The following is a 113,225-nucleotide window of genomic DNA, read 5'->3' as shown; positions in this document are numbered from 1 at the left end:
CAGTGCCCGTCGTCTGGACGACTTGATTTTGGAGCTCAAGGAGTCCCTGGGGGCCACCATCGTGGTGGTGACCCATGAACTGGCCAGTATTTTTGCCATCGGTACCGATTCTGTTTTTCTGGACGCAGAGACGAAAACCATGATCGCCTCCGGGCATCCCAGGGACCTTCTTGAACGGTCGGAGGATGCGCGGGTGGTCCGGTTCCTGACCCGTGGCGAAGGCAGTCGATAGTCGTCGGGATCCGTGCAGAAGGGAACCTAATTCAGTTTGGAGCGGGCATGAAGCAGAAAGCAAAATTCAGCATCATCGGCGCCTTTGTGGTGGGGGGCTTCCTCCTGGCTTCGGCCATGGTGGTCACCTTCGGGGCCGGGGAGTTTTTTAAGGAAAAGGACCACTATGTCCTCTATTTTGAGGATTCCCTCAAAGGGCTTGATGTGGGGGCACCGGTGCGGTTTATGGGGGTCAAGGTGGGCAATGTGACAAGCATTGGCCTGGTGTTTGATATGAAGAACCTCTCCTTTACCACCCCGGTTCACATTGAGGTGGAGAGCAACCGGGTCAAGCTGATGGACTACGGCGCGAACACCGAGATGATCCTGGGGTCCATGAATGAGGATGATTTCAGGGAGGAACTGGTGAAACGGGGGCTCAGGGCCCAGCTTAAGATCGACAGCCTCCTGACGGGTAAATTGTACGTGGCCATCGGGTTCCACCCGAACAAAGCGTACACCCTCACCGGCAAGTCAAAGGATGTCATGGAGTTACCGACCGTTCTGTCCGATATCTCGGAGCTCTCGCGGGCCGTGGAGAACATTCCCGTGGAGGCCATCGCCGACCGGTTCCTCTCCACCGTGGACTCCATCGATCGCCTCATCGCCTCGGTGGAGGAGGACGATACCTTGGGGCAGATGAGCGAAGCCATCGTGGCGTTCACCGACCTCATGAACCAGGCCCGTTTGTCCCTGGAGCCCATCACCGATTCCATCGAAGGGGCGGCCACGGAGACAAAGAGCCTTGCGGTGAATTCCGGGGAAGGGATCCAGCGCACCTTAAAGGCCCTGGAAGAGGTGGCCGTCTCCTCGCAGTCCATGGTGGCCACGGCGGAAAAGACCATGCAGAGCCTCGATGCAGGCCTGGGAGCTGATTCAGCTGTCACCTATCGTTTGAACCGCATGCTCGGGGATGTCTCCGAGGCGGCCCGGGCCCTGCGGGCCCTGGCCGATTACCTGGAGAGGCACCCGGAAGCGCTGGTGTTCGGGAAGAACAAGGGGGAGTAAGGCCGCAGCGCAACGACATGCGGTTTATGTCTAATGCGCCTCGCGTACGGACGCCTGCTAAAGATTTGTTTCCACAGCTTATACCACTGGAGAAAAAGATGCTGAAGACTGTTAACCTGATTGTTGTGGGCGCGCTTCTGTTGATGGCGGGGTGCGCCTCCTCTTCCGCCGTGGTGACCTATCACCTGCTTCATCCCGTGGCGGCCCCTGCCGAGGCCGGTGAGTGGGATCCTTCGACCTACGTGGTGGTGGGACCTGTGGAGTTGCCCTCGTACCTGGATCGTCCCCAGATGGTGGCCCGCCGAAGCGACCATACCCTTTCGGTAAACGAGTACCAGCGGTGGGCAGAGCCCCTGGATGAGGGCATCGCCCGGACCGTGGCGGAGAACCTGTCTCAGCTCACCGGCGGGGAGAAGATGTTCCTCTATCCCTTTGATGCGCCCAAGGCATCGGTCACCATGCAGGTTTTTATGGATGTGGTGCGGTTTGACACCGATGAGGCGGGAAAGGCCGTGCTGGATGTACGGTGGGGGCTGAAAAACGGTAAAAGGGAGACCCTTCTGACCCGGCACACCTCCCTTACCGGGGTGGTGGATGGTGAGGGCCAACCGGCCCGGGCCAAGGCCCTGAGCCGGTTGGTTGCGGAGTTCAGCAGAGACGTTGCCCAAACCCTTGTGAATCCGGAGTAAGGTCCCGTCGTCTGTCTCTCATCCCAAGGGGTGCCGGGGGGGAAAGGCACCCCTTGGGGTTTATCCCCCGGGCGAGGCGGTTCAGCTCATGGCCTTGAACATCCCCGTCACTCCGTCGCCTCCCGAAAAGTCTCCCAAGTCCACCTTGACCGGTTCCAGCAGGGTGGGATCCACACCGAATCCTTCCATCATCAGGGTATCCAGAACCCGGATCTTGTGGCGCATCTCCTCTTCGGTGTGGGACGGCCCGATCATGCCCTGCATCATCATGGTTTCCATGGTCAGGGTCTTTAACCCCTCTTCAAACTGATGGGCTTTTTCCGCGGCCGCTTCCATGTCCTGCCGGATGGCCATGAAGTGATCCTGCAGGGAGTGCCCCCCGCCAAAGGAGCTCATGGTGATGATGGCGGTCACCAGGTGGTCCTCCAGGTCTGATCCCCGGTTTGCAAGGCCCTTGAGAAGCCGATTGAGAAACCCCGTGGTTTCGTCGGTCCATCGCATTTTTTCACCCCTGAGCAGCACAAGGAAAAGATCGTCCCGTCCACCCGCCAGGTGGGCCCGTGCGGCGTCCACCACGCTTTGCGGCGGATTGGCCTTGACGTTGAGCCGTTTGACGAACAGTTCCATGCATTCCCTGGGCAGGGTGACGCCCACCGGCTCGGTGGCACCTTCCAGGGTGATGTTCACGTCCACTGTTTCTTTGCAGACGGCATCCAGAAGTGTTTTTTCGTCCTCGGCGGTGAACCTGAACTCGTCAAAGAGGGGTTCGAGCCTCAGCTTGGTCCGGCGGTCGGGGAAAAAGAGCAGCTCAAAGAGCATGTCCCGGTCGGGGTGGTCCTCATCGTTAAAAGCGAGGCGCAACTCCTCGGGGGTGGTGATGGAAAAGGTGGACTCCAGAAAGTGGGACATCTCTTTTTCAGGGGTGATTCCCCTGCGAAGTTCTTCGAGAAGTGTGCGGGTCAGCTCCTCGTGTTGGCTTTTTTTGTTCATGGTCTTTCCTTAGTATTGAATGATCCATGGTTGAACATCTGGTACCTGGCCGAACGCCTTGAAGATGGTCCAGAGTTTTGACGGGGCTGGCTTTTCGACATAAGATGGTCGTGCATATGTCAACGCGCCGGGTAATGCATGGGGGGATCGGCGGGCCGATGGTGACCGGTGCGGAGTGAAGGGGGCATGAGAAAGGAGTGAATGGCGCTTACTTGTTCATAATATAATGGCTTTACGCCGCAGCGCAAATTAATTTTCGGCGATGGACTGTTTTGCGGGCCATGCCCGGGCACCGCTGGGAAAAACAGACCGGCGCCGGGGCGGACCTGTGGTGTGAACCGACTCAATGCAGCGGAAAAGGAGGTACCATGGAACGAACCGGGATGCTCTCTCAGGCAGCAGAACGCGGACGCGTATGGGACATGATCGTGGTGGGTGGAGGGGCCACCGGCCTGGGGGTGGCCGTGGAGGCCGCCTCGCGGGGATACACCACCCTGCTTCTGGAGCAGGCGGATTTTTCTCAAGGCACCTCCAGCCGAAGCACCAAGCTCATCCACGGCGGTGTCCGGTACCTCCAGCAGGGCAACATCACCCTGGTGCTGGAGGCTCTCCACGAGCGGGGCCTGCTCTTTCACAACGCCCCGCATCTGGCCCGTCACCAGTCCTTTATCGTGCCCAATTACAGCTGGTGGGAGGGCCCGTTTTACGGCATCGGCATGAAGGTGTACGACATGCTGGCCGGAAAGCTCGGCATCAAGCCGTCCAAGCACTTGAGCCGCCAGCGGACCCTTGAACTCATCCCCACCCTGGAGCCGGAAGACCTGAAGGGCGGCGTCATGTACTACGACGGCCAGTTTGATGACGCCCGCCTGGCCATCACCCTGGCCCTCACCGCAGAGGACCACGGGGCATGCCTTGTCAACGGCATGCGGGTGGAAGGGCTCATCAAGAACCAGGGGCTGGTGTCCGGGGTGCGGGCCGTGGACGCGGAGAGCGGTGACGAGCTGGAGATCATGGGGCACTGCGTGGTGAATGCCACCGGGATGTTCGTGGATGAACTCTGCCTCCTGGACGACGCCGCCCGGGAGCCCATGATCGCCCCGAGCCAGGGGGTGCACATCGTCCTGGACAAATCCTTTCTGCCCGGAGACAGCGCCATCATGGTACCGCAGACCGATGACGGCCGCGTCCTTTTTGCCGTGCCGTGGCACGACTGTGTCATTGTGGGCACCACGGATACCCCCATTGAAAAGCCCCTCATGGAGCCCGATCCCAAGGAGGAGGAGATCGAATTCCTGCTCACCCATGCGGCCCGGTATCTCACGAAAAACCCCGAGCGAAGGGATGTCTTAAGCGTGTTTGCAGGCGTTCGGCCCCTCATCGGGTCAACGAACGCCAAAAAGACCGCGGCCCTCTCCCGGGATCATCATCTGGAGATCTCCAACTCGGGCCTGGTCACCATTGCAGGCGGCAAGTGGACAACCTATCGGAAGATGGGGGAAGACGTGGTGGACCATGCCGCAAAGGTGGCCGGACTCCCGGAACGTCCCTCAAGGACGGCCTACCTCAACCTCCACGGGTGGTCGGCTGACGAGGCGGGCAACGCCCCCTACACCCTCTACGGCAGCGACGCACGCCTGATCAAGCGCCTGGAAAAGGAGACCCCGGATCTGGCCGAGCCTCTCCACGAGAAGCTACCCTACCGCAGGGCCGAGGTGGTGTGGTCCGCCCGGCATGAAATGGCCCGCACCGTGGAGGATGTCCTTTCCCGCAGGACCCGGGCCCTGATTCTGGACGCCCGGGCCGCCATGGAAGCGGCCCCGGACGTGGCAAACCTCATGGCCGGGGAGCTCGGCAAGGACAGCGCCTGGGTCGACGATCAGGTACGCGCCTTCAGGGAATTGGCCTCCGGCTATATCCTGGAAGGGTAGCGGGTTACTTCATTCCCTTGGCAAGGGCCTGGAGGCCCTTGCCCATGAGCCAGCACGCAAGGGCGAGCAGGGGAAAGGCGATGAGGGCCGGGGTGTTGGCAAGCTTGGCTGCCCCCAGGATCAGCTGGCGCCGAATGGCCGAGAGCCTGTCGTCCAGGATGAGTTGGAGAAAGCCCAGGTCTGCGGCCTGGTGGGTTTTCAGCCAGGCCCAGCCCCCCTTGTCGATGACGAGCATGGTTCCTCAAGGATAAGGGCTTTGATCGTGACGATGACGGAGAGGGTGACCCCTGCCAGGGGGATGTAGGCCAGGTAGTGGAGGGCAACCGACGTTGCCTTGGATGCCGGGTGACTCATGGGAACCTCGCGGGATTGTGTGGATGGCGGCACAAAAAAACGGACACACGCCGTGAACGCATGGTTTTCCGGGGCACATCATCAGGTTGTGGGTGGTGACGGTCAATCTATAATACGGTTCGGGGGTTGGCAACAGGGTTTTCTCCGAACCGGAGGAGAAACGGGTTGATTCCCTCCATGGCGTGGGATACACTCCACTTTTTTTATGACCGGTCGGTCGGTCATAGTTTACGGAGAGCGAGATGCCGAAGATTGTGGACAAAGAGGCCAGACGGAGAGATTGCTGAAGAAAGTGGCCTTTTTTTTCTTGAGGGGTACGAGAACACCCCGGTTCGGGCCATCACCGAGGCGGCAGGGATCTCCAAGGGCTCCTTTTACGACTATTTTTCGTCCAAGGAGGAGATCCTGGGCTTCATTGCCGAGGCGCGTTTTCGCAAGTGGCGGGACCTGTTTGAAGGGGCCGTGCGTTCTGTGGAGGGCCAGGGTGCCGCAGCCGAGCTATCGGCGGTGGTGACGGAGGCCATCCGGTCGGTCGATGCCCCATACGGTGAACATGCTGGACCTCTGGCGCATGGCCATGCGGGGCCGGGGGGCCTCGGACCTGGCACACGCCATGGACCGTGCCATGGCCGAGCTTCGGGCCATTCTGGAAACGGTGGTGGACAAGGGGAAGGCCGCAGGCGAGTTTCGTGGAGACACTGACTCCCGGGCCACGGCCGTGGGGGTCCTGGGGCTGGTCTCCGGGCTCACCATGCATGTGAACATGATGGACACCACCCCCATGGATCCGTTCCATATGGCTGAGAAGACCTGTGGGCTGATTTTGTCGGGGATAGAAATAAAGGCGCGGTAACGCGCCGGACGGATAGGTATACGGATGGTAGTGTCGTTGGGAGATGGGATCTCCCTGATTGTGAATGCGGGGTACGGCGGGTCAAACTGCCTGTATGTGGACGGAGAGCGTCGGGTCCTTGTGGAGACCGGCGGGGAAGAGGGCCTGTCGGAAATCGATCCCGAGGGCGTGGATCTTATTATCAACACCCATCGCCACATCGATCATGTCAAGGGCAACGGGTTGTTTCCAAATGCCAGGGTGTGTGTTCACCCCGACGAGAGGGCGGCCATGGGGGATGTGGACCTCGTGGCTGCCAGCGGCGGGTGGCCCCGCCTCATGGATGGGGGATTCCAGGATTACGGCGCAGCTGGACCCGGACCTGCTGTACGCCAAGCGCCCGGTCCACGGGACCCTAACGGACGGTGAGGTGATCGACTGCGGGCGGACCCGCATGGAGGTCCTCCATACCCCCGGCCACACCGCAGGGCACTGTTCCCTGTTTTTTCCCGAGGAGGAACTTCTCTTTGCAGGGGATATCTGCTTAACGGCGGTGGGACCCAACTATGCCGATCCCGATGCCGACATCGATAAGCTTATGGACTCCATTGATCGGATCGCGGCCCTGAAGCCGAAAGCCCTGGTGTCGTCCCACAGCAAACAGGTGTTCAACGGCAACTCCGCAGAGGTGCTCTCCGAGTTCCGGGGGCGCATCCTGCGCCGGGAAGAGAGGGTCCTGTCCGCCATAAGGGAGCAGCCCGCCGATATCCACGCCCTGGCGGCAAGGCGGCGGCCGACCTCATCCCCGTCACCCAACCCGTTTTGTGGTGTTCTGGGAAAAGAGCATGATCGAAAAACACCTTCTCCGACTGGAAAAGGGCGGGCTTGCCGAAGTATCCGAGGATGGGATCTGGCATCCGGTGTAGAGATGCCTCCACCTTGTGGCCGGAGGCACGCTTTTTGAGCCGGCCTTAACCATAGAAACCTGCTTTTTCCTTGGCCTGTCTCAGGGCTCTTCCCTCTTTTTTTTGGTTTCCCGTGCCCCATAGGCGATGAGCCCCAGAAGGGCCCCTCCGGCCACGGCACCGTAAAAGGGGTTCTTGCCGTAGTGTGACAAAAGCTGGGTGACCAGGCCGACAAAGAGGAGGTAAGCGGTGAACCCCAGGCCCTCTGGTGAGGGGCTGTCCATAAAAAGGGATTCCCGGACAGGGTGACGGCGAGGGAACCCGCCGAACCGGCTGAGGATCAGGCAGCCGATGGGGATATAGGGGGAGAGGCCCTGGACATGGGAAAAGAGTCCCGGGGCAAGGAGCCGCAGGAAAAGCTCCAGAAAGGGGATGAGCATGGAGGCGCAGAGAAGGTAGAGCATTCCCCGAAGCACGGGAAGGACGTATCGAAGGGAAGACGGGGCCTCCCTTTGGAAATAGGGCGAGGAGGATGCCCAGGAGAAGAAGGCGTTGGCGGCCAAAAGCACCAGGGTCGTGCCGCCCCCCAGGAAGAGGGCCGGAAGGAGACCGGTACTCACCGAAAAGAGACTTACCAGCCAGAAGACACTGAAAAAAACCACCCACCCCGGCGGATCAATCCACACATCATAAAAAAAACGGCGGAAATGGCGCCCCACTAAGTTCATGCGATGCTCCCTGTGGCTCAGGTTGAGACGATGTGGCCGTATTCGGCCCCGGTTGCGTATGTGTTATCTGATATATCACAAAACCATAACACAGTTTGAGCCGAAGGAGCAGGATATTTGGCGGGTGGAAATCAGGTGCGCCCCGGTCTACTTAACTGCCCGGGTCGCGCATCGTGACCCGGGGCGGAGATCAGCATGGGGTGGGGGCCATGGCATCAGGCCTTGCGGCTGATGACCTCCACGAGGTGGTAGCCGAAGTCCGTTTTGACGGGGCCTGTGACCACGCCGGGTTCTGCGGAGAAGACCACCTTGTCGAACTCGGGCACCATTTCGCCGGGCTGGAACTCGCCCAGGAACCCTCCCTGGTCACCGGAGGGGCAGGTGGAGAATTTTTTGGCAAGTTTGGCGAAATCGCCGCCGTTTTCTATCTTTTTCTTGAGGTCGTTGCACTCTTTTTCGGTTGCCACAAGGATGTGGCGGGCTTTTGCACTGGCCATGGTGTTGTCCTTTGTCGATGACGATGGGTTTCGGGTATCGGCGAGTGTCCCGTTGGGGCACACGCCCAAAGCTTTTCTATATCACGCCCCGGGCCGTGTGCGGAGGATTATCTCTGCAGGGCGTCTTCCACCCAGGCCGCGACGGCAGAGGGGGAGTCGGCCACCGGGTGATCGGCGGGCCCCCGGACAAGGCCCCATCCGTAGGAGACGCCTAAAAAGGGGGCTCCCGCCTCTTCTGCGGCCTGTCGGTCCGAGGGCTGGTCTCCCACAAAGAGAAGGGCTGTGACCGGAATGCCCAGGGCGCGTGCTCCGAGCCGGATGGCATCGGCTTTGGGCATGCCGTCGGTTGTGTCCCGGGCAAAGACGCAATGGGGGTGAAAAAGGGTGAACAGATCGCCTAAGGGGCCCTGGACATTGGCCAGGGTGTTGGCCGTGACGATGCCCAGGGGAAGGCCAGAGGCCGAGAGGCCGCGGAGCATCCGGGGAACGCCTTCGAACAGCGGAATGCGGTAGTTGGCCGTAAACCCGGCGCGATATTCCCGGTCTCCTTTTCGGGCAGCCTCTTCGGGGAACCCCACAGCACGGAAAAAGGCCGTCATGGGGCTGATGGGGACCCCGCTTGCGGCGATTTTCTTGAACGCGTTACTGTCCGGGATGTTCAGTCCCAGGGCGTACCGGGCGTTTAACTCCCTGCAGATGGCTAGGTGGGAGGGAAGGGAGTCCAGGAGGACCCCGTCCACGTCGAAAAACACGGCCTTGATTTCATGCATGGTGTGATTGACCTCCAGGGGGCGGTTGCAGGGGCCTGGTCCGGGGGCCCGGCAGCGCGGGAAAAAGTGTACGTATCGCATGAAGGCCTGGTGGCAGCCATCATCGCAGGGGCATCCGCACCGTAAGGCTTGGCCCTTTGAGATGTGTCCGAGCCTTTATTCTGCACACCATACCAGAAAAGAGTCCGGGGCGGAGCGTATGGTTTGGACTTTTTCCTGGGGCCGCCGCCGGAAGGGGACGGTTTAACCTGATTTTCCGTAAATGGAAGTGTTGACAGTACTTTTCAGGTGCTGGTATCATGAAAAGGTGATTGGGTGCCTTCTTCCCCCTCAAGACTCATCTTTCGAGCTTTTCGTTTTCTTGTGTCTGTTTTTTATGCATTTTCAGTTGTGTCCGGTCGATTCGCCTGTCTGCCGATGTCAGATAGGAATGTCATGGCTTTTTTTCGAGTTGTGCCTGCATATGGGGCAACCCTCGAAGACGCCTGTGGTACCCCATAAACCTGTATAAGGAGCGAACATGATACGAGTAAAAAGTCTGGCGGTTGCCCTTGTTGCCGCTTTTTTGCTGGCGTCGGCACTACCGGCCGTTGCCGCCAGTTCATTTCGGTGCGGGTCCACCATCGTCAAGCCGGGGATGCTTGATGTGGATATCCTGAACAATTGCGGCGAGCCCTCCAGCAGGGAGATTGTCGGCAAAACCACGGGTAAAATGGAGCTCAACATCGAACGGTGGGTCTACGGCCCCATCAGCGGGTACATGTATATCCTCTATTTCAAGGCCGGAACCCTGGAAAAAATAGAATCCTACCGGCCCTGATGGGCTTTTATCAGCCCTTCTGATGCGGTTTCACCCGGAACGATAAACGGCACGGCATGCCCTTTGCCCGTGAACCCCTGGTCCACGGGTTTTTTATGGGCAAGCGCAACCTGTCAACACTTCAGGGCTTTGGACGCGAAGCTTTTAAAGGCCGATTTTTCCCGGGCGAGGCCCTCGTCCACATGGGCGCCGCTCTGGACTTCGATAAAGGCTTTCACGGTGTGCATCATGGCACGGTTTACCGAGGCGATGCGCTCCGCAAGCTCCAGGGCACGGGTAAGCAGGGCCTCCCGGGGCACCACCTCATTGACCAGGCCCCAGCCAAAGGCTTTTTCCGCCGGGATCTTTTCGCAGGTCAGGGAGATCTGAAGGGCCCGCCTCCGGCCCACGGCCTGCTGCAGGAGCTGGGTCATGCCCCAGCCGGGGTGGATGCCGATTTTGGCGTGGGTGTCCATGAAGCAGGCTGTGTCGTCTGCGATGAGGAAATCGCAGTTCAGGGCCAGCTCAAAGCCTCCGGTGACGGCGTATCCGCTCACCGCTCCGATGACCGGAGTGGTACACCCCTGAAACACGTCCACCATGTCTTTTCCGTCTCCCCTGGGGTTGACCAGGTTGTCCGTGGCCAGGCAGTCCAGGTCGATGCCCGAGCAGAAGCTGGTCCCCTGCCCGCAAAGGACCAGGGCGCCTACGTCATCGTCGTTATCGCCCTTTTCCACGCAGTCGAACAACTCCGTGAGCAGTTGCTGGGTGATGGCGTTGCGGCGTTCGGGGCGGTTGAGGGTGATGAGCCCCACGGCTCCTTTTTTTTCGTACATTACAACCGGGGTCATGGCAGGTGTCTCCTGTGGCTACTGGTTCGGGTTGTGCATGGCAAAGGCCATGAGCATCTGGCTGCGGTCCTCCATCTGGAGGCAGGCCTCCAGGCCTCCCGCATCGATGTTGGCGTTGATGGCCTCCTTGGTCATGCGAATGCCCAACGGGTTTTTGGAGAGCATGATGGTGGCCAGCTCCGTTGCGGTGGGGATCATGGTCTCCCTGGGGACCAGGCGGCTCGCAAAGCCTAAGGCCATGGCCTCTTCTGCGCCCATCCAGTTGCCGGTGAGGAGGTACTCGTTGGCCCGGCCCGAGCCGATGAGCCTGGGCAGGAAGTAGCTGGAGGCCATGTCCGCACCCCCTAAGCCGATATTGATGTAGGCGGCGGAGAAGCGGGCATTGTCGGCGAGGATGCGGATGTCCGAGGCCATGGTCAGGGAAAACCCGATGCCTGCGGCGGCACCGTGGACACAGCAGATCACAGGCTGGGGGATGCGGCGCATGGCCAGCATCAGGCGGCTCATGCGTGCCTGGGCGTTGTAGGCGTCGACAGGGCGCATGGCAAAGATCTCCGGGCCGTATCCCTGCATGTCCAGGCCTGCACAGAAACCCTTGGCCTCACCTCCGTCGAGGATGAGGACCCCCACCTCTTCGTTGTACATGAGCTCTGCGAAAAGGGTCTCCATTTCGCGGACCATCTGTTCGTCAAAGGCGTTGTACTTGTCCGGCCGGTTGAGGGTGAGTCGGCCGATGCGTCCGTCGCAGCTAAACGTGAGTCGTTCCATGGCGGTCTCCGTATCCGTCGGTGGTTGGGTGGGGTGTGGCATTGAAAAGGTGCGCTGTCCTGCATGCTTACAGGGGGAGCTACACGGCATGGGACGGCGCTGTGTGTTGTCCCGGAAATGCTAATGGGATTGCTCTTTGTTCGTCAAACGAAAAGAGTGGTGCCCATGGAAAAAAGTGCGGGTCGCAGGGGCTTTTTTCACCTTATACCCTTTGGGGCGCCCGGTGCGGGACAGTGTCTTTCGCAACGCCGGCAGGGCTTTTGCGACGGGGGTTTGTTTTTTTGTAACGGATTGATTTCAATGGGCTTGAACCTCCAGTTCACGGCATGGTATAGTAAACTAAAATTCAATCCAGGGAGTCCATCTGATGATGCCCTGTTGATATCCTTCTCTTTATTCCATTCATTCCAAATCTTTCTTCTTTGCGGTCATACTTACCAGACTTCTCCCCGATTGAGCTGTTCTTGCAACAGTGGTCATTCGTAATGGTGCGGGCTTCCTTCTGTTTTCGAGGTCGGCAACCCCAACGACCTGCGCATCCTGCCTGGGTCGTTCAATGATCTCGTCGGCATGCATGTCGGCACAAGCGAGCCAAATGGAGGCAAAAAAATGAAAGCTCTCAAACGATGTGTGACCCGTTTTCTTGCTGTGGCCCTGGTGGTGACGGCGGCCACCCTGGTGGCCGGACCGGTTTCTGCCGGGTTGTTTGATTTTACGTACGGACGGGTCGCCGAACCGGGCAGCGACCTGTATGCTCTGGGCAACGAAGCCCTTGAACGGGTCGCGGGATAGCCGACTTCAACCAACGGCGAGGGCCGTGTGGTGGAAGTCCGGGCCAAGAAGATGGCGAGCGGGGATTTGCGCGTCACCAAGCGGCGGGTTTTTATCCCCAAGAATTACGTGGCAAAAAACCATGATGAAACCCTTGAGGCCGAGCAGACTTACAGCCGCCTTGAGGAGCTGGCCGAGGAAAGCCCCTGGGTTGGTGGGTATGCGTTGCTGCCCCAGAACGAGGGCTATGAAGCCTACAAGTTTGGGGTAATGGTGGAGACCGAGTTCAACAGGAACCACGTCTCGGACAATTGATGATAGAAACGTGATAACAAATAGACAAGGCGGACGCCGTGACAGCTCGTTTCCATGGCGTCGCCCCATGATCAAGGGGTGTATGACACGTTTTTCATGCACCCTTTTTTTATGCGCGGGGAGAGGAGACGATCCGTGGGCAGGCCCGGCCCCCATGGGGATCTTTGAACCGGCCCCTGAAGGCACCGTTGCCTTCAGGGTCGCACCAGAGAGCCGGTTTGCCGGGGCTCAACGGGGCAACGGACCGAGTCAGAACCGATTGCGAAGGGCCACCTGGTTCATGAAAAGGGGCCCCTCGGAGCCCAAGAGGGGGCGGCCGTTGCCATCGGTCTTCGGGACCAGGGCGTCGGTGGAGGAGAGGGATCCGGTGAGGATCAATCGCTCCCGCACGTCGGCGGGAAGGTGCCCGTGGAGGCGCGACCAGATCCAGGAGCCGATGCCGCGTCGTTTTAAAGCATCGGGCAGGGAAAATCGCCCCACACACATGAGGAGCTCATTCCGGTTGTTTGTGAACCAGCTCTGGGATTGGGCGTGGCGTCGGGTGGCACCGCCTGAAGACGGATCGGGGTAGGTGAGGGTGATGGTGACGCGGCCGTGGCCCTCGGAGGGCATGGAAAAGGAGAAGGCCACCTCACACAACAAGGTGCGCTGGCTTGCACAGAACAGGCGATACGGAATAGGGGGACTTTTTTTCACCTGGCTTGGGATTCCTCGCGCTGCATGTATCGTCTGGCAATGGGCAGGTCGGGCTCAAGGAGGTCGTAGGAGAGAAGGTCCCGGGGGCGTACCCAGTCGATGCGGTCATGGTCTGTGGGGGCAAGGTCCCCGGACTCCCACTCCAGCTCGTAGCCCAGCAGGCGGATGTTGGCGGTGCCGGTGTGGGCGATGCTCTCCCCGACGTAGGTTACGACCGATGTACGGATGCCCAGTTCCTCACGGATCTCCCGGACAATGGCCTCCTCCGGGGTCTCTCCGTCCTCAACCTTTCCCCCGGGAAATTCCCAGCGGCCCCCATGGCGGGTGCCGGGTCGGTGCCGCGCAACAAGAATGGTTCCTTTTTGGCGAATAAGGGCTGCAACGACGGTGAGCATGGGATGTTCCTTGTGGGTTCGGGTAAAAAAAGAAATGTACCCTATCAGCTCAACCAGCGGCGCGCAAGTCCTCCCGGGTGCTTCCTCAGGGCCAACGCACTTAGATTTTTGCCTCCGGAGGCCCTGTCGGGGGCCAAACTGTTGAAAAGTTAGATGAACAGGTTTTGTTTTTTGAGGGTGCGTCCCTACAAGGCATAGCTCTCTTCTTTTTTATTACCGGAGAGTTTTTGCGGAGCTTTTTTCAAAAAGCGACCCGCCGGAGGCAGCCAGGTTAAAGACGCCTCCGGCGGCCATGCTGGGGGCCAAACTTTTGAAAAGTTTGGTAAACAGGTCTTGCTCACTTATCCAGAAACCTTCGCGAATGTCCTCACCCTGAGGAACGAAGGGAAAGGGCATTCGCAACCTGGGGTCCAGGGGTGGCGAAGCCACTTAGGCAAAAATCCCCTGGCCGCCGGAGGCAGGCTTTTCTTGCCCACTTTAACCATAGAAGGCAACTGGATTGTTACATGCGTTGGCCCCCGGCGCTTCCTGGGGGCCCCTGTGTTTTTTTGGGGCCCTCGCCTCGACTTTGGGGGGGAATGGGTGTATCTGGAAGCAGGATAACCGGAAAGGATAGACCCCAACCCACAGGACAGGACCCATGGACGACAGCCACCCCAGAGAAGACCGAAATTTTGACGACCTGGCCGATCGCTTTGGGAACACCACACGCCAAGGCGGTAACCGTTTTCACCCTCCCCGAAGCCCTGCACAGGAGCCTGCCGGCCTACTACGACGGAGAACGGCCCCTGGAGATTCTGGATGCGGGCTGCGGCATGGCCCAGATGGGTTGCGAGCTGGCTGCAAAGGGGCATCGGGTGCATTTTTGTGATCTGTCTGAGCGGATGCTGGCGCTTGCGGGCACCATGGCCTCGGAGGCAGGGGTGACCGAGCGTTGCACTTTCCACCACGGGCCGTTTCAGGAGTTCATCAACGGAAAGAACGGGGCCTTTGATGTGATTCTCTTCCATGCCGTCCTGGAGTGGCTGGTGGAGCCTCAAACCTCCCTGGAAGCGCTTGTGAAAGCTCTGGCGCCGGGGGGATCCCTTTCCCTGATGTTCTACAACGTCAACTGCCTTATCCATCGCAACGCCATCCTCGGCAACTTCCGCAAGGTGATGTCCGGTGAGTTCGGCGGATTTTCCCGGAGCTTTACCCCCCTTCACCCCCTGGACCCTTCAGAGGTGGAGACGTGGGTGGCCGGGATGGGGCTTACCGTGCTTCGGAAAACCGGGGTAAGGGTGTTCACCGAATACATGCGAAAGGATGTCCTGAAGGATCGGAGCTACGAAGACACCCTGGAGATTGAACGGGCCCACTGCCGCAAAGAGCCCTTTGCCTCCATGGGACGCTATGTGCATCTGCTTTGTCGCAAAGAGGTGGAATAAAGGAACGACACGCATCATCTCCGGCGTAAGATGGGGCACCTTGAAACCTTGTGGCGAATGCATGGCGGCCGTCATCACACACATGTTTTCGGCGCACTCGCGTGGCCTCTGGAATCGGGTCACCGATTTCGTCGGTGGGCATAAAAAAACCGGCCCAACGGGTCGGTTTTTTCTGGCATCCATCCTGTTTTTGGCTAAAATTCCCTATTCCCTATTCCCTATTCCCTATTCCCTATTCCCTATTCCCTATTCCCTATTCCCTATTCCCTATTCCCTATTCCCTATTCCCTATTCCCTATTCCCTATTCCCTATTCCCTATTCCCTGTTTTCTTCTTTGAACCGCTTCTTGTCTTCAAACATGAGGGCATCGGATTCCAAAAGCAGGGAGTCGATGGTGTAAGGCTCTGAAGGCGTGCAGGTCCGGGTCCCGAAGCAGAAGGAGGGGGCCTTGATGTCGGGGTCACCTTCCAGGATGGCCTCAAAGGACCGGCGGATCCGGTTGACCAGCATGTCGGTTTCCGGCAGGGTTTTCTGGAGGGCCAGGAGCACGAATTCATCGCCTCCCATGCGGGCTGCGCAGTCTTCGATGCGGGTGGCCTCCATGAGGGCCCGGGCAAAGGCCCGGATGAGGCGATCGCCAGCCTGGTGTCCGGCGGTGTCGTTGATGTTTTTGAGGCCGTTGAGGTCAAAGAAGGTCATGGCGATGGAGAAACCGTTGCGGCGCGCCAGCTGGACCATTTTTCGGGCCAGGTCCATGAAGCCGCGGCGGTTGTTGAGCTGGGTCAGCTCATCCTTCAGGCTCAGTTCATGGAGTTTGCGCGTCGTGACCAGCTGGCTGAGGTCTCCGTCGATGACATGCTTCAGCTGGTGCATGAGCTCGATATACTCATGGGGATGGTCTGTCTCCATGGTGTCCATGGTGCAGAGGGTGCCGAAGACCGTACCGTCAGGCCACTGGATGGGAACCCCGAGGTAGGATTTGAACCCGTATTCTGTGAACTCCGGGTTGTCTGCCCAGCAGTCGTCGTGGACGGCGTTTTTTACGTACAGGGCTTTGTTCCGGGTGATGACATGGCGGCAGTAGATATTGACGTCCTGTGCCACTGCATCACCGGGTTTCAGAGGATTTTCAGGCCCCTTGTCCGCCAGCAGGGTTTCCATTCCCGCTTCATTGGCTTGTATCAACCAGGCACCGGGGGCTTTGTAGATGACGGCGATGAGGTCCACGAGGCGCTGCCACTTATCCAGAGGGATCTCCGGGGGCATGTGTTGGAAAAACGACGGCTGATCAAAGGGGGACTTGGGCATAACAGAATCTCCGGGTGCGGGTCAAACGGACGTTGCTGAAAAGACATACCAATTCAGGGCAGTATACCCTATTTTTACGGCGGCGTATAAACATTCGCGTAAAAATGATCGGGTCAGACTGGAATCGGGCGCGTGCATGGTGTTGATATGAATGAGCAAACAGGCAGGGCGGCATCCCGGGGACGTAAACAAAGAAATACAGCTCTCCCTGGCATACCTGGCAAGGATGCCCCCTGGGCTTACCCGCCACCCACCGGGGGGAAGATGCCAAGCCGGTCGCCGGCGCATAGCTCCCGGTTCCGGTCCGCGTGCCTGCCGTTGACAAAGATCAGCCGGACCTGCTCCTCCGGGAGCTTCAGGAGCTTGATGACATCGGCCACCGTGGTGTTGTCCGGCACCTCCAGGGTGCCGTCCTCACAGGTGCCCTTCAGGTAGGGCCGGAGCGTGGCAAAGAGTTTGAGTTCAAGTTTCATAGGCTCATCGTGTCTGTGGTGTGGTTCCATGGGGCCCTGACACAAAGAGCCGCGCCTTATGGATGAAGGACGCGGCTCTCCGGTTGTCAGGTGCCTCGGCTACCCGAAGGAGAGGGTTCCGTCGAGTTCGTCGTCGGTGAAGTCCCAGGTCACGTTGTGGGGCTCCAGGTTCTCCTTGAACATGGCGGGCAGGCGATCATCGTGCTTGGTGAAGCCAGCGGCACGGTTGAAGGCTTTTTCCGTCTCCAGGGTGTTGATGCCGATGGCCAGCACGTCGTCGGCAGTCAGGTTGGTGTCGTAGCGGGCGTTGATCATGTCCACGATCATGCCGAATCCCTCTTCGCTGTCCAGGACGGGGAAGGCCACAAAGATGCAAAGGCCTGCGGCGTCCAGGACGGCGGTTGCCACCTGGAGGTTTTTGGACACGTCGATGTTGCCCTCTTTTTTCAGGGCGTCTACGTCTCCGCCTACCTTGAGGATGTTCTGGCAGACACCGTATCCTGCGGTGTGGTCAGCCCCCATGGGGGTGGTGGCGTAGGTGACGCCCACGCCTTTGACGGCTCGGGGGTCGTAGGCGGGCAGGGCCTGTTTCTTGACCACAGGGATGCGGTCCACGCCCAGGGCCTGGCCGGTGAAGGCTGCGCCGTTGCCGATGATCTTGCCCACGGGGTCGCCGGTTTTCACCTTGTTGAGAAGGTCGATGGCCGCGGCCTTGTCTCCCCACTCAATGAGGCCACCCTCCATGGCCATGCCGATGGCCACGCCCGCGTCGATGGTGTCCAGGCCGATGTCGTCGCAGAGGCGGTCCATCTCGGCGATGGCGTCCAGGTCGTCGATGAGGCAGTGTGCGCCGAAGGCCCATACGGTTTCATACTCGAACCCGGAGGTGAGGTAGTCCCCGTTCTTGTCGTGGTAGGCCTGGGAGCACTTGATGACACAGCCCGGGTGGCAGCCTTCCTTGATGATGCCGCCGCGTTTTTCAATGAGCTCGGCCATCATCTCACCGCTGATTTTGTCCGCCTTGTCAAACCGGCCGCTTCGGAAGTTCTTGGTGGGCATGGCCCCGGCTTCGTTGACCACGTTGACGAGAATGGCGGTGCCGAATCCGGGAAGGCCTTCACCGGAGACGGGGTGGCTGGTGAGGAGCTTGGCCCATTTTTTTGCCACCTCGGAGAAGGCCTCCTTGTTGGCGGGCTTTACGCGCTCGCAGCCGGTATCGTCGATGACCATGGCCTTGATCTTTTTCGATCCCATCACCGCGCCCAGGCCTCCGCGCCCTGCGGCACGTCCAGGATTTCCCTTGGGGTCGGCCAGCTGGATGGAGGCGCCGGTGAGGCGCTGCTCCCCGGCGGGGCCGATGCAGGCCACGCCGACCTTTTCGCCGAACCGTTGCCAGAGGGTGGTGATCACCTCAGAGTTGGTCATGCCCACCAGGTCATCGGCGGGGAGGAAGGAGACCCCCTCTTTGGTGATATGGATCAGGCTGTAGTCCGCTTCCTCGGGTTTGTCCTCGATGACAATGGCCTGAATGCCCATGCGGGCCAGTTTCTGGGACACCAGACCGCCGGCGTTGCTCTCTTTGATTCCGCCGGTGAGCGGAGACTTGGAGCCCACAGACAGCCTGCCGGAGTTGGCGGCGGTGGTGCCTGAGAGCAGGCCGGGTGCGATAACGATTTTGTTGTCGGCACTCAAGGGGTGGCACGTCGGCGGGACCTCGTCCATGACCATGCGGGACGTCAGGGCACGCCCCCCCAGGAGGGCATACCGGTCGTCCGGGTCAGAATAGGAAAATTCTTTCCTCTTGGTGTCGATTCTGAGAATTTTGTTCATGATGCGTTCCTCTCCAAAGTAAAACACAATGAAAAAAATGATGAAATTATCATCTCTTCATGCATACCACAGCCGGAACACGGGATAAATAACAAAAAGCTAATCTGCTTGATTTTAAAAGGTATTTATGTGTATTGTCTGGAATGACAACGGCTTGACACCCAGGGTTTGACCGGGTGCCTGAAAAGGAAAAAGCGGGTTGTGCTCTTACAGGGAAGAGCATGCTCGCAATGAGGCTTTCGATTCCTGAATTTGCGATCCGTTGTAACGTCTTGGGAAGAAAAGGGATCCCTGGGATTTCAGTGGAGCACCTGCCTGCGCATGAGGGGGTGGGTTCCCCCGGCTAAGGCTTTCGGGTTGTTTTTTTCTTTGTTAACCGGGGATTGCCGATGGGTCGCCCAATTCCTGATAGTTTACAGACCTAAAACGGTGAATTGTATTTTGGGCTTTTGAATGTCTTGAAATGTTTGGGTAAGTTATTGTTATGGCGGCGTATTAACTTTTTTTAATCGCTTTTATGAAATGCCCGGGCAAGGGGGATGTGCCATGCATGATGTGCCGGTCAGGTCACCATTTTCCGTCAGAAACGTTCGTCTTTTCATCGCCTTTCGTGTTTTTTTTACCGCCCGTTTTTACTACCCCGTGTTTTCGATTCTCTTCCTTGACTTCGGCCTCACCGTTTCACAGTTTGCCCTGCTCAACGCCGTGTGGGCCGGCGTTATCGTGGTGTCGGAGGTGCCCTCCGGGGCCCTTGCCGACACCCTCGGCCGCAAACGCCTGCTGGTGGCCACCGGGGCCATGATGGTGGTGGAACTTTTTCTCCTGTGCGTGGCCCCCATCCGCGGCGGAGGGCTCCTCTTTTCTCTTTTTCTGGTGAACCGGGTCCTGAGCGGCCTGGCCGAGGCCTCGGCCAGCGGGGCGGACGAAGCCCTTGCCTATGATGCCCTCAAGCGAGAGGGGATGGAAGAGGACTGGGGCCGGGTGCTTGAGGTCCAGATGCGGGTTCAGTCCGTGGCCTTTGTGGTGGCCATGGTCTTAGGCGGCCTGGTGTACGACCCTGAGGTGATGGGGCGAGTTTTCTCTTTTCTGGGCCTTGCGATCTCCGTGACCCAGGACCTGACCCTACGCATTCCCCTTGTGCTGACTTTTGTCTTCGGGATCCTGACCCTTGGGTGTGCCCTGGCCATGTCCGAACCGGCCAACCCGGATCACACGGAGCAGCCATCCACGGCGGAGGCCTTTGCAAAGACCCTGGAAGCTGGGCGCTGGATTCTGACCACCTCCTTTGCCCTCACAGTGATCCTGGCGGGCCTGATTTTCGACGGGGTGATGCGCATGGTAATCACCCTGGCAAGCCAGTACTACCGGGTCATCGGCATCCCCGAAGCGAGTTTCGGCCTTATCGGTGCCCTGGTGGCGGCCCTGGGCATCGTGGTGCCCAGGATCTCCCGTCACCTGGCCGAGACCCGATCCCCACGCTACAACCTGATGGTGCTGGGAGTCCTTACCCTTGCCAGCCTTGCCTGGATGGCCTTTTTTCCCCCTTACCTGGGGATTGTTCCCGCCCTGGTTCTCTTCGGGGCCATGAGCATGGTGGCTTTTTTCGTCAGCCATTACCTGAACCGCCTGGCCCCATCTGAAACCCGGGCCACGGTGCTCAGTTTCAAAGGCCTGGCGTACAATCTCTCCTACGGCTTCCTGGGCCTGCTTTACGCCGTGATCGTCGCCATGGAGCGGCGTTCCCTTGTCTCCGTCGCCCCCGGGCTCTCCGGCCAGGGCCTCCAAGACCGCCTCTTCATGGATACCTTCTTCGTTTTTCCCCTCACCTTTGTCCTCCTCATGATTTTTTTCCTTCTTTTTGTTGTTGTTAAAAAAGACAAAAACGATTTGTCGCCGGGTGTGCCGTCGTGAGTTTTTGGGTGGAGAAGGTCGTCCTTGGTGGAGATGTGTTCAAGTGGTTTCTTTTTGAGCGTGTTTGTTCCTGCCTTGTGAATGAATAAACTTTTATGTATACTAAGTAGATTTTAAAAATCAATGTTTATAGTTATGGAGGCGACAAAATCTCCACGAAAGCCTGGGGAACAGTACCCGTCGTTGCGGTGTTGGGTCCCTCCGGTTTTCCTGCGTCCTGTTTCTGGGGCGGCTTGCGTGGATGGTTTTTGGGCCTTTGAGGTGTCTGTTCCAGGATCCGGGCTACAGATAAGCGATAAGGAGAAGTCCCTGACTTCCCTTTGGAAACCATAAAAGAAAGGAGAGAGAAGGTCCGGTGGATTCCGGGTCTTGTGTCATGCATCGACCACTTTGTTATGAAAAAAAGGGTGATGGATCGTGGTGGTCGTATGGCGCGTGTTATGAATGGTATTATCAACAATCCAATGGTAAGCATGGTGGCCCGGCGACTGGCCATCGGTATCGGGACCCTTCTGGTGATCTCGGTTCTTATTTTTGTCGGTGTGGAGGCCCTTCCCGGGGATCTCGCCAATGAGTGCTACTTTTGCCCTGGGCCAGAACGCCCTGCCGGAAACCGTAGCGGCCTTTCGCGCCGAACTGAACCTCGATCTTCCGGCCCATGTCCGATACGGGACCTGGCTGGCTGAGGTGGTCAGGGGAGACTTCGGAAACTCCCTTGCCAGCGGAAAACCCATCGCCGATCTCATCGGGTGGCGGTTCAAGAACACCCTGTTCCTTGCGGGGACCACGGCCCTGGTGGCCGTCCCCCTGGCGCTCTGCCTCGGCATGCTCGCCGCATTGTACCGGGACACCTGGATGGACCGGTTTCTCTCCATCTCCACGTTGAGCGCCATCTCCTTTCCTGAGTTTTTCGTGGCCTACATTCTCATTACGCTATTTTCAGTTAACCTGGCTCTTTTTCCCAGCATCTCCACCCTGACCCGCGACATGTCCCTGGCGGTGAAGCTGCACACCATTACCCTTCCCTGCATCACGCTGACCCTGGTGGTCCTGGCCCACATGATGCGCATGACCCGCGCTGCCATTATCAACGTGATGGACCTTCCCTTCATCGAGATGGCCCGCCTCAAGGGCATCTCCCGGCGACGGATCGTCTTTGCCCACGCCCTGCCCAACGCCCTGGCTCCCATCATCAACGTCATCGCCCTGAACCTTGCCTACCTGGTGGTGGGGGTGGTGGTGGTGGAGGTGGTTTTTGTCTACCCGGGGCTGGGACAGCTCCTGGTGGACTCTGTCTCCAAGCGCGATTTGCCCGTGGTGCAGGCCAGCGGCCTGATTTTTGCCGTGACCTACGTGGGCCTGAACCTGACGGCGGACGTGTTGTCCATGGTGAGCAACCCGCGCCTGCGGCATCCGAAATAGGGGGGGATATGAAACAGATTTTAAATACATTGAAGAGCATGCCGCCGAGCGCCCTGTTCGGGGTGGTGGTCATCGCGCTGAATCTTTTTGTCTTTTTGGTGGGGCCTTATGTGGCTCCTTACGGCGAGACGGAGGTGGTGGGGGATGTGTGGCTCTCCATGGGGCCCGGCCATCTCCTGGGCACCGACCATATTGGTCGGGACATGCTGACGCGCCTGATCTATGGCGCGAGAAACACCATCGGCATCGCCCTTCTGATCACTTTCATTGCTTTTGTCTCCGGTACGTTTCTGGGCCTTGCCGCCGCCACCTTGAAAGGGTGGGTGGACCAGGTCCTGGGGCGACTCGTGGATATCGTCATGGCCTTTCCTCCCCTTATTTTCGCCCTTATGGTGCTGTCTGTCATGGGCACTTCGGTGACGGTGCTGGTGGTGGTCCTCTCCCTGCTGGACTGCACCCGGGTGTTTCGCCTGGCCCGGGCCGTTGCCATGGACGTGGAGGTGATGCCCTATGTGGAGGCCGCCCGCCTGCGCGGCGAAGGGCTCTGGTGGGTCATGCGCCGGGAGATACTGCCCAACACCCTGCCGCCCCTCATCGCCGAGTTCGGCATGCGGTTTTGCTTTGTGTTTCTTTTTATCAGCGCCTTGAGTTTCCTGGGCCTTGGCTTTCAGCCACCGGCCGCGGACTGGGGGAGCATGGTACGGGAAAACGCTGGGGCCATCACCTTCGGGATCCCCGTGGCCCTCTGGCCCGCTTCGGTGATCGCCGTCCTGACCATCGGGGTGAACCTGGTGGTGGACTGGTTTCTCAACAGGCAGGGCAAATCAGCGCAGTAAAGGAGACAACACATGGCAACACAGAAGAAAGAGAAGAAAAACGGTCTGCTCACCATGACCGATATCCATATTGAAGGGGGCCAGGGGGAGCGTCGGGAGGAGATCATCCACGGCATCGACCTCACCCTCAAACGGGGGGAGGTGCTCGGGCTCATCGGCGAGTCCGGGGCGGGAAAATCCACCCTGGGCCTGGCGGCCATGGGGTACATTCGCTCCGGGTGCGAAGTGACGAAAGGCTCCATCGTCTTTGACGGCATGGACCTCATGGCCATGTCCCCGTCGAAGCGGAGAAAACTCTGGGGGCCCCGCATCGCCTATGTGGCCCAGAGTTCCGCAGCTTCCTTTAACCCGGCCCATACCCTGATTCGACAGTTCACCGAGGTGCCCCTCCAGCATGGTATCGCAGGAAAATCCCGTGCCGAGGAGAAGGCGGTGAAGCTCTACGATCGCCTCAACCTCCCCCAGCCGGACCAGATCGGGCACCGGTATCCCCACCAGGTCTCCGGGGGGCAGCTCCAGCGGGCCATGGTGGCCATGGCCATGGCCGCAGACCCGGACATCATCATCTTTGACGAGCCAACCACGGCACTGGATGTCACCACCCAGATCGAGGTGTTGGCCGCCATCCGGGACGTGATCCGCGACAAGAACACGGCCGCCATCTACATCAGCCACGACCTGGCCGTGGTGGCCCAGATGGCGGACCGGATCATGGTACTTAAAGATGGGAACCGCGTGGAGGAGGGGGAGGCCGAAGCCCTTCTGGACGCCCCCAAAGAGAGTTACACCCGGGATCTCATTTCCGTGCGCCTGGACAAAGGAAAAAACCGAAAAGGAAAGAAAGCCGGTGAGACGCTCTTGAAGGTCGACGGCATCACCGCCGGGTACAAAAAAGGGGAGCGGGTACTCAAGGAGATTTCCCTTCACGTGGAGCGGCAAAAAACCGTGGCCGTGGTGGGGGAGTCGGGCAGCGGCAAGAGCACCCTGGCCCGGGTCATCACCGGCCTTTTGCCCCCTTCCAAGGGGCGGATCCGGTTCGGGGGGGACCTGCTCAAGCCCAAAACAGCCCAACGGGACCGGGAGACCTTACGGCGTCTCCAGATGATCTACCAGATGCCCGATGTGGCCTTAAACCCGCGCCAGACACTCCTTGAAATCATCGTCATGCCCTTGTCTTCTATTTCGGTATGGACAAGGAGGCGGTGCGAGATCGCGTCTGTGAGTTGCTTTCCATGGTGGAGCTTCCCGAGGCCTACCTGCAACGCTACCCTTCCGAGCTTTCGGGCGGGGAAAAACAGCGGGTCTGCATCGCCCGGGCCCTGGCGGCTGAGCCCGATCTCATCATTTGCGACGAGGTGACCTCGGCCCTGGACCAGCTCGTGGCCGAGTCTGTGCTGACACTCCTTCGGCGACTGCAAAAGGAGCTTGGCGTCGCTTACCTGTTCATCACCCACGACCTCAACACCGTGAAAGCTATCGCCGACGAGGTGGTTGTGATGCTCAAAGGTCGCATCGTGGAGCAGGGCCCGCGGGCTGACGTCCTCAGCCCGCCCCACCATGCCTACACTGAAAAACTTCTTGCTTCCGTGCCGGAGATGGACACCGACTGGCTGGATAACTACCTCGAAGGGAGCGTGGCTTAGGGCAAAATAAACGTAACTATTCAGCCTGCCTCCGGTGGGTGCCAAAATATTTTAGGGCATAGCCCTTATCATAAACGATGGCTCGATACGCATGAACGCGGAGTCGGCCTGAAGCGTTTTCTTGGTACCGTTTTTGCCCGCAACCTAACCGGGTGTCGGGCATGTGAGGCAGGCGGTGCTTGCGCACCGCCGAAGGACCGCAACGGTTATGTAAAGCCATATCCGGGGTGACCAGAAGGAAGGCAAAGAGACTTTGGGCTTTGCAGTAAACGGGCGCAAGCGCACTACGGGATATCACATCACACGCTGTGAAGGTCCTTCCGGCTGTCTGAGGCAGATTGAGCTGAACCGTTACCTTTACTCATGTTTCAGGCGTTGGCTTTCGGCAGCGCCGTCAACCCCGGTGCGATACGCACCGGAGAAAGGAATCTGTAAAGACGTATGCATGCATTAAAGGAGTTGGAAACACAGTTGGAGAAGGGGCGCATCTCGCGCCGAGAGTTCATGCGACGCACAGCAACACTGGGGCTTGCCCTGGCCGTTGTTCCGTCCATCTTTCCCCTGGGGGCACAGGCCGCACAGGGACCCACGCGGGGAGGTCGCCTGCGCGTGGGCATGGGGGGCGCCTCCACCACGGATACGCTTTCACCCGCGGTGATGACGGACATGATGATCCAGACCCTTGTCTACGGGCAGCTGGGCAACAGCCTCATGGAGATCGACAACGAAGGGCGTGCCGTTCCCGAGCTTGCCGAGAGTTATGAAGCCTCGGCCGATGCCGCCACCTGGGTGTTCCGCCTGCGCAAAGGGGTGACCTTCCACAACGGCAAGACCATGACCGCCGATGACGTAATCCACTCCATCAACCTGCATCGGAGCGAGAAGAGCACCTCAGCGGCCAAGGCCATTGTGAAGCCCATTAAGAAGATCGTCAAAGAGGATGCCTACACCGTGCGCATGGAGCTTGCCTCCCCCAACGCCGATTTCCCCTACATCCTTACGGACTACCACCTGGTCATCGTCCCCGAAGGCCACGACGGCACCGACGGGATCTTCACCGGCGTGTATCGCCTCAAGGCCTTTGAGCCCGGGGTCCGCAGCCTCACTGTGCGAAATGCCGATTACTTCCGGGACGACAGGGGTTGGTTCGACGAAGTGGAGACCCTTGCCATCAACGACATCAACGCACGCACCAACGCCCTGAAAACCGGTCAGGTGGATCTGATCAACCGGTGCGAGCTCAAGACCCTTCGCTTCCTGGAGCGCACGCCCGGCCTTCAGCTCATCAAGCAGACGGGCTACAGGCACTACACCTTTGCCATGCACACGGACGCGGCGCCCTATGCCGACAACAACGTGCGCATGGCTTTGAAGCACGCCGTGGATCGTGAGCAGCTGGTAAAGACTGTGTTCCGCGGGTACGCCGTGGTGGGCAACGACCACCCCATCAGCACCGGCAACCGGTATCACGCAGGGGACCTGCCCCAGCGGGTGTACGATCCGGACAAGGCAAAACACTACCTGAAGAAAGCGGGGATGGACAACCTGAAGGTGGGCCTTCACGTGGCCGATGCCGCTTTTCCCGGTGCCGTGGATGCCGGGGTTCTCTTCAAAGAGAGCGCGGCAAAGGCAGGCATCGATCTGAACGTGGTGCGTGAGCCCAACGACGGTTACTGGAGCAATGTCTGGCTCAAGAAGCCCTTCTGCGCCGTCTTCTGGGGCGGGCGTGTTACCGAGGACATGATGTTCTCCACCGCCTATGCCGACAATGCCGCGTGGAACGACACCAACTGGAAGCACAAGCGGTTCAACGAACTCCTGGTGTCGGCCAGGGGCGAACTCGACGAGGCCAGGCGAAAGCAGCAGTACGGAGAAATGCAGCGTCTGGTCAGGGACGAAGGCGGGGTCATCATTCCGGTCTTCGGCATGGACATTGCCGCTGCAAGCAGCAAGATCGGGCTCAACAAGCCGGCGGTGAACTGGGAGCTGGACGGGTTCCGATGTGCCCAGCGCTGGTGGTTTAAGGCGTAATGATGTGCCGTCTATGGTCAATGTTTCTGGAAAAAGCATGCCTCCGGCGGCCCTGCCGGGGGCCAAACTTTTGAAAAGTTTGACAAACAGGTCTTAAAAAAATCATTCCAGGCTTCGCCGAAAGACATTCGTTATTTTTGCAGCCCCGCCTTTATTTTGATCGCCCCGAAGGGCGATCAAAACAAAGGGCGGGTGTATTTGGAAAGTTTTTTGCGGAGCTTTTTTTCAAAAAAGTGACCCGCCGAAAAGGCAAACTGAATAGTTACCGTTTTTTATATGCTGATGTGGGCGATCCAGGCGAGTGCCGATGTCTGCCAGGGCATCGGCGTCCCGTCCCACGGAGACGGCTGTTTGAAGGATATCCCGGGAGGCTCCGTCGATCTCCGAGATATCCCCTGCGATCTCCTGGGCGGCGATGGTGCCTTCGGCCAGGTTGCCGTTGACTCCCTCAATGCGTCCGGAGGTTCGGGCCAGGCGGCCCACAACCTCCCGGGTGGCGGCGGACTGCTGGTCCACGGCAGCGGCGATGTCGGAGATGATGGTGTCGATGTCGTGGATAATTTGAGCGATGTCTTCGATGCCCTCTGCCGTGATCCGGGTGGTTTTTTGCATGCCCGACAGGTGATCGTGGATGCCCAGGGTGGCTTCGGCGGTCTGCTTGGACAGGGCTTTGATTTCATTGGCCACCACGGCAAACCCTTTGCCCGCTGCACCGGCCCTGGAGGCTTCGATGGTTGCGTTCAGGGCCAGGAGGTTGGTCTGGTTGGATATTTCGGTGATGGTTTCGGCCACGTGGCTGATGTCCGTGGCCGATTGGGTGAGTTCCCGGATCCTTGAGGAAGAGGATCCGGCGGTGGATACGGCGCGTTCCGAAATGGAGCGCGCCTTTTTTGTTTTGGAGGCGATGTTGTCCATTGCAGCCTGCATCTCCTCGGTGGCCGCAGCCACCCGTGTGAGGTTGGCGGTGGCCTCTTCGGAGGCCGTGACGATGGCGCTTAAGGTGGCGCTCATCTGGGCCCCTGCCGCTGCAACGGTGCCGGAGCGGTTGGCGGTGCTTTCAGCGCTGCGGGTCATGGTACCGGAGATGGCGTCCAAATTGGCCGAGGCAGAGACCAGAGCGTCTGTCTCCCTGGACACCTCGCCGACAATGGCGTGGATGTTGCCCACAAAGACGTTGAACCAGTGGGCCAGTTTGCCGATCTCATCCCGGTTTTTCACGGGGAGGCGGACGGTGAGGTTGCCGTCCTTTGAGGCGATGTCTTCCAGCGCCCCGGAGAGCACCCGCACCGGCTGCACCAGTTTTTTGATGAGAACGCTACCCAAAAGCACCAGGCTGGAGATGACCACGATTCCCACGGCCAGGTTCAAACATCTGGATCGCGTGATAAGGGTTTGCTTTCGGTTTTTTTCCTGTGCTGCGATATCGCCTGTGATCGTCTGGCAGGACCGGGCATGGGCGACCATGACCGGTTCCAGCTCGGTTTTTCGCACCTGGTAATCCGGGGTGCCGTAAAGGGTGGTCAAATGGCGGAAATCGGTGATGTAGGCATGAATCTCCCCTGTTGCCCGGGCAAGGGGGGCCCGGTACACCGCAGGCACCGTGCGGCCTGCACGTCCCACAACGTCCGGTGGTCTTTGCAGTGGGCTTCCCATTTTTCCAGGGAGTTTCTTGTGTCCTTGCCATGGGCTTTGAACCCGCGAAGCTGAAAGTTTTTCTCCTGCCGCCTGCACTCCAGGATGCGGGTGTTCATTCCCTCCAGGAGTCCCAGGGTTTGGTCGATGGCAACGATTCCACCCATGGCCAGGTTGGAATGGATGCAGATAATGGACACGCCCACCGTTATACCGATGAGCAGGACGACCGCTTTTTGCCTGATGGTAAGCTGTTTTGGCATGTGTATCTCTCCCATGGTCAATCATCATTTCTTTCATGTCTCACGATTGACCAGTGAGCAAGTTGCATACCAAGGGCGGGCATGGCTTCTGCGGATGGAAGTGACGTGAAATAAGGGGCTAATCGAGGCGTACGGCATGTGGTCTGGGTGACTGCGGGATTTGTCTGTCAGGAGGATTGGCAGGGTGTAAAGATGAGCGGCACAGCTGTTGGAAAAACGCCGGGTGCAACTTATGAACTCATGTGATGGGCCTTACCCCGGGGAAGGAAGGGTGAGGCCAGAGCCAAGCTGGGGCATCGGCCCGTGTTACCGGAGACCGTGCGGTTAAATCGCCAGTGGGCACATAGCGACAACGTATCCTGTTTCTTCGACGCGTGTGAGCCAGCCCGCACAAACCATCAGCGTTTCTGTCGGGCGAAGCCCGGGCCGAAGGCCCTTGCGCTTTGGCCCGAGGAACGAGGGACTAAACGCAAGGGCAATCAGCTTTCGATGTGTTTTCGCTATCGTGGCTTCGCCACCCTCGCCGCCGGAGGCAGGGTATTCTTAAATCCAGCCCAGCCCCCCGAAGACGGCTGCGCAGGCAAAGTCAAAGGCAAGGATGGAGGAGACCACCTTGACGCGCTGCCGGTCGGTTTCCATGTCGTGGACCCAGAAGGAGACGACGAAGAAGGGGAGGTAGCCGATGAGGAAGATAAAAATGGGAAACTTGATGCTCCACCAGGCCCAGTCCCAGGTAAGGGCTCCGATGGCGTTGAGAACGCATTCCACCACCACGCAGGCCGTGGTGAAGAGGATGATGTAGAAGGATCGGTTGGGAACCCCCAGGATTTTTTTGTCCTTGTCCGCGGGAAGGCTCTTGACCGCGGCCACGCCCATGACCATGAACATAAAGAGAATTTCGATGTTCCAGCCGATGAGGATGATGTAGCTGGAGTCTGCCGGGGCACCCCACACCGGGGCGTATCCGGTGAAGTGAAAGACCAGGGCGTTCCAGAGTTCGTTAAAGAAATCCATGCCGATGAAGGCAAGTCCCGCCAGGACCACCTTCCAGTTTTCCTTGCCCATCTCCACGGAGTAGACATAGATCACGAGAAGAAGGATCGGAATAAAGATTGCAGTTGAAATGAGGAATCTGCTGGGCGGCAAGCCCCTGCTGAGCGGCCGGTCATAGGCTGGTCCTCCTTTGGTTTACTTCGTTATGTGAGAATGGGTGTAAGATATTCCATGGTTATCGGTGTTCAGGGTTGGGTGTCAATGAAAAAATGAACAAAATGATAAAATGTTCATTTTTTTCGTGCTTTTGGTTTCAGCCTTTTGTCATGCGAAGCAGGGTCCATTCCACGTGATGGGCGTCTTTGATGTCCACCGGGACCTTGCCCTTGAGGGTGGCCTTGAAGGCTTTTTTTTTCATGGGAGGGATGGTGCATTGAACCTTGGCGGTGCCCAGGGGCTCGCCAAAGACATTGCAGAATGAGATCTCGGCGGTGAGGGATATTTTCCGTCGGGTGGTGTTTTCAATAACCCCTGATGCCTTGGGCCGGTAGGTTGTTGCTCCAGAAGGCGGCGGGGTGAGGGCCAGGCGGTCGTAAGCCAGGTCCCGGTTGATGGTGCCCCGGGTAAAAAAAGCTGCGGCAGGGGATGCATGGATCATGCCGATGACAAGGCAGAGGGCCAGAACGGACAGGGCGCGTTTCATGGTGTCTCCTTTGATGTCGAAGGGGGATGTTGTCAAAAAAGGGGGGGATTGGGGGGAATGTGTTGTGATGAAAGAGGTAACATGAAGCGTGGCGCTGGGCAAGGGTAATGAGGTGAATGGTAGGGTGCGCTTGCGCACCGCCGAATGGCCGAATCGGCCATGGAAGCCGATGAGTGTGCAAGCCCCTTGATCCCCATGGAGATGGTGAAGGGTGCCGGTTTACCGGCCAATGGTGCGCAAGCACACCATATATGCCTCGTGTGAAGCTGATCGCTGTTGATAAATAATGTTATGGTGTATGAAATAAGATTGCTCAACGTTTAAGATGGTTATTGAAGCTTTGTTGGTTCTGTTTTTTCGGAGTCCCTGAGAAGGGAGCAAAAGAAAATAGACGAATCGTTGAGAGACAAAGGGGGGAGGAATGCCAAATTATCGACGCGAGAAGATCGCTGGCGCCACACTTTTTTTCACCGTGGTCACCCACATGCGTCGGCCGATTTTGTGTGAGGAACCTGTCCGGACGGCTTTGCGGGAAGGGATCGAGAGGGTGAGGACTGTTTCTCCGTTTACCATCGACGCGTGGGTGCTTCTTCCCGACCATTTGCATTGCATCTGGACCCTGCCGATGGGAGACGGGGATTTCAGCCTCCGGTGGGCAAAGATCAAGCAGCATGTGACGGCTTCTTGCGAAACCTGTTTTTATCGGGATGAGATGATGTCCGAATCGCGGTCGCGCCGGGGTGAAGGAACGATCTGGCAACGGCGGTTCTGGGAGCATCGGATCCGCGACGACCGTGATTTTGAAACGCACATGGATTATATCCATTACAACCCGGTGAAGCATGGCGTGGTCGAGGTGGTTTCGAGGTGGCCGTGGTCGACTTATCATCGGTACGTTGCACAAGGGGTGTATCCCAATGATTGGGGTGGGGCTGATATGCCATGTCATGCAGGAGATTTCGGGGAATCGGGGTAGCGTGACCGACGGCGTGGTGGGTAGGGTGCGCTTGCGCACCGCCGAAGCGGTCATAAAAGCCGATGAGCGTGTTGGCCTTTTCTGCCTTGAAAGCATGGCAAAGGGGTGGGTTTCCCGGGCATGGTGCGCAAGCACACCCTACATGTGCCGCGTTGGCCGACGGCTGGGTGGTAACTACCTTTGCTTTCGGAGAAAATCCTCGGCCTCCTTGCGCGTGGGAATGGAGGCCTGGGCGCCCATGCGTGTCACCGAGACGGCGGCTGCGGCGTGGGCAAAGGTGACGGCTTCGGCGAGTCGCTCGCCCCGTTGCAGGGCCGCCATGAGGGCTCCGTTGAAGGTGTCCCCGGCGGCGGTGGTGTCCACGGGGGTGACGTGGAATCCGGGGACCACGGCACCCCTGCCCTTGGCACTCACAAAGGCGCCTTTGGAGCCTAAGGTGATGATGGCCGTGTCCACCCCCATGTCGTGGAGGCAGGCGGCGGCTTCCATGGCGCTGGCGGCGTCGTGGATGGTGATGCCGGTGAGGGAAGCGGCCTCGGTTTCGTTGGGTGTGATCATGGTAAGGTGTTTTAGGAGCTCTTTGGGAAGGGGGCGGGCCGGGGCCGGGTTCAGGGCCACGGGAACCCCTGCCTTTTTTGCCTCTTCTGCGGCCATGATCACCGTTTCCATGGGGGTTTCCAGTTGCATGAGAAGGGCTGAGGCCCCTCGGATGAGGCCCAGGTGCGGGGCCAGGCGTTCGGGCGTCAGGCAGGCGTTGGCCTCGGGCGAGATGCCGATGCAGTTTTCCCCGCTCTCCGCCACAAAGATCATGGCCATGCCCGTGGGCATGGCCTCCTCGGTCATCACCCCTTGTATGTCCATGCCCTTGGCCTGAAAGGCATCCTTCATGCGACGCCCAAAGTCATCTTCCCCCACACAGGCGATAAAGGCGGTCCTCGCCCCGAGCCGCACGGCTGCCACCGCCTGGTTCGCCCCCTTGCCCCCGGGCACCACCCGATACCCGTGGCCCGTCACCGTCTCCCCGGGCCGGGGAAGTTCCCTTACCTGCAATATATGGTCGGCGTTGACACTGCCCAACACAACCAACGGCTTATCTCTCATCCCATATCTCTCCCAAGTATTGAACGTAAAAGCTGGCTTTCTATGGTTAACGTCGGCTCAAAAAGCCAGCCTCCGGCGGCCAGGTGGGGGCACCTGGAAACCCTGTGGCGAATGCATGGAGGCAGACACCATGCGAAGGCTTTCGGGGTATTCGCGTGGTGTGTGACATGTGGCAAACGTTTTTGCCGGAGAGGCCCATTTCATTCTCCTGAAAGCCCAGTGAAGAACACCGGGGATTCGTTCCAAGTCATTCACAAAACCTGTTTGTCAAACTTTTCAAAAGTTTGGCCCCCGGCAGGGCCGCCGGAGGCCTGCTTTTGTTTTTTTTACTCCGTAATGACCTTCAATGGCACGGGGATGTACGGATCCACGGCGTTGCCCTTGAGAACGCCGACAGCGGTTTCCACGCCCAGGGCGCCGATGAGGGCGGGTTGCTGGGCGATGGTGGCGGCCATGTCGCCGCGTTGGACGGCTTTGATGCCGTCTTCGGTGCCGTCAAAGCCCACGACCAGGGCTTTTTTATTGGCTGCCTGGAGGGCGCGGATGGCGCCCAGGGCCATTTCATCGTTTTGGGCGAAGACGGCCTGGACATCGCCGTGGGCGGCCAGGAGGTTCTCCATGACGTTGAGGCCTTTGGTGCGGTCGAAGTCAGCGGGCTGGCTGGCGATGATGATGAGCCCGTTGGCTTTGGCGGATGTGAGGAACCCTTTGCCGCGGTCCCGGGCGGCGGAGGTGCCTGCCAGGCCTTCGAGCTGGATCACCTTGGCCCCTTTGCCCAGTCTGGCTGTGATGAAGTCACCTGCCATGGCGCCCCCCTGGACGTTGTCCGAGGCGATGTGGCTGGCTACCTTGCCCCGGCTGGTGCCCCGGTCAAGGGTGAGGACAGGGATCTTGGTCCTGTTGATCATGCGGATGGCGTTGGAGACTGCATCGGAGTCCGTGGGGTTGATGAGGATGGCCTTGACGCCCCGGACCGAGAGGTCCTCCACGTTGGCCAGCTCTTTACTGGGATCGTTCTGGGAATCCAGCACGATGAGTGAGACGCCCAGCTCGGCGGCTTTTTTCTCTGCCCCGTCTTTCATGGTGACGAAGAACGGGTTGTTGAGGGTGGAGACCACCAGGGCCAGGGTGTCTTTGGCCATGGCCGGGGCAGAGATCCCCAGCACCACGATAAGGGCTGTGATCAAACCGGTTGTTTTTTTCATGATCGAACTCCTTGGTCATGATGTTTTACTGCGGGTATCCACCAGCACGGCCAGGAGGATCACCACGGCTTTGGCGATCATCTGGTAGTAGGAGGAGACGTCCAGCAGGTTGAGGGAGTTGTTGAGGAACCCGATGATGAGGGCGCCGATGAGGGTTCCCATGATGGTGCCTTTGCCTCCCATGAGGCTGGTGCCGCCCAGGACCACGGCGGCGATGGCGTCCAGTTCGTAGCCTGCTCCTGCGGTGGGTTGTGCAGACGAGAGGCGGGAGGTGATGATGAGTCCGGCAAGAGCGGCGAGGAAGCCGCAGATGGCGTAGACCGTGGTCTTGACGCGGTCGGTGTTGATTCCGGAGAGGCGTGTTGCTTCTTCGTTTCCGCCCAGGGCGTAGATGTAGCGGCCCAGGCGTGTGTGGTTGAGGAGGTACCAGGCCAGGCCGAAGGTGGCGGCCATGATCCAGACGGGAACCGGGATGCCTAATAGGTAGCCGGTGCCGATGACGGCAAAGGCGTCGGCGGTGTCTGTAAAGCCGGTGGAGATGGGGCGTCCGTCGGTATAGACGAGGGTGAGGCCCCGGACCAGGGTCATGGCCACGAGGGTGGCGATGAAGGCCTGGACCCGGCCTTTGGCGATGATGATGCCGCTGGCGGCTCCCACGGCATGGGCGGCCGCCACGCAGAGGGCCACGGGAAGTTCCATGGCGATGAGGCGGGCTCCCACGGCGCCTGAAAGGGCCAGGATGGAGCCCACGGACAGGTCGATGCCCGCGGTGAGGATCACCAGGGTCATGCCCACGGCCATGATGGCGTTGACGGCGGTCTGGCGCAGGATGTTGAGGAGGTTTGCCGCGGTAAAGAAGTTGGGGCTTAAAAAGGAGACGATGACGATCATCACCAGAAGGGCGATGAGGGACTTCTGTTCGATGATCCGCTCTTTCAAGGTTCGTCGCCCGCCTGTGGGGGCCTTTGATTCGTTGGAGGTCATGGGGCGTCGGTCTCCATGCGGCCCACGGCGCAGGCCATGATGTGTTCCTGGGTGGCGTCTTCCGCGTTGAACTCGCCGGTGACGCGGCCCTGGTGCATCACGATGATGCGATCACTCATGCCGAGGATTTCGGGCATCTCCGAGGAGATGAGGAGGATGCTCATTCCCTTTTCTTTAAAGGTGTTGATGAGCTGGTAGATCTCTTTTTTTGCGCCCACGTCCACGCCCCGGGTGGGCTCGTCCAGAATGAGCACCTTGGGGCGCGTCATGAGGCCTTTGGCGATGGCCACCTTCTGCTGGTTGCCGCCGGAAAGGTTGCCCACGGCCTGGTTCCGGCTCGGGGTTTTGACGGCAAAGCTATGGATGAAGTCGTCCACGGCCCGGCGCTCTTCGTCGTGGTCGAGGTTTCCCATGGGGGTGCTGAAGGTCTGGAGGGCGGCCAGGGTCATGTTCTCTTTGACGCTGAGCATGGCCACCAGGCCGTCTGCTTTGCGGTCTTCGCTGATGTAGGCGATACCTGCGTCGATGGCGTCTTTGGGGCTTTTGATCTCAAGGGGAGCCCCGAAGAGGCGGATGGTGCCCCGGGTGACGGGGCTGGCACCGATGACGGCCCGCATGAGTTCGGTGCGGCCCGAGCCCATGAGCCCGGCCACCCCCAGGATTTCGCCGCGCTTTACGGAAAAGGTGGCCCCGTTGACCCCGTGGGCTGCAAGGTCGGTGACCGTCAGGCTTGTTTCCTGTGGGGTTGTGTGGACCCTGGGATACTGCTCGTCTAAGCGGCGGCCCACCATCATCTCGATGAGGGACTCTTCGTTAATGTCCGACACGGGGCGCTCTGCGATGAATTTTCCGTCCCGGAGCACGGTGACGTCGTCGCAGATTGCGAAAATTTCGGCCAGGCGATGGGAGATGTAGACGATGCCCCGGCCTCCGGCCTTGAGTTCTTCGATGACGGCAAAGAGGGCCTCGGTTTCCGTGTCGGTGAGGGCGTCGGTGGGTTCGTCCATGATGATGACCCTGGACTCAAAGGACAGGGCCTTGGCGATCTCCACCATCTGCTGAGCTCCGATGCCCAGGGTACCCAGGCGGGTTTTGGCGTTGTGGGGCACACCGAGCTTTGCCAGGAGGCGGTCTGCCTCGGTGTACATCTCGCGCCAGAGAATCCGCCCGAAGCGGGATGTTTTTTCCCTTCCCAGAAAGATGTTTTCCGCGATGGTGAGTTCCGGCAGGAGGTTGAGTTCCTGATGGATGATACCGATGCCCGCTTCCTGGGAGTGCCTGGGGCCGGGGAAGGCGACCTCTTTGCCGTCGTATGTGATTTTGCCTGCGTCGGCCCGGTAGATACCGGTGAGCACCTTCATGAGGGTGGATTTTCCTGCGCCGTTTTCCCCCACCAGGGCCATGACGCGGCCGGGGGTGACGGTGAGGTTCACACCGTCCAGGGCCTTGACGCCGGGAAAGCTCTTTTCGATACCCGAAAGGTGCAGGATGGGTTGGGGCATGGGATCGCTCCAAACATGTCATCGGGTTGAACACATGGGATACACCTGGCCTTCGTGTGGGAACACCGGGATCAGGGTATGGGAGCAAGGGGGGGGGGGATGCGTATCGGGTCAGGCGTCAATTACAGTATGATTTGAGCATACCACATTTCGGCTTGTTTTAAAGGAACGCAAGCCCCGGGTACCGTCCGCTGCTGCGGATCCGAGACAAGGTCACCGGGGCTTGCGTCAAGGACTGTGGCGTGTTCCGTTGATTTTAAAATCGGACCCCGGCCTTGAGGATCACGTTGGCGTACGGGGTAAACTCCCCGGTGCGCACCACGGCCCGACACCGTTTGGTGGCAAGCTTGAAGGCCTCGTGGCGAACGGCAAGGATGGGGATTTCCCTGCCCTGGGCCTCTTCTTCTTCTTTGAGGATAGCCATAAAGGCGTCGTGGAGCTCCGGGCTTTTTTCGGGGAACTCTTCGGCCATCTCCACCGAGTCCAGGGTCATTTCCGAGAGCACGGCCTTGACGGTGTCGATGAACGAGGGGATGCCGCGGCTTAAGGCCAGGTCGATGCGCCGGGTCTCGGCGGGGATGGGCAGCCCTGCGTCGCAGACACAGAGTCCGTCCAGGTGTCCGATGATTTCGCCTTATGGCGCTGGCGAGTTCCGAGTTGATGAGTGTGCCTTTTTTCATGAAAAAAAATCCCAGTTTATTCCGTTTTATGTCTGCGTCTGTGCCTTTGTCGGGGGTATTGATCCTCAAAAAAGGCACCGGGCGATTTTGCCATGGCGGGCGAAGCCTTACGGGTGCCCGCAGGGCCTTTACGATGAATGCAACAACTCCCTGATCACTGATTTTAGTTCAATGTATCAGACAGGGAACCTTTTGCGCAAACGGTTCCCTGTGTACCTGCTTCCGGAGGGCGATGGGATGCCTTGCGTTTTCTCGCTTCGATTTTCCTCACACACGATTTGAGATCTCCTTTTCAACAAAGGGGGATACCGGCTGGAGCCATGACATTTTTTCATTGATCCCTGTGCTGTCACCCAGTGGGGTGTCCGATGCGTTTGTAAACAATTTTCACGGCCCGGATTGGTTTCGCAGAGCATCATATGGCGGGGCTTTTTGGGGCCGGAATGTTGCAAACCGAAAAGGTTTGGTTCCTCTTTGTGAGCGGTGCGGGGTTTCTTGTCAACCATCGGTGATCAGAAGGGAAAATCGCATCGACGTTTTTGTGGGGTGGATGTTCATATTCGAAAATTAAGGCAATGTAAAGTGTTTTTCATTTATCTATGGTATCAGCGGAATTTATCGGGTTTGCCCTTGACTAATGGCCTGATTTTTACATTGATGGATCTTCGTCGGAATCTATGGTGGTGATAACACATCGCTTTTCAGTAAGTAATCGCATTTGCTTTTGCTGTTGGGTGAAGTGAGTAAAAAAAGGAAAACGTCGTTTCGGGTTTTTGTCAGGCACACTCTCATCCCGCAGCATGTTCCACAGGCTTGCCCCGTGCCGGGGGGACCTCCCGGTTTCTCCCGCTTTGTCGACGTACGCCCTTCCCACGGGTGCCCATGCGCCCCCTTTCGCTCAGTTCGCCCCGTCACCCTGTATTTTCGGCTTGTTTGCATTCCCATTATCCAAAAACGTTAGTTTGATTTGCACCGGCTGTTCGGCCAGACGCAATGACCGGAGGGTAGTCATGACAAAGATCAAGTCCCTGGATGATTTACGGAAAATGAAAGAGAAGCTCCAGTCCAGTGTCCATTTAAGGGAGAACGGAGAGCGCTGCGACCAGTTGGTCCAGATTCGGGTTGCCATGGCAACCTGCGGGATCGCAGCGGGAGGCAAGGAGGTCTACGGGGCCCTGTTGGACCAGTTGGATCGCCGCAACATCGAAGCGGTGGTCACCCAGACCGGGTGCATGGGGTACTGTTACGCCGAGCCCACCATCGAGGTGACGCTTCCCGGAAGCGATCCCGTTGTCTTCGGCGAAGTAACCACGGAGAAAGCCGCCGAGATCGTGGACCGCTATGTGGCCAACGGCGAACTCCTGCCGGGCATCATCCCTGTGAATTACGAAGTGGTGGACAAGCAGCGGATGCCGGGGCCACCAAAGGGATTGCCCGCATGGCGCCGGATCGGCGCGAGCCGGTTTTCCCGGTCCTTGAAATACATGAAGGAGCACACACGAGATGGGACGATACAAAACGCACATTCTGGTCTGCGCCGGTACCGGTTGCCGGGCTTCGGAAAGCGATCTGATTTTTCAAAAACTCGACCAGGGCATCAAGAAACGCAATCTCCAGCGTGATGTCCAGGTGGTGAAGACTGGGTGCTTCGGCTTCTGCGAGAAGGGCCCCATCGTCAAATTCATGCCGGACAACACGTTCTATGTGGAGGTCAGCCCCTCAGACGCCGACATCCTCATCGAGGAGCACGTGGTCAAGGGGCGCCGGGTGGAGCGGCTTCTCTACACCGACCCCAAGAGCGGGGATCGTATTTCCGATTCCAAGCACATGGGTTTTTACCGCAAGCAGATCCGTATTGCCCTGCGCAACAGCGGGTTCATCGACCCCGAAAACATTGACGAGTACATCGCCCGGGACGGCTACCAGGCCCTGGGCAAGGCCCTTTTGGAGATGAGCCCGGACAAGGTCATTGAAGAGGTGAAATCTTCGGGCCTGCGCGGCAGAGGCGGCGGCGGTTTCCCCACGGGGCTGAAGTGGCAGTACGCACGGGCCGCCGAAGGGGACGAAAAGTTTGTGGTCTGCAACGCCGACGAAGGGGACCCAGGGGCGTTCATGGACCGCTCCATCCTGGAGGGCGACCCCCACTCGGTGCTGGAGGCCATGGCCATCTGCGGCTATGCCATGGGCGCCGAGACCGGCCTGATCTACATTCGCGCCGAGTATCCCCTGGCCATCCAGCGGCTCCTCATCGCCATTGAGCAGGCGCGCGAGCTGGGCCTTCTGGGCCGGGACATCATGGGCAGCGGGTTCAACTTCGACATTGAGCTGAAGTACGGTGCAGGCGCCTTTGTCTGCGGCGAGGAGACCGCCCTGATCCACTCCATGGAGGGCCACCGCGGCGAGCCCACGGTGAAGCCTCCCTTCCCTGCGGAGTCCGGCTACTACGGCAAGCCCACCAACGTGAACAACGTGGAGACCCTGGCCAACATCCCGGTGATCATCACCCGCGGGGCGGACTGGTTCTCCTCCATCGGTACGGAGAACTCCAAGGGCACCAAGGTGTTTGCCCTGGCAGGTAAGATCCGCAACGTGGGCCTCATCGAGGTACCCATGGGCACCACCCTGCGTGAGGTGATCTACGACATCGGCGGCGGCATCTCCAGCGGCAAGAAGTTCAAGGCGGTGCAGACCGGCGGGCCCTCCGGCGGTTGCCTCACCGAAGAGCACCTGGACGTGCCCATCGACTACGACAACCTCGTGGCCAACGGCTCCATGATGGGCTCGGGCGGGATGATCATCATGGACGAGGACGACTGCATGGTCTCCATCGCCAAGTTCTATCTCGACTTTACCGTGGAGGAGTCCTGCGGCAAGTGCACCCCCTGCCGCATCGGCAACAAGCGCCTCTACGAGATTCTGGAGAAGATCACCGAGGGCAAGGGCACCCTAGACGACCTGGTGAAGCTCCGGGAGCTGGGGGAAGCCATCAAGGACACGGCCCTCTGCGGCCTGGGCCAGACCTCGCCCAACCCGGTCCTCTCCACCCTGGACAACTTTTACGATGAGTACCTGGCCCACGTCACCGACCACACCTGCCCGGCCGGGCAGTGTAAGGCCCTGGTGACCTACGCCATCGACCACGACAAGTGCGTGGGCTGTACCCTGTGTGCACGCAAGTGCCCGGTGAATGCCGTGGAAGGGGTGCGTAAGCAGCCCCATACCATCGACAGCTTCCACTGCATCAAGTGCGGGGTCTGCTACGAAAACTGTAAATTCGGTGCCATCACCAAAAGCTAAGGACGAAAAACCATGGAATCCATCAAACTGACCATAGATGATCAACCCGTTGAGGTGCCCGAAGGGACCACCGTCCTCGAGGCGGCCAGGGAGCAGGGCATCACCGTACCAGCCCTGTGCCATATGGATCTTTCCGGCATTGGTTTTCACAGCAGCAACGCCTCCTGCAGGCTCTGCGTGGTGGAGGTGGAAGGGCGCCGCAACCTGGCTCCCGCCTGCACCACCCTGGCTGCCCCCGGCATGGTGGTGAAGACCCGGACCCAGAGGGTCTTGAACGCCCGCCGCATCAACCTGGAGCTGATCCTCTCCGACCACCCCAAAGACTGCCTGAGCTGCTCCAAAGCGGGCTGCTGTGAGCTCCAGGACCTGGCCCAGACCTTCGGCATCCGCGAGATCTCCTACGAAGGGGAGATGTCCCACCATGTGAAGGACACTTCGTCCCCTGCCATCGTGCGGGACCCCGACAAATGCGTCATGTGCCGCAGGTGTGAAAACGTCTGCCGCGAGGTCCAGGGCGTGGGCGTTTTAACGGCCGTGAACCGCGGTTTTGAGTCCGTTGTCGTCACGGCCTTTGACCAGAACCTGGACGTCACCAAGTGCACCTACTGCGGCCAGTGCGTGGCTGTGTGCCCCACGGGCGCCCTTTCCGAAAAGGACGAGACCGCTTCCGTGCTTCGCGCCATTGCCGACCCGGACAAGACCGTGGTGGTCCAGGTGGCCCCTGCGGTGCGCACCGCCCTGGGGGAAGAGTTCGGTATGGCTCCGGGCACCCTGGTGACGGGCAAGATGGCAGCGGCCCTGAGACGCCTGGAGTTCGACTACGTCTTTGACACCGACTTTGCCGCCGACCTCACCATCATGGAAGAGGCCTCCGAGCTTCTGGACCGCCTCACCCGCCACCTGGCAGGGGACACCTCGGTGAAGCTTCCCATTGTCACCTCCTGCTGCCCGGCCTGGGTCAACCACCTGGAGAAACGGTTCCCGGACCTTCTGGATTACCCCTCCACGGCCCGGTCCCCCATGCAGATGTTCGGCTCCATTGCCAAGAGCTACCTGGCTGAGAAGATCGGCGTAAAGCGCCAGGATATGGTGGTGGTCTCGGTGATGCCCTGTGTGGCCAAGAAGGCCGAGTGCGCCCGGGAAGAGTTTGCCGTGGACGGCAACCGTGATGTGGACATCACCCTCACCACCCGTGAGCTGGCCTCTCTGATCAAGCGGGCCAACATCGATTTCCATCGCCTGGAAGACGACGACTTCGACTCTCCCCTGGGCGAGTCCACCGGCGCGGCCGTGATCTTCGGCACCACCGGCGGGGTCATCGAGGCCGCGGCCCGTACCGCCTACGAATTCCACACCGGGGAGACCCTGGAAAACGTGGATTTCACTGCCCTGCGAGGGGTTGACGGCATCCGGTCTGCCACCGTGGATTTTGCCGGCATCGATATCAAGATCGGCATCGCCCACGGCCTGGCCAACGCCCGCGTCCTCATGGAGGAGATCCGCAAAGGGACCTCCCCGTACCACGCCATCGAGGTGATGGCCTGTCCCGGGGGATGCATCGGCGGCGGCGGCCAGCCCTTTCACCAGGGTGACGAGTCGGTGCTCCGCGCCCGTCAGCAGGCCCTGTACACCGAAGACGAGGCCAAGGTGATCCGAAAATCCCATGAGAACCCCCATATCAAGAAGCTCTACGAAGAGTATCTGGGCGAGCCCCTGGGAGAAAAGCCCCACAAACTGCTCCACACCCATTACGTGGACAGAAGCGGCAGGAAAACCAAGTAGGATTCGATTGAACGGAAAAAGCGCCGGGCAAGGTTTCGGCGCCCATCCTAACGATCTCATGATACAGGAATGAATCGCCATGACTTTAGTACAAGGCAAGTTGTCCCGCAACGCGGTAAAAGAGATTCAGTCCATCTGTCAAAGCTACGGCAACGACAAGGGCGAACTCATCAATATCCTTCATAAGGCCCAGGACTTCTGCGGCTACCTTCCGCCGGACGTGCAGGAGGTGATCGCCGAAGAACTCGACATTCCGGTCTCCACCGTTTACGGTGTGGTGACCTTCTATTCCCTGTTCGTCATGGAGCCCAGGGGCAAGCATCACATCTCCATCTGTACAGGAACCGCCTGTTTTGTTAAGGGTGCCATGGACGTGATGGATGAATTCAAGCTCCTTCTGGGCATCGACCTGGGGGAGACCACCCCGGACGGGAAGTTCTCCATGGACAGCCTGCGCTGTATCGGCGCCTGCGGCCTGGCCCCTGTGGTCATGGTCGGGGACAAGATCTACGGCAGGGTGACCCCGGATGATGTCATCAACATCCTGGACGACTACAAAGACAAATAAGGGGCGCGGTTAGTCCCACCCCTTGTTCCCCGGTGCCATGGCATGAGCCGCATCGGGGAACGGTTCTCTATAGACCGGCACCGCCGCATCCCATGATGGGGCGGTGCCGGTCCCTGACAGGTAGGCAGGACGGCGTGTTTGTTTTTGCGACCCGTTCTGCGTATGCGATGCCGTTGGTTTCGGGTTCCGGGCGATGCCGAACGGCAGGGCATAAAAAAAACTGAAATAGCGTGGAAGATGCCATGAGCAACAATGCCATACATCATGCACTGCGGGTGGATGAGGAGAAGTGCAGGGGGTGCTGCCGATGCATGTCGGTGTGCCCCACCGACGCCATCCGGATCCGCAACGGCAAGCCGCTGATCTTCCAGAACCGGTGCATCGACTGCGGTAAGTGCTACCGGGCCTGCCCGGAGTCCGCCATCCGGGTGGAGCAGGACGACTTCAACGAGATCTACAAGTACACGCGTCGGGTGGCCCTGTTGCCCTCCATCCTCAAGGGGCAGTTTCCCGAGACCATTCCCAAGCAGCGGATCTATGCCGAGCTTCTGGAGATGGGCTTTACCGACGTGTTCGAGGTGGGGATGATGTGGCGGGTGTTCCACCTGGCCACGGCCCGGTACATCAAGAACAACCAGGTCAAAAAACCCTTTATCTCCTCCTTCTGCCCGGCGGTCCTTCGCCTGATCCAGACGCGTTTTCCCTCCCTTCTCGACCACGTGATTCCCATGAAGGCCCCCGTGGACATTGCTGCCCTGTTCTACAGGCGCCAGCTTCTGGCCCAGGGCGTGCCCGACGACGAAATCGGAACCTTTTACGTGACCCCGTGCGCCGCCAAGATCTCGGCGGTGAAGACCCCCAATCCCCATGAACGCAAGATTTTGAACGGGGTCATCAACATGGACTACATCTACAACCGGGTGTGGAAACGCATCCGTGGCGAAGAGAAGTCCATGCCGCCGGAGCCCCTTGCCGAGACCCTGTGCGAGAAGGGGGTGCTCTGGTTCCTTACGGCAGGGGAGTCCGAATACGCCCGCGGGCGAAGCCTTGCCATCGACGGCATTGCCAATGTTTTCGAGTTTCTGGAGAACATGGAAAACGAGGAGATCTCGGATATCGATTTTCTGGAGCTCCGGTCCTGCGACCAGAGCTGTGCCGGGGGCGTGCTTACCAGCTGCAACCGGTTTCTCACCGTGGAGCGTTTACGGAACCGGGCGGAGCGATCGCGAAAGGCCGCTCCCCTGAAGGACCCGGACCGGTGGGACGACATCGACGATGACACGGAGTACCTGGTGGACCACATCATGCTGGGCAAGATCAACCCCAGGCCGGCCATGAAGCTCGACGAGGATATGGGCCGGGCCATGGTGAAGATGGAGAGGCTCCGCAAGATTCTCGCGTTTTTGCCCGGTGTGGATTGCGGGCTCTGTGGGTCTCCCAACTGCCAGGCCCTGGCCGAAGATGTGGTTAACGGAGACGCGGTGTTGAGGCAGTGTGTGTTCCTGCAGAAAAAGCAGGTGGAGAGGGGACAGATGACCCTCACCGACGCCGGGAATATCCTGGCCGATGTGTGGGGTGACAATAGACTCGACGGCGCGTCCGTCGATCTGGAGGAAGAATGAAGGTTAAAGAGCTTGTTGAAAAAATGAACCTCACCGTGTTCGGCGGGGAAGCTGGCCTGGATCGCGAGATTCGCGGGGGCTATGTGTCCGATCTCCTTTCGGACGTCATGGGGTGTTCCGACGAGGGAGACCTCTGGGTGACCCTTCAGTCCCACCGCAACGTGGTGGGCATCGCCGCCCTCAAGGACCTGGCCGGTGTTATCGTGGTCAAGGGGTTCACCCCGGATGCCGACACCATTGAGGACAGCAACCGCGAGGGCATGCCCCTTCTGGGGGCCACGGCCGAGACCTTTGAGGTGGCGGGACGCCTCCACCGGATGCTGGCGGGCGATGCAGACCTTCCGGGCTGATCTTCACCTCCACACCGTGCTCTCGCCGTGCGGGGACGTCTCCATGAGCCCTGCGGGCATTGTCTCTTCCTGCGCGGCCCAGGGGATTACCCTTCTGGGGATCACGGACCACAACTCCACCCGGCAGTGCCGCATCGTTACGGAGCTGGCCGAGGAACAGGGGCTTTTTGTCCTCCCCGGCGTGGAGCTTACCACCCGGGAAGAGGTGCACCTCCTGGCCTACTTCGGAAGCTTGGACGAGGCCGAGGCGTTTCAGGGGTGGATTGACGACCACCTGACGGTGATCCGAAACCGGCCGAAGCTCTTTGGTTACCAGGTGGTGGTGGACCGTGGTGAACAGGTGGTCTACCAGGAGGAGCGTCTTCTCATCGCGTCTCTCACCACCGACATCCATGAGACCGCCGAGGCCGTAAGGGCGGGGGGAGGCCTGGTGGTCTGCGCCCACGTGGCCAAGGGAAAGAACAGCCTCTTCAGCCAGCTGGGCATCATGCCCAAAGGCTTCTGCCCGGACGCCCTGGAGGTGGCCCGAAGAGACCACAGGGCACAGGTGTGCAGCCGGTTTCCCGAGGTATCGACCCTTCCTTTTGTGTGCGGGTCCGACGCCCATTACGCCGAGGATATCGGGAAGGTGACCACGGAATTTACATTGGAAACACCCGGTTTGAGTGAGATCCGCCTGGCCTTCTCAGGGTGCGGGGGGCGGAAGGTGATGGTGTGAACGAGATTTCTCATTATGTGCTTGATATTTTAGGTAACTCGGTGCGGGCGGGTGCCCGCGTGGTGAGGCTGACCATCACCGAGAGTCCCAGGGAAAATATCTACAGGATGGTGTTTGAAGACGACGGCAAAGGGATGAGCCCGGAGCTTTTGGAAGAGGTCTTCAGCCCCTGGATGACCACCCGCAAGGAGCGCCGTATCGGCATGGGTCTGCCCCTTTTGAAGCAGGGCGCCCAGCAGTGCGGCGGAGACCTTGTGGTGGATTCCACCCCCGGCGTGGGCACCACGGTGACCGTGGCGTTCGAGTATGCCCACCTGGACCGGCCTGTGGCCGGGGATATTGCGGGAAGCGTCGTCATGACGGCGGCTTCGGCCCCTGATATTGTCTTTTTGTACACCCATACCACGGACAAGGGAACCTACCGGTTCAGCACGGTGGAGGTGGAAGAGGCCCTGGACGGGGTGTCCTTGACCAATCCATCCATCATGCGGGCCGTTCAGGAAATGATTCGGGAAAATCTGGATGAGATCGGCGCCGGGCTGGATGAGCGCACCGTGCTCCATAATGACATGATATAAAATGAAACCAATGAAAATAACCAATATTGCGACCCTTTTGGGGGGGAACATTGTCACCGGCAAGGAGAGGGTTGAGACCCGCGTCTCCTATGGGTTTGCCGCCGACCTTTTGAGCGACGTCCTGACCCTGGAGGTGGAGGGCGTTCTCCTCATCACCGGGCTGTGTACGCTCCAGACCATCCGCACCGCGGAGATGGCCGAGATCGAGTGTGTGGTTATCGCCCGGGGCAAGAAGGTGAGCCCGGCCATGAAGGACCTGGCAGAACGCACCGGCCTGATCCTCATCGAGGTGGAATGCTCGGTGTTCAGGGCAAGCGCAATGCTGTTTGATGCCGGTCTCGAACCCGTTTTTTAACCAGGGCCTCCCAACATGAAGGGGTGTTATGAAGTTTGAATTTGAGATTGAAGACGGGGATTTTGCAAAGGCGGGAACCGCCTCCAGCCAGGTGAAGCACATCCTCAAGCAGCTCAACGTGGACACCAAGATCATCAAGAAGACCACCGTGGCCATCTATGAAGCCGAGGTCAATGTGGTGGCCCACGCCGTGGGGGGCGGTACGCTCACTGCCGACATCAACCTGGAGAGGATCGTGGTGGAGGTGGTGGACCAGGGCCCCGGCATCGCGGACATCCCCCAGGCCATGACCGAGGGGTTTTCCACGGCATCGCCCGAGGTGATCTCCATGGGTTTTGGTGCGGGCATGGGCCTTCCGAACATGCGGAAAAATGCCGACAAGCTGGAGATCACCAGCGGGGTGGGCGAGGGGACCCGTGTGGTTATCACCAACTACATCTAATCCGGTAGAGCTGGTGTGTTGGCCCAATTATGGGTATGCTTAACCCGGATATTTCACGAGTCGGGTGCGCTCATGTGCAAGGCATCAGAGCTGCAGATGTAGTTATTTACCTCAAGGCTCTGATAACGCAGCAGATGAGTGCACCCGGCTCGCCCGAAGGGTGAAAAAATCAAACAGCAAATGCTGATTTACATTTTGCATTTTCAAAAGCTGAATATTTGCTGAGCGACCAATTATGCCATTTCCATTTTTGAAATGGTTGTTTTTTCATGAAATATCCGGGTTAAAAGAGTGAATCGGGCCCTCGGGCCTCTTCCGATACGCGCGAACGTGGGGAAACGTTCGGGAAGCGGTCCGTGCAGGCTGAAACGTTACGTATAGATCAGGATCAGGGACGACGTTATGGGAGAGTTGAAAAAGCTGTTTCAAAACAACAGACAGTGGTCTGCTCAGGTGACTTGCGAGCAGCCCGATTTTTTTAAAAAACTTGCCGACCAGCAGAGGATTGGCTGTTCGGACAGCCGGGTGCCCGCCAACGAACTGGTGGGCCTCATGCCCGGCGAGGTCTTTGTGCACCGCAACGTGGCCAACATGGTCATCCACACCGATTTCAACGGCCTGTCCGTGATCCAGTACGCCGTGGAGGTCCTCAACATCAAGGACATTATTGTGTGCGGTCACTACGACTGCGGCGGGGTCAAAGAGGCCCTTGCAAACTCCTCCAGCGGCCTGGTCAACAACTGGCTCCGTCATCTCCGGGACATCCAGTTCACCCACGGTGACTTTCTGGACGCCATCACCGACCCCAAAGAGCGCAGCGATCGCCTCTGCGAGCTCAACATCATCGAGCAGGTGAGGAACGTCTGCCGCACCACCACCGCTGAGCAGGCCTGGCAGGAGGGCAAACCCCTCACCGTCCACGGCTGGATCTACAACATCGGCAACGGGCTTCTCCAGGACCTGGATGTGTCGGTGAGCAGTGCCGATAGCATTCGGCCCGTCACCGAGGCGGCCCTGAAGAAGGTGTATGGGCGCACTGAGAGAATCAGGGCGTAAAAGGGGCTAAAGGTTAAAGGCCAAAGGCTAAGGGCTTAAAGGCGAAAGGCTAAGGGCCAAAGGCTAAAGGCTAAAGGTTCAAGGCTAAGGGCTCAAAGGCAAAAGCTAAGGCTAAGGGCTAAGGGCTAAGCGTGATGGACGTTCGGCGATCTGGTGTCATGACGTCGGCGTTCATCCCCTCTTCTCTTCCGCACGATTTTTTCTTCCTCTTTTTTATCCGCCGGTTCCGGCATCAGCTCCATTTTTTTCCCAGCTCTTCCAAGCCTGCATTGGACAGGTCCTCAGGGGACATGACAATGCGGAAATGGACATCTGCGTCAAAGTTCAGGTGAAAGGGCTCCGAGTAAAAAGGCAGGCCCGAGGCGTTGGTGGCGTTGATGATCAACACGGCGGCCCGCATGCCGTTCTCCTCGGTGAACCAGACGGAAAACGGTTTTATCTCTTCAAGGATCTCATCCAGCAGGATGACGGCGGTCCCTTTTTTCACCAGGGTGTTAAACGGCTCGTGGGGAAACGTGACATGCATGAGCATCTTCATGATGGCCCTCCTTGGGTTGACGGGTGGGTGGTGCGTGTCGGCAGCCGTGCGGCGACGGATCACTGGCCCGAACTCGGAAGAAAGGCGCTGAGGCGAGGGGGGGGCGACGGCACAAGGAGGGGCGGCTGCGGTGGTATGGACTTGTATTAAAATACAGGGGTTTCGGGTTTGTTTCAAGGGGGAAGGGGAGGGCGGGGAAAGGTGATGGGGGGAGGTCATGGGTGCAGGTCATCGTGAGTTGGGCGGGGGGGATGGTGAATGACTGGAATCATGAAATGAGGGAGAGAAGGTTGATAGGAAGGAAAGGGAGTGGGTGGAAGGTGATTGCCGTAGGGTGCATTTTATGCACCAGGGTTCGTTTTTACTTCGCTCCCAGGCTCTGCCTGGGAGTGAGGGGTGCAAGGCTCCGCCTTGCCTGGTCGCACTCCATGGTGGAGGTAAACATGGGATGGCTGTGGGTTAGCAGCCGTGGAGGCAGAGCCTCCAGACAGTATTCCCAGACGGAGCCTGGGAACGAATGGTACGTTTCGGCCGTTGACCACGGGCGAAGCCCGTCAGCGAATGTGACAACCCGAGGCATCCGCCTACGCCCTTGTCTGTGTTCCACCACGTGCACCATGTCGTTGGGCTAGGGCGCGACAAGCGAGGGTTGGAGCATTCGCAAACCAGGGGTGCAGCCCTTTGGGCTTGGCCCGGTTGGTGGCCACGGCGGTGAGGGGATCGTCGGGCCAGGGGTGTTTGGGGTAGCGGGCTTTGAGCTCTTTTTTCACCTCGGGGTAGGTGTTGGCCCAGAAGCTGGAAAGATCCCGGGTGACCTGCATGGGACGTGAGGCAGGAGAGAGGAGGTGACAGGTCACGGGGACCCTGCCGTCTGCCACCTTTGGCGTCTCGGTGAGGCCGAAGAGCTGCTGGATGCGGGCGGCAAGGACCGGGGGCTCACCGGTGCCGTAGTCCAGGGGGATGCGGGTGCCGCTGGGGATGGCCATGTGGGTGGGGGCGAGGCGATCTATTTTCCGGTGCCAGGCAAAGGGGATGAGGGCGGTGAGGGCACCGGCCAGGTCCATTTTGCTTAAGGCCCCCATGCTGGTGATACCGATGAGAAAGGGTGCCAGCCATGTTTGGGCGGAGGTTTTCAGGGCGGTCTCCGAGAGATCGGGCAACTCGTCAAACCCGGCGTGGTTGCGAAGAAAAAGAATCCGGGCCTGGAGGCTTCGGGTTGTTTTGTTCCAGGGGAGAACCGACAGGCCCCGGGACTGGATTCCCTGGATCAGTGCGTCGGTGACAGCGTCCGCACCCGGTTTTTTCAGCGGTTTTTCAGAGAGAATCATGGCGCCCAGGCTGCGTCGCGTCACCGCCTCCACCCTCCCTTTTTTTTCGTTCCAGAATACCTTTTCTTCGCCTGCAATGCGATGGCCGTGATCTGCCTCAAGGGCTTCCATGGCCAGGGGCGCGGCCAGGTAAACGCGGGCGTTCTGACGGTTGCCGTCCAGGTCTGCCACGGCCACAAAGGGCTCAAAGGCAAGGGGATCGGACTCATGGATGACGGCGCCGCCGCCTGAGGCCATCTGGAAGTGACCGGGCCGTCCCGACCGTGCCATGGCGATGCGGTCTGGAAAAGCAAGGGAAACAAGGCGCCCGGCAAGGGCGGGATCCTTTGGATCCCCTTTGACGCCCAGGCGCGCGCTGAGCTGGCGGGCCGTTTCCCGGATGCGGGCCGCAGTCCCGGGGTTGAGCGTTTGAGCCCGAGACCCTTTTTGCATCATGGCTTCCATGCGAAGGCGGATGTCCGTTTCGTTGCGACCTCCGGTGAGGGGATCCCGTTCCGTGAGCAGGGCGGCCAGGAGGCAGGCCTCGGGGCCCACGTTTTTCTCCTTTGCCATAAGGATCATGTGGGCCAGCCTGGGGTGGACGCCGAGGCGCGTCATGGCCTTGCCGTGGGCCGTGATGTGGCCTTCCTCATCAAGGGCGCCCAGTTTTTGGAGCACGCCCCGGGCCTGGGCACAGGACCCCTGGGGGGGCACGTCGAGCCAGGTGAGTTCGGCAGGGTCGGTGACTCCCCAGAGGGCAAGCTCCAGCACCAGGGGGGCCAGGTCAGCGCTAAGGATTTCCGGTGCGGTAAAGGGCGTGAGGGTGGTTGTGCGGGCCTCGCTCCAGAGGCGGTAGCAGGTGCCCGGGGCGGTTCGTCCGGCACGTCCCCGCCGCTGGTCTGCCGATGCCTTGGAGACGGGCAGGGTCACCAGGCGGCCCATGCCCGATCCCGGTGAAAACCGGGAGACCCGCATGAGCCCGGCATCCACCACCAGGGTCACCCCGTCGATGGTGAGGGAGGTCTCGGCAATGGCCGTTGCAAGCACCACCTTGCGGCGTCCGGCGGGGGACGGCTTGATGGCTTTGTCCTGGTCGGCCTTGGTGAGGGCACCGAACAGGGGATAAAGGTCCGTATGGGGCGGAAGGTCTATTTTTCGGAGCCGCTCTTCCACCCGTCGGATCTCCCCTGCTCCGGGCAGGAAGACGAGCATGTCGCCCTCTTCTTCGGCAAGCCCCCTGGCCACGGCTCGGGCGCAGGCTGCTTCGATGTCCCTGCGGGTGGGTGTTGGCTCTTTTAAGGGCAGGTGACAGGTGGCAACGGGAAAGGCCCGACCTTCGGAGGTGATAACAGGGGCGTTTCCGAGAAGGGCCGCCGCAGGAGCAGCGTCCAGGGTGGCGCTCATGATGAGGATGCGCAGGTCGTCCCGCAACACCCCCTGGCACTCCAGGGTGAGGGCCAGACCCAGGTCGCTGTTCAGGTTCCGTTCGTGGAATTCGTCGAAGATCACCAGGCCGATGCCCGAGAGTTCCGGGTCCGACTGGATCATCCGCGTGAGGATCCCTTCGGTGACCACCTCGATGCGGGTGGCCTCCGAGGTTTTTTTCTCCATGCGGATGCGATAGCCCACGGTCTTTCCGACCTGTTCGCCGAGCATCTCTGCCATGCGTGTTGCTGAGGCTCGGGCCGCAAGGCGCCTGGGCTCCAGCATCACGATTTTCTGTCCGGCCAGGAACGGGGCCTCCAACAGGGCCAGGGGGACCCCGGTGGTCTTTCCCGCGCCGGGCGGGGCTTGTATTACGGCCGAAGGCCCTGCTTCAAGGGCATCGCGAATGTCGTCCAGAACATCATGTATGGGTAGTGTCGGGCTCATGGGTGGGTTGTATACTACGAGTCCCGGTAAATGCAAAACGTATCTGCCGGGCTATGCTCCGGCGGGTCGCTTTTCAAAAACCATCCCAGTGGCTCCGAGGCTCCATCGGCCACCATCATCCTCACTCCACGCTGCCACACCCAGCCACCCATTCCCATGCCTCCAGCGCCGCCTGTCCCATCAACATCCAGGGTTCCATTCACCAGCGCCCAGGAGTCCTTCAGAGGCCGAAGATCCAGAGCGATGACCAGGCGCTGGGAATGCAGTTCGCCGCCACCAGCGCCAAGCACGCCCGGTGAATTTTTTCCACCGGCATCCCCAGAAAGGAGAGGGGGGCTTCCGTTGCCGCGGGATCCAAATTATCGTCGACCTTCATCCAGGCATCCACGGGGGTATCGACAATGGCCGGCTTTTTTTTGGTGATGGGGTTTGTGCCTGTCCAGAACTCGATACTGTTGATGATGAAGAGGTCGATGACGGAGGTGACCGCATAGACGGGTGTCCCGAGGATGTAGATACCGGCTCGTCCGTATCGGTTGTCAACGAGTTTGAGGTTGACGCCAATGGCTTTCTGGGTCAGGCCCATCTGTCCCATGCAGCCCATGCCGTACATGGCGATCAGAAAACCAATCAGAAGTCCTGTTGCCTTTTTCATGTGATCTCTCCCTGGTTGATGGTGGGTGTATGCACCCCCATTCCCGACGGGGCGCATCATGCGGGGTGTGGCCTTGTGACCGGGTTTTAGCGGGTGATGCGAAATAACGGAAAATTCGAGTGTCGGCTCCTCAGGCTTTTGCAGGCTTTCTCTGCCGATGTGACCGCATTGAGGTGTGTGTGTCGTTCGGGATGGGTAATTTTCAGATGTTGTGGATTGGGATTCGGTGGCGAGATGCCTGGAATAGTTAATGAAATATATCACTATTGTAAGTGCTTTTTCAATAGGGGCCCTTGGCAGTATGGGGCCCGGGGGCGAAGATAAAATGCCCTGGCCGTGGAGGCGTCAGGATCCGGTATGGGATATTTGGGTGATCAATGATCTTTGAGGAGAATATTGAAATTATCGTTTTGACCCCCTGTGATTCCGGGTGGTACGAATCGCGGAACCTGAGGCGGGGCCCGTTGGGCCGCATGGATGATGCGTTGCATATGAAGGGGGAACAATGAAGATCCAAGACGAATTCACGACCTTTACGGTGGCCCTGATTCCCGTGGCCATGGCTGTCAATATCGCGGTGGGCCAGCTCGTGGCCCTGCTGAAACTTCCGGTCTACCTGGACTGCATCGGCACCCTCCTGGTGGGGTTTGCCTGTGGACCCTTTGCCGGGGCGCTGACCGGGGGGCTTTCCAACCTGGCCTGGGGCCTTTTCTCTCCGTCGGCGCTGCCCTTTTTTCCCGTGGCGGCCTGGATCGGTTTTGCCGCCGGTTTTTGCGCCCGGTGGGGCCTGGCCGATACCTGGTGGAAAGCTGCCCTGTCCGGCGTGGTGGTTGCCGTGACAACCCCCTTTGTGGCAACGCCCATTGTGGTCTTTGTCTACGGCGGGGTGGAGGGCAGCGGCGCGTCCCTTATCACCGCTGTGCTGGTGAAATCCGGCATCAAGGTGACCTCGGCCGCGTTTTACAAGAACCTGATGGTGGAGCCCCTGGACAAGGTTCCCACGGCCCTGGTGGCCTTTGCCCTGATTCGGTCCCTGCCGGATCGGATGCTGGCCCGTTTGCCCCGGTTTTCGGCGTAGCTTTGTTGCCTATGCCGTCTCTTCTTCTCTCATGGTCTCCCTGGACCCGCCTTTGCCTGCTGGCGGGCATGGTGCCGGTGACCTTTCTGCTTTTTGAGCCGCCCTTGAGCCTGTTGCCCCTGGCCGTGGTCCTGCCCCTGGGGGCCACAAGCGGTGTCGCGGCAAAATGGGCGGTTCGGACCCTGGCCCTTTTGGTGCCTTTTGCCGCTCTCCTTGCCCTGACGTACCTTGTTGCCATGCCCCGTTCCGGGGATGTTCTCTGGGCCTGCGGCCCCTTTGAGGTGGGCCGGGAAAATGTTCTTCTGGCTTTATCCGTTTTTTCCCGGGTGGGGGTGATGCTCTCCTCTTTGTGTCTTTTTTCGGTCTCCACCACAGGGGCTGAGCTCCTGACCGACCTGCGCGGACGCGGCGCCTCCCCGTTTCTTGTGTATGTGCTTGCTACCACCTTGAACCTGGTGCCCCTGCTCAGGCATCGCGCGTCCTGTGTGTTGGATGCCCAGAGGGCCCGGGGCCTTGATGTTGATGGATACGTTCTGGCACGGGCACGGCGGCTGGTGCCCCTGGTGGGGCCGCTGATTCTGGGGGCCCTTGCCGATGTGGAGAAGCGGGCCATGGCCCTGGAGCTTCGTGGCGGGCTGAGGCGGTATCCGGTGGAGGATGTTCGTGAACAGTCGGGGGAATGGGGCCTTCGCCTGGGTTCAATCGCCATGGTGGGTGGTGCGATGGGGTATCGGGTATGGATGTTGTTCGGTTAAAATCGTGTTCCTTTACATATGCGGGGGCCTTGAGCCCCAGCCTAGGGGACGTGAGTTTTTCCCTGAAAGAAGGGGAGTGCCTTGCGGTGCTGGGGGCCGACGGATCGGGGCGCACGACCCTGTTATCCCTTCTTGCAGGGCTCATGGTCCGGTTCTATCCCGGGCGCCTTACCGGAGAGTGCCTCGTGCATGGGGGCTGCTGTGTGGGTCGGCGTCCCAAAAGCACGGGGCTCTCTCTGGAAGACCCCACCGCGCAGTTTTCGGGGGTGGCCTTCACCGTGTTTGAGGAGGTGGCCCTGGCCTTTGGGAACAGTGGCATGGGAAGGCGCGGGGAAGCTGTCCACCGGCTTCTGACGCGTGTGAGGGCAGCCCACCTTGCGGATCGCAACCCCTTTACCCTCTCTGGCGGGGAAGCCAGGCGCGTGGCCCTTGCCGTGCTCCTGGCCGGTGCTCCCGACCTCCTGTTGCTTGACGAGCCCTTTGGCCAGCTGGATCCCGCGTCCCGTGATGAGGTGAAAAAGCTGCTTCGTGACCTTAAGGCCCAAGGGGCAACCCTGGTGGTTTCGGGCAGCGATCTGGGAGACGTGGCTGGCCTTACGGACCGGGCCCTGGTCCTTGAGGCGGGAGGGCTGGTGTATGACGGGCCTCTGGCGGCGTTGCCCGAAGACGGAGACCCCGAAGGGTGGGGGCTGACCCTGCCCCTTGTGACCCGTGTTGCACGGGTTGCACGGACGCGTGGACTCTTCGCAGGCCCCTTGCCCCTGGACATTGATGCCGCAGAAGGGGGGTGGCGACTGTGATCCGTTCTGAGAACCTTACCTATGGATACGGTGACGGACCTTCGGTGGTGGACGGGGTCTCCTTTGACCTGGCGGCCGGGGCGTCCCTTGCGGTGGTGGGGCCCAACGGTTCGGGCAAGAGCACCCTGTTGCGCCTTATTGCGGGCTTGCTCTCTCCCCGCCGGGGGGGCGTTTTCATTGGAGGCTCTCCCATCGATACCCTGCGTCCTTCCCGTCGGGCGCGCCATGTGGCCATTCTTTTCCAGAATCCGGATGATCAGATATTTGCGACCTGTGTACGGGAGGAGCTGCGGTTTGCACCGTTGCAGGCGGGCGTGCCGTCCCATGTTATCGATGAACGCATGGACCGTGCGGCTGCGCTGTGCGGCATCCGGGAAGACCTTGATCGAAACCCCCATGATCTTTCTCGGGCCCGTCGCAAGAGGGTTTGCCTGGCGTCGGTTTGGACTACGACAGTTCCTGGTGCTCCTGGACGAGCCCCTTTCCGGCCAGGATGCGGCAGGGCGGCGGGTGATGATGCGGGTGACGGATGCCTTAAGGGCCCGGGGCAGCTCGGTGGTGGCCGTGACCCACGACATGAACCTTGCCGCGTCCTTTGATTCCATGCTTTTTCTCGGGCCAGGCGGCGGTTGTGCCGTGGGAGACCCCCGCACTCTTTTTACCGACCCTTCCCTTGATCTTCCCCTCCCCGATGCCCTGGCCCTGGGCGCAAGCTTGGCTTTCAAGATAGGGCGACTTGAGGGGAAAGCTTTTTAGGCCCTTAGCCGGTTCAGCGAATACGCTCAAAGCATGTTGCCCTTCGTCCACTCGGGACAAGCCGTGTCCGTTAAAATTGCACTCATTCAAACCGTTTTTGTTAAACCTGTTTGTTAAACTTTTTAAAAGTTTAGCCCCCGGCAGGGCCGCCGGAGGCTTTTATTGCCGGTTCAGGCCGACATGCGCTTCAGGTCGGTTTTGAGGACCTTGCCCACGGAGGTTTCGGGCATGGCGTCGATGATGTGGATCTCATCGGGCCATTTGTACTTGGCCAGCTCGTTGCGGCAGTGGGCCATGAGAGACTCCACCGACGGGGTCCTGCCCGGCTTTGGGGTGACAAAGGCCTTGACGTTTTCTCCGCGCCGGGTGTCGGCAACACCGATGACGGCGGCCTTGAGGACGTCTCCATGGGCCTGGAGCACCTCCTCCACCTCTCGCGGGTAGATGCTGTAGCCGCTTGAGATAATCACGTCATTTTTACGGTCCACGATGTAAAAATACCCGTCTTCATCCATCCAGGCGATATCCCCGGACATGAGCCAGCCGTTTTGGAATGCCGTTTCGTTTTCCCCGTACTGGCCCAGGTAGCCACAGGTGACCTGGGGGCCCTTGAACCACATTTCTCCTGCCTCGCCGATTGCGAGTTCCCGGGTACCGGTCTCCAGATCCATGATGCGCACCTCGGTTCCGGGGAAAGGGATGCCGATGCTTCCGGGTTTGTTTTTGCCTTGCAGGGGGTTGAGGTGGGTCTGGGGGGAGGTTTCGGTCATGCCGTAGCCTTCATTGATGGTGATGCCGGTGCGCTCCTTGAATCGGTGGAAAATCTCTTCGGAAAGGGAGGATGCGCCGGAGGTGATGAGCTTGAAGGAGGTCATGTCCGTTCCGGCAAGGGCCTTTTCTTCCAGGAGGCCTGAGAGCATGGTGGGAACCATGGGGGCCAGGGTGGGCTTGAATTTGCGGATGGCATCAAGGAGTTTGCCCGGTTTGGGCCTGGGCTCCAGCACCACGGACCACCCCATGTGGACGGGGAGGTTCATGGCCGTGGACATGCCCAGCACATGGAAGAAGGGGGGCGCGGCCAACACCCGTTCATCGGCCTTGTCAAGCTGGAACCATGCCTCATACATCTGGGTCATGCAGGTGAGGTTGGTGTGGGTCAGCATGGCCGCCTTGGGGCGTCCGGTGGTGCCCCCGGTGTATTGGTAGACCGCCACCTCGTCGGGGTGGATGGCTGGCTCCGGGATGGGGGTTCCCCGCAAGGCCATGGCCTCTTTCCAGCTGTAGACGCGTTCTGTTGAGGGCACTTTAGCGGAAAGCCCCTGTTTTCCGGACTTGAAAGAAAACACCCATTTGAGGTGTGTGGGAAGAAAGTCGCCCAGGGATGCGTAAATCACGACGTCGACCTGGGTCTTGTCGCGAAGGGCAATGGCTCGTTGGGCAAGAACGTCCAGGGTGATGAGAAGCTTGGCAGCTGCATCATTCATCTGGTGGTTGAGCTCTCGGTCGCTGGCCAGGGGGTTGGCCATCACCACGATGGCACCGATGGTAAGGGCCGCATAGTAGGAGACCACCGTGGCCACGGTGTTGGGAAGCCAGATCCCCACCACGTCGCCTTTTCGGATGCCCAGGGTGGTGAGGGTGATGGAGAAGGTCCGTACCAGGACCTGGAGTTCGGCGTAGGAGATATGGTGTCCCTGATAGATGAGGGCCGTGTGCTGGGGGTATCGTCCCACCGTGGTCTGGAACATCTGAGGCAGTGTGAGGCGGCGATAATCGATGACGGGGGGGACGCCTTTGTCATAGTGAGCCAGCCAGGGCTTGTCTGAGCAGGTGAGGGTGATCATGTCTTTCTCCGCAGGAGATAAAAGGTTTAACCACTGTTCATCCCGATGACGACGGTTTTAAGATACGGATAGTTGATCTTGAGAAATCTGTCAATAACACCTCGAAATAAATGAAGTATTATGGATGGTTGTTCCCGCAATGGGTGCGGAGGCCGTGTGGTCAGAAAGGGCTCATCGCTACCGTATGCTTGATCCCAGGGCGCGGTACACAAGGGGGAAAGGGAAGGGCAGGGGGGCGGTGGAAAGAGGGCCCGGTAAGGTCCGGTGGGGATTGAGGTGTGTTTCGGAACGATAAAAAAATTAGGCGCGCCTAAAATTTTAGTTGACCCAAAAAATATTTGGGATTATGTATAGCCCAGGTTCGAGAGTGATGTTCTCGCCCCACGGGGGGAAAGGACATGCCCTGTATCGATGACAGCTATTAAACAACCATGCGGAGGGCATATGGCACGCGCACTGATTATTTTTGGGTCCACCACAGGAAACACTGAAAACACGGCAGAACGCATCGGCGGAATCCTCAGCGCCAAAGGGCTTGAGGTAACCGTTGAAAATGTGAGCGACGTCACCTTGGGCAACGAGGCCGACTATGATCTGGTCCTCTACGGATGTTCCACCTGGGGCGAGGATGAGATTGAGCTTCAGGACGACTTCATCGATTATTACGAAGCCATGGACAAGGCGGCCTTGAGCGGCAAGAAGGTGGGGGTCTTCGGTTGTGGAGACAGCGCCTACACCTATTTTTGCGGTGCGGTGGACGCCATTGAAGAGAAAGTCCGGCAGATCGGTGGAAAGCTGGTTGCCGAGGGCCTCAAAATCGACGGGGAGCCCGACGATTACGAGGCAGAAATCGACGCCTGGGCCGAGCAGGTGGCCGCAGCATAACGTTCACGGCCCGGGGCCTTGGGGCCCCGGGTGATTTTTACCACTTATGGATAAGGCGATATGCCGGAGGAGCTGTACGATGACGAAGAGAGAATCCAAGGTCATGCGTTCGTTTCAGATTAAGATGATGACAAAATTGGCCCAGGGAAAATTCGACTCCGTGGATTTGAAAAACGACCTCTTCGTCAAGTGGCTGGTGGGCTTCCTTGCCGAATCCCGGGTTCCCTTTAAGCTGGTGCCCCTGGGCGGCGGCGTAACCCGTATCCTTCACTCCGGTGGGCTGTGCCCCTTGTGCAGCGGCACCGGTATCATCCACGCCGAGGAGCCGGTCCTTTCGGAATCCCCCGATCCCAGCTCAATCATCCCGGAAGAGGAGTCTCACTCCTGTTGCGGCGATGGCTCCTGCGGCGGAGGCAGCTCATGTTGTGGCGGCTCATGCTGTAAAGAGAAGCGCAACGCAGCGTAGCCTTATTCTATACCCTTCCCTTACCTCCTTCCTTCCCGATTGTTCCCCGACAGTGACGATGCTGTCCCCTGACACTGGCAGCCCCGCAAGGGGCTGCTTCTTCCTTTTGGCCGGATTCGACTTGTGAAATATACGGGCTATTTCTGTGATACAAAGAGGAAATCACCGCCGTCGTGGCCTGCCTTTCGGATGTCACCGTATTCCGGGGTTTGGTCCGCGTTTAGAATCACCGTCCGTCTGAGTTGAGAGAATACTTCCGTGCCTTCGATGACGGTGTTGTTGGCCTTCAACGCGTTGATGAAGGCAGCCGCAAAGACAGAGTGGCCGTTGCTGCCGTTGTCTTCTACGGGCTCAAGGCCTCCCGATGCCATGGCAATACGGGCTTTCTGTTTGCACAGCCGGTTTAGATAGTCCGGTATTTTGCGGTTGATATGGATTGCGCGGGTAAGTTTTCCCGAGTAACAGCTGTCGGCGACGACAAGCACATGCTTCGCTTCATTGGCACGTATGGAGGCGGTGATGGTTGAGTTTGAGATCCAGTTGGACTCGTCGTTAAGGGTTGCGTCCGCGGGGAGCCAGTACCCCTCGTCTGCTTTGTTGTCCAGCCAGCCGTGTCCGGCATAATAAATGAGGAGGTTGTCCTGCCTGGTGAGTTTATTTCTCAGGTTCCCGAGGGCGGTGATAATGTCGGACCGACCCGGATTTTTAAGGAATGTGACATCAAACCCATATTTTTGACGGAGAATGTCGGAGACAACCCGGGCGTCATTGATTGCGGTTTTCAGATGGGTGAGGTTCGGGTAGTTGTCGATGCCAATGACAAGTGCGTGGTAGGTCCCGAAGTTGATGGCCGGGACGACGGTCGGTTCATTGTCCTCAGGCTTAAGGGGGGCAAGGGACTGTTGGGGAGCTTGGGTCAAGGCAATGATCCGCTTGTCCGTTGTGAGCTGGTTCGTGATCTTTTCGAAGGCGGATTTATAGCAACTCCTCAGAGCTGAAACGGCCTTTCCGTTGCGGAAAAAGCCATAAAAAGTAACTGAAAACGGTTGACTGTCATCTGCGTCAAACTGAGCTACGTGTTTACCTGTGTGATCATACACATGGCTGGATATGGAGACATAGGCCTCCCCCTTTTTCGGTTGAAAAGGCCAGTATAATGGCATCGGGTAGATTGCGGGCCAGGATAACCACCAGTTGAAGTGGTGGGACTCTTTGGGGGTGATGACCGTCCTGATGATGAGTGACTTTTCCCCACGGGATGGGTCCACCTCAGTGTAGTCAAGGACATCGGAAAAATAGCGGGCTTGGTTCAGGTAGTGTTTAAAATTGGTCTCGATTTTGTCCTGGTCTACAGGATCGGCACTGTTGACTTTAACAGAATCAACGTAAAGGGAAAAATCACTCCTTGTGGGCAGGCTGGACTCGGGCGGAATGGGGGGAAGGGATGCAAGGTTTACTTTCATGCAGCCCGATAATAGGAATATTATTGAAATGAATAATAAACAGCTGACTGATTTTGTCTTGGTCATTGATATGTCCTTGAACCCGGTATTTTGATAAAAATGTATGTATAACATGGCCATTCGGATGAGTCAAAACGAGGGGGCGGGCAAGGTTTTGCAAGGGGAAAAGAAGTAGAAGAACTGCTTTTTTATGTACTCGATGGAGAACAACAAAACGGCTCAAGGATACCTTGAGCCGTTTTATTGTCTTATTGCGTTATATTAAAATTTATACCCCAAGGTGACGGCACCCAGGTGGGTCACCCCGTTTTTGGAGGAGCCGTCAAGGATGCCGTCGACGTTGTTTGCTTCCTTGTACGTGACCTTTTCTGCTTTGATGTAGGTATAGGCCAGGTCCAGGGTCCAGTTGCCGAAGATGCAGCCCGTGCCCACCCCGATGAGGTGGCGGTCATCGGCAGGGATCATGTAATCGACGTACTGGGCGTCTTCAGGGGCTTCGTCAAAGCAGTAGCTGGCCCGAAGGTCCCAGTTGTCGGTGATGCCGTACTCCACACCGATATTGTAGCGCCAGACGTCGTCGTAGTTTTTGGGCTGGGGGACGTGACCCAGAGCATCGATGTCCAGGTCCAGGTCGGTGTAGGTGGACCAGCGGGTTTGAATGGCGCCCACCTCCACGCTCAGGTTTTTGGCGGGGTACCAGGCGATGCCGAAGTTGAGCATGTCCGGAAGGGTCACGGAACCGGTTGTGTTATGCGCACCGTTTCGTGCGGCCGCAAGGCCAGTCATGCCGGAAATGGTTGTATCCCCGCTGGCATCGATCTTGGCCTGGCTGTGGTAGCCGAACCCGAAGCGCCAGTTGTCCAGTTTGTAGTGGATCCCGGCGGTGAGGGCGGTGCCGTCTCCGTCGGCGGTGAGGGCGGAGATGGGAGAGTCTGCAGGGCTATTACCATCGCGCATATCAACCCTTTTTTTGATGTCCAGATCAACGTAGACATACTCCACACCCACGGCCACGGAGAGTCGGTCCGTCACTTTGTATGCGATGTTCGGGTTCAGGGAGGCGCTCTTGATGGTGGCCTCAAAGACGTTAAAGGCTCCGGGCCAGTCGTCGTGATATTCGAAACCCAAGCCGAACCGGGAGAATTCGCCAATGCCTGCGGCCCATCTGTCGTTGATGCGGTGGGTCAGGTAAAACTGGGGGATGGCGAAGACGCTGTTGTCGCTTTTGGAGGTGGTGACGACACCCGAATCTTCTGTTTCCACCTCGCAGATGGGGTGGGCGAAGGTGGCTCCCATGGAGACCTGGGTGCCCTCAAGCTGGGTCAGGCCCGCAGGGTTGAAGGCCACCGCAGACGGATCGTCGGCACGTCCAACCAGGGTACCGCCCAGGGCGTTGCCCCGTGCGCTCCATTCATACAGTGCAAAACCGGCGGCGGATGCGGAGTCCGCAGCCGCCATGACCAAAAGACACGACACAAAAAAACTCAGGAACTGACGCTTCACTTTTTCCCCTTCTGACAGTCAAAGAAAGGCCCGGGGTACAGACCACTCGTCTGCGAACCCGGCTACCCATTCTGTGGTGATGTTGAGAGCTATGATCAGTGTTTTTCTATGGGATCTCAAAACACCAATTGAGTTATTTCTTAAGAAATACTCATACATAAATCTTTTAAAATTAAAGTGCGAAATCAGCGGTGGCTGGTGCTTTCCGCTTTTATTCTCTTGATACGCCCACGCGATAAAATCAGTTATCAATGCCTGTAGGAATGGAGAACTCTCTATGCAGGGCGAATAGTTCATATCTTGCCTGCTTGCCGGAAGCAATGAATTTTCAACTGTTCCCGGGCAGGGACGAATCCTGTTGTGCAAGGCAGGCGAAAGGAGGGCCAAAAATGCGGTGGGTTAGGGTGTGCTTTCGGAAAAACGGTAACGGGAAAGCAGTTGTTGCAGATGCCTGGGGCTCTTCGGTTTCAAGGCAAGGGGACGGCAAGGAGAGGTCCTTGAAAGCAGGTGTGAGAAACGTCCGGGGTCATCCCCGGTCCTGCACCTGCTCTTCAATCGTGGGGATGACTTGTGTGTTGCTGATCAGTAAATATTGCTATTTCTTCCTTGATCATCGGGTGGTATCTCTCGTATAGCTGACACATCCGTTTGAACTGGATATTTCGAGAAAAAACGACCGGGGCAAATCAAGAAGACCTTTATTACATCAGATTACTGATGAAAATCAGGTGGTTCAAAAGCGTAAATTGTAATTGCCAGCTTTCGAGTCGATTTTTCGATGTTGCTTTTGATCGTTCGAGAAAAGGTGGTGCCGTCTTTTGCATTCACAGGTCGCGGGTCTATGTGAAATCCATGGAGCAGGTATGAGTTCAAATTCACTTATTATTCTTTCTGTTACTCTCTACAAACTGGCTTCTCTTTCGGTGGGAAGCCTCTTCGCCCTTCTGGGGTTTCGCCTGTTTATGGCCAATATTTGGGGAAACGCGGGCGAGCTTGAAACGGAATTTGGGGATACCAAACTGGTTGTAAAGAAAGCAGCCCCAGGGACTTTCTTCGCCCTGTTCGGTGCCGCCATCATTGCCTTGACCCTGTATAAGGGCATGGAACTGAAGAGTCACACAAGCGACTTGGTCAACGGAACGTACATCCAGACCACGGAGGAGGACGCAGGGGACACGACCTGACCCTCGACGAACCAGGATTTCAAAAATCCGACGCACGTCTCAACGGCGTGTTCCCCTTAGTCATTGATATTTGGTGTTGTCGTTATTTTCTGACAATTTGGACTGTGAGGAGAGGACCTTGAAACTTGCATTGCGATGTTTTGTTGTGGTGAGCCTTATGGGGTTTGTGTGTGCCTGTGCGACAAGCGAGAATACCGGTGACAATGTGATGCGCGGTATGTACGAAAGCTCCAGGCAAATACAGGAAACAGATCGATGTCATGCCCCTTCGCCCGGGCAAGAGATCCCTACATATGACCAGTACAACCGGGCGAGGCACGAGTCGCAGGGGGCAACCTCAACCCACTGATAAGGCACTCTGCATATTGCTTGATTTCTCGTCGGCCATATACACGGGTAAAGGCGTCATTGTCGCATAAGTAGTCTTTTTACCGAGTCTCCAGTATGAAAAGGTTCTGCGCTGATATGGGACGGTACTCACGACCTCCCGCCTTTTTAACCTTCCAAAAACGACCGATCGTGATCGTCACATGTCTATTGGGTGGTCACAGAAACCTCATACATGGTGTAATTCATTACATGGTTTTTGCCATGCTGTAACCTGAATTCCATAAATTTGCCCATGGTACCCCATATGTAGCGTAAGCGTTTCGTCTATCTAACTATATGTTGGTGGTATGTTTTTTGCTCATCTGGCGGTCAACACAAGAAAAAGCCAAACCCGATGTGAGTCGGGGACGGAAAGCCCACGGGTCTCATGGGGAGATGGCCGGGTTGCTCTTGAGAGTAAAGCAAAGGATAGCAGAATAATGAAAAAGATTTTGTGTATGTTATGCTTTTTAGTGTTGGCTGCGGCCGTTCCTTCGGGAGCCACAACTATTGACCCCACAGAAGGGTGGTCCGGGAATTTTTCATGGTATGACGGTTTGGGCCAAATCGACGCCATTGGAGGTGATTCAACACAGAATGAGTGGGAGATCACGGTACTCGAAGACTCCAACATGGAATTGGCTACGGCCTGGGATGCGTTTGTACCCGGCGATGAGTTTGCTTTTTATGTTGACGGTGCCGAGGTGGCCTGGAACGAGACCTATGTGGACGGAAGCGGGCATTTTCATGGCCTGTACAACGACCTGTTTCTTTCCGCTGGTACCCACACTTTCACCTTCTTCGTCACCGCTTTGGCTTCCGGTTTCACAGATGGCGGCGCCTATGCAGAATTCTCTCCTGTGGATGCTGCAGCGCCCGTTCCCGAGCCCGCAACGTTTTTTCTGCTTGGGGCAGGGTTGCTTGGGTTTGCAGGCTTGAGGCGCAAGAAGGTGGTCAATTAGTCTTAATCCCCATGAGTACGAAGGGCAGGCAGTACGATCTCTGCCTGCCTGGTTTTCAGCAGAGTGCAAAAAAGGGCGTTGACGCAGTCTCATGCGTCAACGCCTTTTTTTTAGACCGGATATTTCACGCGTCGAGTGCGCCCATATTCTACACATCAGAGCTGCAGATGCCGTGGTTTTATAAAGGCTCTGATAACGCAGAAGACGGGGGCACTCGGTTCGCCCGAAGGGTGAGAAAAGCGTGAGTTACATTTTGTATTTTTGAAAGGTCTAATTTCTTCATAATAACCCACCGGCAATAATTTTCTATTATTGCCGGTGGGTCGTTTTCTCATGAAATATCCGGGTTAGGTCATGGCTTTCGGGGCCTGGTCAGCCTCAACGAGATGACGGGCGTGTCAGCAGGATCATGTGCAGGAGTTTTCTTTTCTGGGGCGTGGTGAGGACATCCTTGGACTTGAGCTTGTATTTTACCTTGTTGTCGATGAGCTTGGTTCCCAGGTCGGTGATGGCCAGGAGGAGCTTGTCCACCTTGTCGCTGTTGACCTCTTCATTGATCAGCTCGTTTTCAAGGTCGATGACCTTGAACTTGATATCTCGCTTGATTTTCAGTTCATTGATCATCATCTGGGTTCTGTTGCTGATGATCTCTTTAACCTGTTTGTCGCTGAGCCCCAAGAGGTCGATGAGGTCGTCTAAGTGAACATAGGTTGGAAGGGCCCTTTCCGCATATTCATCCTCGAATTCCAGGCTGTGGACGAGGCGGAAGCGCTGTTCCTGGGTCAGGACGTTTTTGATTTTGAGGATGTACTCCACCTTGGTCCGGATCATTTTTCCGTAGAGTTTGCTGATGTCCGTGACCAGCCTGTTGACATTCCTGGCTGTTTTTCTCTCCTCACGGCTCGTTGTGACCTGATCCTCCTGGCGAAGTATGGTGGTGAGCTCGGAGAATTTGGACTCGATTTCCGTCATGATCTCGTTTTCTTTGCCAATGTACTCTTCAATGGTATCCCCTATGAGATCCATCTGCTCGGCGGTGAGGTCGAAGGTTTCCAGGGGAAGCAGCTTGCTTTCGGCTGCGAGGGTCGAGCAGGTGCTTGACAGCAGAAAACCAACCAGGACCAGGAGGACCCATACACAACGTTTTTTGAGTGACATCATGGCGCTTTCCTTTGTTGAAGGTTAGGGAATCCGCAACAATAACTTGGGGAACAACAGAACCTGTGCATGCCTGGGGCAGGCTGACATGGCATGGAAGAGGCTGGGCAGGGCGATTCCTGCCGGGATATCTGCCCTGCTTGGATGCGTCTCAGGATGGGATGGGCGGAAAAGGTGGGGGCGCCGCCCTTCTCCCGTGCGGTAGAAGGGTGGGAGCAGGCGGCGGCTGTGAATGTAATCGACTCAAAGTATACGGAATTTGCACGCGCTTAGCAACTGTGCAGCGCCAAGGCCTGCTTATTCCCGACCACCGGGGGCCGGGGCGGCTTTGCCGGTGAGATGGGCGATGTCCACGGCCACCACCGTTGTTTTATCCCAGGCGTTGCTGATGTAGGTCTCTCCGGCGGGGATGTGGTCGGGGCAGAGCCTGCGGACAAGGGCCAGGAGTCCCTCTTTTTTTTCGTCGCCCTCAAGGATGCGGGCTGTGCCGAAGGCCACGACGCTCTGGAACCGGGTGGTAAATTTTTCCGGCACGACCTCGGCCTGTGTCACCACGCAGAAGGAGACCTGTGGACAGTGGGCGATATTGTCCAGTTTGTGTCCTGACGGGGCGCAATGAAAAATGATCCGGCCGTCGTGGAGCACATAGTTGAGGGGAACTCCGTAGGGGGTACCGTCCTCGCTTACCGTGGAGAGGACGCCGTGTTCCCCGGCCCTGAGGATTTCAAGTGCGTCATCATGGCTCAGGCCTTTTTTTGCGCGTTTTAACTCTCTGAACATCTCTATTGTCCTTCGCTTTTATAATTCCTGGGTTGAACGGCTGTCTGTCGTTGCTGTTTTAGTCGTGCCATGGACAGCATACACCGGCTTTTGCCCGGCCAAAAGAGGGGGAATGAAAAAAGATCTGGAAACAGGAGGCGGGCAATGAAAACAAAAAGGTTTGATAAACAGGCCTTAAGAAAATATGGTTAGCCCGGATAGTTCATCCATACCCAAGGCATCAGAGCTGCCGATGTAGTGGTTTATCTCAACGCTCTGATAACGCAGCAGAAGACCGATTCATTCTTTTTAAATCCAGGAGATTCCATGAAAACCACGACATCCCTTTTGCTCAGTCTGATTGTTCTTTTTGCTTCAAGCTCACTGGTCTTTGGCGCTGAAACAGCAACGGGAACCAACCCGACCGGCGAAATCAGGGCCGCCATGGAGACCAGCAAGGGCGTGATCAACCTGACCCTTTACGCAGACAAAGCCCCCGTCACCGTGGCCAACTTCGTGAACCTTGCCAACCGGGGCTTCTACGACGGCCTGATCTTCCATCGCGTCATCGACAACTTCATGATCCAGGGCGGATGCCCCCAGGGCACAGGACGGGGAAACCCCGGCTACCGGTTCCAGGACGAATTCCATTCCGATCTCCGCCATAGCGGCCCCGGCACCCTCTCCATGGCAAATGCGGGCCCCAACACCAACGGCAGCCAGTTTTTCATCACCCACGTGGCAACCCCCTGGCTGGACAAAAGGCATTCCGTGTTCGGCCATGTGGTGAGCGACAAAGACCAGGAGGTGGTGAACAAGATCAAGCGCGGGGACCGCATTATCAAGGTTTCCATTTCAGGCGACACACGCGCCCTTCTTGATCAGCAAAAAGAGCACATTGCCGCGTGGAATAAAATCCTCGATTCAAAATAACCCCGGTGGGGGGCCGTGCATGAACGAACAAGGGTTGTGCCGTTTTTTTAAATGGCGCAACCCTTTTTTTGTTACCGTGAGGCGTCGAGCCTTTTTTCAAGGACGCGGACGCCCAAGGTCAGCGAGAGGGTGAGGGCGAGGTAGAGGAGGGCCACCACGTTGTAGGTTTCAAAGAATTGAAACGTGGAGGCAGAGTAGACCTTCCCCAGCTGGGTGATGTCCTGGACCCCTAAGGCGGAGACAAGGGCGGAGTCCTTGATCATGGCCACAAAGTCGTTGGCCAGGGGAGGGAGCACCGTTCGGATGGCCTGGGGGAGGATGACGTGCTGCATGGCCTGGCGGCGGCTCATGCCCGAGGCAATGGCCGCTTCCATCTGACCGGAGGGGATGGCCTCGATGCCCGCCCGGAAGATTTCCGCGATAAAGGCGCTGTAGCCCAGGGTGAGGGCGAGGATTGCTCGCACAACAAAGCTGATGTCCCGGACGCTGATTTTTTCAAAGAGGCCCGCCTCAATAAGGGGCGAGGCGACCCAGTTGAGGCCTTTGACCAGGGACGGGGCCCCCACAAAGGCGATGTAGTAGAGAATGATCAGCATGGGGATGCCGCGGACGATCTCTATGTAAAAGGTTGCCACTTCACGGATCACCCGGTTGGAGGAGATGCGCATGAGCCCGAAGAGGAGGCCCAGGGCCGTGGCTGCCGCATAGGCAATGAGGGAGACATAGAGGGTGGTGTAAAGACCCCGGGTGAGGGCGGAGAAGATGACGCCGTAGGATTCGCTCCGCACCATGTGCCAGGTGGCGATGCAGCCGAAAAACAGGGCGGCCAGCAGCCACGAGGGGATGGACGAGAACAGGGGGAAACGCCGATGTGCAGCTTTCATGGGGGCTCCGAAAAACAGGGAAGAGTGGTCTATACGCCAGGCGGCCCTTCATCCCACGGGGTGAAGGGCCGCTGCATCAAGGCGAGCTACTTGTTGTACTCGTAGAACCACTTGGTGTTGAGCTTGTCCAGGAAGCCGTCTTTTTTCATGGACTCAATGGCCTGGTTGAAGGGCTCGACGAGATCGGAGCCCGGGGTGAAGATGAACCCGAACTCTTCGGTGCCCAGGGGGCCGCCCACGATCTTCAGCTTGCCGGGCATGGCGCCCATGTAGCCTCGGCTGGAGGCCGCATCCATGAGGACCATGTCCACGTCTCCGGCCACCATGGCCTGAACCGCGGCGCCGAAGTTTTCAAACAGCTTGATGCGGGGGTTGGCCTCGTTGCCGTCCAGAACGCTGTAAACACCCACGTAGAAGTTGGTTGTCCCGGCCTGGGAGCCGATGAGGAGTTTCTTGTCTGCGGCAAACGCCTTCTCGTCTGCAAAGCGGTCCTCATCGGCGCGCACCAGCATGAACTGCTGGGTGACCATGTAAGGCACGGAGAAGTCCACCTGCTTTTTGCGCTTTTCGTTGATGGTGATGCCGTCCATGCCCACATCGAACTGGCCCTCGCGGATGGCGGAGATCATGGTATCCCAGGTGCAGACATCCCACTGGATCTCGCAGTTGAGGCGGCGTCCGATCTCATTGACCGCGTCGTATTCCCATCCCACGGCTTTACCGGTTGCCGGGTCCACAAAGTTCAGGGGCGTGTAGTCGTTGCCGGTGACGGCTGCGACCTTTCTGCCTTTGAGGTCGGGGAGGGCATCGCTGGCCGCGGCAGCCGTCGCAACGGTCAACAGGGTTGCCAGGACGGCGATACAGGCTTTTCCAGTCCACTTCATCTTGTCTCTCCTTCTTTCCGGGTGCAACGCGAGGTTCCCTCGCATGGGTCAGGCATCTTTTTTCATAACAAAAAAAGAAAAATCGGAACCATTCATATAACCTGGCCGGTACGCAAGTCAACCATTGCCTCCGGCAGGTGGCTTTTTGAAAAAAGCGCTCCAAAAACGTTCCGGTTGCATGGCCGTTGGAAGCCTGAAGACGTCGGCTCGTCGAATGCTCTCGTGAAGATTTACATTATTTATAAAACACGTTTGATAAGTTTTTCAGGCGTTTGGCGCCCTGGTAAAGCCGCCGGAGTGCCCCATTGCTTTTGTCCTTGACCTTGACATGATGTGAACCTTTAGGGTGCTATGAAAGGCAGAGGGGCCTGTTATCATGGGTTGATTTATCAGGTTTGCCTGGGTGGGCCCATGGAATGGGGGCTTAAAATGATATGCAAATGCTTCAAGGGAGCTGACCTGTATGTACAAAATAAGCCATTTTTCAAAACAGACCAAATTATCCCCCCGAATGCTCAGGCATTACGACAGCATCGGCTTGTTGCAGCCGCAGCATGTGGATGAGGAGACAGGGTACCGGTATTACGCAGAGACTCAGTTTCAATATGCCATGGAGATCATTCGGCTGAAGCGCTTCGGATTTTCCTTAGAGCAGATCAAGGGGCTCCTTGAAAACCATGACCCGGAGCATTTCCGAAGCATGCTGCGTATGCAGATCCGGACGTCGGATCAGCTCCTCAGGGAAGGGAGCTCGATCATCGATGAGATGGAGCAGCTTCTCAGCCAGGGGGATGATGTGCTGGGCAGGATGGTCCAGGCTGAGGCATACGGCATGTATACCGGGGTGGAGCCGGGGCGGTGTGTCCTTCGCAAGCGGGCCGTCATGGCCGAAGACGAGATGGACGAAACCGTTGAAAACCTGCACGAGGACGCCGAAAACAGGGGGCTGTTCCCTTACAACCTGTCAGGTGCTGTGTACCATGGCGAAGACCATGACCGGAATGCCGTGGACGTGGAGGTGTTCGTCCCGGTCAGAACAAACGGGAAAACGCAACCATCGGGCAGCAACCCGTGGCCGGAGCACCAGTTGGCTGTCATCCCCTCCCACACCGTGGTCATGACCCTTCACACAGGACGGTATGACGACATCGGGTTTGCCTGGCATGCCATCGAAACATGGATCGAGCAGTCGGATTACAAACAATCCGGCAGCCCTTATGAGGTCTTTCTTCGATCAACGGAATCGGCCGTTTCGGAGCACGAGTATGTAACCAGGGTCTGTTATCCCGTTGAAACATCATGACGGATTGCAAAGGGGCATAAATCCGAAACGCTTTCATTCAAGGCCGCCTGAAGCAAAGCCGACCTGACATGGTCACGGAAACACATAAAGGAAAAATATCATGTTATCACGACGTAACTTTATCAAATGGACGATGATCGCCGGAGGAAGCCTGTTCCTCCCCACATTTCAAATCAAGACCTCCAACGCCATGGATTTCAAGGGCTGGTATATGCCCGAAGAGGGGGAACCCCACACGCGGACCTGGTTGGCCTTTATCGCCAGCCGGGACATCTGGTCAAGAAAGCAGATCCCCGAGGTTCAGCGCAACCTGGCAACCATCGCCAAGACCATCGCCACATATGAACCGGTCTCCATGCTTGTGAGGAAGCAGGACATGGGCAGAGCAAAAGAGCTTATTGGCGGCCCCAATGATCACAACTACCCCATCGAGCTGATCGAATTCGATATGAATGATCTGTGGATACGCGATACAGGGCCCATCTTTGTGGTGAACGGGAAGGGGCAAAAATCGGCCGTTAATTTCAACTTTAACGGCTGGGGAGAAGATCAGGACTATGAACGTGACGCAAAGGTCGCTGACTTTGTGGCCAAAAAGGCGGGGGTGAGCATTGTCCGGTCCAATGTGGTGATGGAGGGCGGCTGCTTCGAAGTGGACGGCCAAGGTACCGCCATCATGACAGAGAGCTGTATTCTCAACGACAACCGGAACCCGGGCAAAAGCAAAAAAGAAGTTGAAGATGAGTTAAAAAAGCTGCTCGGGCTGAGAAAAATCATCTGGCTCAAAGGCATTAAAGGCAGAGATATCACGGACGGTCACACCGATTTTTATGCCCGTTTTGCAAGGCCCGGTGTGCTGGTGGTGAGCCGCGATTCAGACAAAGCCTCCTATGACTATCGGGTCACACGGGAAAACATCGACATCCTCAAAGCCTCCACCGATGCCGACGGCAACCCATTTGAGATGATTATTCTTGATACACCGTGGGATATCAATTCAACGTACGGAACAAAAAGTTTTGCGGCCGGTTACGTGGGGTACTACGCGTGCAATGGTGCCATTGTCATGCAGAAGTTCGGGGACAAAAAAGCCGACCGCGTGGCCAGGGAAAAAATAGCAAAGGCGTTTCCCCATCACCGCATTGAACAGATCTCCATTGACGGCATCGCCAGCGGGGGCGGAAGCATCCACTGCGCCACCCAGCAGGAGCCAAAGGCCTGAAAGGGGTGCTGAACATCATAAAGGCAGGTGGTGGAAAGGCCATGTCGGCACGCCCTTTATGCACTGTGCATGAAAGGGGAACCAAAAAAGGGGAGGGGCGGAATCATCCTTTGCAGAACCAAAGGAGAAACGTCCCTCCGCTTTTATTTATGGTGGCCGGCGTTCTGGCTGAACCAGGATCTGTTTGATTTTTCGTTAAAATCTGTCATTATATTCGGTGTTTCATCATTGGTGAGACCCTCAACTCTGTCCCCTTCGGCCCCTCCCCCATAAGCTCTCTTCGAAAAACCGGGCCACGTCCCTCGCACATTCAATACCCAGCAATACCAAGTCTCTCTATCACTCAGCATCGCCTTGCAGGTTTTTTCCTGTTTCGAGGCGCTTAATTTTTCGCAATCGCGACCCCGCAGAGGTGTCCGGGCGCGCCATGCCAACCGTCAGGCATGGCTCTTCTTGGCTGATTGCAAGCGCAATGGAGGATTCGGGTGAGGGAATCCTTGCTTCGGATCTGTGTGTGTGGGAACCGGCATTCCCGCCACGTCGTTGACACGCTACAAACACAGGAGGACAGTTCATGAGATATTCGGTTATCACCATATTCTGTATGACCTTGACACTGTTTGCCGGTTTGACCACCCAGGCTTCAGCGCGGGAGGCCCTTGACCGCACGGTCCTGCCGATCCAGGAGCCGAAAAGGTCAACCTACAGCGAACTCGATGTGCGTAACGTGGAAACACCCCCCTTATTTGAGGTCAAGGCCCCCGAAAAAGCCCCCAACATCGTCATCGTGCTCATTGACGACATAGGTTTCGGTGGTCCCAGCACCTTCGGCGGCCCCATTCAGACACCGACCCTGGACATGCTCGCCGCAGAGGGCATCACCTACAACAACTTCCACACCACGGCCCTCTGCTCGCCCACGAGGAATGCCCTTAAAACCGGGCGCAACCATCACACCGCCAACACCGGCTCCATCATGGAATCCTCAACGGGGTTTCCCGGGAACACCGGCCAGGTGCCCAACAGTGTTGCGCCGCTGGCCGAGATGCTTCGCCTTAACGGCTACAGTACGGGGGCCTTTGGTAAGTGGCATGAAACCGCTGCCTGGGAGACAAGCGTCTCCGGCCCCTTTGACCGCTGGCCCACCCATCAGGGGTTTGACAAGTTTTATGGTTTTATCGGGGGGGAGACGGATCAGTGGTATCCGCTGATCTACGATGGGGTCATCAAGGTGACGCCGCCGAAGACGGAGAACTACCACTTCACGGTTGATATGACCAACCAGGCCATCCAGTGGGTAAAGGCCCAGCAGTCCATGACCCCGGACAAGCCCTTCCTCATCTACTTTGCCACCGGCGCGGTTCACGCACCGCACCATGTTCCCAAGGAGTGGATCAAAAAGTACAAGGGCAAGTTCGACGAGGGTTGGGACAAAATTCGCGAAAAAACCATGGCCCGGCAGAAAAAGATGGGGATAATTCCTTCCAACACCAAATTACCCCCCAAACCCAAGGACATCAAAGACTGGGATGACCTCACCGACGACGAGAAGCGCCTGTTCACCCGTCAGGCAGAGGTGTTTGCCGGATTCCTGGAGCAGACCGACCACGAAGTGGGTCGCCTCATTGCTGCCATCGAAGAGATCGACGAGATGGACAACACACTGATCTTCTACATTGCCGGTGATAACGGCACGAGCGCCGAGGGCGGTTTTGTGGGCATGTACAACGAAATGACCTACTTCAACAACGTCACGGAGAAGGTTGAAGACCTGCTCCCCCTCATCGACGAGTGGGGCGGTCCGCAGACCTTCCCGCACATGGCAGCCGGGTGGGCCGTTGCCTTTGATTCACCCTTTATGTGGACGAAGCAGGTGGCCTCGGATTTTGGCGGGACCCGCAACGGCATGACCGTCCACTGGCCGAACGGCATCAAGGAGAAGGGCGGAATACGCCGCCAGTTTTCCCACGTCATCGACATTGCGCCGACCATTCTCGAAGCGGCCGGACTTCCCGAGCCCAAGAGCGTGAACGGCACGCCTCAAACGCCCATGGAAGGCACGAGCATGCTGTACTCGTTCAATGATGCAGGCGCCAAAGAACGGCACACCACTCAGTACTTCGAGATGTTCGGCAACAGGGCGATCTACCATGAAGGGTGGTTCGCGCGGACAATTCACCGTGCGCCCTGGCAGACCGTGGATATGCCTCCCCTGGAGTCGGACACCTGGGAGCTGTTCAACGTTCAAAGGGACTTCAGCCTTGCGAAGAACCTGGCGGACAAATACCCGAAAAAGGTTGCCGAGCTGGAGGCACTGTTCATGAAGGAGGCTGAAAAATACCATGCCCTGCCCATCGATGACCGGGTGATTGAGCGGATGAACCCTGCCATTGCGGGCCGACCGGATATCCTGGGCGACCGGATGACACTGACGCTCTACCCCGGAATGGATGGTATGCTGGAGAACACCTTCATGAATGTGAAGAACCGCTCCAAGACAATCACGGCCAAGGTCGCCATCCCCAAGGGCGGAGCAAATGGCGTGATCCTTGCCCAGGGCGGACGCTTCGGGGGCTGGTCCCTTTACATGAAAGACGGCAAGCCAATCTACACCTATAACTTTTTGGGGCTTGAGCGATATACCGTGGAATCCAAAAAGGCAATCCCCGAGGGAGAAGCCACGATTTTACTCGATTTCGTCTACGACGGCGGCGGGCTCGGCAAGGGCGGCAAGGCGACTCTCTCCGTGAACGGAAAGGCCGTGGCCAATGGCCGCATCGAAAAGACCCAGCCCTTGATTTTCTCCGCCGATGAAACGGCTGACGTCGGCCTGGACAACCAGACACCGGTGGCCGAAGACATCGGCATCGGGCGCGAAGAGACCCGTTTTACAGGAGAAATCCATAAGATCACCCTTGCGGTGAAAGATGTGAAGTAGTCCTTGGCATGATGCAGTAAAAGCGAAAGGGGCCGGGATGGCGGTTGCATTGCCGGGCTCGGCCCCGAAGCGCTGAATGACAAATCAAGACACCATGAAAAAGGGTGGGGCAATGGCCAATGCTCCACCCTTTTTCTCGTATTTTCTTATGTTGACATGGTTAGAATAATAAATTATCCCTGTTTGATTGAAACGATAGCATTTAAAGACAGGCAATTCCTTGAATTCAAGTACTCTCAACGGGGGTTCGACGTACCATGTCCAGTTCTTTTTCCAGGTGTTTTCGGTTATCACTTCTCGCGATTTTGCTTCTTTCTTATTTTCTTGTGTCCGCCGCATGTGCGGAGACACCGCACCTTGATGCCGTGGAAGCCCAGCTTCGGCAGCTTGCCCCCGGTTCGGAAGGCACGGTCTGGAAGCGCACAGACGGCAACCTCATCGCCGGGCATGGTGTTGGCGGCAGCCATTGGCTTCTGCAGTCTCCCGATTGCTGGGGGCAGGGGGATTGTTCCGGCGCCACCGGTGCCCAGAGGCTTGCCGATGCCATCCGCAGCGATATCGCGGCAGCCCTTGAATGGGTGGATATCACCACCCTGGTCACCTACCCGGACGGCATGTTCCAGGAAGCCATCGTAAGCGGCCTCAAAGAGGCCCTTACCCACAACCCGGACATCACCATTCGTATTCTGGGGGGCACGCCCCCTGTCATGGGGAGTGTGGATACGGGCTTGACCGAAACCGCCTCCAACTACATGGATCGCTTAAAAGCGGATCTGGGGTCTTCTGCGGACAACGCCCGCATCATCGTGGCCGGTGTTGAGACCAGCTGGCTCTATTCCTGGAATCACGCCAAAATGGTCGCCGTGGACGGCAAAACGGTTATTACAGGTGGCCACAATCTCTGGGAAGGTGCCTATGCAGGCGGCCCGAACCCGGTGAGCGATGTCAGCATGCGATTAACAGGACCTGCCGCCGAATCGGCCCACACCTTTGCCGACCTGCTGTGGGATTTTGCCGAAACCTGGAGCCAGGACTGGTGGTCACGCCTTTTTTACGTGGAGGTTGTCAAAGGAGAGGGATTCAACTCCATAACTCGGTTTCCCACACCCCACGAGGTTTCCGCCTCACAGGTCGAGGGGGACGCCCCTGTCCTGGCCTTGGGCGGCCTGGGGTTCGGCATGGACGTTCCCGGCGGCACGGCAGGTGGCCTTGAGCCTGCCAATGACAGCAAAGCGACCTGCTCCAGGCTCCACACCGATTACGTAAACAATGACGCGGAATACAGTGTCGCAAACCCCGAGGAAGCAGGCCTGCGGGCCCTGATCGCAAGTGCCACGGAAAGCGTCTTCATCTCCCAGCAGGATTTGCTTGCCATGTGTGCACCCCCGGTGTCCAACTCCTGTTACGATGCCAGATTGTTTGATATACTTGCCGACAAGCTGATCCGGGAGATCCCCGTAAAAATCATTGTCAGCTCCCCCGGAGCCAAGCAGAGCCTGGCCGCTCCCTATTCAAACATGGATCAGATGACCGACATCACCGACATCCTGATTCGAAAAGTCCGGGCCCGGGCAGGTGTGGACCAAACCACCGCCGAAGAGATCATCTGCCACAGCCTGCAGCTTGCCCCCATACGCATCGCAGACAACGTCGACACCTGGGCAAATGGAAGGGGCATCGCAAACCACGCCAAAGTCATCTGCGTGGACGACGCCGCCTTCTACATCGGTTCAAAAAACCTGTACCCCGCCACATTGCAGGACTTTGGCTTCATCGTCGAGGACAGCAAGGCCGCCGCCGACTTTAAAAAAGAGTATCTGGATGTGATCTGGAACGCGTCAAAACATGCCGCCATCGTAGATTTTGAAGAGGGTGTCTGTAACTTCTAACAATAAGCACGGATAACGGACGAAGGAGAACTCCATGGAAACAAAATCAGACAGTGACAGCAGCCGCGTAGCCCAGGGCATTCGGGCTCTGTTCATGCTGGCGTTCTGGATCGCATCACGGGTCGTCCTTGCCATCGTTGTGGTCCTTGCCCTGTTCCAGTTGATCTGTAGCCTGGTAACCCGCAGCCCCAATGACAAAATCATGCGGTTCGGGAAAAACCTGGGGGTTTACCTGTCTCAGATTGTCGATTTCCTGACCTACAACACGGACCAGAAGCCGTGGCCGTTTCAGGATTGGCCTCGGTATTGATCTGTCGATATGGGAGGGGATCGACACCTTTTGATGGGCGATAGAACGGTTACGCGTGACCGGTGGGGTGGAAATGTAGGGTGCGCTTGCGCACCGCCGAAGCACGGAAACAATCATGAAAACCGAAGCGTTTGCACGTCCCTTGCAGCCAGTAGCCATAGCAAAGGGTGTTGATTTACCGGGCAAATGGTGTGCAAGAACCCCCACGGGGTGCCGCGTGGCCTGTGGTGTGAGGTAGGGTGCGCCGTGCGCACCGCCTAACGTCCCGAAAAACAATAAATATTAACCCGCGAAAAACGTCTTGAGTCAAGGGGTGGGAGGTAGGTGGCTTGCGTTGCAGTGAAAGATGCGCAAGCTTACCCTGCATTTTATGAGGGGGCAATGCCATCAGCTTCAGGCCCCTCTTTTTGGTCAACACGCCTCGCCGACGAAAACGGCAATATATAGAATCTCCGATACCTCGAATTTGAGCAATCGGTTAGGTGCCCGGCCGATGGCATCTACCTCTGCCCATCCTGCAGGGCTAAAAATATATCCACCGGGAGAGGTTTGAGCTGAGTAGACTCAAGCTGAGATGTCAGGAATTTAACAAACGATCACCGGAACCACGAAGCCCACGTAGGATGGGCAAAGCGAAGCGTGCCCATCTTTTGTTTGGAGCACCACCGGCTCTCTATTCTTTCGGAATTAGGTACATATAGCCAGCCCTTTAGGTTGCCTCGTTCGATTTTTGGTCTTTTGAACCTCTTGGTGTCGGTACTGTTTTATAACCGAAAATGATCAGGAAGATCCCAAATATAAGGTGTGTAGGTCTGATCACTGTCCAATAAGGGGCGCCAAGTTAATAACCTGCGCCCCTTATGTTCATGCGTAATGCTAAGCTGGACTTAATCGTCCACGTTTTCGAAAATTATAACATCAACTGTATTACCAAATGCATTGGAGAATTTTTTGCGACCCTTGATTATGTAATAAGCCGGTTCCTCAAGTGCCGAATTCTGCGCGTAATATTTATTGTCTTTCTGTTTATTAGGGCTAATTGGTACATGCCGTTGGGGCGTGACATGTATATTACATACTTGCCTACTATATTAGATACTTTAAAATATCTGTCTTCTCTTTTACTAACTATTAGACGCTTTTTTGCTTTTTCGAAAGTTATTCTGCCATCATTCAGGCCCTGAAAAAGAAGCAAAACACCTGGTACGTATCCTCCTAGCCCCAAGGAGTCTGCTTTATCAAGATTTTTTTCCTTTTCCTTTTGCCACGCTGCTTCTCTTCGTTCTTGTTCAAGTTTTTTTCTCCTTGCACTCTCAGCTTCCTTTTGTTGCTCTTGATTTGCCCTGAAGTTGTTAACAGATCTGCAGATGTCATTTGCTAAGAGTTGCAACTTCTCGTGTTGCTCTGGTGTTGTGTCTTTTCCTCGGTTATATATGGCGCTTATAGGCTCACATACAGTGGAAGAAGTTCTGTGGCTATTTTCTAATAAGATATCTTTACTTGTTTGCATAAAAACATGCATCTTGTTTCGTGGAATAGCATATTTTTTGGAAAAAAAATCATCGTCCAGACCATATTTAATATAAAGTTCGTTTAACGACTCTTTTTTGCCGTCATAATTTTTCAAAAATTCAACCAACTCTTTATCGGTTGGGTAAGAACTTTCTTCGGCAACACTTGCAAACGGAAAAGAAATGCAACATATAAAAGCCAAGCAAATAAGCAGTGATTTTTTTCTCATTGAGAATCTCCTTACTATTGATAAATATCCAGTTACACACTTTTCAATAATAATTTGAATACCCTTTGGTAAATTTGAATGTCCCATCCTTATCAAACAGTTGTTGCCGAGACGTTGCAAATTGTCGAAGAATATTTTGAGCGTGCTAAGTCCAAAATGGTTGCTCACAACTCTTCTGTGTTTAACCTGTCAAAATACAAAACATATCTCCTGCCTTTTTCCGGTATTTTTATCTGGTAGAAGCCTGTGCGGGGGGATATGCCAAGGATGCATCAGAAACAAATTTCTGACTTTGACCTTGGACACACTTCTTCCAAAAAGCTGCCGGTTTTTTATCCTTATATTGATGCAAAATCTCATGTTATGTTTTTTGCTTGAAAAAAGCATTGTATACGAAATGATCTCGTGAGATTAAATCTCGTTACCCCTTTCAACCAGCATGCTCCCCACAATAAATGCACCTTAGTCATACGCCTCAAAATCCTATTTTTCAATTTAGAAAAACTAACAACCCTGGAGAGAGAACATTGTGCAATGCAAAAAATTTGCTGAAAGGATTGATTCGTTTTTTTGGGGAGCACGAACGCACCTTCTACATCGGTTCAAAAAACCTGTACCCGCAACATTGCAGGACTTTGGCTTCACCGTCGAGGACAGCAAAGCCGCCGCCGACTTTAAGAAAGAGTATATGGATGTGATTTGGAGTGCGTCAAAACATGCCGCCATCGTAGATTTTGAAGAGGGTGTCTGTAACTTCTAACAATAAGCACGGAATACCAATCAAAGGAGAACTTCATGGAAACAAAATCAGACAGTGACAGCAGCCGTGTAGCTCAGGGCATTCGGGCGCTGTTCATGCTGGCGTTCTGGATCGCATCACGGGTCGTCCTGGCCATCGTTGTGGTCCTTGCCCTGTTCCAGTTGATCTGCAGCCTGGTAACCCGCAGCCCCAATGACAAAATCATGCGGTTCGGGAAAAACCTGGGGGCCTTCTTCTCACCATCTCGATTTCCTGACCTACAACACGGACCAGAAGCCGTGGCCGTTTCAGGATTGGCCTCGGTATTGACCTGTCGATGTGGGAGGGGATCGACACCTTTTGATGGGCGATAGAACGGTTACGCGTGACCGGTGGGGTGGAAATGTAGGGTGCGCTTGCGCACCGCCAAAGCACGGAAACAATCATGAAAACCGAAGCGTTTGCACGTCCCTTGCCACCAATAGGCATGGCAAAGGGTGTTGATTTACCGAGCAAATGGTGCTCAAGACCACCCTGCGGGGTGACGCGTGGCCGACGGTGTAGGGGAGGTTGGGTAGGGTGCGCCGCGCGCACCACCTAACGTCCCGAAAAACAGCAAATATTAACCCGCGAAAAACGTCTTGAGGCAATGGGTGAGAGGCAGTGGCTTGCGTTGCGGTAAAAGGTGCGAAAGCTCACCCTGCTTATTATGAGGGGCAATACCATCAGCTTCAGTTCCCCCTCTTTCTGGTCGACACACATCGCCGATGAAAACGGCAAGATATAGAATCTCCGATACCTCGAATCTGAGCAATCGGTTAGGTGCCCGTCCAATGGGCACGGCACCACCTTTGCCCATCCTACAGGGTTAAAAACATATCCACCGGAAAAGGTTTGAGCTGAGTAGACTCAAACTGAGTCGTCAGGAATTTAACAAGCGATCACCAGAACCACGAAGCCCACGTAGGATGGGCAAAGCGAAGCGTGCCCATCTTTTGTTTGGAGCACCACCGGCTCTCTATTTTTTCGGAATATAGGTACATATAGCCAGCCCTTTAGGTTGCCTCGTTCGATTTTTGGTCTTTTGAACCTCTTGGTATAGGCACTGTTTTATAATCGAAAATGATCAGGAAGATCCCAAATATCAGGTGTGTAGGTCCGATCATCGTCCAAATAAGGGGCGCCAAGTTAATAACCTGCGCCCCTTATATTCATGCGTAATGTTGGGCTATACTTAATCGTCCACTTTTTCGAAAATTATAACATCAACTGTATTACCAAAGGCATTGGAGAATTTTTTGCGACCCTTGATTATGTAATAAGCCGGTTCCTCAAGTGCCGAATTCTGCGCGTAATATTTATTGTCTTTGTTTATTAGGGCTAATTGGTACATGCCGTTGGGGCGTGACATGTATATTACATACTTGCCTACTATATTAGATACTTTAAAATATCTGTCTTCTCTTTTGCTTACTATTAGGTATTTTTTTGCTTCTTCGAAGGTTATTCTGCCGTCGTTAAGGCCTTGAAAAAGAAGCAAAACCCCTGGTATGTATCCTTTTAAATTCATTGATGCTGCTTTATCAAGGTTTTTTTGCTTTTCCTTTTGCCACGCTGCTTCTTTTCGTTCTTGTTCAAGTCTCTGTTTTTCTTCTTCCCGTTTTTTTTCTCTGGCTAATTCAGCTTCTCTTTCCTGCTGTTGTTTCAGTAGGTAGTTATTGACCTCCCTGCATATATCATTTGCCAAAATTTCCAATTTCTTACTTTGCTCAGGTGTTAGTTCAATTCTTCCGCGATAAACCGAGGTTTCTGGCTTGCATGCGCCTGGCTCATAACGGTTTTCTGTTATAACGTAGTTCTGGTAGCGAACAAAAGCCTGGAAAGATCTCCTCACGTCATAGTAGTTTTTTGATAAAAATTCACCATCCAAACCATACTTGATAAACATATCATTCAGTGAATCTAATGATGGTTTGAAGTTTTTTATGGATTCGATTAATTCATTGTCATTTAGCCCCGAACTTTCTTCGGCAACACTTGCAAACGGAAAAGAAATGCAACATATAAAAGCCAAGCAAATAAGCAGTGATTTTTTTCTCATTGAGAATCTCCTTACTATTGATAAATATCCAGTTACACACTTTTCAATAAAAATTTGAATACCCTTTGGTAAATTTGAATGTCCCATCCTTATCAAACAGTTGTTGCCAGAGGGGGACGGTTCCGAAGTATTCAGAAGAATATTTTGAGCGTGCTAAGTCCAAAATGGTTGCTCACAACTCTTCTGTGTTTAACCTGTCAAAATACAAAACATATCTCCTGCCTTTTTCCGGTATTTTTATCTGGTAGAAGCCTGTGCGGGGGGATATGCCAAGGATGCATCAGAAACAAAATTCTGACTTTGACCTTGGACACACTTCTTCCAAAAAGCTGCCGGTTTTTTATCCTTATGTTCATGCAAAATCTCATGTTATGTTTTTTGCTTGAAAAAAGTATTGTATACGAAATGATCTCGTGAGATTAAATCTCGTTACCCCTTTCAACCAGCATGCTCCCCACAATAAATGCACCTTAGTCATACGCCTCAAAATCCTATTTTTCAATTTAGAAAAACTAACAACCCTGGAGAGAGAACATTGTGCAATGCAAAAAAATTGCTGAAAGGATTGATTCGTTTTTTTGGGGAGCACGAACGCACCTTCTTATGGGGAGTGTTCACGTTTATCCGATCTGTTACTCAAACACGAATCGGTGGGGAGACTTGCTGACAGAATAATGGCGGGATTTGGTATAACTTGAAAGGCAGTTAGCGGCACAGAGCTGAAAAGTGACTGTATGCTGGAAGTGGGGGAGAATTGGACTGAGAATTCATCCAAATTAGGTGTGAAATGGATAACACTTAGATTTAACATAAAAAACTATTGACACATCAAAAAGATGAAATTAGGGTGGGACGTAATCAATAGTGATTGCGGAGATCATGGAGTTCAAGAAGCAGCCCGACAGGATGTCCGACCATCCTGCCAGGCCTGACCAGAGCAACCTTCAAAGGAGGTCGTCATGGCTAAGCGGTTTTTTACATCACGCCCCGATCCATTTCAAGACGTTTTTTCCTCGCAACGCGGTAACCCGCGGCCCTTCTATCAACGCTATTGCCGTTTCAAATGGCCCATGAACACACGCATTTTTGCCTGACGGGTTGAATGACGCCCTTTGGGATTTCTGCGTGGTGACGGACAGCCCTGTCCCTTGTGGCCGTGGCCGGTTTATCTCCTTTTTTATTTCCCGAAGGTGCGTCCTTATTCTGCCTGTTTCAGGCCCGGTTTCAGGGTGGTCTTCTGCTCGTTTTGAGTGACGGCCGTCCTGTAAAAAAATGCCTCTCGTGGCTCGCTGATCAGTATTTCGTGCGGTTTTATCCGGGCAAGGCACCGGTGGTGTCCTTTTCTCAGCTTGCCTTGCCTGGGCACGGGAGTGTTGCGGTGCGCCTTTGCCTCTCCTGCCTGTTTGGGGGATACGGCGTGCCGTTGCGTGAGGAGGGAAGGGGGGAAAGGACTGGGGGAGGCCCGCCCGGGCTTCTCCCAGATCCTTCTCTATGCTTCATGTGCAACCCGGACAAAGGAGATCACCATGGCCTCTTTGGATACCCAGACCGGCCCCGGCATGTTTGCAGGGTCGGAAATCTCGGAGCTTTGCGATTCCATCAAAGATGTTCACAGGCTTTTGTCTTCAGTGGGAGCGTTTTACATCGAGTTGGAACAGGCCGAGGCACCGGGCGGCAACGGCCTTCAGATCGATTTTAAAAAGTGGGGGATCCGAACCATCACCGAGGATTTGCTGGCCCGGCAGTATGAAAAGATTGATCGGATCATGGCCATTTATAAAGAAGAGCAGGAGAAGATGAAGGGGGTGAATGTGGGGATGTGATTTTTTATGGGTGACGGTTGATTGCCGGTGGCCGGGGATTTAGAGGTAACGATTGGTGGCGGTGAATCGTTGCATTCGATGGGCACGGCGCCAAGGGTTTTGTTGCTCGGGTGGGTGTCGATTTGCCTTTGCCCATCCTACGGGGTGACGCGGGTATGAAGGGTTTCGTGATGGTTTTTGCCTTTAGCCATTGGCCCTTCGCCGTTGTGATGGCAATGCGTGAGAGTTTGTTGTTCGGTCAGGGTGACGCTGCCGTTATTACGGGTGACGGGGATGAAGGAGGCGGCGGGCTACACTTGACGATGGAACGGAGCCGTTGGTTGGGCTAATTGTCGTTGTGGCTTTTTGAATGATGAAAAATCCCGGTGGGCAGCGTTCCCCCTGTCATTGTATAGTCGAAAGAATGATGTCAGGCGTGTTGTCGTGTGTTCGGAACCCCATGGTCAGGAATTTATTTTCGGGAAGCTGTTTGTGAAAAAAGGCAAGGTCCTCAGTTAATCGCGGGAACTCTTTTTTGAACATTCTGGCGTAGGCCGTGAACCTGTCTCCTTTGATAATTTTTATGCGCTGAGTGTCTTCAAAGAGCATACCTTTTGCATGGATCATCCAGAGATCGCCTGTTGGGGTTGTTTCATCGATTACGTCGGGTGTGAGGGTGAAGACTTTGTTGTGGAACTCTTCGGCGGAGGAGAACGCAGAGAAAAAATCCTTGGATTTTTCCCTTGTTGCTTCAGAACCTGTAAGGATTTTTTCATCGTTGAGGGTTAAGAAGAACATCTCATTCTTGTCGTTTTTTGAATGATAATAAATTGTGTTTTTCGAAATGTTTTGGGGCGACTTTACGTAGTGATCCGGAATAAATGCTGACAGACCGAAAAATTCAATCCGGGTCACGGACTCTTTCCGATCGTTTTTCGACTCCACGGATACAATATCGGCCTTATAGAAATATTCTGGGTAGACCCACTGGAAGGGTGAGGATCGGTAATGTGAGAAATCTGAAAGGGTGCCATCCAGAGCAAAGGCACAGGTGGCAAATAATGAGATGAGGCATAGGACCAGAAAACATTTTTTCATGGGGGCTCTCCGTATAGGCGTGTACCTGTTAACGTTGGCATGCTCCCAACTCGATTTGAATGGCATGTTTCCACTGCCATAGACGAACCGTTTCACAAGAACTGAATACCAAATCTTTATTCATGCCGTAGCGTTGATTCATTACGGTGAATACGTAGCCTACGACCCACCCGTAACCGGGTCTGGAGCTAAGGGGCCTTGGGACGTGTTTCATGGCGTGCGAACAGGAATGGATAGAGGCGAGAGCTTCGGCCAGGGTGTCTCCTGCCTGATCACACCAAGCATTTGCATCTGTTTTTTCCCCTGTGAGCATTTCCCAAATTTGAGCACATTTTTCTTTTTCTTCAAAAGTCATAGATGTGGATTCCTGTTTGTTAGGAATTACTTTTCTAAGGCTATGTGTGTTTGGTTTTTGTTGGTAAATTTAATGATTGCGGGGAGGTGATTGGTGAGGCTTTAATGATAGATACTCTGTGTGATGCTCGTTGTCAAATTCATTGTAGAGTAATGAAGATTGGCTGGTATGCTGCTAAGAGTGATGCAGGCATGTACCTTTCATGTGGGGTCGGTAGGAACGTCGGCCTGTTAGCTGATAAGATTTGCAGATTTTTCGGTGATTCGCGGTGCGCACGGCGCACCCTACGAGGTATCGTGACCTGAGTTGATTGTAGTTGGGGGCGTAGAGTGCGACTCCCGCACCGATTGGTGGAGAGGACTCGTTATATTTGATGGGCACGGCGCCAAGGGTTTTGTCACTCGTGAGGGTGACGGATTGCCTTTGCCCATCCTACGGGTGACGCGGGTATGAAGGATACCGAGATGGTTTCCGGCCTTCACCGTTGGTGCCGCGACACGTAGGGTGCGGCTCCCGCACCGATTAACGTAACGCAAGCCATCGGCCCCACGCCAAATCAAAATCATTCCGGGTTTCGCCCTTCGCCCTTCGCCTTTACCCTTTCGCCCTTTCTGATGGGCACGGCGCCGAGGCTCTCATCATCCGGGATGGTGACGACTTGCCTTTGCCCATCCTACGGGTGAGGCGGGCATGACAGTTGCCGAAGATGGTTTCAGGCCTTCACCGTTGGTGCCGCGACACGTAGGGTGCGGCCCCCGCACCGATTAACGTAACGCGAACCACCGGCCCCACGCCAATTCAAAACCATTCCGGGTTCCGCCTTTAGCCCTTCACCTTTAACCCTTCACCTTTAACCCTTCGCCTTAACCCTATCCCCTATTCCCTCTTACCTATTTCCTATTCCCTATCACCTGCTTTATTACGCTTCCCCCAAAGATCAACATGTCAGCTTTTTGTTACCGGAAGGGTGCGGCTGCATAAAGAAAAATGCGCCATGTTTTTATGGCGCTGCATCTAAAAGCATGCGAAATCAGCCGGATGTTCCTGGTGTGCTGAAAAATTCCATCAGCTGAACTGATTAAGATGATAAGGAAAATGACAAAAAATCCGTCCCGCTCCATTTTTGGCATGCCCTTTGTAATACCGAGCAGCCAAGAGAATAAATGATTATCATCAATTTAATTTGATGAACCACTGTTGTTTAATAAAGCGTTTTATTCGTGATTGGAGGATGTTGCGATGTTTAAAAAGGGACGAATGATCAACATGGCCGTGCTGACCGGCCTGATGCTGTTGTGGAGCGCTACGTCGTTTGCGGCGCCGCAGGCGACCATTGACACCCCGGCCCCCAAGGCCGGAGACACCCTGACCGTGACCGGGAAGATCGCCCCGGGCGAAGAGCTCTACCTGGTGGTGAGTTCTTCCGAGCTGTTCAAGGCCGAGGACTCCATCGGCTCCCAGGAAGCGGCCAAGCTTGGCAAAAAATTCGGCGATACCGAGATTCCCCCGGTGTTCTACGCCGTGACCACCAACCCCTCGGCCCTGGCCACCCCCAAGGTGGTTTCCAAGGGCAAGTGGTTTGCTCCCTTTAAGTGGGACATTGAGGTCAACAAGATCAACGCCTGGGAGACCATCCCCGAGGATGTGAAGGGCAAGCTCGGCTCCGTAAAGACCGCTGAGCAGTGGAAGTTCCTCACCTTCACCCACGAGGACAAATTCGGGATCAACACCATCTCCAAAGAGCGCCCCATCGGCGGCGGCAACGCACGCATGGTCATGGGCGGCGACGCGTCCAAAACCTGGAACAAGGACGTATCCCTGACCCTGGACAAAGCCACCGGTGAGTTTGCAGCCTCCTTTAAGGTGAGCAAGCGCATCGCACCGGACACCGGCCTGGACGTTTTTGTCAACGGCGAGAAAGCCGGTGAAGCGTCCGTGCAGAAGCGTGGTTTTTACTTCCGCATCGGCGGCACCTACATGAACCCCCTGGTGGTGTTCCTCGGTGCCCTTGTCATCGGCTGCATGTTCGTTATCGTGGGGGCCGCAGGCGGTCTCTTTACCGCTGCTTTCCAGATTACCGTCATCGGGACCCAGGGCATGGTGGGGGTCAACGCTGCCAACGCCGTGAAGCCCACCAACCTGTTTTTGACCCTCTGCTCTCCCATCACCGGGGTCTACTCCTACTTTAAAGAGGGGCGCTTTGCCTGGCCCGTGGCCCTGTTCTTCGTGTCCGGTATTCTTCTGGGCGCTTTCTGGATCGGTCCCACGTACTCTGCCAAGTACCTGCCCATGAAGGCATACAAGTTCTACCTGGGCTTCTTCTGCCTCGTGCTGTTCATCAAGCTCTGGTACGAATCAACCCAGAAATCCATCAACAAGAACAAGGCCGTGAAAGCCATCGTCAAGAAGTTTGACATGGAGATGGCCGCTGCCAAGAAAGAGGGCCGTGCCGCTGAGATGGGCAAGGTGGTTCTGGAAAAAGGCTGGCACGCCACCAACATCAGCTTCTCCTTCTGGGGTGAGGCCTTCCGCGCCAACCCCGTGGCCCTTTTCTTCGGCGGGATCCTCATCGGCTGCATCGCCTCTGCCTTCGGCGTGGGCGGCGGGTTCATGCTCGTGCCCTTCATGACCACCGTCATGGGCTACCCCATGTACCTGGCTGTTCCCATCTCCCTGTGCGGTACCTTCGGCACCTCCGTAGGCGGTATCTCCCGTTACATCCTCTCCGGCTACTCTCCGGACTGGATCATGGCAGCCCTCATTGCAGCCGGTGCCATCATGGGCGGCAAGATCGGGCCCAAGATTCAGAAGAAACTGCCGGAAATCTTTTTGAAACGCGCTCTGGCATTGATTCTTCTCATCGTATTTCTTAAGTATACCAATGCGATTCCCTTCCTCCGGTAGGTAAGGGCGGCTTTCTTATAAAAAATAACCACACGGCCCCCGGCACGCTGGGGGCCTTAAGTCATCACGAGGTTTTGCCATGAATTATACAGATGCCCACAACGCCTTTATCTGGAACTTTCGCCTGGATTACGATCCCGTCGGCATTCGCTACATCTTCGACGAAGACGAGATTGAGAGCCTGCCCGTCACCCACAAATCCAAGGCCAAGATCTCCTACTGCATGTACCTGGCCGCTGCCCGCTCCGCGCGTCACAGCCTCTTCATGCCCCCGGAGCGCCTCCAGTGCAAAAACGCCCAGCCCGTCTTCGGGTTCCGTGAGCTGACCCGGGACGTGGACGGGAAGAACCATGAAAAATATCTCCTTGACCCGGATCTCTCCTGGCAGGCTCCCCAGGAGAAGGCCAGGCTGGACGTGGGTGCCTGCAAAGGCATCTTCATGGCGCCCCTGGACAAATTCGACGAGGCAGGCCTTGAGCCCCACGTGGTCTTTATGATGGTGGTTCCCTTCCAGGCCTACCACATCATGAACGACTACATGGGCGGCACCGGCAAGTGCAACCTGCCCCTGTTCTGCACCCCCAACTCCGCGGTGTGCTCGGGCAGCGTCTACGCCTATAAGAACAACACCCTGAACATGACCACCATGTGCGCAGGCTCCAAGGCCTCCGGCAAGACCGAGATGAACTACATGAACGTCTTTGTCCCCGGCAACCAGATCCTGGACACCGCTGCTCAGCTTAAAAAACGCATCGAAACCACCGGTGGCCCCTCCCTCCTCGGCAAGGGCGGGCAGGCCTGGCCCGGCCTTGATGTCTGCTCGGGCTGTCCCATGGTGAAGTTTGAAAAGGTCGAAGAGTAAGGCCGGAAAATAAGAACTAAGCCACGCATCAGGCTCGGTTGCGAGACGAGTCGCCCGTCGACTCGTCTCGCATCGGAATGCAGGGTGGAGCGCCGCACGCCTGTGCGGCTTTTTGCGTTTTCCGGCAGAGCCTTCCGTGGCCCTGTAGGACGCATGCAATGAGGTGTGTATGGATGCATTGAACGACATACTGGACCTGGCCGCCGACTGGATCTTCGGCGGTGTGGTGATTCCCCTGATGAAGGCTTTTGCCTCGTTTATCAGCCTTTGCTTTTCCCCCCTCTCGGGGGCTTCGCCCGCCCTGCAGGTGTGCGTAGCAGCCCTGGTCGGGGCCCTGCTCTCCATGGGCCTGACCCGCATGAGAAAGGGCAAGGCCGCCACCTCTGCAGCAAAGCGATTTAAAGAGCGCCTCTCCGCAAAGCAGCAGGCCCGGGAGATTGATGACAAAACAGTGCGAAGTGCGGTATACAAGGGGTTGGACCGTGAAGCCGACGAAGCCTATGAACACCTGATGCTCGACAAGTTTTTCGAGATGGGGATCACCTACCTCTTTCCCATGTTCCTCTTTCTGCTCTGGGTCGAATACCACGCCTTTACGCCGGACCATCTGGAAGCTCTGACCGGAAGCCGCGGGCTCATGCTGCCGGGTATTTCCCAGGCCGTGGGGGCGGGGGCGCTTTACCTCTACCTTTACAACGCCACGTTGATTACGACAGCGTTGGGGCGGTGGGGGATGAAAAAGGTGAAAGGCTAATAAGGGCTAAAGGTAAAAGGGGAAAGGCAAAAGGCTAAGGGCAAAAGGCGAAGGGCGAAGGGCGAAGGGCGAAATTCGGTAGGATGGGCAAAGGTGGTGCCGTGCCCATCGGGCGCGGGAATAACCGGTCACGGCGGGAGGCCGGAATCGGCTTGCCGGAATGTAACATATCATCACCGCTTCGGGCCTCCCGGTGAAAGATGGGCACGCTTGGCGCTTTGCCCATCCTACGGGGCTTTCGTTGTGCCGGCGTTGAAAGGACCCCCACACCATGGTACGCATTGTCGTTTTTTTATTCCTTTTAATTTTTCTTGTGGTCTCACCGGCCCATGCTACCCAGGGGCACGGGGGCATCGAAGGGATCCTGGTCCACCAGGCGGCCCATGTGTTGTTTGCCCTGGCCATGGGGTTTCTTGCCTTTCGCATCAAGCGGGATGAGCTGCCGGTGCGCAAAGGGTGGCGCAACGTCCAGTATGCGGCCATTCTTTTTATCCTCTGGAATGTGGACACGATCTTTGTCCATTTTGTGGACGAGCAGGTGAAGCTGGTCACGGTGGAGCGCCTTGCCACGGGGCAGCTCCATATCACCTCGCCTGTGCCGGGCCTTGCCGTCATGTATTACATCGCCAAGCTGGACCATCTCCTTTGCGTTCCTGCCATCGCCTTTCTCTGGGTGGGGCTCGGTCAGCTCCTGACCCAGGCGGAAACACGCCGTAAAAAGGGGGACGCATCATGATTGTCTCCTCCTTTCCCATATTCATTGTCGATCTCGTCGGCTCCATGCTGATGATCGTGTTTTCCCTTTTCTGTTTCGGGCGCATGGTGCGGCTCACCACCCTGGAAAAAGAGAACATCCTCTGGACCTATCTCCTCTTTGTGTGCGCGGCCCTTTCCATTTTTGCCGTCTCCCGGTCGGCGGGTCATATTCTCAAGCAACTGCTGCTTTTTCTCGATTTTACGGGGGTATGGGGGCATATTCGTCCTTTCAGCGGCTCGGTGAACACCCTGACCTTTATTCTGGTGGCCTCGGTGACGGTTTTCTTTGAGCGGGTCTGGGTGATCAACCGGGCGATTTTAAGGGACAGGCGGGCCCTGCGTCAGGCCCATGAAGAGCTCTCCTGGCTCAACCGCAATCTGGAAAAGCTCGTTGACGAGCGCACCGAAGCCCTGGCCGTTTCCGAAAAAAAATACCGCCGGATGTTTGAGCTTTCAGAGGACATGATTCTGATAGCCACAGGCGAGGGCAATGTCCTGGCCCTGAACCCGGCGGCGGGAAACCGCCTCGATACCGGGGCGTCCCTCGGGGATCTTTTTGCCGACGCCGATGAGTTCCGGGAGATCATGGAGACCGTCTCCCGCAAAGGGCGCGTGGGAAACACCGAGGCGGCCTTGAAGGATGTGGACGGTCGGTCCTTCCGGGCCCTGGTGAGCGGGGTTACCGTCACCGACATGGAGAGCCGGGAGCAGGCGGTCCTGTTCATGGTCCGGGACGTGGAAGAGACCCTCACCATGCGGGAGAAGATGGCCACCACCGAGAAACTGGCCGCCGTGGGTGAGCTCTCGGCGGGCGTGGCCCACGAGGTGAACAACCCCCTGGGCATTATTCTAGGCTATACCCAGCTCCTCAAGCGCAGCGCCGAGGACGAGAGCAGCCTGAAAGAGGATCTCTCCGTCATCGAAAAGCACGTCATCGGTTGCAAGAAGGTGGTGGAGTCTCTCCTCAACTTTGCCCGGAGCGGCCCCTCGGAAAAACGGGCCTGCCACCTCCACCCCATCATCGAAGAGGTCCTTGCCTTTACCCGGCACCAGGCCGAGATGGACGGCATCCAGGTGATCACCGAGCTGGGCCCGAACCTGCCGGAGATCCACGCCGACCCCGAACAGATCAAGCAGGTCCTCATAAACCTCATTATCAACGCGGTCCACGCCATCGACGGTCGAGGCGAGATCCATGTTACCACCGGGGCCGAGGAGCCGGGTACCGTGTTTGTCACCGTGGCCGACACCGGTTCCGGCATGGATGCCGAGACCCGCTCCCGAATCTTCGATCCCTTTTTCACCACCAAGCCCACGGGCACGGGCACCGGTCTGGGCCTGTCGGTGAGCTACGGAATCATTAAAAATCACGGGGGCGAGATCGATGTGATCAGCACGCCGGGGAAGGGGACGGCGTTTACGGTTCATTTGCCGACGGTGGGGGATGAAGGAAAATCAGGCCATAGGGAAAATAGGTAAATAGTGAACAGGGCGTGAGGTTTTTGATTCGCTCCCATGCTCAGCCTGGGAGTGTGTTGTGCAAGGCTCTGCCTTGCCGGTACGGGATACCGTGGTGCAGGGCTTAAACCCAGGTTATCATGGCTTCAGGCATGGAGGCAGAGCCTCCGAGAGGCATTCCCAGGCGGAGCCTGGGAACGAGAGCAATAAGGCGTGACGGTGGCCGCTGACCTTCTATTCGCTCCCATGCTCAGCCTGGGAGTGTGTTGTGCAAGGCTCTGCCTTGCCGGTACGGGATACCGTGGTGCAGGGCTTAAACCCAGGTTATCATGGCTTCGGGCATGGAGGCAGAGCCTCCGATGGGCATTCCCAGGCGGAGCCTGGGAACGAGAGCAAATAGTGAACAGGGCGTGAGGTTTTTATGTTTTTTGATTGACCCGGGGGCCGCGTTCAGCTAAACGCCCTTAGCCCTTAGCCCTTAGCCCTTAGCCCTTAGCCCTTAGCCCTTAGCCCTTAGCCCTTAGCCCTTAGCCCTTAGCCCTTAGCCCTTAGCCCTTAGCCCTTAGCCCTTAGCCCTAGCCCTGCTCCCCCTCTTTTTTGGAGAAAAACAGTGACACACCGTATCTTAATCGTGGACGACGAAATTGACATGCTGAGGCTCCTCAAGCGGAGCCTGGAGCCGGACCTGGGCTGCCGGGTAGAGACCGCTTCATCCGGTGAGGAGGCCTTTGCCATGATTCAGGAGCAGCGGTTTGACCTGGTGCTCTCGGACATGAAGATGCCGGGCATGGGTGGGGCAGAGCTGCTGCGGCAGATCAAGGAGCTGAAGCGGGGCATCGCGGTGATCATGATGACGGCCTACGGCTCCATCGACTCGGCGGTGGAGGCCATCCGCGCCGGGGCCTATGATTTTATTGCCAAGCCCTTTGATCACGACACCCTGGTGTTCCGGCTGAGAAAGGCCCTGGAGCGGAACCGGCTCATCAGCGAGAACATCCGCCTGCACAAGGCCTTTCGTGAGAAAGAGACCTTCCACAACATCGTGGGCAGCTCCCCTGCCATGCTCAAGGTGTTCGAGACCATCCGCATGGTGGCCCGCACCGACATGACCGTGCTGGTCACCGGCGAATCCGGCACGGGCAAGGAACTCACCTGCCGGGCCATCCATGCCCAGAGCGAGCGCCGCAACGGCCCGTTTATCACCGTGAACTGCCCCACGGTGCCCGAGCAGATTCTGGAAAGCGAGCTTTTCGGCTACAAAAAGGGGGCCTTTACCCAGGCGTCTTCGGATCGCCAGGGGCTCTTCCAGGCGGCCGACGGGGGCACGCTGTTTCTGGATGAAATCGGAGAGATCAGCCCGGCCATTCAGTCCAAACTGCTCCGGGTGATCCAGGAAAAAGAGATCAAACCCCTTGGGGGGACGAAGTCCGTGCCCGTGGACGTGCGCATCATCGCGGCCACCAACAAGGACCTGGTGCAAGCCATTGAAAAGGGCGAGTTTCGTCAGGACCTCTACTACCGCCTCAACGTGCTTCCTTTGCGCCTGCCCCCGTTGCGGGAACGGCGAGAAGACATCCCGGCCCTGGTGAGCCATTTTATCCACAAGCATGCCGACACCATGGGGCGAGATCCTCTGCCCGTCTCGGATAAGCTCATGGCCCTTTTGATGGAGCTTCCCCTCACGGGCAACATCCGGGAGCTGGAGAGCCTCGTGATGAAGGGGCTTCTTTTTGCCACAGGTGAGATGATGGAGCCCGAGGACCTCCGGGAGGTTCTTGCCTCGGCACCGGCCGCGGCCACAGGGGACTCCCCGGCGCCGGACCTGACGGCATTGCCTTACAAGGAGGCCAAGGAGCAATGCCTCAAAGGGTTTAACGACAGCTATGTGGGGGCTCTTCTGGAGAAAACCGCGGGGAATGTGGCACGGGCTGCCCGCCTTTGCGGTATGGAGCGCCAGGCTCTCCAGCAGGTGATGAAACGTTACGGCATCGACCCCGAGCCATATCGCCACAAATGATTATTCCTTTATAAGGTGCGAAATACCGACCTGTATGTTATGATGAACACATCTCCAGAAAAAAATGTTTTGGTTTCAAAGATGTCTGCATTTTCATAATCTGTCGCATTTCTGTGTGAACAAGGGTTGGTATTGCATTGAATGATTTTGGTGGGTTGTTTGTTTTGGGAGTTCAAGGTGTCATATGACAGATCTCCTGAATCACATGCTGTTCGCACTGGTCGATTTTCGTCATCTCATCGAAGGCCAGTTTGCCACCCGGGCGTTGTGGGAGTGGATTCTTTTTTTCATGCCCGTTTTCATCTTCGGGGAGTTCCCCCGGTATATTTTCCCTGCCGTTTTTCTCCTTGGGGCCAAAGTGGCCGATCGCCTTCCCCATGACGACCGTGAAAAAAAAACGTTTTTTGCCACGGCGCCTTCGGTGAGCGTCCTTCTCGTGGGCTACAACGAAGAGGCCAGCGTGGCCAACGCCATCCGTTCTCTCCTTGAACTCGATTACCCCAACCTTGAGATTATCGTCATCGACGACAACTCGGAGGACCGCATGTATGAGGAGGCCAGGCCCTTTGCCGACAGGGGGCAGGTCAAACTCTACCGCAACAGCGCGGCCACCGGGCGATCGGGACGCCCCACCGCATCCAACATGGCCTTGTACCTCTCCTCCGGCGATTACATTGTCTCCGTGGACGCAGACACCTCCTTTGACCGGGACATGCTCTTCCACATGATCGGCCCCTTTTACGACCCCAAGGTGGGGGCCGTGGCGGGCAACATCAAGGTGCGAAACCTTGAGACCTCTGTCTGGACCCGGCTCCAGGCCGTGGAGTACGCCCTGTCCATCACCATATGGAAGCAGTGGCTGGGGCTTTTGGGCATGGGCATGCAGGTCAGCGGGGCCTTCGGGGCCTTCAGGCGGGAGGCCCTGCTCTCCTTCGGTGCCTGGGACCCGGAGCTGGCCGAGGACGCGGACCTGACCCTGAAGATCAAGAAGGTGGGCTGGAAGATCGTCTTTGCCCCGGCGGCCATCGCCATGACCAACGCCCCGGAAACATGGCGGGTGCTGAGGGGACAGCGGTTCCGATGGGACAAGGGGGGCTTCAGGACCTACTTTCGCAAGCACGCCGACATCCTGAAGTTCTGGCAGTATGACTGGCGCAACGCCTTTGAGATTTCCCTGGAGTTTTTCTTTACGGTGTTCCTGACCTTTGTCTATGCCCTGTACCTAATGCTGATGCTCTGGTTTTACCCGAGGCTCCTCATCTTTGTCTGGTGCCTGGCCTATCTTATTTACGTCGGGGTGACTCTCTTCTGTTTTGCCATTGCCCTTGTCTTCAGCGAGCGCAAAGCCCAGGAGGTGACACTGATCCCCACGGTGTTCCTCTTTCCGGGATACAAAGCCCTTTTCCGCTGGGTACGGTTCGGGGCGCTGATGTTGGAATTTTTCAGGATTAACTATCAGGAAGGCTACCTGCCTGAGTCTGCATGGCGCAATACAAAGAAATGGTGAGGTGTGAATGAAAAAAGTGTTTAACGTGGTCATTGTCGGTGCCAGGGAGGAAGAGTATCGAATCCTTGAAACGGGTCTGGAGTCCGCTCGGTTTGAGACCTCTCTCTCCATTTCCAGGGCCGAGGTTTCGGCGATGCAACGCCTCTCCGGACAGACCGATCTCATGATCTACTGCCAGGGAGAGGAGGAGTCCGAGCAGTGCCATGTGCCGGTGTTTGTGAACAAAACCATTTTTGTGACCTCCTGTTACGGCAAGGGCATTCTTCTGGAAGCCTTTAAAAAAGGGGCTGCTTACGTCCTGTTTCGTCCCCTGTTCCGGGCGGAACTCCTGCCCGCCATTCGAAATGTTCTGTTTTTTTCAGGAAACGGGAAACTCAACGTCTCCGATGCCTATGTCCTCTCATTTTTACGTGACGTGGCGGACGGCGGCGCTTCGGTCCTCGAGCCCCTTCCCTCTCCCTTTAAGCCCACGGGTCATTTTTATCCCGATGTCCTGAAGATCACCGGAGAGCTGGAAAACGAGGAAGCCTACCTGGAGGCCCTTGCCGAACGAGGGTTTTTCACCAAGCAGCTCAAAAACCGGGTCCGCCTCTGCGAGATGTGCGAATCCTACCAGATCAACTACCGGGAGGTGTGCCCGGCCTGTTCCTCCATCGACATCGTCAAGGGGCAGATGGTCCACCACTTTCCCTGCGGCCATGTGGACTCCATAGAGTCTTTCAGGCAGGGCGCGGACCTTGTCTGCCCCAAGTGTGAAGAGACCCTGCGTCACATCGGTATCGACTACGAAAAGCCCACGGACTACTTCAAGTGCGCCCAGTGCCAGACCATCGTTCCCGAACCGGTGGTGGAACTCGAATGCCTGGTGTGCGGGCAGGTCTGCCGACCCGACGAGACCGTGGAGAAGAATATCTACGCCTATGAGATGACCCAGCATGCCTGGGAGGCGGTGCGAAGCGGACAGATCAAGGGCGTGGACCTGGGCACCCTGCTCTACGATCACCACACGAATCTCTACAACAAACAGTTTTTCGAGCATGAACTCAAACGGGAGCTCATTCGCACGAAGCGCTACCACGCGCCCTTTACCCTGATCCTGGCCCGCATCGAAAAAATCGAGGAGATTCGGAAAAACCATCCCGACCGCCTTGCCTGGTACGTGAACAATCTTTTCAAGGCCCTGAGCCAGGGCTTGAGGGAGCTGGACACCACCTGCGTCTGGGACGCCCAGACCCTGGGGCTTATCCTTGCCGAAACCGATTTTGACGGGGCCGTTGTGGTGGTGAACCGGATTCACGAGGCCATTCAGAAGCTGGAATACCTGTTTGACATCTGTCGCCCCGAGGTTTCCTTCAGTGTGGTCCAGGGAGACGCTTCCCACCAGACAGTGGATGACCTCATCGCTCTGGCCATGGCGGATCTTGCGGATGGATAGGCGACGAATGGCGGGCGTGGTCCCGTGGATAGGATGCCTTGTGATGGTGTGCTGCCTGGGGTGCGGTATGCGCAACCGCCAGGCCGTGGAGCAGGAGGCCGACATGGCCCTGGTGCGTGAGCTGACGGCCCCGGTCTTCTTTGGCCAGCAGCAGCTGTTCGCTGCCCTGGGAACCACGGCTCACGAGCTTGTTGTGTTTGAGGTGACCGGCCAGACGGTGAAGCGAATCCCGGAGCCGGGCACCGCTCCCCGGGTGCGGTCCGAAGCGCGGGTGGTGTTTTTCAGGATCCCCGATGACTGCGGGGAGGGATGGTCACTCTATTATTTTGATTCCCGTTCTTTCCAGCTGCGAGCCCTTCCTGAGGTCGGAGCACCCCCTGCCCGAGCGGGACAGGTCCGAGCTCACGGATTCGTTTGTGGTGTTCAAGGCCCTGGACCGCACCGGGCGATGGTTTCCCGGCGAGCATGACCTGGCCCTTGTGCGGCTTCGTTTTGAGGTGGATGCCGAAGGGGAATCCGATTCCACGAGGAGAGGTTTAGGGACATTCCCGGAGAACCCGTGCTGCCCGTTCACCTGAGGGGCGCGGGAAGGGTCTTTTTCCTGAGCCGGGACAACGAGTGCGTCTCTACCCTCATGTCCGTGGACGAGTCTGGAGAGGACCTGTCCACCCACCTTGAAGAAGGGGCCGGCACCATCAGCCGGATCTACTCCGATGACGGAAGCACCCTGGTCTTTGAGTCGGATAAGCCCGGCTACCAGGCCCTCTACAGGTTGGACCCCGTTACCGGAGAGGTGGCGGATTACCGCCGTCTTGAGGCAGAAACCGGGGAGCAGAGCCGCTATATCCTGCGAAGCCGCTATGTGGACGGCACCGCTTCTCCGGTGGTGGTCCGGGTCCCTGAGGTCCTCGGGGTCCGGGAGGTAGCCGCCCTTGTGACGGCACAGAACCCGGAGGTGAGTCTGAAGCGGGCAGAGCTGGCCGCCTCCCTTGTGGAGGTGGGCATTGCCACCCTGCCCAATTACCCCTCTTTTTACTTTGAGCTGGGCACGGTGTCCCAGGCCGGGCTCTTCAACGACCAGACCAGCTTTTTTTCCCAGACCCTCATCGACGGGCTCCTCGGGTTGTTTCAACCCCTGCTCGATATCCGGCGAAACAGGGAGCTCTGGCGGGCGGCCCAGCTGACGGCTGAGGCGGCCCGGAGCCGTCTGGACAACGAGGTCAACGAACGGGTGGCCGAGGCGGTGAAGATCTGCTTTGAAGTGGCCTACCTTGACGAGCTGGAGGCCGTGCAGGAGTCGCTCCTGGAGGTGTACGGAGAGCGCCAGGCTTATTACGAAACCCTGGATACCGTGGGGGGCACCCTAAGGCTGCAACACATGGCAGCAGAGAAAATTATGGTGGCGGCCGCCTCGGAGAAGGCCCACACACGGCGCCGACGCGAGTTTTTGATGAACCGCCTCAAGCAGCTTTGCGGGCTTGCCCGGGAGGTTCAGGTCTCCTTGGCCCCGGACGCCTTTCACCTGAGAGAAGCCGAGTTTGAAGAGGCCGCGGTGCTGAGGGAGCTGGCGGTCCTGAACCACCCCCAGGTCCGTGGTATTAACGCCGAGCTGAAAAAGGCGCGGTTCCTGGAGTCGGCCGGGCCCGAGGTACGGGGAATCCTCAATGTGGCGGCGGAGTACGAGTACACCGGCAAGAGCACGTCCAACGCGGTGACCGATATCATCAACCTGACCTTCAGCGGCGGCATCTCCACAGCCCACGGCAAGGCCGCCAGGCTCCACACCGCGTACTGGCGCCATGTCAAGGATGCCCTGGGCATTGAGCTGGGCCTGGTGGCGGGAAGGGTCCGCCAGGGTCTGGACGAGGCCCTCATGGATTTCAAGGCCTCACAGGACGACAGCCGGGCCAAGGCCTTGGACACGCGGTATGCCCTGGAACAAGTGCGGGTGGCCCGGCTCTACGAGGCCATTGACACCCCGGGGGATGCCGATGCCTACGACCCCCTGGCCGTGATCACCGCCGAGCAGGAGTACCTGAGTGCCGTGGCCAGGAAGGCCCGGGTGGAAAGGGACCTGGGGATCCGGTACGTCAACGTCTGGCGGGAGACCGGGCGATCCAGGCTCCTGGCCGACAACCTGTGGGCTTACTCCGACCTGAAGATGGAGGGGCGGACAGCTTCTGTCTGGCTGTGGGAGACCCGGGCCGCCATGGAGACAAAGGACAGCCGGGATGCCTTTGTGACCACGGCAAAAGAAGCTGGTGTCAACCGGGTTTATGCTTACCTGTATTCTGATTCCCGGCTCCTTACGGAGATGATGGACCGGGAGCGGTTTATCCTCTTTTTAAACGCGTGCGCACAAGCGAACATCGAGGTGTGGGCGCTGCTGGGAGAGCCCGAGTGGCTCACAGGGCCTGACGGGGCGCTGGCGCTGGGCCGGGGCGTGGATCGCATCAACCGCTTTAACGCCTCCAGAAGCGGGTTCGAACCCAAAATTTCCGGCATAAAGATCGATCTGGAACCCCACTCCGTGCCGGGGTGGGAGACAGATCCCGCCCTCAGGGAGGAGCTGAACGTCTCTTTCCTCCGGCACCTGAAAAAGGCGAAGAGCCGCATGGCTGGCGACATGCCCCTGTGGGTGGACGGGCCCGTCAAGTGGTTTACCCAGGAGGCGCACCGGCCCCTGATGCGGCAGGCCGCGCGCCTCACCGACGGCATCACGGTGATGGCCTATTTCAACTCCCCGGAAACCACAAGCCGGGTGGTGGCCAAGGTCTTTGAAGAGGCGGCCGGACCCCTGGAGGTCGGCCTGGAGTTTTCCGGCAAAGCACCGCCTTTAGATACCCTGTATCCCCTGGACAGAGCCGGGTGGGACCGGGTTGAACAGGATTTATCGCGCCAATGGATGGAAAACCCCGGGTATCGAGGGCTCTCGTTCCACGACTACTCGGCTTTAAAGCAGATTTTTGAAGGGGGGGAGGAGTAAGATGAAAATATCGTTCAGGAAAGGCGGTGAATCCCAGGAGCCGGTCTCACCGGCCCAACCCCGGATGCGGGAGCACAAGAGAAGGAAAGCCCCTGTGCGCAAGGTGGTGCTGACCGTGTTGTGTGTGGCGATACTGGTGGGTGGCGGCATCATGCTTTACAACCGGAACACCCTGTATACCTACGGGATGGTCACGGGTGAGACCCTGGAACTTACAGCGGACGTGACCACCGAGATCCAGCAGCTTTTTGTCTCCAAGGGGGACATCGTCAAAAAAGGGGATGTGCTCTTCACACAATACTCCGTGGAGGGTGTAAATCGAATCAGGCAGGCCGAGGCCGTCCTGGAGTCCAAGCTTTCCACATACGATCTTATTGCCGGGGAGTCGGGGGATCAGCGGGACTATGCCGCCCCTTTGCAAAACAAGCTTCGGTTCCTCAACCTGGAACAGCAGGGCAGCGCCCTTGCCCGGGAACGCATGCTCTCCGAGCCCGTCTTCCGATACGACCCAAACCCGTATGAATCCAAAAAAGAGCGCCACGAAAACCTGGAAAAACTCTACCGGCTGGATGCCACCACCCTGAGCCAGGTCCGGGCGGCGAAAACCGAGAAAGAGCTTCGTTACCACGAATATATCCTGGCCCGGGACCACTACACCCATGTGGTGGAATCCAACCGCATCGCAGAAGCCGAGGCGGAAAAAAACTACCGGGCCAGAATGTCCACCCTCAATCGAAGCGGTATTCAGGAAGACTCGGATGTGGACGACCTTCTCTCCGAAATCGAGCGTGCAAGGGCCTATCGGGACCATCTGCGCCAACTGTACGGCTCCGCGGGGTTTAAGGCCCCCTTTGATGCCATCATCACAGAGGTGAAGGTCTCCGCCGGTTCCCTGGTGGGAGGCGGAGAACCCATCTTGACCTGCGCTTCCCTCAACGGGCTGTGGGTGGACGTCTATGTGGCACCGGACAAAGCCTGGATGCTCACCGAGGACAAGGAGATCCTTTTGTACGTGGACGGAAAGCGTGAATCCGTTCCAGCAACGCTGACGGCCATGGGGAACGTGGAACTCCGGGTGCCGGAGGTCCTGAGGGAGAAGCTGCCCAAGCTGGTGAGCGCGGTCTATTTCCATGTGGCCGTGGAACACGATGAAACCCTGCTTCCGGGCAATGTGGTGAGGGTGGTGGTGAAGTAGACTCTCCAGTGCCCATGGGGCACGGGAGGAACCTTTTTGTGGAACGCCGCACGTTTGTGCGGCGTTTTTTTGTGTGTCTTAAGCTTTTCTGATCAGAAACAGCCCGTAGGTTGCCCGCAGGTTGGGCAGGAAGGTGATGGTCTTTCCGTATCGGTCCGCCGAATAGGTTTTGATGGCCATTTCGTTGATGATCTCAAAACCGGCTTCCTGGCCGAGGTGTTTGAAATCCCGCAGGGAGAGAACACGGATGTTGGGCGTGTCGTACCAGGAGTAGGGCAGGACCTCGGTCTTGGGGGCGTGGCCCGAGAAGAGAAACTGCGTCCGGACCTTCCAGTGGCTGAAGTTGGGAAAGCTCACCACCGCGGTTTTGCCCACCCGCATGATCTCGGCAAGGAGGGAGACCGGGTCGAAGGTCTGCTGGATGGTCTGGCTGAGGACCACGCAGTCGAAGCTTTCGTCCGGGTAGTCGCTGAGCTCGGTGCTGATGTCCCCCTGGATCACGGAGAGGCCCTTTTCAATGCAGGCCGATACTTTAGATTCAACGATCTCGATGCCTGTCTCCGAGACATTTTTATGCTGCTTCAGGAAGTGCAGCAGATCCCCCTCGCCGCATCCCAGCCCCAGGACCTTGGATCCCGAAGGAATCCATGACGCGATGATTTGAAGGTCGTATCGAATGGGAGCCTGGCTATCCGTCATGGGACACCCCCTTTAAAAAGCCGCGAATCATGCGGGAGAGCCTGTCGTTGGGCAGGAGAAAGGCATCGTGGCCTGCGGTGGACTCCAGCTCGCAGAAGCTGACGTCGTTGCCCCGTTTTTTGAGGGCCTTGACAATGGCCTTGGACTGGTAGGTCGGGTAGAGCCAGTCCGAGCTGAAGGAGACCACAAGGCATTTGGCCTTGGTGCCGGAGACCGGGGCGGACAAGGCGGATTCCAGGTCGAAGTAGTCCGCGGCCTTGGTGATGTACATCAGGGAGTTGGCGTCGAAGCGCTCCACGAACCGTGCGCCCTGGTAGTGGAGGTAGCTCTCCACCTTGAAAGGGGCCTCAAAGGCCGAGGCGTGGGTCTCCGGGTCCTGGAGGCGTCGCCCGAATTTTCTGTGCATGGCCTCGTCCGAGAGGTAGGTGATGTGGCCCACCATGCGTGCCAGGGAAAGCCCGGTGTCCGGGCTTGGGCCGTCGTAGTAGGCCCCGTTGTTCCAGTTCGGGTCGTTCATGATGGCCTGGCGGGCCACTTCATTAAAGGAGATGGCAAGGGCCGAGTGCCGCAGGGTGGTGGCAAGGGCCACGGCCGAGCGCATCATGTGGGGATAGGCGTGGCACCACTGGAGCACCTGCATCCCTCCCACGGAGCCGCCGATGACCGAGACGAGCTGCTCGATCCCCAGGTGGTCCAGGAGGCGCTTCTGGGCGTTGACCATATCCGCGATGGTGACGACCTCAAAGTCCAGTCCGTAGGCTTTGCCTGTTTCAGGGTTTTCCGAGGATGGGCCGGTGGAGCCCATGCAGCCCCCCAGCACGTTGGAGCAGATGACAAAGTACTTGGTGGTGTCGATGCCCTTGCCCGGCCCCACCATACTCTCCCACCAGCCGGGCTTTCGGTCCGTGGCGTCGTAATACCCAGCCGCATGGGAGTCCCCGGTGAGGGCGTGGGTGATGAGAATGGCGTTGTCCCGGGCATCGTTGAGTTTTCCGTAGGTCGGCAGGCGATGATTGGTCAGCGTGGGCGCCTGCCTCCAGGGGCAGGGCATCGCCTGCGTCACCAAAGGTGAAGAACTGTTTTTCCACAAAGCCCACGGAGTCGGGGTAAAGATCGGTTTTCATCGCGTCCTTCGATGGTTATGGGTACATCGCAACATGTCGCCCATGGTGTTTTTTTATTTTCGTGCCGCTCAGTCACGGCCGTTCCAAGGAGCGCCGCACACCTGTGCGGCTTTTTTTATCCCGCCTGCTCTACGTCCACAACAAACGCTTCGGGGTTGAGGGCAAGCATGGCGTCAAGCTCGTGCTCGGTCTCCTTTGTGACACTGAAAAAGAGAAAGGCAAACATGGGAAAGGTGCGGTAATCCATTTTGCGCAGGCACAGGATGGTACTCAGCCCCTCGGCCAGCTGTCGGTAATCAAAGTCCTGATCGTCCCGCAGGGGGGTGGGGCGTTCGATGACCGCCATGGCAAAGGTGTCGTCTCCTGCCGCGCGGAGCACCGCGTCCCAGTCGGGTTTTCTCTTCTGGGCAAAATAGTCATAGACGTTGATGCCGTATGCGTAGGAGGCAATGTCCGTGGAGCACCACCCGGCAAAGCGCAGGGGGTTCACCTCAATGGGGCGGATGCAATCGTTTTCATCGATGCGGATCTCGGTGTGGACAGGCAGGCCCCTGAAGTCTCCGAGCTCTGCCAGGTCCGCGAGAAAACCCTCGATGGCAGAAAGGCGCGATGAGATGATCTTAGCGGAGGTGATGTAGAGGCGGTCGCTCATGTCCTGCTCGCCGCTGAACCGGTGCTTTAAGATGTTGAGCACCACCGGTTTGTTGTCGTCGTTAAAGTAGGCGTCCACCGCGTACTCGTCCCCTTCGATGACGGACTCCACAATGAAAAAGGCGCTGCTGATCACCTCTTCGGGAAAGGCGTTGGCCGTCTCCCTTGTCTCTTCCAGAAGCCGTGCCCGCACCGTTTCCCACTCGTCGGCGGTGTTCACCCTGTGGACCCCCGCGCTGATGAATCCCACCATGGGTTTGATGATAAAGGGGGCGCCCACACGCTCAAAGGTGAAGTCCGCGATCTCATCTGCCGCAAGCTTGAAAAAGGCGATGTCCGGGAACAGGGCCGCCGTCTTCTCCCGGAACTTGAATTTGTTCTTGAACAGGTCGATCTTCAGGGCCAGTTCCGAGTCCGCCCCAAAGGTCTCGACGATCCACCCGATGGCATTCTCGCTGTTGCTGTAGAGCCAGCGGAAGTTATCGCGCTCCAGCTCTTTGACGGCCTCGGCATCGGAGATATGGTTGGCTGACGGGGAGACGCACTTCAGGGCAAACTCGTTGTCAAGAAGAGGGGCCTGGGACTCGATGAGGTAGTTCTCGGCCACATCGGAGATGTAGGGTTGATCAAAGATAAACATGCACTGTTCCCAACTAATTAAAGATGCTTTTCGTTTAATGTGTCCGTTTCGACGACATAACCCCGAAAGCCATCGGTGGCCGGAATACCGCTGGGATTTGACCCGAGGAGCGAGGGGCAAAGCCCGGCGGTAACCTGCTTTCAAGGTGGCTCACCTTACCGCCGGAGGCATTCCTTTTAACCCATGCTGTCCAACGCCTGGGAGAAGTCGGCGATGATGTCGTCGATGTGCTCAATGCCCACGGTGATACGGATCAACTCCGGCAGGACGCCGGCCTTGATCTGGTCTTCGTCGCTGAGCTGGCGGTGGGTCATGCTGGCGGGGTGCAGGACGCCGGTGCGGACATCGGCCACGTGGACCACGATCTCGGCCAGCTGAAGGCTGTTCATGAGGCGCTCTGCGGCGTCTCTGCCCCCTTTGGGACCGAAGGTGAGGACCCCGCTGCCCGCTTTCATGTACTTTTTGCAGAGGTCGTGGTTGGGGTCGCTTTTAAGGAGGGGATACTTGACCCACTCAACGGACGGGTGGCTTTCCAGGAACTCGGCCAGGGCCAGGGCGTTGCTGCTGTGGCGCTCCATGCGCAGGTGGAGGGTCTCAAGGCCCTTGTTGGTGAGAAAGGCGTTCTGGGGGGACATGTAGCACCCCAAATCCCGGATCCACTGGACCCGGGCCTTGACGATATATGCCTGGTTGCCGAAGGTCTCGGTGTAGCTGAGGCCGTGGTAGGATTCGTCGGGCTCGGTGAGGCCGGGGAACTTGCCGTTGTTCCAGTCAAAGGAGCCGCCGTCCACGATGATGCCCCCCACGCTGGTGGCGTGGCCGTCGGTGTACTTGGTGGTGGAGTGGATCACGATGTCTGCCCCGTGCTCCAGGGGGCGGCACAGGCAAGGCGTGGGGAAGGTGTTGTCCACGATGAAGGGGACCCCCATGGCCTTGGCGATGGCGGCGAACTTGTCGAAGTCCAGGACCTGGGTGCCCGGGTTGGACAAGGACTCGCCGAAGAGCAGCTTGGTGTTGGGCTTGAAGGCTTTTTTGATCTCATCCACAGGGGCGGCGGGGTCCACAAAGGTCATGTCGACGCCCATTTTCTTCAGGGTGTGCTTGAAGAGGTTGAAGGTGCCGCCGTAGAGGGTGGACAGGGCCACGAAGTGGTCGCCCGCTTCACAGATATTGAGGATGGACACCGTGGACGCGGACTGGCCCGATGAGAGAGCCAGGGCCCCCACGCCGCCTTCCAGGGCCGCCATTTTGTTTTCAAGGACTTCCACCGTGGGGTTGCTGATGCGTGAGTACATGTGCCCGGGGACCTTGAGGTCGAAGAGGTCTGCGATCTCTTTGCACGTGTCGTACTTGTAGGTGGTGCTCTGTACGATGGGGGTGACGCGGGGCTCTCCGTTTTTGGGAGTAAACCCGCATTGAACTGCCTTTGTCTCGATATTCCAGCGTGTCGTATCCATATGAACATCCCGTGTAAGCGTGGTGAATCGTTATTGCCGTAGGTTTCCCTTTGAGGCGGGAAAGTGCACGCATCGGTTTTAGCCTAAGTGTTCGCCGTTTTTCAATTGACAAATTACCCCACATGCATAATCAAGTAAACTTAAACGAATTAAACCATAGGTTAAGTTATGCTAAACGATATCGATTTCAACCGACTCAAGGTGTTTTATTGCATCTACAGCAGGCAAAGCATCGGGGGGGCAGCAAAGGAGCTCAACGTCACCCCGTCGGCGGTGAGCCAGCATCTGAAAAAGCTGGAGCAGGAGATCAGGGTGCGGCTCTTCACACGGATGCACAAACGGCTTGTGCCCACGGTGGAGGCGGACAGGCTGTTTGCGATCCTCAAGCCGTTCTTAGGAGAGTTGCAGGCGGGGTTGACGCTTTTTCAAAACGGGAAGGATGAGCCGTCCGGGCTTTTGCGCATCGGGGCACCCGTGGAGTTCGGCAAGGCCTTTTTCCCGAAGGTGATGGCGTCATTTCGGAAGCAATACGGAGAGGTGACCTTTTCCCTGTCCCTGGGCAATTCGGAGAGGCTCCTTGCCATGGTCAAGGGCGGGGAGCTCGATTTTGCCATGGTGGATCTCTTTGCAAGCCAGAGGAAATACGTGGCGGATCTGGGGACCTATCATGTGGAGCCGATCATCGATGAGGAGGTGATTCTGGCCTGTTCGGCGGTCTATTTCCACACCCGCCTCAAGGAGAACCTCTCCCCGGACCACATCCTCTCCCAGGATTTTATCTCTTACGAGCGCAGTCACCAGGCCCTTAACGGCTGGTTTCGGCACCACTTCGGCAAACAGTCGGTGAGACCCAACGTGGTCCTCACCGTGGACAGCGTCCAGGCCGTGCGCTCGGCCATCGAAAGCGACATGGGCCTGGGCGTGGTGACCCGAAACGCCGTCCGGGACCAGCTCCGGCAGGGAACCGTCATCCCCGTCAGCACGGGCAAGCGGGAGATCGTCAACAAGATCTCCCTGGTTCAGCTCCAGGACAAGGTCCCCACCTTTACGGAGAAAACAGCCCAGTCGTATTTCAGGGAGGCGCTGCGGGAGGTGTCGCGGTAGGCGGTGGGACACTCCCAGGCAGAGCCTGGGAGCGAGAAAAAACTCAGGCAGAATGGCTGCCTTCATGCATTCGCCATAGGGTTTCAAGGTGCCCCCACCTTGCCGCCGGAGGCCGTGCGGTTAAATCAACACTGGGCAAGTGGTGACAACGTCTCCTGTAACGTCGAAGCTTGCGATCCAGCCCGCATAAACCATCAGCGTTCATGTCGGGCGCAGCCCGAGCCGAAGGCCATTGCGCTTTGCCCTGAGGAACGAAGGGCAAAGCGCAATGGCAATAAGCTTTCGAGGTGGCTCACCTCGCCGCCGGAGGCAGGTTTTTCAATGCACTTTAACCATAGAAGGCATCGTTCACTTGGCAGTTTTCGGCGGAATGGGTGGCGAAGCCGGGGTATGATGGCATACCCCGGCTGGTTTACATGGAGTGGGGGTTATTCGAACTCAGCCAGCTCTTTTTCGAGTTTTTCCAGCATGGCTGCGCAGCGCTTGCTCAGCGCTTTTTTGTAGTAGTCGCGGACGGGCAGGGCTGCTTTGCGGAAGGCTTCATGCTGCTCAGGGGTCAGGTCCACGCGTTCGGTGTGGTTGGCCAGGACCTCGGCTGCTTTTTCGTTGGCTTCCTTCTGGAGGTCGTAGGCGTAGTCACGCATCTCGGCGACGGTTTCGGTGAGGATCTTCTGCAGGTCCTTGGGCAGGGACTTGAAGAAGCGGTCGTTCATGAACACGCCTTCGAGGTACATGATGTGGTTGGACATGATGAGGTACTTCTGGACTTCGTACCATTTCATGTCCACCAGGGCGCCCAGGGGGTTTTCCACGCCGTCCACCATGTTCAGCTGAAGGGCGCTGTACACGTCGGTATAGGAGACCGGCGTGGGGTTGGCGTTGTAGGCTTCGTAGTTTTTGATGATGAGCGGGGTGTCCATGGTGCGGAAGGGCAGGCCTTTGAAGTCTGCGGGGCCCATGATCTTTTTGTCGCTCAGCCAGTCGCTTGCGCCCAGGGGCCACAGGTCCATGAGGCGCAGGCTCTTTTCAGCGTAGGCTCCGGCGAGGTCCTTTTTGACCACCTGGCTTTTGGCCAGGAACTCGTAGGCTTTTTCCACGCTGGAGGGCAGCAGGAAGTGCAGGGCGAACATCTGGCCTTCGGGCACGATGGTGGAGACGTTACCGGGGCTGACGATGGCCATCTGGGTGGAGCCGGTGAGCAGGTGCTCCACCAGGTCCACGCCGACGCCCAGCTGGCCCACCTGGAAAATTTCAAACGTGATCCGGCCGTCACTTTTTTCCGTTACGCGGCGGGCAAATTCTTTGGCGTATTTGTCCGGTACGGTGTCCGCGTACTCTTCGTGGGTAATCTTAAAGGTGTAGGTTCCTCGTTTGGCAGATGCGGGAAGCGCACCGGCAAACACAATCAACAGCATCAAACCAAGCGTACAAAACTTTTTCATCTCTCACTCCTAAGTAAATGATCTATTATTTCAAATTGATGAATTACTTCATCAACCCTCCCAGGAACAATGAAATTTCGGGAAACGCGGAAATCAGGAAACAGGCAAAGAGCAGGATGGCGATATACGGCCCTTCGTTTCGAATGACTTCAAGGTACGGTTTGTCGAAGATGGCACAGCAGGTGAAGATACTTGTGCCGAAAGGCGGCGTGCCGGAGCCGATGGCGACCTGAAGGGTAATCAGGACACCCAGGTGCACCAGGTTGATGCCTGCGGCATGGGCGATGGGGGCAAAGATGGGGGTCAGGATCAGGATGACGACCACGGCCTCCACAAACATGCACCCGACAAAGAAGACGATGTTGACGGTGAGCAGGATGAGGAAGACAGAGGCCGACTCCCCGAGGAGGCCCTGGGTGAGCATCTGGGGGATACGGTCGTAGGAGATGACCCAGGAGAAGCACTGGCCCACGGCAACAAGGATGAACACGACGGTGGTGAGCACGCCGGTGGAAAGGGCGATCTCGTAGAGGTCTTTCATTTTCACGGATTTGTAGATGATCATCTCCACAAAGGCCGCGTACAGGACGCTTGCGGCCGCTGCTTCCGTGGGGCTGAAGATACCCGAGTAGATGCCGCCCATGATGATGACGGGAAAGCCGAAGGGCAGGATGCAGCGTTTGGTGGCTGCCAGGCGCTCTGCGGCGGATGCCTTGGGCAGGCGGGGGATGTTGTTCCGCTTTGCGTAGAACACGTTGTACGCGGCAAAAAGGGCGATGATGACCACGGCGGGCCCGATGCCTGCGATGAACAACTCGCCGATGGACGCGCCGCTTGCCACGCCGTAGACGATCATCCCCAGGCTGGGGGGAATGAGGTAGGCCAGGTTACTGGAGTTGATGATCAGCGCCAGGGCTTCGCTGTCGCTGTATCCCCTGTCCAGGAGTTTTTGCCGAACCGGAGACCCCACGGCCACAACCGTTGCCTGGGTGGAACCGGACACCGCGCCGAACAGGGCGCAGGTGATGGAGGTGGTGGAGGCCAGGCCGCCGCTCAGGTGACCCACCAGGCTTTCCACAAAATCGAGCAGGCGTTCCGATGTCTGCCCCTTGCACATGATATCGGCGGCGAGGATGAACATGGGGATGGCCATGAGCACCGGTGCCTGAACGCCCAGGATCATCTGCTGAACGATGATGAAGGGCTGAACCATGGGCGTGTACAGGCTGATATACACAATGGTGGAAAGAAGCATGGTCATCATCATGGGGAATCCCATGAGCAGCAAGAGAAGCATTAAACCAAAAAGAATCAGCATTCTGTGTCCTCCCCCTCGGGCTTTTCCGTTCCCACGTAGAGCTCGGGTTCTTTGATGTTGATGATGATGTTCATCAGGTACTGAATGGCCCCGAGGCCGAACCCTACGGGAACGACGGCAGCGCGAATCCAGTCCGGCATTTCAAGGGCGGAGGTCACCTTGCCCAGCATCTTGGTGTACTCGATGTAGTCGAGAGCGATGGAGCAGACGTAGATGTACGTGGCCATGGTCACAAACGAGATGAAGATCATCAGTGCTTTTTTAATCTTGGGGGACAGCGTGTCGAAAATCGCCGTCATGCGGATGTGGCGTCCCTTGCGGGCGGCATAGCCTATGCCGCTGAATGTCACGAGAATAAGCAGCGATCCGCCGAGCTCGTCGGCCGACGCCATGCTTTTCATAAACAGCTTGCGGGAGACGACATTGCATATCAGGAGGCCGGCCATGAACAAAACGCCGCTGGCCAGGACCCACTCCGTAATCAGTGCAATGAGGTCATCAAGTTTCCAAAAAAGTTTCATGCATTCTCCTCTTTACCCCATTCCCCTCGGGTACGTTACACATGGTATCTTTACCAAAAACAGGTTGTACGGCAGTCAAAGCCTCATTGCTTTAACCCGCCAGCAACTGTCCGAATCCTTTTATTTCGGGCTGTTTTCCCGCAAGGGTCATGGCATGCCAGAACATGGCCTGGGTGCTTGTGACAACGGGAACTCCAACTTCAGCCTCAATCTCTTCAATGTGCTCTAATGCGCGCAAATTGGTGCAGGACATAAACAGGGCGTCCGTGGGTGCCTGGGCCAGGATGCGCCTGGCTCCTTCCAGCATCGAGTCAAAGGAGACCGTGGTGATGTCGGTGTCTTTTTCGATGCGCAGCGCCCCGATGGTGGGCACTTCAAGGCCTTCTGCTTCAAGCTGCTGATAGAGCGGGTAGTTCACCTCCGTGGGGTAGGGCGAAAAGATGGAGACCCGCCTGGCCTTCAGGTGCTTGAAGGCGGCAAGGGCTCCGGCCCACGGGTTTGTTGCGGGGATCCCCGGGTTGTTTGCGGTGAGCAGCTCCCGGATTTTTTCATTGCCGATGACAATGGAGGCCGAGGTGCAGCCGAAGGCCATGACGTCCATGGGAAGCCCGGTTGCGATGAGTTCGGCAGACTGGGTGATGCCCCGGGAAATCTCAGCCAGGGCCTCTTTGGTCATGGAGCTTGAGTAGTAGACCCGGTTGCTGAAGACCATGGCAGATGAGCCCACCAGCATGTTCAGGTCCCTTTCAATGGAATGGTCCGTTGAAAGCTGCACCAGCCCGATATGCACCTTGTCCGGCCGGGGAGCCTTGGAGTGTTCCAGAAAGAGTTCGCTTGCTTCGTAATCAGACTGGCTGAGCATGGGATACGCCCTCCTTATTGCACTCGGTTGCGTAGGTCGCGCACATGGCGGCGTACATCATGGTGGCACGCAGCACCTGCTTTTTTTCCACGTATTCGTTGGGCACGTGGCATGCCGCGATCACACCCGGTCCGTAGCCGATGACGGGGATGCCGTGCTTGCCCATGATGGCGACGCCGTTGGTGGAAAACGGCCATGTTGTCAGCGTGGGCGGTGTGTTGAACAGCCCCTCGTAGGCCTTGACCGTGCTGCGGGTGACCACGTGGTCCCTTTCGATTTTCCAGGCGGGGAAGGTGCACTCTTTGCAGGGAACAAGCCCTGTGTAGGACGGCTCTTCAAAGGTGTGGAACTCAACGGTTGCCCGGGCCGCCTGAACCGAAGGCAGCTGCTGCACCTGCTCCAGGGCATACTGGGGAGACTCCCCCCATGTCAGCCGCCGGTCGATGGTCAGTTCGCAGTAATCCGCCACGGAGGAGCGGGACGGCGCGCCGGAGATCATCTCCGAGACCACCAGGGTGCCTTTGCCCAGGTCCTCATCTTCGATGGTGAGGTTGGTGCTCAGTGCCTCCAGCTCGGACACGATCTTTGCCATGGCGTAGATGGCGTTGTCCCCCATGTGGGGGGCGGAAGCATGGGCGCTTTTACCTGTCACGGAGATTTTGAGCTCCATGCGGCCTTTCTGGGCAAGGGAGATCCGGTCGTCGCTGGGCTCTGCAATGATGACAACGTCGGGGGACACCCCTTCGTTTTCGATGAGGTATTCCCATGCCAGCCCTTCGCAGGGCTCTTCCTGCACCGTGGCGCAGACCATGTAGGTGACGACGGTCAGGGAGAGGTCCCAGACCTCCCGCGTAGACCATGGACGCGATGGCCGCTTTCATGTCCGAGGCCCCGCGACCGTAGAGGCAGGTGTCGTCCTGCTCACCGGAAAAGGGTGGGCGCGACCACTGGTCGCGGTTGCCTGCACCCACGGTGTCCATGTGCCCGTCCGCTGCGATGAGGGTCTTGCCGGTTCCCACGGAGCCGCGGACGTTGCCCATGGGGTCCACGGTGACCTCATCAAACCCCAGCTCCCGCATCTTGCCCTCAACAAGGGCGGCAACCCCTTGCTCGTTGCCGGAGAGGCTTTCGGTCTTGATGAGTTCACAGGCGAACTCACAGATGTCCCGGGCATAATCCTCGGTGCGGGACACGATTTTTTCATACATATCAGACATCACGATTCCTATTTTATAATCACCATGTGTTCGGCGGCCCTGGGGGAGAGCAGTTCGGCGCCATCTTCCGTGATCACAATGTTCTCTTCGTGCACCATCTCCTTGCCCGGGGCATAGACCATGCCGGGTTCCAGGGTGATGACCATGCCCGCCTCCAGCGTGGTGTTGTCCGTGGCCGTGTTGGAGGGCCACTCCGTGAGCTGGCTGCCGAGGCCGTGGCCGAGGCGTCCCACGCCGCTGCCCAGGGCGCCGCCTTCTTCCATGACGCTCCACATGGCGTTGTAGATATCCGTGGTGGTGGCTCCGGGGCGGGCCACCTTCAGGCCGGCTTCCGTTGCTTCATACACGCAGTCGTAGGCGCGCTGGGTCTCGTCGCTGCAGTGGCCGAAGGCAAAGTTGCGGTCAAAGTCCGAGAAATACCCGTCGTGCACCGCCCCCACATCGATGATCAGCACGTCGCCCTCTTCAATGCGGCGGGGGGTGGGGCCCATGATGATGCTGTCGTAGCCGTCGGGGCCGGAGCCGGAGATGAGGTATTTGACGAATTCGGCGCCGTGGTTGAGCATGTTGATCCGCATCTGGCGGCAGATCTCCTGCTCGGTCTGGCCGATTTTGGCGTGGGTGGGGAGCATGTCGAAGCCGTGGCCGGCGATCTCGCAGGCCCTTTTGATCTTGGCAATCTCCGCCGGGGACTTGATGGCGCGCAGGTGGTGCATCTCATAGGCGATGTCCACAAACTCTTTTCCGCTGATCAGGGAGGCCAGCTTCAGGTAATCCGCCGTGGGCATGCGGTCAAGCTCCTGGCCAAGGGTCGCGCCGATGCGGCCGAAGCGTGTGGGCAGGGAGTTGACGACACCCGCCACCAGGGAGATGCCGTCGTCTTCGGGGTTGGGGGAGGACCAGGTGAGGACGTGGTCCAGCCAGGTGCTGCGCATGCCGCTTTCGCCGATGCCGGGGATCACGGCAACGGGTTTTCCCGTAAGGGGAATGACCAGAAACCAGGGCCGGGTGGGGCTCTCCCAGAATTGGGTGTAAAAACCGGTGAAGTAGCGGACGTTGGCCTCGGTGGTGAGAAAGACGGCGTCCAGCTTTTTCTCCTGCATGACTTTCTGCATGCGGGCGGTACGCGTTTCAAACTCTTCAGCGGTGAATCCAGATTCGAGTATGCTCATCGTTTCTATCCTAAAATCACTCTGGTGGATTAGTTGTCTCGTCCGAACCACACCACGTCGCGGTAGGTCTCAGGCGAGGTATCTCCTTCGGTGTTGATGCAAAGGACCTTTGCGTCTTTATCAAGGCCCAGTTTTTCACGTGCTTCCCGGCCCTCTTCCTCCTGCATCACCCACTGCAGGAACCCTGTGGTGGCGGCACCGGAAAGCCGCTCTCCAGAGGTCGCGGCCTGGAAGTAGCCCTTCATGGGAGCGCCCAGGATGCGCATGCCTTTGGCGGCGATGTCGTCGGAGCAGGAAGCGTAGGCCAGGGGGTAGTCGCGCAGCATCTCCCAGCTGGTGATGTTGGGCTCGCCGCAGGCCAGGCCCGCCATGAGGGTGGCAAGGGAACCGGTCACAGCGTGGGGGGTGCCGTCGTTTTCGCAGGCGGAGACGTAAAAGCAGTTGGCTGCCTCGGGTTCCACGATGATGAAGGTGGGGGCGTCTTTTCCGAACACGGACATGAAAAATCCCAGCATGGCCCCGGCAAAGCAGCCTACCCCTGCCTGGAGAAGTACGTGGGTGGGGCGGTTGACGCCCATGGCCTGCATCTGTTCCAGGGCTTCCAGGGCCAGGGTGGTGTACCCCTGCATGATGGAGGTGGGGATCTCTTCGTAGCCTTCCCAGGAGGTGTCCTGGACGGTGAGCCAGCCGTTTTTCTGGGCCGTGTCCCAGGCCATGCGCACGCAGTCGTCGTAGTAGAGCTCGGAGATGGTGCACTCGGCGCCCAGGGCGCGGATGTTGTCCCGCCGGATGGGGTCGGATCCCTTGGGCATGTAGATGATGGCCTTCTGGTCGAACTGCTGGGCGGCCCACGCAAGCCCTCTTCCGTGGTTGCCGTCGGTGGTGGAGGCAAAGGTGATGTCGCCCACGGCTTTGCGGGTTTCTTCGGAGCGCAGCTCGTTGCAGCTGACCTCGTCGATCTCTTTGCCCAGCTTCTGGGCGAGGAGCTTGCCCACGGCGTAGGTGCCGCCCAGGACTTTGAATGCGTTTAAGTTGAACCGGTAGGACTCGTCCTTGACCAGGATTTCCCCTAAGCCAAGGTGGTCGGCGAGGTGGGTGAGTCGTGCAAGGGGGGTGGGGGCATACGTGTCAAAGGTGCTGTGGAACCTGCGCACCTTCTCTGCGATCTCCCGGCTTAATATGGAGACATCGGCTCCTGCGTCGGGAGCTTTTGGATTCTCGTTAAACTTGATATCGACTTTCGACAACGTGTTTCTCCTTTTTGGTAAGCTTGATTGTGAACGGCAAGGAAGTATTGCAGAGAGTATGCCAAATCAGGCTTTCGAAGGAGATG

At 57.4% G+C, this 113,225-nt stretch carries 106 protein-coding genes, 2 pseudogenes and 1 riboswitch (1 of these 109 cut by a window edge); of the genes and pseudogenes, 60 read left to right on the top strand and 48 right to left on the bottom strand.

The features are described 5' to 3' along the window. From ACOYW2_RS19225 to ACOYW2_RS19215, 3 genes are all read left to right on the top strand, one after another. Positions 1 to 232: the end of an ABC transporter ATP-binding protein gene (locus ACOYW2_RS19225; protein WP_482417646.1), read on the top strand. The gene continues 539 nt to the left of window position 1, outside the view; the window shows 232 of its 771 coding nt (coding positions 540–771); its start codon lies off the left edge, out of view; the stop codon is at positions 230 to 232. A gap of 47 nt (positions 233 to 279) precedes the next feature. Then, the gene (locus tag ACOYW2_RS19220) at positions 280 to 1,278 is read left to right on the top strand and encodes an MlaD family protein (protein WP_482419575.1); all 999 of its coding nucleotides are present in this window, start codon (positions 280 to 282) and stop codon (positions 1,276 to 1,278) included. A 98-nt stretch (positions 1,279 to 1,376) separates the two neighbouring features. Further along, complete coding sequence (locus ACOYW2_RS19215) at positions 1,377 to 1,967, top strand: PqiC family protein (protein WP_482767605.1); 591 nt, start codon at positions 1,377 to 1,379, stop codon at positions 1,965 to 1,967. Between the two features lie 81 nt (positions 1,968 to 2,048). Here ACOYW2_RS19215 and ACOYW2_RS19210 read toward each other — a convergent pair whose 3' ends face one another. Continuing rightward, complete coding sequence (locus ACOYW2_RS19210; protein ID WP_482419573.1) at positions 2,049 to 2,957, bottom strand: hypothetical protein; 909 nt, start codon at positions 2,955 to 2,957, stop codon at positions 2,049 to 2,051. A 368-nt stretch (positions 2,958 to 3,325) separates the two neighbouring features. Between ACOYW2_RS19210 and ACOYW2_RS19205 the strand changes: the two genes are divergently transcribed. Then, a complete protein-coding gene (locus ACOYW2_RS19205; protein WP_482767604.1) occupies positions 3,326 to 4,888 on the top strand; it encodes a glycerol-3-phosphate dehydrogenase/oxidase in 1,563 nt (520 codons plus the stop codon). A gap of 4 nt (positions 4,889 to 4,892) precedes the next feature. On the opposite strand, the gene ACOYW2_RS19200 is transcribed toward ACOYW2_RS19205, so the two are convergent. Both ACOYW2_RS19200 and ACOYW2_RS19195 read right to left on the bottom strand, forming a co-directional pair. Further along, positions 4,893 to 5,123 carry a hypothetical protein gene (locus ACOYW2_RS19200; protein WP_482767603.1) on the bottom strand — a complete coding sequence of 77 codons (231 nt, stop codon included), beginning with the start codon at positions 5,121 to 5,123 and terminating at the stop codon, positions 4,893 to 4,895. After that, on the bottom strand, positions 5,087 to 5,242 hold the full coding sequence (locus tag ACOYW2_RS19195) for a hypothetical protein (protein WP_482767602.1): 156 nt from the start codon (positions 5,240 to 5,242) through the stop codon (positions 5,087 to 5,089). The genes ACOYW2_RS19200 and ACOYW2_RS19195 overlap by 37 nt, the downstream gene beginning before the upstream one ends. A gap of 177 nt (positions 5,243 to 5,419) precedes the next feature. Between ACOYW2_RS19195 and ACOYW2_RS19190 the strand changes: the two are divergent. The 4 genes and pseudogenes from ACOYW2_RS19190 to ACOYW2_RS19175 form a co-directional block, all read left to right on the top strand. Continuing rightward, positions 5,420 to 5,638: pseudogene (locus tag ACOYW2_RS19190) on the top strand (helix-turn-helix domain-containing protein); the annotation flags it as partial. Between the two features lie 139 nt (positions 5,639 to 5,777). Then, positions 5,778 to 6,095, top strand: coding sequence for a TetR family transcriptional regulator C-terminal domain-containing protein (locus ACOYW2_RS19185; RefSeq protein ID WP_482767601.1), 318 nt, complete (start codon positions 5,778 to 5,780; stop codon positions 6,093 to 6,095). Between the two features lie 24 nt (positions 6,096 to 6,119). Further along, the gene (locus ACOYW2_RS19180; protein ID WP_482767600.1) at positions 6,120 to 6,503 is read left to right on the top strand and encodes an MBL fold metallo-hydrolase; all 384 of its coding nucleotides are present in this window, start codon (positions 6,120 to 6,122) and stop codon (positions 6,501 to 6,503) included. After that, complete coding sequence (locus ACOYW2_RS19175) at positions 6,418 to 7,038, top strand: MBL fold metallo-hydrolase (RefSeq protein WP_482767599.1); 621 nt, start codon at positions 6,418 to 6,420, stop codon at positions 7,036 to 7,038. Before ACOYW2_RS19180 ends, ACOYW2_RS19175 begins: the two co-directional genes overlap by 86 nt. Before the next feature lie 42 nt (positions 7,039 to 7,080). Here the strand turns inward: ACOYW2_RS19175 and ACOYW2_RS19170 are convergent, their stop codons facing one another. From ACOYW2_RS19170 to ACOYW2_RS19160, 3 genes are all read right to left on the bottom strand, one after another. After that, positions 7,081 to 7,707: an Rnf-Nqr domain containing protein gene (locus ACOYW2_RS19170; protein ID WP_482767598.1), complete on the bottom strand. Its 627-nt coding sequence runs from the start codon at positions 7,705 to 7,707 to the stop codon at positions 7,081 to 7,083. Between the two features lie 215 nt (positions 7,708 to 7,922). Continuing rightward, on the bottom strand, positions 7,923 to 8,204 hold the full coding sequence (locus ACOYW2_RS19165; RefSeq protein WP_482417637.1) for a peptidylprolyl isomerase: 282 nt from the start codon (positions 8,202 to 8,204) through the stop codon (positions 7,923 to 7,925). 107 nt (positions 8,205 to 8,311) lie between these two features. Further along, a complete protein-coding gene (locus ACOYW2_RS19160; RefSeq protein ID WP_482767597.1) occupies positions 8,312 to 8,974 on the bottom strand; it encodes an HAD family hydrolase in 663 nt (220 codons plus the stop codon). Between ACOYW2_RS19160 and ACOYW2_RS19155 the strand changes: the two genes are divergently transcribed. After that, positions 8,969 to 9,100, top strand: coding sequence for a hypothetical protein (locus tag ACOYW2_RS19155; protein ID WP_482767596.1), 132 nt, complete (start codon positions 8,969 to 8,971; stop codon positions 9,098 to 9,100). The two genes, ACOYW2_RS19160 and ACOYW2_RS19155, sit on opposite strands and share 6 nt — an antisense overlap. 394 nt (positions 9,101 to 9,494) lie before the next feature. Further along, positions 9,495 to 9,794, top strand: coding sequence for a DUF2845 domain-containing protein (locus ACOYW2_RS19150; RefSeq protein ID WP_482417635.1), 300 nt, complete (start codon positions 9,495 to 9,497; stop codon positions 9,792 to 9,794). A gap of 113 nt (positions 9,795 to 9,907) precedes the next feature. Here ACOYW2_RS19150 and ACOYW2_RS19145 read toward each other — a convergent pair whose 3' ends face one another. After that, positions 9,908 to 10,624 carry an enoyl-CoA hydratase-related protein gene (locus ACOYW2_RS19145; protein WP_482767595.1) on the bottom strand — a complete coding sequence of 239 codons (717 nt, stop codon included), beginning with the start codon at positions 10,622 to 10,624 and terminating at the stop codon, positions 9,908 to 9,910. 18 nt (positions 10,625 to 10,642) lie between these two features. Beyond that, the gene (locus tag ACOYW2_RS19140) at positions 10,643 to 11,392 is read right to left on the bottom strand and encodes an enoyl-CoA hydratase/isomerase family protein (protein ID WP_482767594.1); all 750 of its coding nucleotides are present in this window, start codon (positions 11,390 to 11,392) and stop codon (positions 10,643 to 10,645) included. 609 nt (positions 11,393 to 12,001) lie between these two features. On the opposite strand from ACOYW2_RS19140, the gene ACOYW2_RS19135 reads away from it, so the two are divergent. Both ACOYW2_RS19135 and ACOYW2_RS19130 read left to right on the top strand, forming a co-directional pair. Continuing rightward, the gene (locus ACOYW2_RS19135) at positions 12,002 to 12,184 is read left to right on the top strand and encodes a hypothetical protein (RefSeq protein WP_482419564.1); all 183 of its coding nucleotides are present in this window, start codon (positions 12,002 to 12,004) and stop codon (positions 12,182 to 12,184) included. Positions 12,185 to 12,211: 27 nt separating this feature from the next. Next, a complete protein-coding gene (locus ACOYW2_RS19130) occupies positions 12,212 to 12,478 on the top strand; it encodes a hypothetical protein (RefSeq protein WP_482767593.1) in 267 nt (88 codons plus the stop codon). 249 nt (positions 12,479 to 12,727) lie between these two features. Here the strand turns inward: ACOYW2_RS19130 and ACOYW2_RS19125 are convergent, their stop codons facing one another. Continuing rightward, positions 12,728 to 13,174 carry a hypothetical protein gene (locus ACOYW2_RS19125; RefSeq protein ID WP_482767592.1) on the bottom strand — a complete coding sequence of 149 codons (447 nt, stop codon included), beginning with the start codon at positions 13,172 to 13,174 and terminating at the stop codon, positions 12,728 to 12,730. Further along, on the bottom strand, positions 13,171 to 13,569 hold the full coding sequence (locus ACOYW2_RS19120) for a (deoxy)nucleoside triphosphate pyrophosphohydrolase (RefSeq protein ID WP_482767591.1): 399 nt from the start codon (positions 13,567 to 13,569) through the stop codon (positions 13,171 to 13,173). Before ACOYW2_RS19120 ends, ACOYW2_RS19125 begins: the two co-directional genes overlap by 4 nt. A gap of 674 nt (positions 13,570 to 14,243) precedes the next feature. On the opposite strand from ACOYW2_RS19120, the gene ACOYW2_RS19115 reads away from it, so the two are divergent. Next, on the top strand, positions 14,244 to 14,996 hold the full coding sequence (locus tag ACOYW2_RS19115; protein ID WP_482767590.1) for a methyltransferase domain-containing protein: 753 nt from the start codon (positions 14,244 to 14,246) through the stop codon (positions 14,994 to 14,996). 316 nt (positions 14,997 to 15,312) lie between these two features. On the opposite strand, the gene ACOYW2_RS19110 is transcribed toward ACOYW2_RS19115, so the two are convergent. From ACOYW2_RS19110 to ACOYW2_RS19100, 3 genes are all read right to left on the bottom strand, one after another. Continuing rightward, entirely contained in the window at positions 15,313 to 16,305 is a 993-nt protein-coding gene (locus tag ACOYW2_RS19110; RefSeq protein ID WP_482767589.1) for a sensor domain-containing diguanylate cyclase, read from the bottom strand. A gap of 239 nt (positions 16,306 to 16,544) precedes the next feature. Further along, positions 16,545 to 16,778 (bottom strand): MoaD/ThiS family protein, encoded by a 234-nt coding sequence (locus ACOYW2_RS19105; RefSeq protein WP_482419558.1) that lies wholly within the window; start codon positions 16,776 to 16,778, stop codon positions 16,545 to 16,547. 99 nt (positions 16,779 to 16,877) lie between these two features. Then, positions 16,878 to 18,608: an aldehyde ferredoxin oxidoreductase family protein gene (locus ACOYW2_RS19100; protein WP_180140037.1), complete on the bottom strand. Its 1,731-nt coding sequence runs from the start codon at positions 18,606 to 18,608 to the stop codon at positions 16,878 to 16,880. Between the two features lie 546 nt (positions 18,609 to 19,154). Here ACOYW2_RS19100 and ACOYW2_RS19095 point away from each other — a divergent pair. From ACOYW2_RS19095 to ACOYW2_RS19070, 6 genes are all read left to right on the top strand, one after another. After that, positions 19,155 to 20,519, top strand: coding sequence for an MFS transporter (locus ACOYW2_RS19095; RefSeq protein ID WP_482767588.1), 1,365 nt, complete (start codon positions 19,155 to 19,157; stop codon positions 20,517 to 20,519). A 570-nt stretch (positions 20,520 to 21,089) separates the two neighbouring features. Next, a complete protein-coding gene (locus ACOYW2_RS19090) occupies positions 21,090 to 21,941 on the top strand; it encodes an ABC transporter permease (protein ID WP_482767587.1) in 852 nt (283 codons plus the stop codon). Between the two features lie 8 nt (positions 21,942 to 21,949). Beyond that, a complete protein-coding gene (locus tag ACOYW2_RS19085) occupies positions 21,950 to 22,777 on the top strand; it encodes an ABC transporter permease (RefSeq protein WP_482767586.1) in 828 nt (275 codons plus the stop codon). A gap of 12 nt (positions 22,778 to 22,789) precedes the next feature. Then, the gene (locus ACOYW2_RS19080; RefSeq protein WP_482767585.1) at positions 22,790 to 24,136 is read left to right on the top strand and encodes an ABC transporter ATP-binding protein; all 1,347 of its coding nucleotides are present in this window, start codon (positions 22,790 to 22,792) and stop codon (positions 24,134 to 24,136) included. Next, a complete protein-coding gene (locus ACOYW2_RS19075) occupies positions 24,034 to 24,420 on the top strand; it encodes an ATP-binding cassette domain-containing protein (protein ID WP_482771058.1) in 387 nt (128 codons plus the stop codon). Before ACOYW2_RS19080 ends, ACOYW2_RS19075 begins: the two co-directional genes overlap by 103 nt. Positions 24,421 to 24,924: 504 nt before the next feature. After that, on the top strand, positions 24,925 to 26,451 hold the full coding sequence (locus ACOYW2_RS19070; RefSeq protein WP_482767584.1) for an ABC transporter substrate-binding protein: 1,527 nt from the start codon (positions 24,925 to 24,927) through the stop codon (positions 26,449 to 26,451). 225 nt (positions 26,452 to 26,676) lie between these two features. Here the strand turns inward: ACOYW2_RS19070 and ACOYW2_RS19065 are convergent, their stop codons facing one another. The 4 genes from ACOYW2_RS19065 to ACOYW2_RS19050 form a co-directional block, all read right to left on the bottom strand. Then, on the bottom strand, positions 26,677 to 28,041 hold the full coding sequence (locus ACOYW2_RS19065) for a methyl-accepting chemotaxis protein (RefSeq protein WP_482767583.1): 1,365 nt from the start codon (positions 28,039 to 28,041) through the stop codon (positions 26,677 to 26,679). Beyond that, positions 27,972 to 28,346, bottom strand: coding sequence for a hypothetical protein (locus tag ACOYW2_RS19060; protein ID WP_482767582.1), 375 nt, complete (start codon positions 28,344 to 28,346; stop codon positions 27,972 to 27,974). Before ACOYW2_RS19060 ends, ACOYW2_RS19065 begins: the two co-directional genes overlap by 70 nt. 543 nt (positions 28,347 to 28,889) lie before the next feature. Then, positions 28,890 to 29,492 carry a hypothetical protein gene (locus tag ACOYW2_RS19055; protein ID WP_482419546.1) on the bottom strand — a complete coding sequence of 201 codons (603 nt, stop codon included), beginning with the start codon at positions 29,490 to 29,492 and terminating at the stop codon, positions 28,890 to 28,892. A 160-nt stretch (positions 29,493 to 29,652) separates the two neighbouring features. Then, positions 29,653 to 30,042, bottom strand: coding sequence for a hypothetical protein (locus tag ACOYW2_RS19050; protein WP_482767581.1), 390 nt, complete (start codon positions 30,040 to 30,042; stop codon positions 29,653 to 29,655). A gap of 421 nt (positions 30,043 to 30,463) precedes the next feature. On the opposite strand from ACOYW2_RS19050, the gene ACOYW2_RS19045 reads away from it, so the two are divergent. Continuing rightward, positions 30,464 to 31,018 carry an REP-associated tyrosine transposase gene (locus ACOYW2_RS19045; protein WP_482767580.1) on the top strand — a complete coding sequence of 185 codons (555 nt, stop codon included), beginning with the start codon at positions 30,464 to 30,466 and terminating at the stop codon, positions 31,016 to 31,018. 174 nt (positions 31,019 to 31,192) lie between these two features. On the opposite strand, the gene rbsK is transcribed toward ACOYW2_RS19045, so the two are convergent. The 5 genes from rbsK to rbsD form a co-directional block, all read right to left on the bottom strand. After that, a complete protein-coding gene (gene rbsK, locus ACOYW2_RS19040; RefSeq protein WP_482767579.1) occupies positions 31,193 to 32,119 on the bottom strand; it encodes a ribokinase in 927 nt (308 codons plus the stop codon). Positions 32,120 to 32,445: 326 nt separating this feature from the next. Further along, a complete protein-coding gene (rbsB, locus tag ACOYW2_RS19035) occupies positions 32,446 to 33,324 on the bottom strand; it encodes a ribose ABC transporter substrate-binding protein RbsB (RefSeq protein WP_482767578.1) in 879 nt (292 codons plus the stop codon). A gap of 15 nt (positions 33,325 to 33,339) precedes the next feature. After that, positions 33,340 to 34,308, bottom strand: a complete 969-nt coding sequence (rbsC, locus tag ACOYW2_RS19030) for a ribose ABC transporter permease (protein WP_482767577.1) — start codon at positions 34,306 to 34,308, stop codon at positions 33,340 to 33,342. Further along, positions 34,305 to 35,810, bottom strand: coding sequence for a ribose ABC transporter ATP-binding protein RbsA (gene rbsA / locus ACOYW2_RS19025; protein WP_482767576.1), 1,506 nt, complete (start codon positions 35,808 to 35,810; stop codon positions 34,305 to 34,307). The genes rbsC and rbsA overlap by 4 nt, the downstream gene beginning before the upstream one ends. A 256-nt stretch (positions 35,811 to 36,066) precedes the next feature. Then, complete coding sequence (rbsD, locus tag ACOYW2_RS19020; RefSeq protein ID WP_482771057.1) at positions 36,067 to 36,426, bottom strand: D-ribose pyranase; 360 nt, start codon at positions 36,424 to 36,426, stop codon at positions 36,067 to 36,069. 1,074 nt (positions 36,427 to 37,500) lie between these two features. On the opposite strand from rbsD, the gene ACOYW2_RS19015 reads away from it, so the two are divergent. The 11 genes from ACOYW2_RS19015 to ACOYW2_RS18965 all read left to right on the top strand — a co-directional run bounded on the left by ACOYW2_RS19015 (position 37,501) and on the right by ACOYW2_RS18965 (position 47,258). Beyond that, a complete protein-coding gene (locus ACOYW2_RS19015) occupies positions 37,501 to 38,112 on the top strand; it encodes a (2Fe-2S) ferredoxin domain-containing protein (RefSeq protein WP_482419539.1) in 612 nt (203 codons plus the stop codon). Next, on the top strand, positions 37,994 to 39,787 hold the full coding sequence (gene nuoF / locus ACOYW2_RS19010; protein ID WP_180140069.1) for an NADH-quinone oxidoreductase subunit NuoF: 1,794 nt from the start codon (positions 37,994 to 37,996) through the stop codon (positions 39,785 to 39,787). Before ACOYW2_RS19015 ends, nuoF begins: the two co-directional genes overlap by 119 nt. Before the next feature lie 12 nt (positions 39,788 to 39,799). Beyond that, complete coding sequence (locus ACOYW2_RS19005; protein ID WP_482417609.1) at positions 39,800 to 41,569, top strand: NADH-dependent [FeFe] hydrogenase, group A6; 1,770 nt, start codon at positions 39,800 to 39,802, stop codon at positions 41,567 to 41,569. Between the two features lie 79 nt (positions 41,570 to 41,648). Further along, positions 41,649 to 42,137 carry an NADH-quinone oxidoreductase subunit NuoE gene (gene nuoE, locus ACOYW2_RS19000; RefSeq protein ID WP_180140073.1) on the top strand — a complete coding sequence of 163 codons (489 nt, stop codon included), beginning with the start codon at positions 41,649 to 41,651 and terminating at the stop codon, positions 42,135 to 42,137. A 242-nt stretch (positions 42,138 to 42,379) separates the two neighbouring features. After that, entirely contained in the window at positions 42,380 to 43,759 is a 1,380-nt protein-coding gene (locus tag ACOYW2_RS18995) for a [Fe-Fe] hydrogenase large subunit C-terminal domain-containing protein (RefSeq protein WP_482419536.1), read from the top strand. Continuing rightward, complete coding sequence (locus tag ACOYW2_RS18990) at positions 43,756 to 44,109, top strand: hypothetical protein (protein WP_482767575.1); 354 nt, start codon at positions 43,756 to 43,758, stop codon at positions 44,107 to 44,109. Before ACOYW2_RS18995 ends, ACOYW2_RS18990 begins: the two co-directional genes overlap by 4 nt. Then, entirely contained in the window at positions 44,090 to 44,827 is a 738-nt protein-coding gene (locus tag ACOYW2_RS18985; RefSeq protein ID WP_482767574.1) for a PHP-associated domain-containing protein, read from the top strand. Before ACOYW2_RS18990 ends, ACOYW2_RS18985 begins: the two co-directional genes overlap by 20 nt. Beyond that, a complete protein-coding gene (locus ACOYW2_RS18980) occupies positions 44,824 to 45,405 on the top strand; it encodes an ATP-binding protein (protein ID WP_482767573.1) in 582 nt (193 codons plus the stop codon). Before ACOYW2_RS18985 ends, ACOYW2_RS18980 begins: the two co-directional genes overlap by 4 nt. Before the next feature lie 10 nt (positions 45,406 to 45,415). Next, positions 45,416 to 45,760: a DRTGG domain-containing protein gene (locus ACOYW2_RS18975; RefSeq protein WP_180140083.1), complete on the top strand. Its 345-nt coding sequence runs from the start codon at positions 45,416 to 45,418 to the stop codon at positions 45,758 to 45,760. Positions 45,761 to 45,788: 28 nt separating this feature from the next. Then, a complete protein-coding gene (locus tag ACOYW2_RS18970; protein WP_180140085.1) occupies positions 45,789 to 46,202 on the top strand; it encodes an ATP-binding protein in 414 nt (137 codons plus the stop codon). A gap of 402 nt (positions 46,203 to 46,604) precedes the next feature. Further along, positions 46,605 to 47,258 (top strand): carbonic anhydrase, encoded by a 654-nt coding sequence (locus ACOYW2_RS18965; RefSeq protein ID WP_482767572.1) that lies wholly within the window; start codon positions 46,605 to 46,607, stop codon positions 47,256 to 47,258. 232 nt (positions 47,259 to 47,490) lie between these two features. On the opposite strand, the gene ACOYW2_RS18960 is transcribed toward ACOYW2_RS18965, so the two are convergent. From ACOYW2_RS18960 to ACOYW2_RS18950, 3 genes are all read right to left on the bottom strand, one after another. Further along, positions 47,491 to 47,796 (bottom strand): hypothetical protein, encoded by a 306-nt coding sequence (locus ACOYW2_RS18960; RefSeq protein WP_482417603.1) that lies wholly within the window; start codon positions 47,794 to 47,796, stop codon positions 47,491 to 47,493. A gap of 584 nt (positions 47,797 to 48,380) precedes the next feature. Continuing rightward, on the bottom strand, positions 48,381 to 50,975 hold the full coding sequence (gene hrpB, locus ACOYW2_RS18955; protein ID WP_482767571.1) for an ATP-dependent helicase HrpB: 2,595 nt from the start codon (positions 50,973 to 50,975) through the stop codon (positions 48,381 to 48,383). A 220-nt stretch (positions 50,976 to 51,195) separates the two neighbouring features. Continuing rightward, positions 51,196 to 51,630: a DUF3332 family protein gene (locus ACOYW2_RS18950; RefSeq protein ID WP_482767570.1), complete on the bottom strand. Its 435-nt coding sequence runs from the start codon at positions 51,628 to 51,630 to the stop codon at positions 51,196 to 51,198. A 505-nt stretch (positions 51,631 to 52,135) separates the two neighbouring features. Between ACOYW2_RS18950 and ACOYW2_RS18945 the strand changes: the two genes are divergently transcribed. The 4 genes from ACOYW2_RS18945 to ACOYW2_RS18930 are packed head-to-tail and all read left to right on the top strand — an operon-like array spanning position 52,136 to position 54,862. Next, positions 52,136 to 52,708, top strand: a complete 573-nt coding sequence (locus ACOYW2_RS18945; RefSeq protein ID WP_482419529.1) for an ECF transporter S component — start codon at positions 52,136 to 52,138, stop codon at positions 52,706 to 52,708. Positions 52,709 to 52,719: 11 nt separating this feature from the next. Then, complete coding sequence (locus tag ACOYW2_RS18940; RefSeq protein ID WP_482767569.1) at positions 52,720 to 53,463, top strand: energy-coupling factor transporter transmembrane component T family protein; 744 nt, start codon at positions 52,720 to 52,722, stop codon at positions 53,461 to 53,463. A 29-nt stretch (positions 53,464 to 53,492) separates the two neighbouring features. After that, positions 53,493 to 54,263, top strand: coding sequence for an ABC transporter ATP-binding protein (locus tag ACOYW2_RS18935; RefSeq protein WP_482767568.1), 771 nt, complete (start codon positions 53,493 to 53,495; stop codon positions 54,261 to 54,263). Further along, entirely contained in the window at positions 54,251 to 54,862 is a 612-nt protein-coding gene (locus ACOYW2_RS18930) for an energy-coupling factor ABC transporter ATP-binding protein (RefSeq protein WP_482767567.1), read from the top strand. Before ACOYW2_RS18935 ends, ACOYW2_RS18930 begins: the two co-directional genes overlap by 13 nt. A 327-nt stretch (positions 54,863 to 55,189) precedes the next feature. Here ACOYW2_RS18930 and ACOYW2_RS18925 read toward each other — a convergent pair whose 3' ends face one another. Continuing rightward, complete coding sequence (locus ACOYW2_RS18925) at positions 55,190 to 56,863, bottom strand: long-chain-fatty-acid--CoA ligase (protein WP_482767566.1); 1,674 nt, start codon at positions 56,861 to 56,863, stop codon at positions 55,190 to 55,192. 444 nt (positions 56,864 to 57,307) lie between these two features. On the opposite strand from ACOYW2_RS18925, the gene ACOYW2_RS18920 reads away from it, so the two are divergent. Further along, on the top strand, positions 57,308 to 57,748 hold the full coding sequence (locus ACOYW2_RS18920; protein ID WP_482417595.1) for a flavodoxin: 441 nt from the start codon (positions 57,308 to 57,310) through the stop codon (positions 57,746 to 57,748). A gap of 79 nt (positions 57,749 to 57,827) precedes the next feature. Then, the gene (locus ACOYW2_RS18915) at positions 57,828 to 58,214 is read left to right on the top strand and encodes a hypothetical protein (protein ID WP_482417594.1); all 387 of its coding nucleotides are present in this window, start codon (positions 57,828 to 57,830) and stop codon (positions 58,212 to 58,214) included. A 137-nt stretch (positions 58,215 to 58,351) separates the two neighbouring features. Here the strand turns inward: ACOYW2_RS18915 and ACOYW2_RS18910 are convergent, their stop codons facing one another. Continuing rightward, on the bottom strand, positions 58,352 to 59,743 hold the full coding sequence (locus ACOYW2_RS18910) for a caspase family protein (RefSeq protein WP_482767565.1): 1,392 nt from the start codon (positions 59,741 to 59,743) through the stop codon (positions 58,352 to 58,354). A 195-nt stretch (positions 59,744 to 59,938) separates the two neighbouring features. Further along, entirely contained in the window at positions 59,939 to 61,180 is a 1,242-nt protein-coding gene (locus ACOYW2_RS18905) for an OmpP1/FadL family transporter (RefSeq protein ID WP_482767564.1), read from the bottom strand. 863 nt (positions 61,181 to 62,043) lie between these two features. Here ACOYW2_RS18905 and ACOYW2_RS18900 point away from each other — a divergent pair. After that, the gene (locus ACOYW2_RS18900; RefSeq protein ID WP_482417591.1) at positions 62,044 to 62,364 is read left to right on the top strand and encodes a hypothetical protein; all 321 of its coding nucleotides are present in this window, start codon (positions 62,044 to 62,046) and stop codon (positions 62,362 to 62,364) included. A gap of 704 nt (positions 62,365 to 63,068) precedes the next feature. Continuing rightward, a riboswitch (cyclic di-GMP riboswitch) is annotated at positions 63,069 to 63,146 on the top strand. Positions 63,147 to 63,173: 27 nt separating this feature from the next. Next, positions 63,174 to 63,695, top strand: coding sequence for a PEP-CTERM sorting domain-containing protein (locus ACOYW2_RS18895; RefSeq protein ID WP_482767563.1), 522 nt, complete (start codon positions 63,174 to 63,176; stop codon positions 63,693 to 63,695). Positions 63,696 to 64,073: 378 nt separating this feature from the next. Here ACOYW2_RS18895 and ACOYW2_RS18890 read toward each other — a convergent pair whose 3' ends face one another. Both ACOYW2_RS18890 and ACOYW2_RS18885 read right to left on the bottom strand, forming a co-directional pair. Next, entirely contained in the window at positions 64,074 to 64,856 is a 783-nt protein-coding gene (locus ACOYW2_RS18890; protein WP_482767562.1) for a hypothetical protein, read from the bottom strand. A gap of 294 nt (positions 64,857 to 65,150) precedes the next feature. Continuing rightward, positions 65,151 to 65,633 (bottom strand): pyridoxamine 5'-phosphate oxidase family protein, encoded by a 483-nt coding sequence (locus ACOYW2_RS18885; protein WP_482767561.1) that lies wholly within the window; start codon positions 65,631 to 65,633, stop codon positions 65,151 to 65,153. A 306-nt stretch (positions 65,634 to 65,939) separates the two neighbouring features. On the opposite strand from ACOYW2_RS18885, the gene ACOYW2_RS18880 reads away from it, so the two are divergent. After that, positions 65,940 to 66,545 carry a peptidylprolyl isomerase gene (locus ACOYW2_RS18880; RefSeq protein WP_482767560.1) on the top strand — a complete coding sequence of 202 codons (606 nt, stop codon included), beginning with the start codon at positions 65,940 to 65,942 and terminating at the stop codon, positions 66,543 to 66,545. A 71-nt stretch (positions 66,546 to 66,616) separates the two neighbouring features. Here the strand turns inward: ACOYW2_RS18880 and ACOYW2_RS18875 are convergent, their stop codons facing one another. After that, positions 66,617 to 67,429, bottom strand: a complete 813-nt coding sequence (locus tag ACOYW2_RS18875) for an amino acid ABC transporter permease (protein ID WP_482767559.1) — start codon at positions 67,427 to 67,429, stop codon at positions 66,617 to 66,619. 86 nt (positions 67,430 to 67,515) lie between these two features. Next, complete coding sequence (locus ACOYW2_RS18870) at positions 67,516 to 68,313, bottom strand: substrate-binding periplasmic protein (protein WP_180140127.1); 798 nt, start codon at positions 68,311 to 68,313, stop codon at positions 67,516 to 67,518. A 463-nt stretch (positions 68,314 to 68,776) separates the two neighbouring features. Here ACOYW2_RS18870 and ACOYW2_RS18865 point away from each other — a divergent pair, with 463 nt between their 5' ends. The 5 genes from ACOYW2_RS18865 to ACOYW2_RS18845 all read left to right on the top strand — a co-directional run bounded on the left by ACOYW2_RS18865 (position 68,777) and on the right by ACOYW2_RS18845 (position 75,975). Then, positions 68,777 to 69,616: a MerR family transcriptional regulator gene (locus tag ACOYW2_RS18865; protein ID WP_482767558.1), complete on the top strand. Its 840-nt coding sequence runs from the start codon at positions 68,777 to 68,779 to the stop codon at positions 69,614 to 69,616. 100 nt (positions 69,617 to 69,716) lie between these two features. Next, positions 69,717 to 70,838: an agmatine deiminase family protein gene (locus ACOYW2_RS18860; RefSeq protein WP_482767557.1), complete on the top strand. Its 1,122-nt coding sequence runs from the start codon at positions 69,717 to 69,719 to the stop codon at positions 70,836 to 70,838. 574 nt (positions 70,839 to 71,412) lie between these two features. Continuing rightward, positions 71,413 to 73,776, top strand: a complete 2,364-nt coding sequence (locus ACOYW2_RS18855; RefSeq protein WP_482767556.1) for an arylsulfatase — start codon at positions 71,413 to 71,415, stop codon at positions 73,774 to 73,776. Positions 73,777 to 74,141: 365 nt separating this feature from the next. After that, positions 74,142 to 75,665 (top strand): phospholipase D-like domain-containing protein, encoded by a 1,524-nt coding sequence (locus tag ACOYW2_RS18850; protein ID WP_482767555.1) that lies wholly within the window; start codon positions 74,142 to 74,144, stop codon positions 75,663 to 75,665. Between the two features lie 34 nt (positions 75,666 to 75,699). Then, on the top strand, positions 75,700 to 75,975 hold the full coding sequence (locus ACOYW2_RS18845; RefSeq protein WP_180140132.1) for a DUF4389 domain-containing protein: 276 nt from the start codon (positions 75,700 to 75,702) through the stop codon (positions 75,973 to 75,975). A gap of 964 nt (positions 75,976 to 76,939) precedes the next feature. Here the strand turns inward: ACOYW2_RS18845 and ACOYW2_RS18840 are convergent. After that, positions 76,940 to 77,716, bottom strand: coding sequence for a hypothetical protein (locus ACOYW2_RS18840; RefSeq protein WP_482767554.1), 777 nt, complete (start codon positions 77,714 to 77,716; stop codon positions 76,940 to 76,942). Positions 77,717 to 78,245: 529 nt separating this feature from the next. On the opposite strand from ACOYW2_RS18840, the gene ACOYW2_RS18835 reads away from it, so the two are divergent. Then, positions 78,246 to 78,476, top strand: a complete 231-nt coding sequence (locus ACOYW2_RS18835; RefSeq protein ID WP_482767553.1) for a hypothetical protein — start codon at positions 78,246 to 78,248, stop codon at positions 78,474 to 78,476. Positions 78,477 to 78,511: 35 nt separating this feature from the next. Beyond that, positions 78,512 to 78,829 (top strand): DUF4389 domain-containing protein, encoded by a 318-nt coding sequence (locus tag ACOYW2_RS18830; protein WP_482767552.1) that lies wholly within the window; start codon positions 78,512 to 78,514, stop codon positions 78,827 to 78,829. Between the two features lie 860 nt (positions 78,830 to 79,689). Here the strand turns inward: ACOYW2_RS18830 and ACOYW2_RS18825 are convergent. Beyond that, positions 79,690 to 80,556: a hypothetical protein gene (locus ACOYW2_RS18825; protein ID WP_482767551.1), complete on the bottom strand. Its 867-nt coding sequence runs from the start codon at positions 80,554 to 80,556 to the stop codon at positions 79,690 to 79,692. 1,526 nt (positions 80,557 to 82,082) lie between these two features. Here ACOYW2_RS18825 and ACOYW2_RS18820 point away from each other — a divergent pair. After that, positions 82,083 to 82,379, top strand: coding sequence for a hypothetical protein (locus tag ACOYW2_RS18820; protein ID WP_092215145.1), 297 nt, complete (start codon positions 82,083 to 82,085; stop codon positions 82,377 to 82,379). Between the two features lie 384 nt (positions 82,380 to 82,763). On the opposite strand, the gene ACOYW2_RS18815 is transcribed toward ACOYW2_RS18820, so the two are convergent. After that, complete coding sequence (locus ACOYW2_RS18815; protein ID WP_482767550.1) at positions 82,764 to 83,456, bottom strand: hypothetical protein; 693 nt, start codon at positions 83,454 to 83,456, stop codon at positions 82,764 to 82,766. Positions 83,457 to 83,484: 28 nt separating this feature from the next. Next, positions 83,485 to 83,811 (bottom strand): hypothetical protein, encoded by a 327-nt coding sequence (locus tag ACOYW2_RS18810; RefSeq protein WP_482417570.1) that lies wholly within the window; start codon positions 83,809 to 83,811, stop codon positions 83,485 to 83,487. 1,239 nt (positions 83,812 to 85,050) lie between these two features. On the opposite strand from ACOYW2_RS18810, the gene ACOYW2_RS18805 reads away from it, so the two are divergent. The 11 genes from ACOYW2_RS18805 (at position 85,051) to ACOYW2_RS18755 (ending at position 99,685) form a co-directional block, all read left to right on the top strand. Continuing rightward, entirely contained in the window at positions 85,051 to 86,715 is a 1,665-nt protein-coding gene (locus tag ACOYW2_RS18805; RefSeq protein ID WP_482767549.1) for a sulfite exporter TauE/SafE family protein, read from the top strand. Positions 86,716 to 86,794: 79 nt separating this feature from the next. Continuing rightward, positions 86,795 to 87,577 carry a DUF169 domain-containing protein gene (locus ACOYW2_RS18800; RefSeq protein ID WP_180140146.1) on the top strand — a complete coding sequence of 261 codons (783 nt, stop codon included), beginning with the start codon at positions 86,795 to 86,797 and terminating at the stop codon, positions 87,575 to 87,577. A gap of 169 nt (positions 87,578 to 87,746) precedes the next feature. Further along, positions 87,747 to 88,331 (top strand): hypothetical protein, encoded by a 585-nt coding sequence (locus ACOYW2_RS18795; protein ID WP_482767548.1) that lies wholly within the window; start codon positions 87,747 to 87,749, stop codon positions 88,329 to 88,331. Positions 88,332 to 88,602: 271 nt separating this feature from the next. After that, a complete protein-coding gene (locus tag ACOYW2_RS18790; RefSeq protein WP_482417566.1) occupies positions 88,603 to 89,067 on the top strand; it encodes a hypothetical protein in 465 nt (154 codons plus the stop codon). Then, positions 89,064 to 90,566 carry a two-component system sensor histidine kinase NtrB gene (locus tag ACOYW2_RS18785; protein ID WP_482767547.1) on the top strand — a complete coding sequence of 501 codons (1,503 nt, stop codon included), beginning with the start codon at positions 89,064 to 89,066 and terminating at the stop codon, positions 90,564 to 90,566. Before ACOYW2_RS18790 ends, ACOYW2_RS18785 begins: the two co-directional genes overlap by 4 nt. 589 nt (positions 90,567 to 91,155) lie before the next feature. Next, positions 91,156 to 92,562 carry a sigma-54-dependent transcriptional regulator gene (locus tag ACOYW2_RS18780; RefSeq protein WP_482767546.1) on the top strand — a complete coding sequence of 469 codons (1,407 nt, stop codon included), beginning with the start codon at positions 91,156 to 91,158 and terminating at the stop codon, positions 92,560 to 92,562. Positions 92,563 to 92,746: 184 nt separating this feature from the next. Then, on the top strand, positions 92,747 to 94,069 hold the full coding sequence (locus tag ACOYW2_RS18775) for a glycosyltransferase family 2 protein (protein ID WP_482767545.1): 1,323 nt from the start codon (positions 92,747 to 92,749) through the stop codon (positions 94,067 to 94,069). A 7-nt stretch (positions 94,070 to 94,076) separates the two neighbouring features. Further along, the gene (locus ACOYW2_RS18770) at positions 94,077 to 95,504 is read left to right on the top strand and encodes a TackOD1 domain-containing metal-binding protein (protein WP_482767544.1); all 1,428 of its coding nucleotides are present in this window, start codon (positions 94,077 to 94,079) and stop codon (positions 95,502 to 95,504) included. 326 nt (positions 95,505 to 95,830) lie between these two features. Beyond that, positions 95,831 to 96,082 carry a hypothetical protein gene (locus tag ACOYW2_RS18765; protein ID WP_482767543.1) on the top strand — a complete coding sequence of 84 codons (252 nt, stop codon included), beginning with the start codon at positions 95,831 to 95,833 and terminating at the stop codon, positions 96,080 to 96,082. Beyond that, on the top strand, positions 96,064 to 98,490 hold the full coding sequence (locus tag ACOYW2_RS18760) for a TolC family protein (protein ID WP_482767542.1): 2,427 nt from the start codon (positions 96,064 to 96,066) through the stop codon (positions 98,488 to 98,490). The genes ACOYW2_RS18765 and ACOYW2_RS18760 overlap by 19 nt, the downstream gene beginning before the upstream one ends. A gap of 1 nt (position 98,491) precedes the next feature. Beyond that, positions 98,492 to 99,685, top strand: a complete 1,194-nt coding sequence (locus tag ACOYW2_RS18755; protein ID WP_482767541.1) for an HlyD family secretion protein — start codon at positions 98,492 to 98,494, stop codon at positions 99,683 to 99,685. A gap of 78 nt (positions 99,686 to 99,763) precedes the next feature. On the opposite strand, the gene metW is transcribed toward ACOYW2_RS18755, so the two are convergent. The 4 genes from metW to ACOYW2_RS18735 form a co-directional block, all read right to left on the bottom strand. Next, positions 99,764 to 100,384 carry a methionine biosynthesis protein MetW gene (gene metW / locus ACOYW2_RS18750; protein WP_482417559.1) on the bottom strand — a complete coding sequence of 207 codons (621 nt, stop codon included), beginning with the start codon at positions 100,382 to 100,384 and terminating at the stop codon, positions 99,764 to 99,766. After that, entirely contained in the window at positions 100,374 to 101,435 is a 1,062-nt protein-coding gene (metX, locus tag ACOYW2_RS18745; RefSeq protein WP_482767540.1) for a homoserine O-acetyltransferase MetX, read from the bottom strand. Before metX ends, metW begins: the two co-directional genes overlap by 11 nt. Positions 101,436 to 101,623: 188 nt before the next feature. Continuing rightward, positions 101,624 to 102,799 carry an ATP-grasp domain-containing protein gene (locus tag ACOYW2_RS18740; RefSeq protein WP_482767539.1) on the bottom strand — a complete coding sequence of 392 codons (1,176 nt, stop codon included), beginning with the start codon at positions 102,797 to 102,799 and terminating at the stop codon, positions 101,624 to 101,626. A gap of 176 nt (positions 102,800 to 102,975) precedes the next feature. Continuing rightward, positions 102,976 to 104,256 (bottom strand): O-acetylhomoserine aminocarboxypropyltransferase/cysteine synthase family protein, encoded by a 1,281-nt coding sequence (locus ACOYW2_RS18735; protein ID WP_482767538.1) that lies wholly within the window; start codon positions 104,254 to 104,256, stop codon positions 102,976 to 102,978. A gap of 168 nt (positions 104,257 to 104,424) precedes the next feature. On the opposite strand from ACOYW2_RS18735, the gene ACOYW2_RS18730 reads away from it, so the two are divergent. Then, positions 104,425 to 105,360, top strand: a complete 936-nt coding sequence (locus ACOYW2_RS18730) for a LysR family transcriptional regulator (protein WP_482767537.1) — start codon at positions 104,425 to 104,427, stop codon at positions 105,358 to 105,360. 428 nt (positions 105,361 to 105,788) lie between these two features. Here ACOYW2_RS18730 and dctP read toward each other — a convergent pair whose 3' ends face one another. The 8 genes and pseudogenes from dctP to dpaL all read right to left on the bottom strand — a co-directional run bounded on the left by dctP (position 105,789) and on the right by dpaL (position 113,139). Beyond that, positions 105,789 to 106,802: a TRAP transporter substrate-binding protein DctP gene (gene dctP, locus ACOYW2_RS18725; RefSeq protein ID WP_482767536.1), complete on the bottom strand. Its 1,014-nt coding sequence runs from the start codon at positions 106,800 to 106,802 to the stop codon at positions 105,789 to 105,791. A 43-nt stretch (positions 106,803 to 106,845) separates the two neighbouring features. Then, a complete protein-coding gene (locus ACOYW2_RS18720) occupies positions 106,846 to 108,120 on the bottom strand; it encodes a TRAP transporter large permease (RefSeq protein ID WP_180140177.1) in 1,275 nt (424 codons plus the stop codon). After that, on the bottom strand, positions 108,114 to 108,641 hold the full coding sequence (locus tag ACOYW2_RS18715; protein WP_180140178.1) for a TRAP transporter small permease: 528 nt from the start codon (positions 108,639 to 108,641) through the stop codon (positions 108,114 to 108,116). The genes ACOYW2_RS18720 and ACOYW2_RS18715 overlap by 7 nt, the downstream gene beginning before the upstream one ends. 91 nt (positions 108,642 to 108,732) lie before the next feature. Continuing rightward, positions 108,733 to 109,503 carry a maleate cis-trans isomerase family protein gene (locus ACOYW2_RS18710; protein WP_482767535.1) on the bottom strand — a complete coding sequence of 257 codons (771 nt, stop codon included), beginning with the start codon at positions 109,501 to 109,503 and terminating at the stop codon, positions 108,733 to 108,735. Then, positions 109,487 to 110,314, bottom strand: a complete 828-nt coding sequence (locus ACOYW2_RS18705) for a YgeY family selenium metabolism-linked hydrolase (RefSeq protein WP_482767534.1) — start codon at positions 110,312 to 110,314, stop codon at positions 109,487 to 109,489. The genes ACOYW2_RS18710 and ACOYW2_RS18705 overlap by 17 nt, the downstream gene beginning before the upstream one ends. 49 nt (positions 110,315 to 110,363) lie before the next feature. Beyond that, positions 110,364 to 110,483, bottom strand: a pseudogene (locus ACOYW2_RS18700) (M20/M25/M40 family metallo-hydrolase); the annotation flags it as partial. Positions 110,484 to 110,728: 245 nt separating this feature from the next. Then, positions 110,729 to 111,892, bottom strand: coding sequence for a M24 family metallopeptidase (locus tag ACOYW2_RS18695; protein WP_482767533.1), 1,164 nt, complete (start codon positions 111,890 to 111,892; stop codon positions 110,729 to 110,731). A gap of 29 nt (positions 111,893 to 111,921) precedes the next feature. Continuing rightward, positions 111,922 to 113,139 carry a diaminopropionate ammonia-lyase gene (dpaL, locus tag ACOYW2_RS18690; RefSeq protein WP_482767532.1) on the bottom strand — a complete coding sequence of 406 codons (1,218 nt, stop codon included), beginning with the start codon at positions 113,137 to 113,139 and terminating at the stop codon, positions 111,922 to 111,924. Between the last annotated feature and the right edge of the window lie 86 nt (positions 113,140 to 113,225).

It is taken from the genome of Desulfoluna sp. CLI2B (assembly GCF_056847375.1).
The sequence above is the reverse complement of the archived record's forward strand: the minus strand, read 5'-3'. Positions and strand labels throughout refer to the sequence as shown.

Bases quoted from the DNA above. Each gene is read 5' to 3' on its own strand.
- ACOYW2_RS19220 (WP_482419575.1), top strand. From the start codon at position 280: ATGAAGCAGAAAGCAAAATTCAGCATCATCGGCGCCTTTGTGGTGGGG.
- ACOYW2_RS19215 (WP_482767605.1), top strand. From the start codon at position 1,377: ATGCTGAAGACTGTTAACCTGATTGTTGTGGGCGCGCTTCTGTTGATG.
- ACOYW2_RS19210 (WP_482419573.1), bottom strand. From the start codon at position 2,957: ATGAACAAAAAAAGCCAACACGAGGAGCTGACCCGCACACTTCTCGAA.
- ACOYW2_RS19205 (WP_482767604.1), top strand. From the start codon at position 3,326: ATGGAACGAACCGGGATGCTCTCTCAGGCAGCAGAACGCGGACGCGTA.
- ACOYW2_RS19200 (WP_482767603.1), bottom strand. From the start codon at position 5,123: ATGCTCGTCATCGACAAGGGGGGCTGGGCCTGGCTGAAAACCCACCAG.
- ACOYW2_RS19195 (WP_482767602.1), bottom strand. From the start codon at position 5,242: ATGAGTCACCCGGCATCCAAGGCAACGTCGGTTGCCCTCCACTACCTG.
- ACOYW2_RS19185 (WP_482767601.1), top strand. From the start codon at position 5,778: ATGCCCCATACGGTGAACATGCTGGACCTCTGGCGCATGGCCATGCGG.
- ACOYW2_RS19180 (WP_482767600.1), top strand. From the start codon at position 6,120: ATGGTAGTGTCGTTGGGAGATGGGATCTCCCTGATTGTGAATGCGGGG.
- ACOYW2_RS19175 (WP_482767599.1), top strand. From the start codon at position 6,418: ATGGGGGATTCCAGGATTACGGCGCAGCTGGACCCGGACCTGCTGTAC.
- ACOYW2_RS19170 (WP_482767598.1), bottom strand. From the start codon at position 7,707: ATGAACTTAGTGGGGCGCCATTTCCGCCGTTTTTTTTATGATGTGTGG.
- ACOYW2_RS19165 (WP_482417637.1), bottom strand. From the start codon at position 8,204: ATGGCCAGTGCAAAAGCCCGCCACATCCTTGTGGCAACCGAAAAAGAG.
- ACOYW2_RS19155 (WP_482767596.1), top strand. From the start codon at position 8,969: ATGCATGGTGTGATTGACCTCCAGGGGGCGGTTGCAGGGGCCTGGTCC.
- ACOYW2_RS19160 (WP_482767597.1), bottom strand. From the start codon at position 8,974: ATGCATGAAATCAAGGCCGTGTTTTTCGACGTGGACGGGGTCCTCCTG.
- ACOYW2_RS19150 (WP_482417635.1), top strand. From the start codon at position 9,495: ATGATACGAGTAAAAAGTCTGGCGGTTGCCCTTGTTGCCGCTTTTTTG.
- ACOYW2_RS19145 (WP_482767595.1), bottom strand. From the start codon at position 10,624: ATGACCCCGGTTGTAATGTACGAAAAAAAAGGAGCCGTGGGGCTCATC.
- ACOYW2_RS19140 (WP_482767594.1), bottom strand. From the start codon at position 11,392: ATGGAACGACTCACGTTTAGCTGCGACGGACGCATCGGCCGACTCACC.
- ACOYW2_RS19135 (WP_482419564.1), top strand. From the start codon at position 12,002: ATGAAAGCTCTCAAACGATGTGTGACCCGTTTTCTTGCTGTGGCCCTG.
- ACOYW2_RS19120 (WP_482767591.1), bottom strand. From the start codon at position 13,569: ATGCTCACCGTCGTTGCAGCCCTTATTCGCCAAAAAGGAACCATTCTT.
- ACOYW2_RS19110 (WP_482767589.1), bottom strand. From the start codon at position 16,305: ATGCCCAAGTCCCCCTTTGATCAGCCGTCGTTTTTCCAACACATGCCC.
- ACOYW2_RS19105 (WP_482419558.1), bottom strand. From the start codon at position 16,778: ATGAAACTTGAACTCAAACTCTTTGCCACGCTCCGGCCCTACCTGAAG.
- ACOYW2_RS19100 (WP_180140037.1), bottom strand. From the start codon at position 18,608: ATGAACAAAATTCTCAGAATCGACACCAAGAGGAAAGAATTTTCCTAT.
- ACOYW2_RS19095 (WP_482767588.1), top strand. From the start codon at position 19,155: ATGCATGATGTGCCGGTCAGGTCACCATTTTCCGTCAGAAACGTTCGT.
- ACOYW2_RS19090 (WP_482767587.1), top strand. From the start codon at position 21,090: ATGAGTGCTACTTTTGCCCTGGGCCAGAACGCCCTGCCGGAAACCGTA.
- ACOYW2_RS19085 (WP_482767586.1), top strand. From the start codon at position 21,950: ATGAAACAGATTTTAAATACATTGAAGAGCATGCCGCCGAGCGCCCTG.
- ACOYW2_RS19080 (WP_482767585.1), top strand. From the start codon at position 22,790: ATGGCAACACAGAAGAAAGAGAAGAAAAACGGTCTGCTCACCATGACC.
- ACOYW2_RS19070 (WP_482767584.1), top strand. From the start codon at position 24,925: ATGCGACGCACAGCAACACTGGGGCTTGCCCTGGCCGTTGTTCCGTCC.
- ACOYW2_RS19060 (WP_482767582.1), bottom strand. From the start codon at position 28,346: ATGCCAAAACAGCTTACCATCAGGCAAAAAGCGGTCGTCCTGCTCATC.
- ACOYW2_RS19050 (WP_482767581.1), bottom strand. From the start codon at position 30,042: ATGAAACGCGCCCTGTCCGTTCTGGCCCTCTGCCTTGTCATCGGCATG.
- ACOYW2_RS19045 (WP_482767580.1), top strand. From the start codon at position 30,464: ATGCCAAATTATCGACGCGAGAAGATCGCTGGCGCCACACTTTTTTTC.
- rbsK (WP_482767579.1), bottom strand. From the start codon at position 32,119: ATGAGAGATAAGCCGTTGGTTGTGTTGGGCAGTGTCAACGCCGACCAT.
- rbsB (WP_482767578.1), bottom strand. From the start codon at position 33,324: ATGAAAAAAACAACCGGTTTGATCACAGCCCTTATCGTGGTGCTGGGG.
- rbsC (WP_482767577.1), bottom strand. From the start codon at position 34,308: ATGACCTCCAACGAATCAAAGGCCCCCACAGGCGGGCGACGAACCTTG.
- rbsA (WP_482767576.1), bottom strand. From the start codon at position 35,810: ATGCCCCAACCCATCCTGCACCTTTCGGGTATCGAAAAGAGCTTTCCC.
- ACOYW2_RS19015 (WP_482419539.1), top strand. From the start codon at position 37,501: ATGACAAAGATCAAGTCCCTGGATGATTTACGGAAAATGAAAGAGAAG.
- nuoF (WP_180140069.1), top strand. From the start codon at position 37,994: ATGGGACGATACAAAACGCACATTCTGGTCTGCGCCGGTACCGGTTGC.
- ACOYW2_RS19005 (WP_482417609.1), top strand. From the start codon at position 39,800: ATGGAATCCATCAAACTGACCATAGATGATCAACCCGTTGAGGTGCCC.
- nuoE (WP_180140073.1), top strand. From the start codon at position 41,649: ATGACTTTAGTACAAGGCAAGTTGTCCCGCAACGCGGTAAAAGAGATT.
- ACOYW2_RS18995 (WP_482419536.1), top strand. From the start codon at position 42,380: ATGAGCAACAATGCCATACATCATGCACTGCGGGTGGATGAGGAGAAG.
- ACOYW2_RS18990 (WP_482767575.1), top strand. From the start codon at position 43,756: ATGAAGGTTAAAGAGCTTGTTGAAAAAATGAACCTCACCGTGTTCGGC.
- ACOYW2_RS18985 (WP_482767574.1), top strand. From the start codon at position 44,090: ATGCAGACCTTCCGGGCTGATCTTCACCTCCACACCGTGCTCTCGCCG.
- ACOYW2_RS18975 (WP_180140083.1), top strand. From the start codon at position 45,416: ATGAAAATAACCAATATTGCGACCCTTTTGGGGGGGAACATTGTCACC.
- ACOYW2_RS18970 (WP_180140085.1), top strand. From the start codon at position 45,789: ATGAAGTTTGAATTTGAGATTGAAGACGGGGATTTTGCAAAGGCGGGA.
- ACOYW2_RS18965 (WP_482767572.1), top strand. From the start codon at position 46,605: ATGGGAGAGTTGAAAAAGCTGTTTCAAAACAACAGACAGTGGTCTGCT.
- ACOYW2_RS18960 (WP_482417603.1), bottom strand. From the start codon at position 47,796: ATGAAGATGCTCATGCATGTCACGTTTCCCCACGAGCCGTTTAACACC.
- hrpB (WP_482767571.1), bottom strand. From the start codon at position 50,975: ATGAGCCCGACACTACCCATACATGATGTTCTGGACGACATTCGCGAT.
- ACOYW2_RS18950 (WP_482767570.1), bottom strand. From the start codon at position 51,630: ATGAAAAAGGCAACAGGACTTCTGATTGGTTTTCTGATCGCCATGTAC.
- ACOYW2_RS18945 (WP_482419529.1), top strand. From the start codon at position 52,136: ATGAAGATCCAAGACGAATTCACGACCTTTACGGTGGCCCTGATTCCC.
- ACOYW2_RS18940 (WP_482767569.1), top strand. From the start codon at position 52,720: ATGCCGTCTCTTCTTCTCTCATGGTCTCCCTGGACCCGCCTTTGCCTG.
- ACOYW2_RS18925 (WP_482767566.1), bottom strand. From the start codon at position 56,863: ATGATCACCCTCACCTGCTCAGACAAGCCCTGGCTGGCTCACTATGAC.
- ACOYW2_RS18920 (WP_482417595.1), top strand. From the start codon at position 57,308: ATGGCACGCGCACTGATTATTTTTGGGTCCACCACAGGAAACACTGAA.
- ACOYW2_RS18915 (WP_482417594.1), top strand. From the start codon at position 57,828: ATGACGAAGAGAGAATCCAAGGTCATGCGTTCGTTTCAGATTAAGATG.
- ACOYW2_RS18910 (WP_482767565.1), bottom strand. From the start codon at position 59,743: ATGACCAAGACAAAATCAGTCAGCTGTTTATTATTCATTTCAATAATA.
- ACOYW2_RS18900 (WP_482417591.1), top strand. From the start codon at position 62,044: ATGAGTTCAAATTCACTTATTATTCTTTCTGTTACTCTCTACAAACTG.
- ACOYW2_RS18895 (WP_482767563.1), top strand. From the start codon at position 63,174: ATGAAAAAGATTTTGTGTATGTTATGCTTTTTAGTGTTGGCTGCGGCC.
- ACOYW2_RS18890 (WP_482767562.1), bottom strand. From the start codon at position 64,856: ATGATGTCACTCAAAAAACGTTGTGTATGGGTCCTCCTGGTCCTGGTT.
- ACOYW2_RS18885 (WP_482767561.1), bottom strand. From the start codon at position 65,633: ATGTTCAGAGAGTTAAAACGCGCAAAAAAAGGCCTGAGCCATGATGAC.
- ACOYW2_RS18880 (WP_482767560.1), top strand. From the start codon at position 65,940: ATGAAAACCACGACATCCCTTTTGCTCAGTCTGATTGTTCTTTTTGCT.
- ACOYW2_RS18875 (WP_482767559.1), bottom strand. From the start codon at position 67,429: ATGAAAGCTGCACATCGGCGTTTCCCCCTGTTCTCGTCCATCCCCTCG.
- ACOYW2_RS18870 (WP_180140127.1), bottom strand. From the start codon at position 68,313: ATGAAGTGGACTGGAAAAGCCTGTATCGCCGTCCTGGCAACCCTGTTG.
- ACOYW2_RS18865 (WP_482767558.1), top strand. From the start codon at position 68,777: ATGTACAAAATAAGCCATTTTTCAAAACAGACCAAATTATCCCCCCGA.
- ACOYW2_RS18860 (WP_482767557.1), top strand. From the start codon at position 69,717: ATGTTATCACGACGTAACTTTATCAAATGGACGATGATCGCCGGAGGA.
- ACOYW2_RS18855 (WP_482767556.1), top strand. From the start codon at position 71,413: ATGAGATATTCGGTTATCACCATATTCTGTATGACCTTGACACTGTTT.
- ACOYW2_RS18845 (WP_180140132.1), top strand. From the start codon at position 75,700: ATGGAAACAAAATCAGACAGTGACAGCAGCCGCGTAGCCCAGGGCATT.
- ACOYW2_RS18840 (WP_482767554.1), bottom strand. From the start codon at position 77,716: ATGAGAAAAAAATCACTGCTTATTTGCTTGGCTTTTATATGTTGCATT.
- ACOYW2_RS18830 (WP_482767552.1), top strand. From the start codon at position 78,512: ATGGAAACAAAATCAGACAGTGACAGCAGCCGTGTAGCTCAGGGCATT.
- ACOYW2_RS18825 (WP_482767551.1), bottom strand. From the start codon at position 80,556: ATGAGAAAAAAATCACTGCTTATTTGCTTGGCTTTTATATGTTGCATT.
- ACOYW2_RS18820 (WP_092215145.1), top strand. From the start codon at position 82,083: ATGGCCTCTTTGGATACCCAGACCGGCCCCGGCATGTTTGCAGGGTCG.
- ACOYW2_RS18815 (WP_482767550.1), bottom strand. From the start codon at position 83,456: ATGAAAAAATGTTTTCTGGTCCTATGCCTCATCTCATTATTTGCCACC.
- ACOYW2_RS18810 (WP_482417570.1), bottom strand. From the start codon at position 83,811: ATGACTTTTGAAGAAAAAGAAAAATGTGCTCAAATTTGGGAAATGCTC.
- ACOYW2_RS18805 (WP_482767549.1), top strand. From the start codon at position 85,051: ATGTTTAAAAAGGGACGAATGATCAACATGGCCGTGCTGACCGGCCTG.
- ACOYW2_RS18800 (WP_180140146.1), top strand. From the start codon at position 86,795: ATGAATTATACAGATGCCCACAACGCCTTTATCTGGAACTTTCGCCTG.
- ACOYW2_RS18795 (WP_482767548.1), top strand. From the start codon at position 87,747: ATGGATGCATTGAACGACATACTGGACCTGGCCGCCGACTGGATCTTC.
- ACOYW2_RS18790 (WP_482417566.1), top strand. From the start codon at position 88,603: ATGGTACGCATTGTCGTTTTTTTATTCCTTTTAATTTTTCTTGTGGTC.
- ACOYW2_RS18785 (WP_482767547.1), top strand. From the start codon at position 89,064: ATGATTGTCTCCTCCTTTCCCATATTCATTGTCGATCTCGTCGGCTCC.
- ACOYW2_RS18775 (WP_482767545.1), top strand. From the start codon at position 92,747: ATGACAGATCTCCTGAATCACATGCTGTTCGCACTGGTCGATTTTCGT.
- ACOYW2_RS18770 (WP_482767544.1), top strand. From the start codon at position 94,077: ATGAAAAAAGTGTTTAACGTGGTCATTGTCGGTGCCAGGGAGGAAGAG.
- ACOYW2_RS18755 (WP_482767541.1), top strand. From the start codon at position 98,492: ATGAAAATATCGTTCAGGAAAGGCGGTGAATCCCAGGAGCCGGTCTCA.
- metW (WP_482417559.1), bottom strand. From the start codon at position 100,384: ATGACGGATAGCCAGGCTCCCATTCGATACGACCTTCAAATCATCGCG.
- metX (WP_482767540.1), bottom strand. From the start codon at position 101,435: ATGCCCTGCCCCTGGAGGCAGGCGCCCACGCTGACCAATCATCGCCTG.
- ACOYW2_RS18740 (WP_482767539.1), bottom strand. From the start codon at position 102,799: ATGTTTATCTTTGATCAACCCTACATCTCCGATGTGGCCGAGAACTAC.
- ACOYW2_RS18735 (WP_482767538.1), bottom strand. From the start codon at position 104,256: ATGGATACGACACGCTGGAATATCGAGACAAAGGCAGTTCAATGCGGG.
- ACOYW2_RS18730 (WP_482767537.1), top strand. From the start codon at position 104,425: ATGCTAAACGATATCGATTTCAACCGACTCAAGGTGTTTTATTGCATC.
- dctP (WP_482767536.1), bottom strand. From the start codon at position 106,802: ATGAAAAAGTTTTGTACGCTTGGTTTGATGCTGTTGATTGTGTTTGCC.
- ACOYW2_RS18720 (WP_180140177.1), bottom strand. From the start codon at position 108,120: ATGCTGATTCTTTTTGGTTTAATGCTTCTCTTGCTGCTCATGGGATTC.
- ACOYW2_RS18715 (WP_180140178.1), bottom strand. From the start codon at position 108,641: ATGAAACTTTTTTGGAAACTTGATGACCTCATTGCACTGATTACGGAG.
- ACOYW2_RS18710 (WP_482767535.1), bottom strand. From the start codon at position 109,503: ATGCTCAGCCAGTCTGATTACGAAGCAAGCGAACTCTTTCTGGAACAC.
- ACOYW2_RS18705 (WP_482767534.1), bottom strand. From the start codon at position 110,314: ATGGTCTGCGCCACGGTGCAGGAAGAGCCCTGCGAAGGGCTGGCATGG.
- ACOYW2_RS18695 (WP_482767533.1), bottom strand. From the start codon at position 111,892: ATGAGCATACTCGAATCTGGATTCACCGCTGAAGAGTTTGAAACGCGT.